Here is a 115,343-nt window from a genome sequence, read left to right on the forward strand (position 1 = left end):
GTGCTACGGAATGTGCCGGCGCGCTGGAAAAATCCGCCAATTTCGTGGCATGCTGCCAAGACCCAGATGGCGATCCAATTCGAGGACCGATTCATCCTTACTGACTAATCACCACCACTGGCTCAAACACGAAATTCCTGATAGATCCCGGTCTGCAAATCTCGGTCACGCAGGTACTCTCTGATTCCCTCCCAAATCGTGACCACCTTGGGTGCATAGGCTACAGCCCCGATCGTGAACTCGGCCTTGCGATTTTGTGTCTGCATGGCGATGATTGTCCTCTTCACCTTTGCATTACTTGCCCCTGGGTATGAGCGGAATCATGGCACTTTACGAAAGAGCGCGCACGGGACCTTCGATTCCGAACGGGCTTCGGCTCCCGCGCCGATCCAATGCCGGCGCGATAGTCAGCCGTCGCCGCTCCCTATCACTTCCGCGCCAATTTCGAGCACTACTGTACCGTATCTCGGACGCGTTCGCTGGAATACGACTCGGCTGCTCCGTGACCTGAATGCCCAATCAAGGTGCGAAGAGTACAACGACAGTCCGGCATTGAGGCGAAGCTATTTTCATAGCGTCTCTTGACCTCGTCGCATCCTTCGAACCACCTGCCCTCGACATCGAGGATCACCAGCGCTCGGTGAAAAGCAGGCCCTCACCCCTTCGATATCGTGGCGGTTGAACGCGTCGAAATAGCGCTCGATGAGTTCCTCCTTCGGTGTCATCTATCTAGTGCGCCTCCATCTTCAAAACCGGAGAGTGAAAACGCATTATCTCTCAGAACCGGCGCGGTCGTCTTCCCATAATTAGCTGGCCTGATAGGCTCAGCGACCAGTCTGTGCACGCGGGAAAACGGCCGCCTTGCGGTTAACGCGCCGCTTGCACCTCGTGGCGGCTCTTGCCCGCGCGTGCGTTCACTGGCTGATGGTAATCGCGGATCTGCTTGATCTTGCCGTCCACGATCTTGCCGTCCACAATTGCGATTACTTCCGCACCGATCGCCTCAACTTTGCCTGGTTTTGAATTGGTGCCGTGAAAGAACGACTCCGCCACGCCACGCCCGCTGTTGCCCGTGCACACACGCAGATCGCAATGCCCGTCGGGAAACACAGCGAACTCGGTTTCGTACGAGCGCCGGACCTCTGCACGACCCACGGACCGCTTGCCCGTCGGACCGACGATGACCGGCTCTTCGTGATAGCAGGCCATCACGCTTTCGATGTCGTGGCGGTTAAACGCGTCAAAGTAACGTTGAATCAGTTGTTCCTCGACCGTCATTGTCCTCGCCTCCTGGTCCGATTAAACCGAAATTATGTGCCAGCAGCCTTGCACTACTTCTTGAAGCTGCGTGTTCAGTTTTTCCGCCGCCCGTGCGAAGCCAGATCAATGCGACCGCACCCAGAGCTCCACTCACAATGCCTGCAAGGAGGATCCGGGCGCTCCTCCCCTAGCCGTTCCAATTCCCGAAATTTTTCCGCCGGCGAATCGCTCTCGAGCGTTATTTCGCAACGACGCGCTCAAATCCCGTCGGTTCTTCGAAAACTCCGTAAAAGCCGACGAGATCGGCGTATCCCTTGAGGGCGATCTCGTACCGCTTTATCGGGATTTCGAGAAACGCCGCGTAAAGAGCTGCCGTAATTGCCTGGTACGCGCCCACGCCGCAAGCATAATCTCCGGCCTCGTGATTCGACTCCGAGCAACCGCATGCGGGGCGAGCGCCGTGGGAAAATGACTCCGTCAACTCTTCGGCCACCATGGGCGAACCTGTCTCGGCCCCCGTCGCCGAGGGCGCACGCTCAACACCTCCCGATGCAGGGACCAAGCGGCCCTTATGCCTCGGCGATGTGAAACCACGGAAGACGTTCCTCGGCAAAGTACTGTTTTCTCGTCGGCTGAAGCTGCGCGGCTTGATCAAACGCACCGACATGAAAATGCGTTTGCGTCGGCCCGGGGAGACTTTCGCAAGTCAAAGTTGATCCGCACTGGGCGCAAAATCCGCGCCGGGTTGTCCCGGGCGTAGAATCAAACTTGGTTATCTCGCCTTTCGTAACCGTCGGTCTTCTTCATAAAGCTCTCAGTGACGCCGTCGAGGATGGGCTTATAAAACGAAATCCAGTGCTGCGAGCTTCAAGGTGGACTGCTCGCATGCTCCAGAGATCTTTCGGATTGTTAAGGAAATCCGCAGTCGCGCTACGCACAGGAACGACGATATTTTGTCTTCGCCGACGTGAGGGTCGCCCCTTGTCGCAAGAGTGGTTCAAATAAGCGAGTTTGGAGGCCGACACTCCGGCGTGCCGGGATTCGCAACGCGGTCAATATTGCATCCGCGACACCTTCATCACGTTGTCGCTTTCGGTTGGTGAAGATCCCGGTTGGGTCGCCCGAGTTTGCGGCACTTCTGAGCAGAGATTTTCCGGCGCTACCGGATATTGATTCCGGGTCTGCAAACCGTGCCGGCACTCAATCAGAGCCGCCTTTTCTCCTGTATCGAGCTCTCAGACAGCCAGAAATAGTCCCTGAGCGCGTTTTCAGAACCAAAAACTTCACAAAATCAACCACTTAAGGTGGTGGAGGCGGGGGGAATTGAAAACCCGGATTCGGGAGAACCCAGTAAGAAAAAGTAGCATTTTCAAGGGTTTTGCGTCTCGGCATATCCTGCAAAATAACGTGATTTACCGCGCGTTGTCCCTCATGTCAACGCCAGTTGAATGCTGACCCACTTGCCGAGATCTCGCCGAAGTAAAACCGACCCAGTTTGTAGTCTGCCAGGGGGAGCGCGAGGGGGACCTTCCCCCTCGCCGTACCGTGGAGACTCTGTGCTAAAGAGAATTAATTCGAATAGCGCAGCGCCCGAGTACAGATGCGGAGGTTACCGACGACAATGCGTTATGGAGTCTACGTACAGAATTTCGGCGAGTATGCCGATCCGCACGACCTCATTGCGCTTGCCTGCGATGCCGAACAGGCGGGCTGGGACGGTTTTTTCCTTTGGGATCACCTTCATCTCTGGCATTCAGATATTCCGTTTGTCGATGCCTGGGTCGCGCTGGCCGGGATTGCCGCGCGGACTGAGCGTATTCGCCTCGGTCCGCTGATCGCGCCGTTGGCACGGCGCCGGCCGTGGAAGGTGGCGCGGGAAGTCCTATCGCTGGACCATCTCTCGCGCGGCCGCACCGTTCTCGGCGTGGGGCTCGGGGCACCAGCGGATGGGGAATTCGAGTGCTTTGGCGAGGACCCGACTGATCGGGTTCGCGCGCATAAGCTTGACGAAACTCTGGTAATACTGGACGGGTTGTGGCGCGGCGAGACGTTCAGTCACGATGGCGAATTCTTTCATATCGATCGCGCCAAGTTTGTCCCGCGAGCGCTACAGTCGCCGCGCGTGCCGGTCTGGGTTGCGGGTTTCTGGCCGAACAAGCCACCCATGCGGAGGGCGGCACGATGGGACGGCATGTTTCCGCTAAAGATGCCTCCAGTTGCGTTGACGGATCTGAGGCCCGGGACCGTTCCATGGTCCGCGTTTTGGCTGCAGCCGCATGAGTTGGAACAAGCCGTCAAGTACGTTCGCCAATATCGTACCGATTCCGCCCCCTTCGACGTGATTGCCAGCGGTGCCACCCCGCTCGGTGAGCGGACCCAGGGAAAGGCGATCGTGGGAGCCCTTGGCGCGGCGGGAGCGACTTGGTGGCTTGAGTGGCTCGATGAACAGCGCGGCAGCCTTGCTCAAATGCGGGAACACATACGCAAAGGGCCGCCAGACATCGGTTGACCGGAGCCGCCAATAGCTTGACAGGAGGCATTCAATCTCTGCGATGCTTTACCGGGTTAGTCAGAATACCCGCTTTGCGCTTGTTCTTGAGCCTAAAGCTCTCGCCATTGATGTTGACGATAATGGGGTGGTGGAGAATGCGATCGAGCATCGCGGCGGTAAGCACGCTGTCGCCGGCGAAGGCGCTATCCCAGCTGCCGAAGGTCAGGTTCGATGTCAGGATCATCGAGCCGCCTTCGTAGCGCTGCGCCACCACCTGGAAGAACAGGTGGGCCTGCTCGCGGCTCATAGGCAGGTAGCCGATCTCGTCAAGGATCAACAGCTTGTAAGCGTTGACCGCGCGATGCATCACCTGCCGGTAGCGACCCTGGCGCTGCCCGGCTTCGAGCATCAGCATTAGATCGGCCGCGCTGAAGAAGCGCGTCTTATAGCCCTTCTGCGTGGTGAGATAGCCCAATGCGAACGCGAGATGAGTCTTGCCCACGCCCGAGGGCCCAGGAACACCACGTTCTCGGAGCGCTCAACGAAGGCCAGGCTCGCCAGTTCCATGATCTGCTTGCGCGGGGCACCAGTGGCGAAGGTGAAGTCGTATTGATCGAGCGTCTTGACCGCTGGGAAGCCGGCGATGCGTGCGAACATCTCGCGGGCCCGCGTGCGGCGCGACTCGCGCTCGGCCATGAGCAGTTCCTCAACGAAGTCAGTGAACGACGTGTGTTTCTCGGCGGCTTTCTGCGCCAGCGGGGTATACTGCGCGGCCACGCTACCGAGCCTAAGCTCATTGCAGAGCTCGACCACGCGCTGATGCTGGATGCTCATTTGAGCTCGGCCGTAATCAGCTCTTCGTACACGCGCAGCGAATGCTGATACCCCAGTGGCGGTGCCGCCTGACGCTTTGACGGAACGGGCTTAATCAATCCCGGCCAGGGCGCGGGCATCGGTTGCAGCCGCTCGCGCTCCATCGCGAGGCGCATCCATGGAACCTCGCCCGTGGTCGCGTGCACGCGCGCGTTGGCGATCTCGCGCAACCAGGTCCCGACCCGAGCGTTGGCTGTATCGCGATCGACCTTCAGTCGTCGGGCCGAAGCTGACTGGCCAGCGGAATGTAGAAGCTCCCGCGCAGATAGCCGATGAAGCGCTCGACCTTGCCTTTGGTCTTCGCCCGATATGGTCGGCACAGCCGCGGCAGGAACCCATAGTGGTGCGCGAAGTCGAGGAAGGTGCGGTTGTAGCGATGCAGCCCGGGGCCGTACTGATCGCGATCGCTCACCACCGTGCGCATGTTGTCGTACAAGACCTCGCGCGGCACTCCGCCGAAGAAGTAAAACGCGCGCTCGTGGCAGCCGAGCAGCGTCTCCAGCCGTTCGTCGGTGACGAACTCAACGTATGTCGCCCGGCTCCAGCCCAGCGTCGCGATGAACACTGCCAGCCAGTCGCGCCCGCGCCGAATGGTCGCGAAGTCGGCCTGCATCTGGCGGCCAGGATCAGTCTCGAAGCGGACCACCGGGTCCAGCCTCGCTACCGGTCGCAACGTCGCGAGATAATCCTTGAGGATGCTGTAGCCGCCCGGATAACCCAGCGCCGTCAGCTCGCGCAGCAGCACGGTCGCCGGTATCCAGTCCGGCGCCGCGGCCTTTACTCTTCCGTCGATGTACTGCTTGTAAGGATCGAGCTTGCTCGGTCGCGCCTCACGTTGGTACCGCGGCAGCCCCTCACTTTGCAGATAGCGCCGGACCGTGTTGCGCGACACTTTGAGCATCCGCGCAATCTCCCGGATGCTCTTCCCCTGACGACTCAAAACCGGGATCTCCACGCTCCCTCCGCCACCAGCATGAGGCCCTCCGCTTTGGAGTACCCCATGCCGGGAGTGGGTCAATTTTCAATCGGCGACCCGGGTCAGTTTTGCATCGGCACTAACACTCCGGGACAGTCGCGATATCGTTCGGCTCAAGTAGCACAGCCATCGGCTTTTGCCCTCACAGATCCGAGCGTGCAGTTTTCCCGCACTCGGCTCTTCCAGAAGTTCGATCGTCTCAGCAAGCGACCACCGTCCGAAGGTGAGCGCGGTTAGCGGTAAGCTTTCTAGTGTGTGCGGCGCCATGTGGCAAGAATCACTGAATTCCCAAGTTGGACGTCACGGGTTCGATCCCCTTACAACCGGCAATGAAGAGCCCGCGCAGCTGAGAAACTCACCTCTGTTCTTCCGGCTGGTAGAGAGACTACTTCTTACGTCAATGCCTTTATCAAGGAGCTCCGCGAGAGCGATTCTGGGAGCAGAGCCGAGGTTTCACGGTTCCGTAATCTTTTCGAGGACTCCTATGACGGCATCTTGCGCCGTTCAACGGCCAAGCTTAATCACCGCATTTCTTTGCGCCTAGAGCATTGATGAGTTTGGCGGGGCGTCTGGAACCCGCGCACAATGGGCTAGGCGGTCAGCCACTGCACTGTTTGTCCCCGTCAGGGTGATGGTGATGCCGAGCTGTCACCAGAATCGAGAACTGCTGCTAAATGCCCGGATCTAGGAAAACTTTGAGCGGGCGACGGGCACGTTAGCTCCAAGGACATGCAATGCGGGGGAGTTACAGTTGGCTGGTTGTCAGGGGCGGAGTTCGCGAAAACCGTCGCAGCCGCGCGGCGCGGCGGACATCGTTCAGCCGCCCTGTTCAAGCGCTCGAAAATCGATTTCCAGTGCTCACATAGTGCCCACTTTGGTCCGCTGTCATAGGGGCTGGGATGATGTTCGCAAGGAGTGCAGTATTTTCGGCCCGATCTGGCCTCAGATTGTGTGGTAGAACTGGCCGCACAGAACTTGGGATCCAGTGCCGCAAGGCGTAGTGGTTCAAGTCCCCTCTCCTCGCATCGCCGGAAGATCGGGCTACTCCCTCTCAGACATTTCTGCGCATAATTCCCCGATGGAGATCGCCCGTCGAGACGCGACACCGGACGACCGCGCGGCCGGAGATTCGTACTGGGCTTGGCTCGCCGTCTGGCTCGCTTTAGGCGTTATCACGCTGCTGGCGATTCATCGTTTGCGCGATTTTCCAGCGACGCTGAGCTGGCGCGCGGCCTTCGACGGTATCCGCGAAGTCTTACCCGCAACCGCATGGGCGGCGATCAAGGTCTGGCTCTTCTGGGGTCTGTGCATGATCCTGCTGGGCGGCGCCGCGCTGCGGCTCGATCCAGAGTTGCAAACGTCCGATGCGCTGCTGATCGGAGCAGCGGCGCCATGGGCGCTCGCGCCGATCCTCGGCAATATCCTGGGCCCGTTGAGCCTCTTCAACGCCGCTACGATCTGGGGTCTGATCGCGCTCCTCATCGCCTGGTTGTGGCGCAAACCGCCGTCGTTAAAATTCAGCCCGCTGAGCAGCGGGCAGAAGCTCGCCCTGCTCGCGACTGCTCTGCTGGCCGTCTCGTACATCCCTCTGCAGCTCGCCTCTCCGGTCCCGCCCTTCATGGACGTGCTCTCCTATCCCTCCTCCGTCCAACGGATCCTCACCTTCCGAGTCTATCTGCCCTTCGACAACGACCCTTACGGCTGCTGGGGACGTTACGCCGAAACACCTTTCCTCGAACTTTTCTACGCGATGCTGGCGCTCGGCAGCGGCACGCGACTGGCCGTTCTGACCGAAACCGCCGCGATGATGCCGATGGCGGCCTTGATGATTTTCGCGGCGTGGCGCCTGGGCAAGAGCTTGTTCGGCGACACTGCCGGCGGCTTCGCTGCGCTCCTGCTCTTCTCGACTGATTTGTTCCGGCGGGCTCAGGGGATGCGCGGCACGGCCGTCGATTTCGCCCTGATCGGGCTCGCGCTGGCATTTTTCCTCGATTTGAACCGACGCCGAATCACGCTCGCGGCCGGGGCACTGATGCTCGGAATCGGTGTCGGCTCCCATGCGATTATCGGCGCGTTCGGCCTGATCACGGCAGGTCTCGGCGTCCTGATGTGGCTGGTTGAGGGCGATTATCGGCGCTTCTTTGCCGGAGTGCTCGCCTTGTTCGGCGCGAGCTTGTGTGCATTTCCGGAGTTGCTAATCGGGCTGGATTGGCAAGTCCAGTATCCGATCTTGCCGCTGTTGTTGTTGAGCGGCCTTGGCCTGATTGTGACCGCTGCCGCCCTGCTCGCGCCGCAGCCGCAACGGCTTAAAGACCTCGATTTGCGAATCATCAACGCCGCCCTAATCGGGGCGCTGCTGCTGGCAGTGATCGCGCGTCATGCTTTCATATTTTACTCGTTTTACACGAAGGTCGGCTTGAACCTGCCGATGCTGTTCCTCTTCGGTTTCGGCGGGCTGTTCGCAACGCTCGGGATCATCACAGCCGAGCGTCCCTTGCGCGCGCGCTACGCGGGGATCGCCGCGGGCGCCTTGCTCCTCGGCGCGCTGGACGATTATCTCGACCCGGCGTTGCGCGCTCTCGGCCGGACCGCCGCCACCCGCATGATGACTTCCGATATCAGTATCAAGCTGACTGACTATTGGTGTCCGTACTTTCTAATCTTCCCGGCCGGACTATTATTTGCACTGGCGTATGATCGCTGGTCGCGCCCACTGACCTTCCTCGCGCTGATGACGCTCCTGATCTATCCGTGGCGGCGCAACACCGACCCGATCTACTATGACTCGCTCGAACATACGATCACCGAGCAATGGGCTTTTAATCTCGACACCGCTGCCGATGGCTATTGGGCGGGACATAGCGACCGCCGTTGGACTTTTGATGCTGACGAGATGGAACTGATCAAAACTCTTAACGCCGAAATTGCGGCCGGCCGGATCACGCCCGCAACTCATATCCTCCATCTCACTGAGAGCATCTCGTCATACTCTCTGGTGCAGTTTTCAATCCTTACCGGAATCAACGACGATCCGATTGAGTATCAACACGACCCCAACAACCAGTGGGAGGGCGGCAGCCGAGTGCGCGGACTGGATTCATTGCACGAAGCGATGGCCGGGTCACCGCCCTATATCCTGAGGCAGGATCCGCCGCCGCCCGGTTTCGGCGATCCACCAGCCGGCTACGACCGACTGTTAGACGGCGGCGCGCTGCAACTCTACCGCCGCCACGACCTCGCGACGATCAATGATCCACCGCGGCGCGGCCTGCTCCGGCGCTTCGGGTTGGGGGTTGTGCTTGGGTTGTGCGCAATCGTCGTTTTACTGGGGCCGAGACGTGAGCAGCCCGTCGTCGGCGCGCACGAAGCGCCGCTGGGTTGAGCCCGAGCGATGGCGCAACCATCCGCGATGAAGTAAAACCTCGATCAATCAGTTGCAGTAAGCTGGTTCCGCAACAGCGAAGGACAGTCCCATGGCGCAATATATCGAAGTCGAGCAGGCAATTCCGTTGACTGGGCTGCGCGTGGTGCTCACCCCCGGCGTCCCTGGACCGTGGAGCGAATCGGCCAAGGGCATACTTCACGTCAAGAAAATTCCCTATGTGAAAGTGCGGCAGATCATCGCGGCAGAGAATCCGGCGCTGCGGCAATGGACCGCGCAGGAGACCGCGCCCGCCTTCATCTACAACGACGAGCGGCCCCGCAGCCTGTGGAGCGATCAGCTCTATCTGGCCGAGCGCATTGCACCAACGCCCCCTCTAATCCCAGCCAGGCTTGACGAGCGGGCACAGATGTTCGGCCTCGCCAATGAGCTGTGCGGCGAAAACGGCTTCGGCTGGGCGCGCCGGCTGATGCTGCTGCACGAGAGCCTGAGCAATCCAAACTTACCCGAGGGCGGACGGAAATTCTCAACCTTCCTCGGCAACAAGTATGGCTATGCGCCTGAATTTGCTGCAGGCGCGCCGCTACGGGTCGCCGAGATTCTCGAGGCGCTCGCGCGGCAGCTCGCGGCGCAACGCCAGCGCGGCAGCCGCTACCTGATCGGTGACGCGCTCACCGCGCTTGACATCTACTGGGCCTGCTTCGCCGCTCTGATCCAGCCGCTGCCCGATGACCAATGCGCAATGACCAGCGCCTTTCGCAGTATGTACACCTGCGCCGAGCCAACCGTGATGCGGGCTGCGGATCCGGCGCTCTTCGCGCATCGCGACTTCATCTATCGCGAACATCTTGAACTGCCGGTGGACCTGTAGGGCCTACGCTAGCGCAGCAAAGCGGAGGGAGCAGGCGAGTCTGACCAAAGGCCGCGCTCGCGGACTCGCCCGCCCCCTGGAGCTGCGTCAAGATTCTAAGTTGAAATCTTTTTAATAGCCTGCTGTGGGACGGCAGTGCATGAACGACGAATCGATCTTCGCGCATCATACCGCCGTGCTGGACGACGTGCGGCTGCATTACGTAATCGCGGGACATGGCGAGCCGGTGGTCTTGCTGCATGGATGGCCGCAGACCTGGTTCGAATGGCGCCGGATCATTCCAGCGCTGGCGCAGCGTTATACCGTGATCGCGCCCGACATGCGCGGGCTGGGGGATTCCTCGCGCCCGGTGAGCGGTTACGACAAGCGCACCGTCGCGGGCGACATCCGTCAACTCGTGCACAAGCTCGGCCTCGAGAAGATTTTCCTGGTCGGCCACGATTGGGGCGGTCCGGTCGCCTACGCCTATGCCTGCGCCAATCCGTCCGAAGTGCGTAAGCTGGTTATCCTCGATGTCACGATTCCCGGCGAGGCCTGGGAGAAATTCCCGCAGATCACGCGTCGCGGCGGCATCTGGCATCTCGCATTTCACAGCGTCCGCGACCTGCCCGAGGCGCTCGTGGCGGGCCGCGAGCGTGCTTACCTGTCGTGGTTCTATCGTTCTGCGGCTTACAATCCCTTGGCGATCACCGAGGCGGAGATCGACGAATACGGCCGCAGCTATTCGGCCCCGGGGGCGATGCGCGCCGGTTTCGAATACTATCGCGCGATCTTTGCCGATATCGATCACAACAAGGAAAATGCAAAGACCAAGCTCAAGATGCCGGTGCTGGCGCTGGGCGGCGAGCGCGGCTTCCGTAACAGTCCGCTGCGCTCCATGCGCGAGCTGGCCGAGGATGTTCGCGGCGGCCTCATCGAGCGCGCCGGCCATTGGCTCGCCGAAGAACGTCCGGATTATCTGATTGAGCAGCTACTCGCCTTCTTTGCTGAACCCGCCTGAGACACGGATCGCCAGTTCCGCACAGATTTTGTCCGCGATCGCGTGGGCCTCCTCCGAGACTTCTATGACCAGTTCGTCGCGCGGCTCCTCGAGCGTCTCGAACTGGCTACGCAAGAGTTGCGGATCAAAGAAATGACGCTGCCGCGCCGTCACGCGTTTCGCGATTAGCTCGTATGATCCCTTCAGGTAGACAAGTTTTACTGCATCCCGATCAATAATTATCTGATCGCGATACGATTGCTTGAGCGCCGAACAGGCAATGACCGCCGAGCCGCCTCGGGATACTGATCGTTGAATCAGGGCTCGGACTGCCTCGAGCCACGGCTGACGATCGTCGTCCGTGAGCGGGATTCCGTGCGCCATCTTCTCCCGATTCGCCGCCGTATGAAGGTCATCGGCGTCGTGAAAGGACCAGCCAAGGCGGCACGCGACCAGCTCGCCGACCGTGGTTTTGCCGCTGCCCGCCACCCCCATCAGGACTAAGATTTTTGACGCAGCTCGCAGACTCTTGACCTTGGCCGCGCGTCGCAGACTCCGCCGGCCCCTGTGCTCGCTGCGCGCGGCAACCGCGCTCCGCTAGTGTCACGCGCCTTTTTGATAGGCGTCGGCGGCGCGCAGCACGGTCGCGTCGTCGCCGCTCTTCCCGACCAGCATCATGCCAATCGGTAGGCCCTTCGATACCGCGCAGGGCACGTTCATCGCGGGATGGCCCGTGACGTTGAACTGCGCCGTACTCGAAACCATCCCGAGAGAGGCGGCCATGTACTCTTCGCGTGAGGCTCCAGGCAGCGGGATGCGCGGTGCCCGGGTCGTCATCGTCGGCATCACCAGCAGATCGTAATCGCTCAGGACTTTGTCGTAAGCGGCCTTGAGCGCGCGAGCAAGATTCTGGGCTTTGGCATAGTAATGGCCGTGGTAACGGTCGCGCATGTAGAGGCCGAGCATCGCAAACAGTTTGGCGCTCTCGGAAACGTCGTCAGGATGGGTCCGCAGACCACGCGCGAAGGCGTCGAGCATCCCGGTTGCATAGTAACCCTTCCAGTTCGTGCCGAGCCCGCTGCCGGTGATCATTGTGGCGAGCGCGCCCTCACCGGCGATTCCCGTCCAGATCGGTGCGCCATCGCGATGCCACGGGATGGAGACGCGGTCGAGACGCGCCCCGAGCTTCTCGAAGGCCTGGGCCGCCTCCATCACGGCTTCATCGACCTCTTTTTCAGCACCCGGCGTGCCAAAGCCCTCCTGCACGAGAGCAAGGCGCAAGCCCTTTGCGTCACCCGTGAGCGCTTTCGTGTAGGCGGCACCCGCCAGATTGGCGCCCTGGCGCGGGTCGAGGCCGTCCGGCCCGGCGATCGCTTCGAGCATCAGGGCGCAATCCGCGGCGCTACGCGCCATCGGCCCGAGATGATCGAGAGTCATTTCGATCGGAAAGGCGCCGGTATAAGGCACTAACCCATACGTCGGCTTGAGCCCGTAAAGTCCGCACCAGGCGCTCGGAATACGGATCGATCCGCCTTGATCGCCGCCGATCGCCATGTCCACCGCGCCCGCCGCGACCAACGCGCCGCTTCCGCTCGACGAGCCGCCGGTGGTGCGCTCACTGTCGTGCGGGTTACGCACCGGACCGCTGTCCGCAGTGTGGCTGCCGCCCGAAAAACAGAGACTTTCGCAAACCGCCTTGCCCAGAATCGTTCCCCCAGCGTCAAGGATGCGCGTGACCACCGTGGCATCGATATTCGGCACGAAACCTTCGAGCAACCGCGTTCCATTCATCATCGGAACGCTGGCGACGCAGACGTTGTCTTTGATCGCGAAGGTCTTGCCGGCGAGCAGCCCGCTCGGCGCACCCTTGATTTCGCAGCGCCAGTACCAGGCGTTATGCACATTCTCCTCGGCCGTCGGCCGCCAGCCGCCATCGCGGGGATACTTCACCGGAAGAGTCGGCTCGGCGAGCAGGTCCAAACGGTTCAGCGCCGAGATATAGGGCTCGAGCAGGCGGCGCGACGACTCGGTGTCTTGCGGCGACGGCCGAAACCCCAGCGTATTGGCGAGTCGGGTCAAATCTTCAGTTGAAGGCGCTTTAACCGGCATCGCTTGTCCTCCCGATCAATCAGGCCAATCAGTCAACGTCAGGACTTCAGGGTAAGACTTGGCCGGTGGATTTGTCCAACGCGCGGGCAAGCAGACATTCAACGCTCCGAGGCGCAAATATTCTCAGAGAATGTCTAATAATCTAAATCATTAGCTAATATGGAAGAGTACTTGCCTACTGCTCTCCGGCGGGGAGCTTTTCGACCGTCAGCTTATTTTGAACTGACTTAACGCCATCGCAGTTTCGCGCCAAGACAATAGCATGATCGATATCTTGCTGGGACGCCAGTACGCCTGTGAGTGTAACTACTCCATGAGCTGCACCCACGGTGACTGGGTAGTCATCTGTGACGCCGTCATCAGCGAGAGTGGATTTCACTTCGGTGATGATGAGAGCGTCCTTGGCGCGGTCGGCAGGCGAGGCATAGATGGTATGCTGCGTGCTCGAGGCTGAGAGTTGCTCCGACTGGACAGACGCATCGTTGGTCACCACGGGACCTTGATCTTGTGCAAGAGCGACATTTGCGATCCCGGCGGCGCCGATGCCCGCGGCTAACATGGTCGGGAACTTGTAGAGGTTCCGCATCGTACTCTCCTGTCGTCACTAGATTCGGGCCTAGGAAGACTAGATTCGGGCCTAGGAAGTAGCAACCTGTATACCAAGCATGATCATTTACTTTTACTGCCTGGCGACTCGATGCCAACTTGCGATTCAGACGCTTTGTAAGTGTTTCTAGAGGTCAGCAGTCCACGTATAAGATTATTCTCCTCTTGATCACCTTAGGCCAACGAGCGGTACAAGGTAAAAATTACTGCTGTTTGCGTTCGTCAGATCTGCTCTCAAGGCACACCTTCCAATAAGAACCTTTCGATTTTGCGTCTCCTCAAATGGCACAAACCCTGCTCCGCAATTGAACCTGAAGAACAATTCAGAGGAGGAATTATGACGAAATCATTCAAAAGGAGTGCTTTGACGGTAGCAGCAGCTTGCAGCCTCAGTTTTATGGCGGCTTGCTCAACCACCAAAGAGGAGACTCTTTCTACGACACCACGAGTTGTCGTACAGCCCGCCCCCGTGGTCGTGACTCCGCCGCCAGTAGTCGCAAGCTCGCCGGAAACCTCGACCAGCGTGACGAAAGAAACCAGTAGTTCCTATGATTCGAGTTCGGGGTCGGCCGTACCCTCCCAGCAGAGTACATCGACGTATAAGTCGAGCTCTGAATCATCGACCGTCACTCCGATCGCACCGTGAAGGTAGCACCACACTTCCGCAAGCGCTAAGCCTACTCGCGACGCGGCTGACCACAGTCGCGTCGCGGTAGTTACGACATCGCGCGACGCCGACGGGCCATCCTCTCTCGGCATCTTGCGTCTACCGGCTTGGTAACCGCACATAGAATCTTCGCGGCGAATGCCGGATTGAGCTAGCCCGACCTTCGCTAATTATGGCGGTCTGTTGCGCAGGGGGCGATTGGTTTTTTTACGTCGGTTAATATCGGCGTGAGATGGCCAAATTTGACTTTCCATTAGCGCACGGACACCTCACGGACAGAGCAACGGGACCTCCCCTTGTTAACGAAATGCCGGGGGCGACGAACGGCGTCAGCGCGCCCGGCGCGATTGACGCGGGAGTGCTCGGTTCGATTCTGAGTCGGGTGCAAGCGCAGGCGGCGGCCGATCCTTTCAGTAATCCGATCCTGCTCTTCGCGCTGGATTTGATGCTGCGGATTGACCGCGGCGAAATCAATCTCGACGGTCTGGAGAGTTTGGTGCAGCGCCTCACCGCCGAGGCTTTTGCTGACCGTGCGAAGCGATTGGCGAGTTACCTCGGTGAAGAGGCGATCGCTGCGAGCGAGTCGGCGATTGCGGAACTGCTGGAGCGTAAGGCGCGCGCGGGCGGCTTTGAAGAATTTTGTACGGCGCTTGCCGCCACCATCTTCGGCGTGGTCTTCACGGCCCATCCGACGTTCGCGATTACGCTGGAATTGGCTCGCAGCTTGGCCGAATTGGCAACCGCGCAGACGGTTAGCGGAGTGCCACTCGATCAGGCGGGACGGGATGCGCGGATGGAGGCGGCGATGCGCCTCGAGCATCGGCCGCCGGCGGAACTGTCGCTCGAGGTCGAGCACGCATGGGCGACCGAGGCGCTCAATCATGCGCACGACGCACTCGAGATGATGCATCGGATAGCTTTGCGCGTAGCCCGCGAGCGATGGCCGGAGCAATGGACGCGGCTCGAACCGCGTCTGGTAACGATGGCGTCGTGGGTCGGCTACGACCAGGACGGCCGCACCGATGTGACGTGGACGCGCACGATCGCGGCACGACTGGCGGACAAGCTCGCGATGATCGAACGCCATCGGAGCAAAGTCCAAGGGCTGATGCGCGCGGCCGGCGATGATTTCCTGGCGACCTGGAGCCGCTCGGTGCGATGCTGTCTTCGGCGAGCGTAACGGTCACCCGCCAAATCAAATCGCTCGCGGCGGCGGAGCGCGACCCGGCGAAAACTGCGGCGTTCGGCCGCGCGATGGTGCGAGGGCGGGACACCGGACTCATCCAAACAGCGCCGCTCGTAGCGCTAATCGACAAAACATTAGATGCAGCACCAGATGACGAGCAGCGCGAGACGCTGCTAGTGCTGCGCGCGAGCCTGAAAACGCATGGCCTCGGCCTGGCGCATATTCATGTGCGGCTCAATTCGTCGCAATTGCATAATGCGGCGCGACGGCAGGTGGGACTCGAAACGGAGCCGAGCGACCCGGCGAATCGGCGATCGTACTTTAATACCATCAACGATCTGCTCGAGCGGGTGCGTCCGATCGCGATCAGCTTCAAATCGTTGACGGTGGAGCGGGCGTCGGCCAAGCGGTTGATGATGACCGTGGCGCAGATCGTCAAGTTTATCGACGGCGAAACGCCGATCCGGTTTTTGATTGCGGAAACCGAGACCGGCTTCACGCTGCTGGCGGCGCTCTATTATGCGCGGCTGTTCGGTGTCGAGGATCGCGTCGAACTCTCGCCGCTGTTCGAGACCGAGGAGGCCTTCGAGCGCGGCGAGCGGGTTATCGAGGAGGCGCTGAAGAGCCCGCACTACCGCGCTTATCTGCATCGGCAGGGCCGGCTCGCGGTGCAATTCGGGTTTTCCGATTCAGGACGATTTATCGGGCAGATGGCGGCGACATTCCGCATCGAGCGGTTGCGCCTGCGGCTTGCGCAATTGGTCGAACGCCATGGGCTCCACAAGCTCGAAGTTATCCTGTTCAACACGCACGGCGAATCGATCGGTCGCGGCGGGCATCCGCTGACGCTGGCCGATCGCTTGCGTTACGCGGCGCCGCCGCAGAGCCGGACCGAGTTCGAGCGGCGCGGGATACGTGTGAAGGAGGAGATAAGTTTCCAGGGCGGGGACGGCTATTTACTGTTCCTGACGCCTGCCGCAGCGACCGCCAGTATGCGGCAGTTTCTCAGTTTCGCGTTCGACGTGAGCGATGAGACCGGCAACTCAGGAATCTTGACGCAGCTCGGAGACTCGCCTGCTCGCTCCGCGCGGCAACCGCGCTCCACTGGTGATCCGATTTACGCTGCACCGGACTATACGGCGGAATTTTTTGCGACGGTGCAGCAGGAGTTCACCAGCCTGGTGGACGATCCGGACTACGCGGCGTTGCTGAGCCTGTTCGGCACGAATCTGCTTTACCCAGCCGGGTCACGGCCGGTGTCGCGTGAAACGGAAGACTGGCGCAGGCCGACGACGATCGAGCATCCGGCGCAGTTGCGGGCGATCCCGAACAACGCGATCTTGCAGCAACTCGGTTTCATGGCGGTCACGCTGCACGGAGTCGGGCGCGCGGTCGCGAAAGACCCGGAACTTTTTCAGGTGATGCGTGAACGGTCAGCGCGCTTCCGGCGGGCGTCGCAGATGGTTTCGGCTGCGCTTGAGCACTCGGAGATCGACGTTTTGAGCGCCTATGTGAATACGCTGAATCCGGCGATGTGGCTGAATGGAGTGGGACGTACACGGCGTCCGGCGCGCGCCAAGGCCTTGCGCGAACTAGCGCGGCTGACCGGACGGCTGGATCGGTATGACCGGCTGGCGCGGCTGGTGCGGCGCCTGCAGTCGGATCAGTTGTGGCTGCTCGAGGCGATCGCGCCGGTCGAGACCACGCAACGGCGACGTCTGCTTCTGCTCCACGGAATCCGCGTGGCGCTGATCCAGCGGATCTGCCTGCTGGCGACCGAGATCCCGAATTTCAGTCCGCAGCTCGGGGTGACCCGCGACGACATCCTGGAGCGGATCCTCGAGCTGGACGTGCCGCGCGCGATCGAGCGGCTGCGCCTGATTTTCCCGCGCGAGGATGGCCGGGCCGATGCAGACGGCGATTTCGGCGAAATCTCACAGTATCAGCCGGAGCCCTCGCTCTCCTACGCCGTCGAGCACGACGCCTTGTTCGCTCCGATGTTGCGGCTGTTTGATTTGGCGCGGCGCATCGGAACGGCGATCACTTACGAGATTGGCGCGATCGGTTAGCCGAGTCAGAAGGCGACGTCGAGATCGGCGCGCGCCCAATCCGCGCGCCAACTATGTTTCACGCGCGCGAGCGCGAACGCGGCGCCCACCACGACCAGGGCAAACGCCAACAGGCCGGCCGCGTAGCTGCCTTCCAGACTCTTAAGTGAGCCGAGCAGGGTCGGCAGGAAGAAACCGCCGAGCCCGCCCGCCGCGCCGACGACGCCCGTAGCGACTCCGATCTCCTTGCCGAAGCGTTGAGGTACGAGCTGAAAGACCGACCCATTACCGGTGCCAAGGCAGGCCATCGTCAGGAAAAGCAGAGTGATCGCGATCGGCAACGTCGGCAGCGAGGAAAGTGCGCATAACAGAAATGCGATCATCACGTAGAGAAACGAGAGCACGCGAATTCCGCCGACGCGATCGGCCATCCAGCCGCCCAACGGCCGCAGCAGGCTGCCGGCGAAAACACACAGCGCGGCAAAGGTGCCGGCCTGGACGCGGGTTACGCCGTACTGATCGAAGAAGAATATCGGCAGGAAGCTCGCGAGACCGACGAAGCCGCCGAACGTCACCATGTAAAAGCCGTTGAACCACCAGGTGTCGGGTTCCTTCAGCAGGTCGAGATAATTTTTCAGCGATTTGGCCGCAGGTCGATCTGGCGCTTCTTTGGCGACGAGCCAGAAGACCAGCAGAATGAATGCAATCGGGATCGCGGCGAGCCCAAAGACCGCCCGCCAGCCGTAATGCTCGGCGAGGTGGGGTGCGAAGAAGGCGCCGAAGACCGTGCCGGAGTTGCCCGCTCCTGCGATCCCGAGGGCCAGCCCCTGGAAATGCGGCGGATACCATCGGCTGGCTAGCGGCAGCGCGACGGCAAAGCTTGCGCCGGCGACGCCCAGCAGCAACCCGATCCCGACCAGGTCCGTCGTCGAAGAAGAGTGCAGCCATCCCCACAGCAGCGGCACCAGCGTGAGGCTCAGTCCGGCGAGGCCGGTCTTGCGCGGACCGAAGTGATCGGTGGCAATGCCCAGGATGATGCGCAGGATCGCGCCGCCCAGCAACGGAATCGCGACGAGCAGACCTTTTTGCGCGGGACTCAGATGAAACGCCTGCGCAATGAAAACGCCGAGCGCGCCCATCAACGTCCAGGCCATGAAGCTGGTGTCGAAATAGAGAAACGAACAGACGAGTGTCGGCCAGTGCCCGGCACGCTTAAATTCTCCCAGTCCCATCGAAGCTCCCTTGTCCGCCGGCTATGCGACGTCGACGAAGATGCGGCCGTCGCGCAGCTCGACCGGATAGGTGCGCACATGCAGTTCGGTGTCGAGGCCGCGGCCATCCCTCAGCGCAAACTTGTAGGAATGAAACGGACAGATGACCGCCTCGAGTTGCGAGGCATGATCAAGTCCGACGATGCCCTCGCTCAGAGGTCCGGCGCGATGAGGGCAAAGGTTATCGAGCGCGAACATACGCCCGTCGCGCAGGCGAAAGACCGCGATTTGCCGATCGCCCGCGATCACGCAACGGCCTTGTCCCGGCGTAATATGATCGAGCGGGCCAACCTCGATCATGCGCGCTGGAATTTCTTCGATAGTTTGCAAATCCACTCCTGGTTGATTCCTTTTTTCTGGCGCGCACACCTTACGAGGCGGCCGGTGCGATCGCTGGAGTCGCAATCGGTAGCGCATCGCCGAATTGATTCGGTTCGGCGGGCCTCGCGCCCTCCTGCCACGGGTCGCGGTAGGCGGCGACGGTCGCCGCCATTTCACGATCGAGCCGATCGCTGTCGCCTTCGCAGTCGTCGACCAGAATGGCGCGCAGGCGCTCAATCCCGAGGCGCTCGAGAAAGGTGTAGGTGCGTTCCGCGTAGCGCGCATTTTCGCGGTAGTACTGCATGAAGCGGCCCATCAGGTTGAGAACTTCCTCATGCGTCGTCACGGTGGCGAGCAGCTCGCCGGCGCGGACATGCGCACCGGCGGCGCCGCCGACGTAAATCTGCCAGCCATTCTCGACCGCCACGACGCCGAGGTCCTTGACCGTGGCCTCGGCGCAGTTGCGAGGACATCCGCTGGCGCCGAGCTTCATCTTTCCGGGACTCTCGATCCCTTGAAAGCGCTTCTCGATCGCGATCCCAAGCGCGGTCGAATCGCCAACGGCGTAGCGGCAAAAGTCCGTCCCGACGCAGGTTTTGCAGGTGCGGAAGGCCTTGGTATAGGCATGGCCGCTGGGCATCCCGAGGTCGCGCCAAACGTCGGGCAGGTCACTCTTTTTGAGGCCGAGCAGATCGATGCGCTGGCCGCCGGTGATCTTGACCATCCGCGCCTGGTATTTGTCGGCGACGTCGGCGATGCGCCTGAGCTCGTCAGGTGAAGTCACGCCGCCGTAGATGCGCGGCACGACCGAGAAAGTCCCGTCGTTCTGGATATTGGCGTGAACGCGATCATTGACGAAGCGGGCGTCGCGTTCATCGTCGTACGCTTCGCGCCAGATGGTGCGCAGCAGCGAAGCCAGACCGGGTTTGCTGGCGGGGTCGTCGCGCCCGTCGGCCAGGGCGTCGAAGACCGCGGAGACCGAGCGCAGATTTTGCGCATGAATCGCGCTGACCAGATCGGGCTTCGATAGCGCGACGCCGGGCACGTAGTAATGCGCCGCCGGGTCCTCCTCAACTTGCCCCATGCAGGCCCATTCGACGAGTTCCTTGACCAGCGACTTGCACGAACCGCAGCCGGTGCCGGCGCGCGTCGCACCCATCACACTCTTGACGCTGCGATTGCCGTTGGCGACGCACTGGACGATCGCGCCCTTCTTGACGCCGTTGCAATTGCAGATCTGCACATCGGCCGGCATCTCCTCGAAAGTAACTTTGGCGCTGGGCGCGCCGGTATCGAAGAGCAGCGACAAACGATCCTCCTGCAGCTTGATGCCGCGGTCGAAGGCCTGGAGGAGATAGGCGGCCTTGCTGATTTCGCCCATCAGGATGCCGCCTGCCAGGCGGCCGTCACGGATGATCAGTTTTTTGTAAACGCCGCGCTGGGGCTCCATGAATTGCACGACATCTTCATTTTCGCCGTCGCCCGCGATCACGCCCATCGAGGCGAGTTCGACGCCCATCACCTTGAGCTTGGTGGCGAGCTTCGAGCCCTCGTATGCAGCCGCGGGATTCGCGCCGGTGATGTGCTCCGCGAGCACTTTGGCCTGATCCCACAACGGAGCGACGAGGCCATAGACGCGACCGCGATGCTGCGCACATTCGCCGACCGCGAAGATGTCGGGGTCGGAAGTGCGCAGTTGATCGTCAACCACGATTCCGCGTTCGGTCGTCAGACCCCAGCGCGCGCCGATCTCGGTGTTGGGAGTGATTCCGGTCGCGATTACGACCATGTCGCACTCGAGCGTCTGACCGTCTTCGAAGGCGAGTCCGATTACTTCATTATCGCCCAGCAGGCTCTTCGTGAGTTTCTTGAGATGAACCTGAATACCCATCTTCTCGATCGTATTTTTCAGGATCACCCCGGCTTGCGGATCGAGTTGCTGCTCCATCAGATGGTTCAGCAGATGGATGACGTTGACTTCGACGCCATGATTGAGCAGGCCGCGCGCAGCTTCGAGACCGAGTAGGCCGCCGCCGATAACGGCCGCACGGCGGCTCTTGCCGGCGTATTCAGCGATCTTGCGGCAATCGTCGAGGGTGCGGAAAACGAAAACTCCGGGCCGGAGCTCGCCGTTGGGTTTTTTCAGCGCGGCAATTGGCGGAATCGACGGGCGGCTGCCGGTTGCGATGATTAGTTTGTCGTACGGATACCAGTTGCCATCGTCGCAATGCACTGCCTTGTGCGGCCGCGCGATGACGTCGACGCGCACGCCGGCGCGCAGATTGACGTCGTTGTCCTTATACCAATCGAGTCCGTTGAGGAATATTTCCGACACATCCTGCGAGCCGTTGAGCACGCTCGAAAGCAGGATACGGTTGTAATTGCCGTACGGCTCGTCGCCGAAAACGGTCACCTCGAACTGCGCGCCGCCCCCGCAGGCCAGAATCTCCTCGACCGTGCGCGCACCGGCCATCCCGTTGCCGATAACGACGAGCTTCTTTTTTGCCGCTTCAACTGCCGCAGTCTCCAACATCAAATTCTCCCTCAATTGCGAGCGGCCAACGGCTCAGGCGCCACTGCCGGGTTGTAGTCAACTAGCTTGTCGATGCGCGCCGCACAGACCTTGAATTCAGGCATCTTCGAGACCGGATCGAGCGCGGGATTGGTCAGCAGATTGACCCGTCCGGCGCCGCCCCAATGAAACGGCGAGAAGAGCGTGTCCATCCGAATCGCGGCGCTCAGACGCGCTTTCATCACTGCGTTGCCGCGCCGCGTCGTGAGACGCACCGTGTCGTTTGCGACGATTCCGAAACTGCGCGCCGCCGCAGGATGAATTTCGACAAATGGCTCCGGCTCAGAAATGCGCAACGCCTTGACCCGCCGGGTCTGACTACCGGACTGGTAGTGCGCCATCACCCGTCCGGTGGTGAGATACATCGGATATTCGGAATCTGGCACTTCAGCCGGCGGCCGATACTCGACCGGATGAAACCGCGCGCGTCCGTCGGGTGTGGCGAAGCGCTCAAGAAACATTCGCCGCGTGCCCGGCTGGCGGTCATCGGGACACGGCCAGAACACACCGTCCTCGCCGGAAATCCTTTCGTAACTGATGCCGGAATAATCCGCGGCGCCGCCCGCGCTCGCGCGACGCAACTCGTCGAAGACCGCGCGTGACTGGCGCGGAAAGCCGTCGCGGCATCCAAGGCGCTCGGCCAACGCGCTGATTATTTCGAGATCGGTACGAACTCCCGCCGGCGCTTCGACGGCCTGCCGCCGTAGCAATACGCGCCCCTCGAGGTTGGTCATCGTGCCCTCTTCTTCGGCCCATTGCGTCGTCGGCAGCACGACATCGGCTAGGCGGGCGGTTTCCGACAGGAAGAAGTCCGCGACTAGCAGAAAATCGAGCGCGGCCAGCCGCTGTTCGACATGTCCGGCGTGCGGCGCTGAAACGACGACGTTTGAGCCCATCACGATCAGCGCGCGGACGCCGCCCGGGCAGCCGAGGGTGTCGAGGATTTCGTAAGCGGAACGGCCCGGCCCCGGAATCGTCGCCGCATCGACACCCCAGACACCCGCCACGTACGCGCGATCGGCCGGGTCGTCGATTCGTCGATAGCCGGGAAGCTGATCGGACTTCTGGCCGTGCTCGCGTCCGCCCTGGCCGTTGCCCTGGCCGGTCAGACAGCCATAACCACAATGCGGTTTGCCGGCTTTGCCGAGCGCCAGCGCAAGGTTGATGAAGGCCAGCACATTGTTAACCGAGTTACTCTGCTGCTCCGGGCCGCGTGCGGTCAGAATCATCGCGGTCGAGGCGTGTCCGATCATGCGGGCCGCTTCGTAGAGTTGCGCGACCGGCACTCCGCTGATGCGCTCGACGCGCTCCGGCCAGTACGACGCGACGACTCTGCGCACCGCCTCATAGCCACTGGTTCGTTGCGCCACGAAGTTCTGATCGATCATTCCCCCGGCGATCGCGATATGGAGCAAGCCGTTGGCGACCGCGGCGTCGCTGCCGGGCGTAAGTTGCAGATGCAACGTGGCCGTGCGGGCAGTCGCGGTGGCACGCGGATCGATCACGATCAGCCGTCCCCCGCGCCGGCGTTGCTCATCGAAATACTGCATCACCGGCGGCATCGTCTCGGCGACATTGCCGCCCGCCAGCACGATTACTTCCGCGCCGGGAATATCTTCGAGCGGAAATGGCAGCCCGCGATCGATGCCGTAGGCCTGCTGTCCTGCCTTCGCGGCTGAGGACATGCAGAAGCGCCCGTTGTAATCGATGTTGCTGGTGCGCAGGGCGACGCGCGCGAATTTGCCGAGCAGGTAGGCTTTCTCGTTCGTCAGCGCGCCGCCGCCAAAGACACCGACAGCGTCACGGCCGTAACGTTGCTGCACGCCGCGAATTTGCGCGATGACGCGGTCCAGCGCTTCTTCCCACGACGCTTCCCGCAGGAGACCGCCCCTGGTGTCGCGCAGCAGGGGCGTCGTCAGGCGTTCGCGATTCGTGAGCAGTTCCGCGGCGGTCCAGCCCTTCTGGCACAGACCGCCTTTGTTGGTCGGAAATTCGCGCGGAGCGACGGTCACGCCGCCATTCTCGGCGATCAGATTCATCCCGCACTGCAGCGCGCAATAGGGACAGTGCGTCGCGGTTATGCTCGCCGCAACTTTCTGTTTCCTGCTATCGCGAACGCTAATCGCTTCCATCGCTCTTCCGAATTGAACTGGCCGCCGACTTGCAATGATGTAAGCGCAAGCTTGATGCCGTCGCCGGCGTGACCGCGAAAGCAGCACCAGACCGGCGCGGGAGGCGCGAAGGATCGAGCACGGACGAGAGGTACGGAGGCTGAGACTCAAGCGGGTGCCGCATTGACGGGCAGACGCCGCCTCAAAAGTCAGCAGCGAAAATTCCTTGATGGCCATCGGCCGGCGTAATCGAGAGGATTCATGAATGTGATGGAAATGGATATCCGCGTGCTGAACACTTTCCGGGCGGTCGCGGATCAACGCAGTTTCACCGGGGCGGCGAAAAAACTGGGGCTGACCCAATCGTCGGTGAGCCAGCAGGTAATTGCGCTGGAACGCAGCCTCGGCGTGCAGCTACTCAAGCGCTCCAACAAATTTGTCGGGCTGACCACGGCCGGCGAGATTTTTCTGCAATGCGCGCGTCAAGTGCTCGACAACCTCGATCGCGTGCGCGGTCTGCTGGCCGATCAGTCGAAAACGACCGCGGGCCATCTCTCAATCGGCGCGCCCGCGTTGTTTTGCCACTCGTTGTTTCCCGCAGTGCTCAGTGCATTTCATGTACGTTATCGCGGGATCGCATTATCGGTGGTTACCGCAGACCCGGATTCGATGGCGGCGCGACTGGCTCATCGCGAGCTCGATCTGGCGCTGCTGCCGTATCCGATAAAGCAACAATCGCTCGGGATGGTGCAGTTGGGACGGGACGAGCTGGTGGCGATCGTTGAACCCCATCATGAGTTTGCGCATCACGATCGCCTGCACGCGAAAGATCTGAAGGGGCAGCCGCTAATCGTGCCGAATCCCGGCAACAAGCTGTGGGCCGCGTGGGACGCTTTTCTGATCGAGGCGGGCGTATTTCCAGAGATAATCGTCGAGACCGACGACCTCGACCTGGCCAAGCAATTGGCGATCGCGGGTCACGGTATCAGCGTGGCCCCGCGATGGCTGGTACTGCGCGAAATCGAACGCGGTGAGTTATGCGCGATCCCGCTGGGCGCGGCCGGCGTTTTTCGTCAGTGGTGCCTGGCCTATCATCATGGCAGCGAGTTGACCGGGATGCGGCGCAAGTTCGTCAAGATTTGCCAGGAAGAGATGCCGCATCTGCTCGGCAAATCCGGCGTCAGGCGCCGGGCGGCGCACGAGCAGAGCCCGGAAGCACAACGCGCCGACACTTCAGAAGATCTCCCGGAAACTCGGATCGCGAGCGCCGGCAGCCGCTGAGTCCGCGGCTTTCGGCCAATCCGATCAATGGCCGCTGCGCCGCTCTCGATCGATCTAATGGTGCAGCTTGGCGGACCAGACTCCGACGCTGCGCCCTTGCGCGGCACTGACAAAGACGCGACCGGCGATAAGCACCAGGTCGGGATTGACCAGCGTTGCGACCTCTTCATCGACCACCGCCCGCTGCGTGGTCCGCGGCCATTTGAACAACGAGCTTTCCGTAAGCTCCAGCTTCATCGTGCCGCGCGAGTAGATTTGGTTGGCGTTAGTTTTGTAGACGGCGGTTCTTGCCTCCTTAACCCGAACGCGGCGGTAGCCGAGACCGACCACGCTAAGGATTTTGTTCCACCGGGGATACCGGGTCACCAGTTCGAGGTTAAATTCCTCGGTCTCGATTCGACCGGGCATGTAGCATTTAACGACGCGTCCCAGCTTAGAGGGGGAATCTCTCCCTGATACCCCGACGATCGCACTAAACTTGCCCGGGTCGCCAACCCAGCAGCCGAAGAAACCCGACGCGATTTTTGGTTCGGCGATTGGCGCGCCGGTCGCGGGAATTTCTGTGTGGATGAGCCGCGGCAGCCGCAGCGTTTCGGCCTCGTCAGAGGCCGGCGCTACCTCCTCCATTGCAGCCGTCCAGCCGGACGGCGACAACGCAAGGCACGCGCAAACCAGGCCCAGGAGCCCCAGGAGTCTCGACGATATCATCCAGCGCGGCACGCTCGTTTCCGCATCGCCAGAACACGTTCAAACGGATTTTTGAAAGACGCGATGGCCCCAGAGCCAGTCGTCGCGAAATACCTCTTTGAAGCCCAATTCTGCAAAGCGGTTGAAAACCGGGCGGAAATCCTGCACCAGATGCTGCGGCCGCGTCTGATCGTCGTCGGCTGCGAAGCGGCCATAAATGTACCCACCGGGCATCAGACTACGATCAAGCAAATCGACCGTTGCCACCGGATCCACAAGATGCTCGAACACGTCCATCGCGGTAATGAAGTCGAAGGCGTTCTCGGGCAGTGCAGACTCCTTAAGGTCGATGAAAGCGGCGTTCGCCCCGCGTTCGGCAAAGCGATATTTGCAAAACGCCAGCATCAAGCTGCTGATATCGGCCAACGTGGCCTCAAAGCCGTGACTACGAAATAGCAGCGCTCCCGATCCCACGCCGGAACCGAAATCGAGGTAGCGTGCCGACGCGGCCTGCGAGGCGAATTCGAGCGCGGCCACATAGGCCAGCGGCGAATTGTCCTCGATCAGCGTGTGCCACCACATCAGCTCCTCGATGCAATCATCGGCAGCGTTGTAGTATTTTTCCACCTGTTCCGCCTCGACGCTTTGCACCGTGCGTTCCCATTGCGTTTTCAGCGATGCCAGCGCGCTTTCGCAGCGGCGGCGGATTATCGCGCGATCGGTAATGCCTCGCCATCGTCCGATTTCGGTCAAGGTGCTGCCTACAATGTCGTCTTTCTGATCCGGCAAGATCAGCGCGCGCGTCCAAATCGCGGCACATTCGTCCAGTTCCCGCCGCTGCTGCGCCGCGCATTGCGCGTAGGACATTCCATTTTTCTCGGCGCCCTCCCACAATTCCTGCAAGCGCAGCGACAAGAGTTTGGATGACTGCGACTTCAATTTTGATCGCCGACTCGTAAATTCACCGCGCGGCTCTTCCATCGAGCGCTGAACGAAATGTATCGTGTTGCGCATCGAGCGGAAACCGGGCCTTTACAACCGGCCCCTTGAAGCGCTCCCGGCCGACGCGACCGTGGAATGGCGATATTCCAGAATGCCGATTGGTACTGGTTAGAAAACTGAGAACTTTCCTCATATCGGCTTCAGATTCGTTACGTGTAGTTTTACGGACCATGTCTCGTTGGCGGCTCGAAGTTTTTGCATTGATAATCCTCGGACTCGCAGCCCTTGCTGCCGGGATCCGCGAAACCCCGTTGGTTGATTGGGACGAGGCGCTCTATGCGGAAGTCGCCCACGAAGCGATCGAGCACGATTCCTACCTCAAGTTCACCTGGAACAATGAAGCGTATGTGAAAAAGCCGCCGTTGCTGTTTTGGATGATTATTGCATCGTTCAAAACCTTCGGTGAGCAGGCTTGGGCGGCGCGCCTGCCGTCAGTGGCCGCCGGAATCGGCACGTTGCTGTTGCTCTATCTTTCGGCCGCCGCGGTCGGAGGACGGCTGGCGGGACTCTGCGCGGGCGTTATTCCGCTCGGATTCTATTTCTTCGTCGCGCGCGGTGGCCGCGAGTGCGCAACCGATAGTCTCCTGACTTTTTTCAGCACGCTCGCGATTTTTGCGTTAACGCGCGCGCGATCTGATCGACGAGTGCTCTGGATCGCCGGTGCGGCGTGTGGACTTGCGATCCTCAGCAAGGGGCTCGCCGGGCTCATTCCTCTAACTGTGATCGGAATCTCGTGTCTATTCGTCCCCGGATTCGTCGCGATCGGCGTCAGCGGACCGATGCTGGTGATAGCCGTGGCCACAGCCGTAGCGGCGCCATGGTTCGTTTTCCAGGCCGTGTCCAACGGAGCCTTGTTCTGGGCGATTTTTGTCAAACAGGAAACCCTTTTTCGCATCGTCACCCATCTCGAGGCTAATCCGAATCGCGAAAGCTACACGCTGCGCGCCTTTAGCCGCGAAACCCGCTATTTGTGGGTATTGCTGCTGCCACTGGCTGGTCTGGTTATCGGCGCTGCTATACGAGGCGCGCGCACCAGCCTGCGGCAGGTGCCGCCTGCAGTTATGGTGTGGGCATTATGGTTGGCGCTCGGCTTGATCTCTGCCGGTGCGGTCCAGACCAAATTGGGTTGGTACATTCTGCCGGCGCTGCTCCCGGTCGCGCTTTTAGCCGGATGCATTCTCGGGGCTTCGCTTAAGGCCGCGGCGCCGATGCGCGAACCGGTGACGGCGCTGGCCACCGTCGCGATGATCGTGCTGATTGCGAAAGCCCCGGCCCGCTGGGAGAAAATTCAGAAATCATTCGAAGATGAGCGCGCGCGCAGCCGGCCCAGTTACGTACTGGGGACGAGAGCGCACGCTATGAGCGTTGCGCAAGGCGCTCAAGAGCTGTTCTTTGTTGGTGAGGAACTGCCGACGCTGGTCTATTACAGCGGTTTGCACGTCCATTTCGTCCCAATCTCACACGGCGCAGGATTCGCCCTGATCAACCTGAACAGCACCCCCACCGCAGTCGCCGATCATCAATTGGTGATGCTCGACCAGAGCGGCGCCGCGTCGGTCGTGGGTAATCTCGGCGACGAATGGAATCTGAGTGGACCGCCCGAAGAGCGCGACCCGCTCGCGGCAAAGCCGGATGACGACGCCGCGCGGATGAGCGTTGAGAACGAATCACCACCCTCTTTGATTCCAAATCGCGATTAATAAAAAATCGTCGCGCGCAATGATCGATTTGCTACCTGATGAGTGACCGCGCTGCGAAACCGACGTTGACGTGATGAGCGCGTTCGCCGCCACGCCGTGGCTCACCTGGGCTATCGTCGCCGCGGCAACCGCAGGTGTCATCTTCCGTCCGTTTTTCTGGCCCGAATTCATCTGGGCCGTCGCGGGCGCTGCCCTGCTCGTCCTGCTCGGCCTGCTCCCGGCTTCCGCCGCGCTCGCCGGTGTCGCGAAGGGCGCGAATGTCTACCTCTTTCTTACCGGCATGATGCTGTTGTCCGAACTTGCCCGTCAGGAGGGATTCTTCGACTGGCTGGCCGCGAAGGCTGCCGTGATGGCGAAAGGGTCCGCATCGCGCCTGTTCACCCTGGTCTTCGCGGTGGGCGCGGTTGTAACGGTCTTCTTGTCGAACGACGCGACGGCAGTGGTGTTGACGCCTGCCGTTGCCGCCGTCGTCAGGACGGCGCGCGCAAAGGCACCGCTGCCGTATCTGTTGACCTGCGCCTTTATCGCGAATGCGGCGAGTTTCGTCCTGCCGATCTCTAATCCGGCGAACCTGGTTATTTATGGCAGCCACATGCCGCCACTTATGCGATGGATACCCACTTACGCGTTGCCATCGATACTCTCGATCCTCGCGACCTACCTCGTGCTGTGGTGGACGCAACGCCAGTGCCTGCGCGAGAAGATTTCGGCCGCCATCGAAGTCCCGAAATTGTCCGTCGCCGGCAAGCTGGCGGCCTGTGGAATTGCCGGGACTGCGATAGTGCTGCTCACCTCCTCGGCCTTCGACCTTCAGCTCGGCCTGCCGACCTTGCTCGCCGGGCTCGCCACTGCCGTCCTGGTTCTGACGCGGGCGAAACGCGGTCCGCTCGATGTGCTGAAAAGCATCTCGTGGGGTGTGCTACCGCTGGTCGCCGGCCTCTTCGTCCTGGTCGAGGCGCTCGAGAAGACCGGCGTCACGAACCACCTCGCTGAACTGCTCCGCAGCTTGGTGAATTATTCGCCAGCGCTGGCGCCATGGACGGCGGGCGTGATGCTCGGCGTGGGCTGCAATCTGGTGAACAACCTGCCCGCCGGGCTGGTCGCCGGCCGCGTCGTCGAGATCGCCAAGGTGCCGGACCACGTGCGCGCCGCGGTGTTGATTGGCATCGACCTCGGGCCGAACCTATCGGTCACAGGCTCGCTCGCGACTATCCTTTGGCTCGAGGCCCTGCGCCGCGAGGACCAGAGCATAAGCGCGTGGACCTTCTTGAAGCTCGGCCTGCTGATCATGCCGCCCGCGCTTCTGCTCGCACTCGCAGGCGCGTTTGCGTTCCGTTGACTTCACTCATTCGGAGGACAAGTCATCCTGATTCAGCCATACCCAATGATGCTCTAGACCGGTCCCGTCTGCGCGCCAAGACCCGCACCATTCGCCGGCGGCGCCGCGGTGTGAAATTCCGGCATCAGCTCGGCGAACATCTCGACCTGATGTTTGACCTCGTCGAGCGGCAGCAAGCCTTGATCGCAAAAGACCAGGAAATACTCCGGGTCGAGCTGTGCCTGGACCGCCGCGAGTTGGCGGCGGACGTCGTCCGGAGTGCCCACGAAGGCGATTCCGGATTTCATCACTGGCTCGATGCTGGTCGGAATATTCGGATAGAAGCGCGAGTGGTAAAGCGCGAGCAGACCCATGATGCCCTGTTCCGCCAATGCGACGGCGCGGTCGCGCGTCGGTGCCAGCGAGATAATCCGGGCGAGTCCCACACTCTCTCCAAGCCGCAGATGGCGCCCGGCTTTTTCCGCCTCGTCGCGGTAAAACTGCGCCCCCTGAATTGCCATCTCGGGAAACGGCAGGAAGATCATCGGCACGATCCCCTGTTGCGCCGTCCAGCCGATCGTCTCGCGGGTCAGGGTCATCGCCTGTAAGAGCAGCGGGTGCGGTTTCTGATACGGCTTCGGCACCACCGAAATTTTGCGCACCCGTCCCTGATCATCGACCTCGCCCGGAGCGCCGTAGCGCGCCGTCACATCCGCGGCTGGCCAGGGGATGCCCTCGGCGGGCATCGGCACCTGGTAGTACTTGCCCTTAAACGAGAAGGCCTCATCCTTCCAGCAGGCCTTGATGACCTCGAAGAGTTCCTGCGAGACCTCGCGATTGTGCAGTTCAGCGTCGCCGCCCTGCACGGAGGGCTCGATGCCGTAGCGTTGTCCGAGCACGTTAACCCATCGCGGAAAGACCCCGCGCGCGAATCCGGCGACGACGCGCCCCTTGGTCATCTGGTCGGCCCACGCGACGTCGGTCGCGAGACGGATCGGATCCCAGGTCGGGAGGACATACCCCAGCGGTCCGATTTTGATCTTTTTGGTGTGAGCCGCCATGTTCAGGATGTGCGGCGTCGGATTGGCCCCGGCGATCAAGCCGTCCGTGAAGAAGTGATGCTCCGAAAAGGTCAGGACGTCGAAGCCGGTCTGCTCGGCGAGCTGCGCCAATTCGACCATTTCGTCGAGCATCTGCTGAGTGCGGTCGGTGCGATGAGCGAGCGGACGCAGATGCTCGCGTTCTTCCATCGTGGCGGGAATGACGGGTCCGAGGTGAAGGATGAATTTCATAACCTTCTTTTACAAGAATCTGACCGCGGGCATAAAGCCCTCGCCAGAGCCCCCGTCTCAGACCCAGCGCCAGGAAGGTCAGGCTGCCAGGAGTTGCCGATTCATTTCTTCCTATCGGCGATGGTTCTAAGTTAAGCTGAATTGCCCGCTTTTTATCGGAACAAGAATACTAAAGGATGAGAACAATTATGCAGGAACACAACGGCGATCACGCTCAGGCCGAACGCCAACAATTTGCCGTCGCGATCGCGCTTGCAAACATTCCGGTCCTACTGATGGTGAAATTGTTCTTTGACGTCGAAGGTCCCAAACTGAGGCCCGACCGATCGACGATGCGACAGATGCCGACGCTATTGCTGCTGCACGGCGGTCCCGGCTTCGACCATTCCGGCTTCAAGCCGGCTTTCGCCGAGATGGCGGCGATGCGGCCAGGGTTGGCCAGGCTGGCGCGTTTCGCCAACGCCGGTCACGGAGTTTATCGCGATCGGCCGGAAGCTTTTTTCCACGAGCTGCGCGATTTTATAGCAACATGATGGTTTCCGCGATCGCGCCACTCTAAAATCGTTTTCAGAACGCCGAGTTGTCATGCCCGCAGACCGCAAACTTTCCCGCTATCAGGCCAAGCGCGACTTCAACCAAACCGCCGAACCCAGCGGCGAAAATGCCGTCTCGCCCTCTCAGGTCCGCCGCTTCGTCATTCAGAAACACGCGGCCACCAGCCTGCACTATGATTTCCGTCTCGAACTCGACGGCGTGTTCAAGTCGTGGGCCGTCACCAAAGGGCCTTCGGTCGATCCGCATGATAAACGCCTCGCGGTCGAGGTCGAAGATCATCCGCTCGATTACGGCGACTTCGAAGGGACTATTCCGAAGGGACAATATGGCGGCGGCTCGGTGCAGTTGTGGGATCGCGGCTATTGGCTGCCGCAAGAAAGTGATCCCGCCGCCGCAATCGATCACGGCGAACTGAAGTTCGCGCTCGAAGGTGAACGGCTGCACGGCGAATGGGTGCTCGTGCGGATCAAAAATCGCCGGCCAGGCGACAAAAAAAACAACTGGCTGCTGATCAAGCATCGCGACGCCTTCGCGCGTGACGATGAGAGCCGTGCCCTCTTAGCCGAGGATCGCTCGATCGCCTCGGGCCGTTCGATGGCGGAGATCGCTGCCGGCAAAGGCGACGGCCCCCGGCCGTTTATGCTCGCCGCCAAGCTAAACGCGGCGCCCGACGCTGTCTGGAACTCAGACCGCGGCGCCGCCGCAGAACTGCGTGCATCCGCGGCGCCCAATGTAAGGTTCTCAACGATCCCGACGGCGGCATCGAGCAAACCTGACCTTCGCGGTTCCGAGCCGATGCCGGAGTTCATTGCGCCCGAGTTATGCAAAGTAATCGAGCGGCCACCTTCAGGTCTCGATTGGGTTCACGAAGTCAAGCTCGACGGCTATCGGATTCAGGCGCGGGTCGAAGAGAGTCGGGTGGTGCTACGCACTCGGAGAGGTCTCGATTGGACTAGCAAGTTCAGTGCAATTGCGCACGCTGCGGCCCGTCTGCCTGAAGGAATCTACGATGGTGAGGTAGTAGCCCTCAACCAGAAAGGCGCGCCGGACTTTGGTGCATTGCAGAATGCCCTTGCCGAGGGCAAAACCGGCGAGCTGATCTATTTTATTTTCGACTTGATATTCCTCGAGGGCAACAACCTGCAACAGATTTCACTGCGCGAGCGCAAGACGACCTTGAAACGCATCATCGAAACTCTCGAGGGCGATTCGCCCATCCGCTACGTCGAACATTTCGATGCGTCAGGCGAATCGGTGTTAGAAACCGCTCGAGAAATGTCACTCGAAGGTATCGTCTCGAAGCGTTTGGGCGAGATCTATCGTCCCGGCCAACGCGACTGGACTAAGACGAAGTGCCGCGCCGGCCAGGAAGTCGTGCTCGGCGGATGGACGAGCGAAGGCGGCCGCTTCCGTTCTCTGCTTGCAGGAGTCTACCACGACAAACATCTCACCTATGCCGGACGGATCGGCACCGGCTTCGGCGAAGACGTGGTCAGGCAGATTCTTCCGCGGCTCAAAGAACTCACGACTGCGCGGAACCCATTCGAGGGTCAGAACGCACCGCGCAGTCAAAGCGGTATACATTGGCTGAAGCCCGAGTTAGTTGCGCAAATCGAGTTCGCCGGGTGGACCGCCGAGGGCATCGTGCGGGCAGGCGCGTTCAAAGGACTGCGCGAAGACAAACCCGCGTCTGAAGTGATTGCCGAACGCTCGGCGCCTGTACAGGAAGCAGACGCCGCCAAGCCCGTGCCTAAAACGAAAAGCTCAAACACCTTCGCATCGCCCAAACTCAAGACCGGCGCCAGCGCCAGCGTGATGGGTGTTGCGATTTCTCACCCGGACAAAGCGATGTGGCCCGATGCTGGTGACGGAAAGCCCGTAACCAAGCTCGACCTCGCGAATTACTACGAGGCTGTCGGCGACAGCCTCATTGAATACATAAATGGGCGTCCGTGCTCGATCGTGCGCGCACCTGACGGAATCCACAGCGAACATTTTTTTCAGCGCCATGCGATGCCGGGAATGTCCCAGTTGCTCTCTCTCGTGAGAGTCTCCGATGATCATCAGCCATACCTGCAGATCGATTCGGTCGAAGGACTGATCGCTCTTGCCCAGCTCGGCGCGCTGGAACTGCATCCGTGGAATTGCGCTGCGGGCGCGCCCGAGGAGCCGGGCCGCCTCGTCTTTGACCTCGACCCGGCGCCGGACCTCGATTTTCGCGCCGTCATCGAGTGCGCGCGCGAACTCCGTGAGCGCCTCAACTCTCTCGGCTTGACGAGCTTTTGTAAAACCACTGGCGGCAAAGGACTGCACGTCGTGTCGCCGCTCTCGCCTGGAAAAAAGGGTAAGCTTGATTGGCCGGTGGCGAAGGCCTTCGCTCGCGAAGTCGTCGCGCAAATGGCTGCCGACAGCCCGGCCCGCTACCTCATCACGATGGCTAAGAAAGACCGGCACGGTAAAGTTTTTCTTGACTATCTGCGCAACGATCGTATGGCGACAGCCGTTGCCGTTCTTTCGCCACGTGCACGTGCGGGCGCGCCGGTTTCAATGCCGCTCGACTGGAGTCAAGTCAGAACGGGACTCGAGCCCACGCGTTTCACCGTCCGCACCGCTCTTTCGCTGCTCGCCAAGAGCGATCCGTGGAAGGATTATAGTAAGTCGGGGCGCTCATTGGAGAACGCAATCAAGCTCTTAGGGCAAAACACAATCGACTGAATCTGATAAACTCCTGGCTGCAAAGGTGATCGCGCAAACCTTGCGTCGAAGCCCGCCAATCCCGTAATGAACGCGGAACAATACATTGACCTGAGTTGCCATCCGTCGAAACCCGCTGAGTCGGTCCGCACTGTTCAGGTGCTCGTTCGCCGATCAACCAACGCCGAACTTCAGATGACCTTCCGCGTCGACGGCGATATTGATCGGATTCGCATTCCTTCGTCCAGCGCACCGCGTATCGCTACCCAACTCTGGCAACACACCTGCTTCGAAGCTTTCGCCGCGATCGCGGGACAACCGGCCTACCACGAGTTTAATTTCGCTCCGTCGGGAGAGTGGGCCGTCTATGCCTTCTCCGCCTATCGCAACGGCAGCCTTCTTGAGAACCAAAACCTGCGGCCGCAGATCGCTGTGCGCGCCACTGGCAGTCGGCTTGAACTCACAAGCCTTGTCCGACTCGATGCCCTACCTGCCTTCCACCCGCGTGTTTCCCTCCATCTCGGGCTCTCCGCGGTCATCGAGGCGAGCGACGGGCTCTCGTATTGGGCGCTTCGCCATCCAGCCGATAAACCGGACTTTCACGACGCCGCCGGCTTCGCCCTGCTGCTCGACCCACAAGCACAAATAACCGACGCCTGAACCCGTCGGCAGCACGTGCTAAGCTGGTGATCCGATGGAACCGAACCGGCCACAAGGTCTTAGCCGGCGGCGTGTCCGGCAACTCCTATCGAACACGCAGTCTTACCATTCAGCCGCCAGCCGCATTGAGGTTCTATCCCGCCACTTCCTTGGACATCCCTACAAGCCAAATCCCTTGATTGGATCCGCCGATGAATCGGAAGTCTTCACCGCTTCATTAGACGGATTCGACTGTGTCACCTATATTGAGACAATTTTGGCGCTCGCACGCGCTGCGACCGTTGATGACTTCATCGAAGGGCTGCGCAAGATCCGGTATCAACACGGACGCATCCAGTGGGAACAGCGCAATCACTATATGACGTTCTGGATTCGTAACAACGTGCGCGAAGGGATAATCAGCCCGGTCGCGACGCCGGCTATTCCGGTACTCAGCCGGGAGCGCCTTCTCAATGTCGTACCCGGACTCGCTTCAAAGCTGACTCGCGTGAAATGTGTACCAAAGCTGGAAGTGATGCGGCGCGCAGCCTACCTGCGCAGCGGTGATCTGATTTTCTTTGCCTCCACACGCAAACATCTTGATGTGTTTCATACCGGCATCATCGTAAGCGATGGCAAATATCCACTCATGCGTCACGCTTCGCGCAGCCAGGGATTTGTCGTTGAACAGAACTTGAGTGAGTTTCTTAAGGCCAATCGGATGGCCGGTGTCATCGTGGTGCGGCCTCGGGAGATTAAGAAGCGAATTGCAATTACTAATTAGGCCGACACTTTTCTCGCTGAGGCGAATCCTCGTACGGAAGCGATCGCTTGGAGCGACGGGGTAAATGTGAACATCGTATATCCGCTCGACTATTCAACCGCGAGTATTCGAGAATTATTCGATGACGCCGATTCCGATGTCCTTTTTTTGCGGGATCCGCGTGTAGACATCGAACTCGGACCGCGCATGCTCGAGCGAATAACGCAGGTGATCCGTGACACCGGCAGCGGCTGGGTTTATGCCGACGGAGTAAGCCAACCCCGTATCGATTATCAAACCGGCAGCATCCGCGACGGTTTTGACTTCGGCCCGCTAGTTGGTGTCTCGGTTCAAGCCGCGCGTAACGCCGGGATCGATAGCGCCTGGCGATGGGGAGGACTATACGACCTGCGCCTAAGACTTTCGGAAACACACGCTATCGTGCGAATTCCCGAACCGTTGTACAGCCAGTCGATCGTTGACGCACGGCCGACGGGGGAGAAACAATTCGATTATGTAGATCCGCGCAATCGCGACTACCAAATTGAAATGGAGACTATCGCGACGGCGCATCTGAAGCGAATCGGCGCCTGGTTACCGCCCCACTTCGAGAGAGTTCCAGCCGCTGAGGAGGCCTTTCCGGTAAAGGCCAGCGTCGTAATACCAGTGCGGAATCGCGAGCGGACAATTCTCGACGCCGTTCAGAGCGCCCTCGGCCAGCGCGCTGATTTCGAGTTCAATGTGCTCGTCGTCGATAACCATTCGACCGATCGGACAACGGAGCTTTTGCGAGGCATCAGTGATTCGCGGATTAGACGCATCATCCCCGAACGCCGCGATTTGGGCATCGGCGGATGCTGGAACGAGGCGATTTATTCCAAAGACTGCGGCCAATACGTTATTCAGCTTGATTCCGACGATCTATACATCAATGAAAACGTTCTTCGCCGGATCGTCGGACAACTTGAAGCGGGACCTTACGCAATGGTTATAGGCTCTTATACTATGGTTGATTTTTCATTGAGGGAGATTCCGCCTGGGCTTATCAACCATGGCGAGTGGAGTCGCGAGAACGGCAGAAACAATGCGCTCCGGGTTAATGGGCTTGGCGCGCCCCGCGCATTTAACACTTCGGTTCTGCGCCGTATCGGATTTCCGAATGTGAGCTATGGCGAGGATTACGCCGTGGCGCTGCGCCTGAGCCGTGATTACGAGATAGGCCGGATCTACGACTCCGTTTATCTTTGCCGCCGATGGGAAGGCAATAGCGATAGCGCCCTGCCGGTCGAGATTGCGAATCGATACGATTCGTACAAGGACTGGCTCCGCACCGTCGAGATCCAGGCGCGGATGCGCAGATGATCCGCAAAGTGGACGAACTCTTTAAGCGGCAGGTGCGAGCATGGCCGCTGCTGGCGCGAGGACTGCAAGGCCTTGCGCAGGCGAAGACCCGGTGGGTGCGCATCGACTGGTTCGACATCTTCATCCTACACATACCCCATCGCCTGGGCAGTACAACAGCTTCTGTCAACCGCGACGCAGTCGCAAAACGTCCATGTTTTCTATGTGCATGCAATCTGCCTCCAGAGGAAGAGGGCGTGGAGTTTGATGACGAGCTCACGATCTACTGTAATCCGTTCCCGATCGTGGACCGTCACCTGACGATCGCGCACCGCGAGCATGTTTTGCAGCGCATCGCGAACCAATTCGGAAAAATGCTGGACCTCGCCGCCGCCCTGCCCGGATATTTCGTCATCTACAATGGTCCAGAATGCGGAGCCTCCGCGCCAGACCACATGCACTTTCAGGCGGGCGCCCGAACATTACTTCCGATCGCGAAGGAGACTGCCGGGCACGCTACTATTAGTGCACCGCGCTATGCAACAAATGTACTGCTACTTCGTGGCCGCGATCGATCTGTACTTATCGATCAAATGGATCGCGCTATCGAGTTACTGGCGGAAACAACCGGCAAACAAGCGGAGCCCTTGGTCAACATCGCAGTCTTTCATGAAAGCGGTGAATGGGTGATGTATCTGTTCCCGCGCGGAAAGCATCGGCCAGAGGTTTTTCATACGGGCGAACTTACCGTGAGCCCCGCGGCGATTGATTTGTGCGGAATCTTTGTCGTGCCGCTGGCACGCGATTTCGAGAGAATCACTAGCGAGGCGATAGCTGCAATCTTGCGCGAGGTCACTTTGCCTGACGCTCAGTTTCAGGAAATTGTCGCGAAACTGGAGGGACGGCATTGAACGTATCTGTAGGACTAATTGAGGGACAGTCTGCTGTTGAGGTTGAATTGACGGGCACGTTCGCCGATACGTACGGCAAGCCGTACCTCCCCAGGCGGTACAGCTTCACTTCTGAAGTGACGCTTAGTCCGTCGGACTCAGCGTCGTGCGCGTTTGCGCTGGACGACGTCACGATCGGAATTGGATTTCATTGGGAACGCAAGGAGCGCCAGGTTTTTCGTGGGGCGTTTCGCCTCGTGCGACGAGAAGCCGGCCTGACGGTGATTAACGACGTTGCGCTCGAAGAGTACGTCACCAGCGTCATATCCTCCGAGATGAGCGCGTCCTGTCCTCTTGAACTGCTGAAAGCTCATGCGGTGATTTCCCGCAGCTGGCTGTGGTTTCCGAAAGTAAACCCCTCTTGCATTGAGAGCCGGCAGAGTGAGGCTCTCGATCCTCACGAAATCCGTCGCTGGTACGGCCGTGAATCTCATCCGGATTTCGACGTTTGCGCCGACGACCATTGCCAGCGCTATCAGGGCATCACGAAAGTGTTCTCTCCGGCAGTAGCTGACGCGGTTCGCGCGACAGCCGGCGAGTTTCTCCGTTACCGTGGTGCTGTCTGCGACGCCCGGTTTTCCAAGTCCTGCGGCGGAATAACCGAACGCTACGCGACCGCCTGGGAAGATAAACACTTTCCCTATCTCGAGTCTGTGTACGACGGCCCTGCCCAATCGTGCTCTGGCGCTTCGGAGGCATGGATACGCTCGAATCCGGCAGCCTATTGCAATACCGACAATGCGGATCTGCTTTTACGCGTCCTCCCGGGGTTCGATCAGGAGACCCGCGATTTCTACCGCTGGCGCGTCGAGTATAACCCCGAAGAACTCGCCGCTCTGATCAGCTCGCAGCTCGGCGTGGACCTTGGCCCGATTCGCTCTATGCAGCCCCTCGCGCGCGGACCGTCAGGCCGAATCGATCGGCTGAAGATCACTGGGGAGCGCGACTACCTCATCATCGGTAAAGAGCTAGAAATTCGCCGCGCTTTATCGCGCACGCATCTTTACAGCTCTGCATTCGTCGTCGACAAAGAGTCTGGCCGCTTTGTCTTGCGAGGATCCGGATGGGGGCACGGCGTCGGCTTATGCCAGATCGGCGCGGCAGTCATGGCACATGAGGGCAAGACTTACACAGAAATCCTGCAGCACTACTATCTTGGAACCACTGTCAGCGTCTGACGGGAGGTCAACAACAAGATTTCACATCTCATAGTGGCGCCGAAAGAACGGAATTTTTTCAGATTCTCTCGCCATCCTTTTTCTAAGCAAGCGCACAGGCACGTGGCGATGGGGGCAATTATCCCCTTGATGGCGGTGAGCCGTCATGTCAGGGTGGCAGCAATCGATACGCTTTTACGGCGGCTCCTCCGCTGTCGGCGTGGGAAAGAGCTAGCCACGATTGCGCGAATACGAGCTCAATTGCTCGATGTATCTATACGCGAGCAGGGCTGATGCGAATCGGGGCGTACAGACTGGCGGAAGCGGATTCTTCTTCGGGATTCCGATGAACGAGTACTCCAGCCATATCTACGCCGTTAGTAATTGGCACGTCGTGCAAAGCCATCCGGTCATTCGCGTAAACACACATTACGGGGATTCACTTGTCTTAGAATTAAGAACCAGCGATTGGTTTCGGCATCCAGACGGTGAGACCGACCTCGCCGTTGCACCTGTGGGGCATCCATTCTGGGCAGACCTTAATGTGCTTCTTCTTGGTCGTGAAACCCTTCTTTCTCCGGAGATCATCTCTCGATTTAAGATCGGTGTCGGCGACGACTTGTTTGTCGTTGGTCGCTTCATAGATCGTGATGGCGTACAGCGCAATCAACCAACAGTTCGATTTGGCATGATCGCGCAACTACCAATCCCTCACCAACCAATCCGAACCGAGGTTGGATACCAGGATGCTTTTCTAGCCGAAATTCGATCTGTCTCAGGATTTAGCGGGTCTCCGATATTCGCACTACTACCGCCCCATCGCGACACCTCCCTTTCCAGAGAGGAACGGCTCAAAGCCTTTAGCGATCTGGACGATAACGGCTTACAGCGAAACAGAACGGTTCTCATGGGAATTGACTGCGGGCATATGCAATATCCAGAACCGGATGCTGTTTTCGCAGAAAGTGCGCGATGAGCACGGCGGCAAACGGTTGCGCCCAACGAAACTATGGGCGAACGTAAACACTGGAATGGCTATCGTGATCGGCGCATGGAAGCTGGACGAGTTGCTCAACAACCCAGTGTTGGTAGAAATGCGAGAAAAAGAAAAAGCCGCGGCAAAGAAATACACAAAGCTGGATTCATCCACCCGGCCCCGCTTGCAAAAAACGTTAGCTCCGAACGCTGCGGATCGGATTGATATTCCTATTCCGACTGAACGCGAGGTGTTGGACGTATTTAAGAAAGCCACGCGGAAGCGGCCATCTAGGCAGAAACCTTCTTCGTGATCTGCTTCGTGAGCGCGTCGAACATATTGTGTCGTCCAAGGTTCGGTCGGCGATTGAACCGAAAAGCGTACTCGTTCAGATAGCTTTGCGGATAATGCGAACCGACATTGTGATAGACACCACGAATCCCGTTTTTTATGAGGCTCCAGAAGCCCTCCATGGTGTTCACGTGTGCATCGCCCGAGACATAGACCTTGGTCGCAAGATGGACGCGCTTGTGCTGTAGCCAAGTGGCTCCAGCGGATTATAGACCGCGTATTCGTCGGTAAAGACCATGCTCTTCGGCATTATTCGCTCAGTCACGTGCGGAAGCAGGGTTGCAGCTTGGGTGGTTCGGAACGACCTTTGCCACAACTCTGCCCTTGCGCTCTACCATGCCGAAGACGGCGGTCTTGCCGACCCCGCCGGTGCCGAGATGTTTCCGCTTGTTGGCGTGTTTGTTCTTTTCCAACCCGCCGAATGCGCTTTCGTCCATCTCAATCTTGCCAGACAGTTTTGGCCCGTCATCTTCATTCAGCATCGAACGAATCTGTTTGCACATACGCCACGCGCATTTGTAGGTAACGCCGATTTCCCGCTCAAGCTGCTTGGCGCTAATCCCGCATCGAGTAGAGGCCATCAAGTACATGGCGTAAAACCAGAGTTTCAGCGAAGTAGCCGAATCCTGAAAGATCGTCCCGCTCATTGGGTGTTCGTGATGACCGCAATTCTGGCACGAGTAGGAAGGTCGCTTGCTGTCGCGATGATGCTTTGTGACGGCTTTGCATTTGGGGCAGAAGATGCCATCGGGATAGAGCCATTCGACGAGTTTCTGAAGACAAGCTGCATCGTCTGGATAATTTCGCTCGAAATCCATGAGCGAGTAAGTACTGTCGGACGCCCCGGAACGTATCGGCTTATTGCGGTTGACCTTGCTCATGTCGAACATAGTACTAAAGGCGCGCACCTACGTCAAAGGGATAGTTACAAAAGGACCCGGTCGTGACCGCGAGGAGGGTCGCCACCAAAACCGTGAAGAGCGCACGGCGGCCGCCGCGGGCGGCATCAGGTTCAGACCCAGGGAAACTGGTTTGCCGTTACTGCGGCAGTGATGATCTCGCCCCGTCGTTCATCAAGCGCCGCGACGCCCGCTGTCGCACCTGTTTCAAACAACGTTACGGGTCGGCAACGCGTGCCAAGTCAGCGAAGTCTCCTAAGGCCAACGCCGCTAAATAGTTCTAGCCCCATCGCACGGACCTGGCGCCGGCCTCCGATCAGAAGGCCGGCGCCAGTCTACTTGGCGTGCAGGGTCGGCCGCTTGGTCTCACGTTGGTCGACCAACGCAGTCCAGCAATTTGGAATCAAAAGGCAACAACCAAGGCCCCTTTTTAGAAGGAAGCCGCTCGCCAGCGTAATTCACTGGGACAAGTGGAGCGATTGACCGGATTTAACGGCAACACGGATTGCGCAGCGGGCAAGCTCTCAGCGGGTATCGAAAGCATCACTGGATCGTGCGGACCGACGAAATAATCACCAGCGCTGGTATCCCTTATAGCCCGCGCAATCGTAAGGCCCCAGCTGGCAAGTGGACGCTTGAAGGGAAAACTCCTGCTCTGGGTTGCTATCCACCCAGCCGCAGCGACCCTATCTCAGTTGCGTTACGACAAACGGGAAGGACGTGGCGCTTCGGCCGACCCGCCGAAATCACCTGAAGGGACCCGGCGTCACTGCCGGCAGAGATCAATCGCCAAAGTCGCTCGCCGGGCGCAGAGTTCGGGACCCGCTCCGGGTTCTTTGCGGGCGAATAAGCCCGCATAAATGCGAAGATTTCGAGCGTTTTCACGGAGAATCTACAAATCCTGAGACTGGGTGGCGGAGAGGGGGGGATTCGAACCCCCGAGACCCTTGCGAGCCTACACGCGTTCCAGGCGTGCGCCTTAAACCGGGCTCGGCCACCTCTCCGCAATGGGGCTTCAGTATGCCATCGGATGAATTCGACTTGCCAGTATGCCAACGCGGAGCGACCGCACGCTGCGGATAAGTTACCAGTCAATCGATTCACGATCGCGGAAAAAACCCCCGCTCGGGCCGCGATCGGGGAGCGTGGCCAGCCACACCGCGGTCTCTGCGCCCTCTTCCACCGAACGCGGCGCGCCCACACCGCCCATCTCGGTGCGCACCCATCCGGGTGACATCGCGTTGACCAGTATATTGGTTCCGCGCAGGTCGGCAGCCATCACCCGCGTCATCGCGTTGAGCGCAGCCTTCGACACGCGATACGAGGGATAGCCGCCGGCGTCGAGTCCGTCGCCGTGTGTGCTCATATCCGTCGAAACATTGACGATACGGCCGTAACGATGCGCCCGCATCAGCGGGATCGCAGCCTGGCTGAGGAGCAGCGCGCCAGTCAGATTCACGGCGAGGGTCTGACGAAACGTCGCCGCACCGATATCGAGTGAGGTGTGGGCGCCGTCGAGGTAGATGCCGGCGTTGTTGACGAGGATATCCCAGCGCCCCAGCTCGGCCTCGGCGTAACGCTGAAAGCGCGCGATGCTCGAATCGTCGGCGACGTCGAGGGGATGGAAAACGATCTCGCCGGCGGACTTCTGCGCCGACTTGGTAAGTTGCGCGCAAGCGGCGGCGCCTTTGACCGCGTCGCGCGCCGTCAGCACAACCTTGAGATCCAAAGCGGCGAGCTGGCGGCAGATCTCCAGCCCGATACCGCGATTCCCACCGGTCACTACCGCAAGTTTTTTCACTTTTTCACCACTTTTTCACCGTCCGCGTGCTCCTCTCTGAGGCATTTTTCGACGCAGCTCGTAGACTCCTGAGCTCGGCCGCGCCTCGCAGACTCGTGTGCTCGCTCCGCGCGGCGGCCGTGCTTTGCTAGCGTGTCGCGCTCTTGCACGATCGGGCGCGTCGATGTTTCACGTGAAACAGCTCCACAAGTTTTTGCGCGTCGACGGGCAAAGTGAAGCTGTTCCCCACCTAGCCGTGCTTGATGGTCACGCTCTTGCAGGAGCGCACACCCGATGTTTCGCGTGAAACCTTTTTTTCACCGCCGGGCAGCGCAGCGCTCCATTGTCATGGCCTTTGCCCGATCGGACGCGGGCGAATGTTTCACGCGAAACATTTTTGTCACCTTTGTTTCACTGCCCGGGCCGAGCGCCGCCCGGCGGTCGCCAGCCTTTGCTTGATCGTACCAAATGTTTCACGCGAAACATCTTGTTAACAGGTTTGTGTAGGGAGCGGTGCATAGTGCAGGTTTTCACCCTTGACGTGATCTTCCATAAACGGCGCCCGGGTCTAATTCTGCGCGCAAAAAAGAATCGTCTCGTTCGAGGTGCGCAGTTTGCCGTCGGGCTGGACGAAGGCGCGAGCGGCGTTGGTCACTGCCGCGATAATCTGGTCGCGCAACGCCGGCGTTTGCCGTTCGAGCAGGGCGCGAAACGGCGCCGCGACGTCGCTGCGGAACTGCGCGAGCGCTTCGGGCGCGGCGAACTCGAAAACTACCTGCAGGCGTTTCACTTGCACGTCTTTGAAGCCCGCCGCCGCAAGCGCGTGAGTGAGAATCGACGGGTCGGCAAGCCGCAGCGGTTCGAGCGCGTCGAACGGCGGCGAGGGCAGGCCCGCGAGCTTGCGCACTTGATCGGTGCCCAGCGTGATCATCGGGACCTTGTCGCGCGTCGACCAGACCGCGGTCGCGAGGCGGGTGCCGGGTTTCATCCGGCTGCGGATACCGGTCAAGGCGCGATCGATGTCGGGCATGAACATAAAGCCCCAGCGGCAGACCACGGCGTCGAAGTCGCGCTCGCTGAGCGCGAGCGCTTCGGCGTCGCTTTCCTTGAACTCAAGGTTGTTGAGGCCAAGGGCCGCGGCGCGCTCCCGCGCGATCGCGAGCATTCCGGCGGATTGATCGGTGGCGATCACGCGGCCCGTCGCGCCGACCCGTCGCGCCGCGGTCACCGCCGGCTCACCGGTGCCGGTGGCGATATCGAGCACGCGGGCGCCGGGCCTCACGCCCGCCAGTTCGACGAGGCGGTCGCTGACGTGCTGTGCCGCCTGCTCGAAGATCGGCCACCATTTTTTCCAGCCTGCGGCGGCGGCGTCCCAATCGCGTTTCTGCTCGCTCTTCAAGCGTGTAAAATCAGCGTTCTGATCAGTCATTTTCCAATACTCCGTCGCGGCAATGCGCCTTACGTTTCGGCAACCTCAGAATGACGTGAACGGGCAGAACATGACAATCGCAATTTTGCGGCGGGAATGTCTGCGCAGAAACCGGTGCCGGCTTCGCTGGCGCGAAGCTGTCCGAAGTCCTTTCGACTGCGTTCGCGCTGCTCACTGCGCTCAGGATGACAAAAAGAGAGGGCGTTCGTGCACGGTTATTCGCGCGACACGACGCTACGTAGCACGACGAGGCCGCGGAGATGCGCGAGCAGATGCGGATAGCGGGGCGCGAGGTCGGCGGCGTGCGCGGCGGCGTAGGTGTCGCCGACGATCACTACCGCAGGCGGCGGCTGCGAATCGAGCGGCGCCACCGCGGGCGCTGATTGCATGTTGCGCAGATAGTAGCGCACCACATTGGCTGCGTAGCGCGGCGCGACGCCAATCGCGCCGTTAGCGGTCAAACCTGTGGCAGCGACCGCGGTCGCTTCGGCCCATTGGTCGCCGTGCGCCTTCGCGTACCAATCCGCATCGTGGGCGAGCGCAACCGCGACGACTAGCGCCAAGGCGCCCGGGCGGAAGGCCGGCGGGCGAAGTTCCAGCAGCCCGATTGTGGCCAGGATGAAAAACGGCGCGAAGCTGGCAAGGAGGTAGCGCTCGACGAAGGCGGGGCGGATCGCGAAGGAGACGATGGTCAGGATGAGCGGCGGCGCGAAAGTCCAAAGCAGCAGATAGCTTATGGCCTCGCGACGCCAAGCCCATCCGCGGGCGACACCGGTGACAACGAGAATCGCGAGCAGCGGGAAACCATATGTGCCCGTGGCTTTATTGAACAGCGCGATCGGCGCGCCAATCGAAGGACGCGAAATCCAATCCCAGGTCGCGGCGTCGGGGGCGCCACCGCGCGCGTGCAGATAGAGAATCAGAGGCGGCGTGAGCAGCAGCAACCCGCCGACTAGCGCGGCGACGCAACGAGCAACGCGGGCGGCGGCGCGTTGCCGCGACCTGACCAGCACGAGCGTCACGTAGAGCCCCTCCGGGATGAGCACCAGGATCGCGCTGAAAGTGGCGCTGATCGCGAGCGCGGTCAGCGCGGCGGTCGCCGCATAGTCAGTTGCTCTGGAGCGACGGAGCGCACGCAAGAAACTGCCGACTTGTCCGAGGGTGAGCGCCAGCGCGAGCGGATACATGCGCGCCTCACGCGAATACTTGATCGTGACGAGATTGACGGCGAAGAGCAGCGCGGCAATCGCCGCGAGCAACTTGTCATCCGCGATGTCGTGCGCCGGCGCTGGGGCCGTTTGCGGAGCGTCGCGGAACGACGACAGTGCGAGAATCTCGCGCGTGACGAAGAAGACCATCACGATCGCGAGCGTGCCGGCCACGGCCGACAGCGAGCGCATCGCGATGAGACTGTCGCCGGCGGCAGCGATCCACAGATGCAGTGCTACGTCGTGCAACCCGAGCTCGCCGGGATTGAGCCGCGCCTGGGCGCGCACCACCTGGAACATCGATGGGGCGGTCGCTGCTGCCCACGAGGCTCCCTCGTCGGCCGAGAGTTCCAACGTGTCCAGATTGACGAAGCGTAGATAGCCGCCGAGCAGGATCGCGAGGGCCAAAGTCGCCAGTGGCAACCAGCGGGGGAAATTCGTGGCTTCGGGGTCGGCGGCGGCGATGGCGGGTCAGAGACCTTTTTTCAGCTTCGGCGCAGGCCGAAAGCCGATAGTGCGCGATGCGGGAATCGTCATCATCGCTTTTTTGCGCGGATTATAGCCGCGGCGCGCCTTGCGCCGGCGCACCGTGAAGGTGCCGAAGTCCGGGATCGAGAAGCGCTTGTCGCGGCGGATCGCCCGCGCGATCTGTTCAAACGTGAGTTCGATTGCGCTCGCGGCTGACGGGCGCGACAGGTGCGCCGAGCGCGCCACCAAATCGATCAATTCCGCCTTCGTCACGGCTACTGCTCAGCCGCAGCCGTCGATGGAGTTTCGAGCTCGCGCCAGATCAAACCCCAGCGCACGCCCTGATCGCTAACAATTACCTGATCGAGTTTGAAGTGCGCCATCACGCGCTCGAGAATCGCGGCGCCCGCCAGGATGACGTCCGCGCGCCCGGCTTCCACTCCGGGGATTTGCTTGCGCTGTTCGAGCGGCACGGCCAACTTTCCGAGCACGTGCAGAACGTCGGCGTGCGCGAGCCGATAGCCGTGCACGCGGTCGGGATCATAGCGCTCGAGACCGAGCGCCACCGCGCAGACCGTCGTTACCGTGCCGGCGATTCCGACCATCAGATCGGGCTGATAGTTCCAGTGAATGGCGGCGAGCGCCTGATCGATGGTGACGCGCAGTTCGGCGGCCTCGCGCGCGCCCGGCGGGTCGGCATGGACCAGCCGCTCGGTCAGCCGCACCGAACCGATCTGCAGACTGACGAGATCAATCGCGCCGCCGGGCTGCGCGCGAATCAGCTCGGTTGAGCCGCCGCCGATATCAACGATCAGGAGCTTGCTCGACGGATCGAGATCCAGCCCCTTGATGCTCGAGAGCCAGGCAAGCTGCGCCTCGGTCTCGCCCGAGATGACCTCGAGGTCGAGCCCGCTGCGAGCTTTGACGCGGCTCAGGAAATCGGCGCAGTCGGCGGCGTCACGCAAGGCGGCGGTGGCGGCCGTCAGGATTTTTTCGGCTCCGAGCGCGCGCGCCTGATCGGTAAATTCCCCGATCGCATCGAGCGTCTTCAGCGCCGAGACCGGATCCAGATGCCCGGTCGCGTCGACGCCGCGGCCGAGCCGCGTGATGCGCGACCAGTCCGCGAGTCGCCGCACGTGCCCGTCGGCACCGCGCTCGACCACCAGCATCAGGACGCTATTGGTGCCGACGTCGAGCGCCGCCAGTTTCATTGAATTGCCTCCTCGACGTTCGGCAGCGGTAGGCGCGCTTGCGCGGGAGAATCCGGAGCCGCGGCGGCGCGCCATTCGTCAAAGGCGGCAAGCGCGCGCAAGCCGAGATCGATTTTCTTCTGACGTCCGCGTCCGCGCAGTTCGGGCATCAGGCCGTAGTTGGCGTTCATCGGCTGAAAATCCCGCCGCTCAGGATCGGTGATGTATGCGATCAGCGAGCCTATCGCGGTCATGCGCGGCGGGACGACAAGGGGCGCATCCGCGAGCAGGTGCGCAGCGTTGATCGCGGCCAGCAGGCCCATCGCGGCGGACTCGACGTAGCCCTCGACTCCGACCATCTGGCCCGCCATGAAAAGATCATCGCGCGCGCGCAACTGGAGGGTTGGACGCAGAATCCGCGGCGAATCGATAAAGGTGTTGCGATGCAGCGAGCCGAGCCGCACGAACTCGGCGGCGGCGAGCCCCGGGATCATGCGGAAGACCCGCCGCTGCTCGGGATAGGTCATCTTGGTCTGGAACCCGACCATATTGTAGAGGCGGCCTTCACGATCGTCCTGGCGGAGCTGCACGACCGCAAACGGCCGACGCCCGCTGCGCGGATCGGCGAGTCCGACCGGGCGCATCGGTCCGAAGCTGAGCGTGCGCGGACCGCGCCGCGCCAGCTCCTCGATCGGCATGCAGCCCTCGAAATAGACCGGCCGCTCGAAATCGTGCAGCGCCATCTTGTCGGCCGCCAGCAGCGCGCCGACGAAGGCGTCGTATTGCGTCTCGTCCATCGGGCAGTTGACGTAATCGTCGCCGCCCTTGCCGTAGCGCGAGGCCTTGAAGGCGATATTAAGATCGATCGAATCGGCGGTGACGATGGGCGCGATCGCGTCGTAGAAGTAGAGATTGCGCGCGCCGATAAGACCGTCGAGCTGAGCGCCGAAGGCGGCGCTGGTGAGAGGCCCGGTCGCGACGATCGTCGGACCGTCAGGAATTGCGAGCGTCTCCGTGCGCACGACCTCGACCAGCGGATGACGTTCGAGCGTCGCAGTGAGAAAGCCGGCGAAGGTGTCGCGATCTACCGCGAGGGCGGAGCCGGCCGGTACGCGCGCGCGGTCGGCCGCGTCAATCACGAGCGAACCCAGCCGCCGCATCTCTTCCTTGAGCACGCCGACCGCGGTCTCGAGCGAGTCGTTGCGCAACGAGTTCGAGCATACGAGCTCGCCGAACAGCACCGTCTGATGCGCCTCCGTCATCCGCGCAGGGCGCATCTCGAAGAGCCGCACGCGGATTCCTCGGCGGACGAGCTGCCACGCGGCCTCGCTACCGGCGAGTCCGGCGCCGATCACGCTGACAATCTGAACTGGTTTCACGGGGATAGATCGTGCCGCGTTGGCCTCGCGGTGTAAACCCGCAGAAAAAATCTTCGCGGCAAGTTTTGGCGAGCTGTCGATCCGCCGAGGTTCTGTTCGACTAGAGGACGAAAACCCAAAACCGCCAAGGAGGCGACGACGATGCAATATATGCTGCTGATCTACCACAACGAAAAGAACCGGATGAGCCCGCCCGACGAATCCAAGCTGCTGAATGAATACATGGTATTCACGCAGGACATCGTGAAGAATGGCAAATTCAAGGCGGGCGACCGGCTCGAACCCACCAGCAACGCGACGACGGTGCAGGTGCGCAACGGCAAGACTGTGACCACCGATGGCCCCTTTGCCGAGACCAAGGAACAACTCGGCGGCTACTACCTGGTCGAGGCGAAGGACCTCGATGAGGCGCTCGCGATCGCCGCGCGCATCCCGGGCGCGAAGCACGGCTCGATCGAAGTGCGCCCAATCATGCAGATGAATCGTTAGGCAAGCCGCGACGACACGCTAGCGGAGCGCTCCGGCGCGGAGCGAGCAGGCGAGTCTGCGAGCTGCGTCAAGGATTCTAGAATGGCGGCGATGCGATGCGTTAGGATCGTATCGCCGCCATGACTTCCGACGTACTGGAACAGCTTTATCGCGATGAGTTTGGCCGCATCGTCGCGTCGCTCATTCATTTGATCGGCGACTTCGATCTCGCCGAGGATGCGGCGCAGGAGGCCTTCACCACGGCCGTTGAGCAGTGGCGGCGCGAGGGCGTACCGCAAAATCCGCGCGCCTGGATCGTCGGCACGGCGCGACATAAAGCGATCGACCGGATTCGGCGTCAGGTGCGTTTCGGTGAACGTCGCGCGGAGCTAATCCGGATGCTTGAGCAGGAGAGCGCAGAGGCCGAAGGTTCGCCGGCAAAAGGCGCGCCCGCCGACGAGCGCTTGCGGCTCATCTTCACCTGCTGCCATCCGGCATTGGCGAGTGAGGCGCAGGTCGCGCTGGCGCTGCGCACGCTCTGCGGCCTCACCACCGAGGAGATCGCGCGCGCTTTCCTGGTTCCGGCCGCGACAATGGCGCAGCGGCTGGTGCGCGCCAAGCGCAAGATTCAAGCGGCGCGGATTCCTTATGAGGTCCCGAGTGCGGCGCTTTTGCCGGAGCGGCTCGACGCCGTGCTCGCGGTCATCTACCTGGTCTTCAATGAGGGCTACGCGGCGACGCATGGTGACACGGTCGTGCGCGCGGATCTGTGCAGCGAAGCAATCCGCCTGGGACGCGTCGTGAGCGATTTGATGCCCGAGCGGAGTGAGGCGCGCGGCTTGCTCGCGCTGATGCTGATCCAGGACTCGCGGCGGTCGGCGCGGCTCAATTCTGACGGCGAAATCGTACTGCTCGAGGAGCAGGATCGCACGCGCTGGCATAGCGAGCAGATTCGCGAAGGGTTGGCGCTCGTGCAGGCCGCGATGGCCGACGCGCCGGCCGGGCCCTACACGATCCAGGCCGCGATCGCGTCGGTACATGCGCGGGCGGTGCGCGCCGCCGACACGAACTGGCGGGAAATCGAAGCGCTGTACGCTCATCTGATGCGGTTACGACCGTCGCCGGTGATCGAACTCAATCACGCAGTGGCCGTTGCGATGGCGTCAGGACCGGCCGATGGCCTGCGCATGATCGAAGCGCTGCGGGCGCGGGAAGATCTCGAGACGTACCATCTGATGTGGGCGGCGCACGCGGACCTCCTCAGGCGCCTCGGGCGTCGGGCGGAGGCGGCGGAATCGTACCGTCGCGCGCTGGCGCTGGTCAGCGCCGGACCCGAACGGCGCTTCCTCGCGCGTCGCTTGGCGGCAGTCGAGAGCCAATAGCTTCCAACGAACGAATGTTAAATTATGCCGCGCGTCGCGGACTCGGATTCCGACGCAGCTCGCAGACTCGCCTGCTCGTTCCGGCGCGCAGCGCGCCTCCACTAGTGAATTTCGATAAGATTGTCCTTATGGCAAGTTCGGTCGGTAATGAAACGATCGCGGCGCCGGTAATCCCAGAGGCGCGCGTCAAAGACCCGGTCTGCGGGATGACGGTTAATCCGGCGACGGCGAAGTGGCGTCACGATCGAGAAGGTGCAACTTACTATTTCTGCGGCGTCGGGTGCATGAACAAGTTCATCGCCGACCCGCTGAAATATACCGGCGCGCAATCAGCTTCGTCAGCCCACGATCATGCGCAAACGCCGGTTGCCGGAGTCGGCGCCGAGTACTTCTGCCCGATGGATCCGGAGGTCGTGAGCGATCGCCCGGGCACCTGCCCCAAGTGCGGGATGGCGTTGCAGGCGCGCGTCAGCCTCGATGCCGAGCCGCCGCCCGATCCCGAGCTAATCGACTTCACGCGGCGCTTCTGGGTCAACGCGGTGCTGGCGAGCGTGATCGTCGCGCTCGGGATGGCGGATCTGGTTCCTGGGATGCCGCTCCATCGCGCGTTTGGCGCCGGCCTGCTCAACTGGATCGAATTCGCGCTCGCGACGCCGGTGGTGCTGTGGGGCGGAGCGCCGTTTTTCGTTCGCGGCGCGCGCTCGATCGCGAATCGCCACCTCAATATGTTCACGCTGATTGCGCTCGGCATTGGAGTTGCCTACGGCGCGAGCGTGGCCGCGACGATCGCGCCGGCGGCGTTTCCCGCGGGATGGAATGGGTCGATGGCCGGCGCGCCAGTCTATTACGAAGCGGCTGCCGCGATCGTCGCGCTGGTGTTGCTGGGCCAGGTGCTCGAACTGCGCGCGCGCGGGCGCACCGGCGGCTTGATCCGCGGCTTGCTGGGCATCGCGCCGAAGACCGCCCGCGTCGTGCGGCCCGACGGGCGCGAAGAAGATCTCGCGTTGGCACAAGTCGCGGTTGACGACCTGATTCGGGTGCGGCCAGGCGAAAAGGTTCCGGTCGATGGCTTGGTCGTCGAGGGCCGGAGCGCGCTGGACGAATCGATGATCACCGGCGAGCCGCTGCCGGTCGAGAAGGCACAGGGCGATCATGTGATTGGCGGGACGCTCAATGGCGCGGGCGGCTTTCTGATGCGCGCCGAACGCGTTGGCCGCGACACGATGCTCGCGCAGATCGTGCGGACGGTCGCCGAAGCGCAAAGTAGCCGCGCGCCGATCCAGCGAATCGCCGACACGGTCTCCGGCTATTTTGTCCCCGCCGTCGTCGCCGCCGCCGCAGTGACTTTTTGCGTCTGGGCTCTGCTCGGTCCGGCGCCGCGTTTCCCGCACGCGATCCTCGCCGCAGTTGCGGTGCTGATTATTGCCTGCCCCTGCGCGCTCGGCCTGGCGACTCCGATGGCGGTAATGGTCGCGAGCGGGCGCGGCGCATCTGCAGGCGTGCTGGTGCGCAACGCCGAAGCGCTCGAACGACTCGCGACAGTTGACACGCTGGCGCTCGACAAGACCGGGACGCTGACGATGGGTCGGCCGGCGGTGGTCACGGTCGAGGCCGCCGACGGCGTCAGCGTCGACGAAATGCTCCGGCTGGCGGCGAGTCTCGAGCGTTCGAGCGAGCATCCGCTGGCGGCCGCGGTGACGGCGGCCGCCGCGACTCGCGGTCTGATGCTGAGTCCCGCCAGCGATTTCGCCGCGACACCGGGGCAGGGCGCGCGCGGTGTCGTTGAGGGACATGTGATCGCGGTCGGCAGCGAGCGCTTCCTCGGCGCCGAGGTCGTTGCCGGATTTGCCGAGCGCGCCGCCGCGCTGCGCGCGCGCGAAACGGTTATCTTTGTCGCGATCGATGGAAAGATCGCCGGCCTGCTCGGGTTGGCAGACCCGATCAAACCAGCAACGCCGCAGGCGCTGCGCGCGCTGCACGACGCCGGCATCCGCGTCGTGATGATCACCGGCGACAACCGCGTCACCGCCGCGGCCGTTGCACGCGAACTCGCGATCGACGAAGTTCACGCCGAAGTCGCGCCGGTGGACAAGGCGCGCGTGATACGCGAACTGCGCGCGGCGGGAAGAATCGTCGCGATGGCCGGCGACGGCATCAACGACGCGCCGGCGTTGGTGACGGCCACGGTGGGAATCGCGATGGGTACCGGCACCGACCTCGCAATGCAGAGCGCGGGGATCACGCTGGTCAAAGGTGATCTGATGGGGATCGTGCGCGCGCGCGACTTGAGCCGGGCGTTCATCCGCAACGTCCGGCAAAATCTCTTCTTTGCCTTCGCCTACAATGCGCTGGGAATTCCAGTCGCGGCCGGCGTGCTCTACCCGGCCTTCGGACTGCTGCTCAGCCCGATGATCGCCAGCGCCGCGATGAGCGCGAGCTCCGTCTCGGTGATCGCGAATGCCCTAAGGCTGCGTCGCGTCGCGCTGTGATCGTACCGTAAGCTGCGCGCAACGCAGATTCTTGACGCAGCTGCGGACTCGCCTGCTCGCTACGCGCGGAGGCCGCGCTCCGCTAGTGTGTTTGACCCCGGCGGCGATCGCAGCCTAGCGTTTCAGGCGGTGAGACGGTGAGACAATGAATGGAGTGCATGACCTGGGCGGCATGCATGGTTTCGGGCCGGTGATTGCCGAGCCGAACGAACCGGTCTTTCATGCCGACTGGGAACGCCGAACCTTCGCGCTGGCGCTCGCGACGATGGGTGGCGGACACGCCAACGTCGACGAGTTCCGGCGCGTGATAGAGCGGATGGAGCCGGCGCATTATCTCGCCTCATCCTACTACGAGCATTGGCTCCATGCGCTCGAATCAATACTGACGGAGAAGGGGGTGCTGCGCGACGGCGAGATCGATGCTGCGATCAACGACCGCAGACTTGAGTCCGTCGGCGGCTCCGGCAGGGTCGCCGCGAGTGGTGATAGTGACACGGCCCTGTGGTCGAACCCGGACGCCGGCGCCGTGCGGCCGAGTGCCGCAGTGGCGCTCCGGCATGATCCAAAATTCAAAGCGCGCTTCAAACCGGGTGACCGGGTCATCGTGCGCAACTTGAATCCTGAGGGGCATACGCGCGCGCCGCGTTACACGCGCGGCCGTCGCGGCGTCGTTCACCGCGATTGGGGGAGCTTCATCTTTCCCGACGCGCACGCGCTGGGTATTCGCGTTAAGCCCCAGCATTGCTATGCGATCCAATTCGCGGCGCGCGAGCTCTGGGGCCCAAGCTATCCCGCCGGGCAGCGGGTATACGTCGATCTCTGGGAGGCTTATATCGACTTCGACGCTGCCGCCAAAAGTGGGCTCAAGCGCGCGGCAAAGGCTGCGAACGAGATCAGTGCGGCGAAGCCGAAGCTCCGTGCTTTACGCACTCGGGCTGCCACAGCGCCAGCGAAAATCAGTAAAAAGATCGAAACAGCCCAGCCGCCAGCGCCGCGACGCGGCTCGTCGCGCGCGCGCTTGCAGCCGGCCGGGAAGGGAAAGAAGCGGCGATGAGCGAGCACGATCACGATCACGACGAGCACAGCGAACACAACGCTCCCGAGAGCGGGCCGGCGCTGCGGGTCAAGGCGCTCGAGGCCGTACTGGTCGAGAAGGGGTTGGTCGATCCGGCCGCACTGGATGCGATCGTCGACGCCTACGAGCACAAGATCGGGCCGCGCAACGGCGCGCGGGTGGTCGCGCGCGCGTGGACGGATCCGGCGTACCGGCGGCGTCTCCTGAGCGGCGACGCTGCCTCCGCGATCGCCGAATTGGGTTTCGCGCCGGGACCGCAGGGCGAGCATATGATGGTGCTCGAGAACACGCCGCGCGTGCACAACCTCGTCGTCTGCACGCTCTGCTCCTGCTATCCGTGGTCGGTGCTCGGGCTGCCGCCGGTCTGGTACAAGAGCAACGCCTATCGCTCGCGCGCAGTCAGCGACCCGCGCGGCGTATTGCGCGATTTCGGCCTCGAGTTGCCAGGCGACGTCGAGATTCGGGTGTGGGATTCCAGCGCCGAAATCCGCTACATGGTGTTGCCGCTGCGACCCGCCGGCAGCGATCACCTGGGCGAGGACGAGCTGGCGCAACTGGTGACGCGCGACGCGATGATCGGAACGGGAGTCGTCGCCCCGCCGGCCAAAGCCGCGGGCTGATCAGGTCACGCGAGATAAATCGAAATCGATGGCGCAATCACTCGAAGAGCTAATGCGGACGCGCGGGATTGAGCCGCGCGGCGTTACCTTCGCCGAGCCTTGGGAGGCCCGCGCCTTCGCCCTGGCGCTCGATCTGGCGGCGCGCGGGAGCTTCGCGTGGGAGGAGTTTCGCCAACGCCTGATCGCTGAAATCGCGCGGGCCGACGCACAAGCGGCCGCCGGCGGAAGCCCGACCAGCTATTATGAATGCTGGCTCGCCGCGCTCGAAGGATCGCTTCGGGAAAACGGCCACGCGAGTTTGGTTGAAATCGACCGTCGCGCCGCGGCGATCGCCGCCAATCCCGCCGCGCGCAACAAGGCGCTTTCCAGCGGCCCGATTAAAATCGCCTGAACACGGGCAGAGTCCGCGCAGAGATTATTTCTTCGCCGCCGGCGCAAGCACGAACCGCTGCCACTCCGCCAGATGACTGAGTGATTGCAGATTCGGCATCCGATCGAGGTAGACCTCGCCGCGCAGATGGTCGGTTTCATGCTGAATCACCCGCGCATGGAAATCCTCGGCGACAAAATCGAGTGGTTCGCTATCGCGCCCGAGCGCCGTCACTTGCAACTTCTTGTAGCGCGGCGCCACCCCGCGCATCTCGGGGACGCTGAGACATCCCTCCCAATCCTCGACGCTCGCGGAATCGAGAATCGTCACCTGCGGATTAATCAAATAGGTCAGCGGAACGTGCGGCATCTCCGGATAGCGCGGATGGTCGGCGACTTCGAGCACCGCAATCGCGAGCGCGAGGTGGACCTGAGGCGCGGCCAGACCCACACCGTTGTATTCGTGCATGGTTTCGACCATATCGTCGAGCAGTCGCTGGAACTCGGACGTTCGGATGACGTCGGGGCGGACCGGCTGCGCGATCGTGCGGATGACCGGATGGCCCAGTCGAGCGACTTTGAGGATCATATAGGCAGCGCAACTCCAACCAGCCGATGCGCTTCGGCTTATGTGCACTGCAACGGGATGTCAAGCCGCGAAGTCACTCGCGGCTCGGGCGAAGGACCCAGCTTCGCCCGAGCGCTCGGCGAAATCAGTTGTCGGCGAAGCCGACTACCGCTTGTGCGCCTTCTGCCGATTGTCCGCCCTCGGCGTCCGAGCGCCAGCGGTCGATCGACTCGAGGTTAAAGCGCCAGTCACTCCCGACCTTGAAGGCCGGCAGCTGTCTTTTCTTCAGCAGCCGGTAAATGGTCGATGGATGCACTCGCAGGTAACTCGCCACCTCTTCCAACGTCATCACGTGCGCCATTAAGAATCTCTCCCCCCCGGTTGTGTGACTTTATGATCGTTCGAGCCCGTTTCTCCAATCCAAAGTTGACTGGATGTTAACATCGTGCTGTGCAAATGACAAGCGCAAATTCGCTAAGACAAAAAGTTTTCAGGCCAGCGAAACTGACCGTCAGTTAGCGCAGCTATGAACTCATATCAGTCGGGTCTTTTTACCGAGGGAAGATAAGGAGATTTAACTATGCCCCGGAGCGGGTTCGCGCACGGCCAATCAGACAACGCCTCCCGAAGCCGGCGCGGACTATAAGCGGGCACCCCTGAAAGTGATATGCTGGCGCGGCTCGGGAGGGATCGATTTGCTGCTGCCGTGGGGTGAGAGCGAAATCATTGGCGGCCTGTTCGTCGGTGATCTGCAGGACGCGGTCAAGTTTGACGGCATGATTATCAGCGTACTGGGCGACGTCCCGGCGTGCGAGCCGAAGCGTTCGATTCAATTGCCGTTCCTGCTCAATGGACGCGCCACACTGGACAGCAGCGCGGGCCTGATCGACGCGGCGCTTGCGCTGAATCAGCGCGTGCTCGTGCATTGCGAGGAGGGCAGTGAACGCGCGCCCCTTGTGGTCGCGTGGTTTCTGCATACGCGGCGCGGAATGAGTCTTGAGGCCGCGTACGATCTGCTCCAGCGCAAGCGTCCGATTGTCCGCGAGCGGCGCAGATGGCTGGAGAGGTTCGAGCGTTGAACCGCAATCGGGAGGATCGACGCACGAGCGCAGCCGATAGCGATCGCTATCTAATCGGCCGGTATCATGAGGTGGCGCTCAAAGGGCGCAACCGCTGGCGCTTCGTCGACGAGCTTAAGCGCAATGTCGTCGCCGCCTTCGCCGATCATCAACTGGGCGGACTGCGCGGCGCGGGACCGCGCCTGATGGTGCGGCTACCCGCCTCACTCAGCGACGAGGTCGCGAAGGAGCGCGCCGCCCGCATCTTCGGCCTGCAGAACTTCTCGATCGGCCATCGCGTTCCTCTCGAAATCAGCGCCATCGAGCGCGCCGCGTTGGCCGCTGCGCAGGCGCTCATCCGGACGAGTTGCGGGAGTGAGCTGACTTTTCGCATTTTGGCGCGCCGCGCCGAGAAGCGCTTCCCGCTCGACTCGGTGGCGATCCAGCGCACGCTCGGCGCCACGATCGTGCGTGAACTTGGGCTCAAAGTTAACCTCGGGCATCCCGACCTGGTGGTAGCAATCGAGATCCTGCCGGAAGGCGCGTATGTCTCTGGCGGCAAGCTCGCGGGCGCGGGCGGCTTGCCGGTGGGGACGACCGGTCAGGGCGCAGTGTTGTTGTCAGGCGGGATCGATTCGCCGGTCGCCGCCTACCGGATGATGCGTCGCGGCATGCGCCTGAATTTTATTCATTTTCACAGCTACCCGCTGGTCTCGAGCGCCAGCCGCGACAAGGCGCGCGATCTGGCCGCTGCTCTGACCAGTTACGAAGCCCATTCGACCCTTATGCTCGTGCCGTTCGCTGAGATCCAGCGGTCGATCGTGGCGCGTGCGCCGCGCTTCCTGCGCGTCGTGCTCTATCGCCGCTTCATGCTGCGCATCGCCGGCGCGTTGGGCGTAGCGATGGGCGCGCAAGCCTTGGTCACCGGCGAGAGCCTCGGCCAGGTGGCGTCGCAAACGCTCGAGAACATGACGGTCATCGAGCAGGCCGCGTCGATTCCGGTGATCCGTCCGCTGATCGGCATGGACAAGAACGAGATCATCGTCGAGGCGCGCCGCCTCGGCACCTTCGAGACCTCCATCCTGCCCGACGAGGATTGCTGCTCGTTGTTCGTCCCTTCCCATCCCGCGACCCGCGCGCGCCTGGAGGAAGTCACTGCGGCGGAGGGGATGCTCGAGATCGCACAGATGGTCGATGACGCCGTCGCCCGCAGCGAGGCGGTCCACAACCTTTTTCCGGCGGCTGCGACGCACGCCGCTCAAAGTGATGCGAGCTCGCCGGCGCTTCGACGCCACGAGCTCCAGTAACCCTCACGCACCCGCGCACCGATGGCTATCCCGTTCACAATCGCGGAACTCGATCACGTCGTGCTCCGATGCCGTAATCAGGCGCGGGCGCTGGACTTCTACACGCGCGTGCTCGGCCTGCGCGAGGAGCGACGCGTCGAGCATCTCGGCCTGATCCAGTTGCGCGCCGGCGCCGGCATGGTCGACCTGATTCCAGCTCCCGATGGGGCAGCCGAACTTGACCGCAATGTCGATCATTTTTGCCTCGGCGTCGTCACCGATGATCTTGCGAAGACGGCGAGCCATCTGCGCGCGCTCGGCGTCGAGGTGCTCGGCGAGCCGGAAATTCGTTATGGTGCGCGCGGCCTCGGCCGTTCGATTTATATCCGCGATCCTGAAGGCAACGTGATCGAGCTGAAGCAGATGCCCGCCGGCCTTAATCCACGATGAGCCGGTGCCCGCGGTGGTTCACATCACTGCTCTGCGCGATGGCCCTCGCCGGATGTGCGCGCCGCCTGCCGCACGGCGTCGCCGAGCGCTATCTCGAGAATCTCCAGCAATTCAACTACCCAGCCTGCTATGAACTGCTCTCTCAGGATGACCATCGCGACCGCGCGCTGCCGGAATTCCTCACCGAGATCCCGCTCGCGCCCGACGCCAGCCCGGTGTGGTTTCGTCCGCTGCTGCATCTGACGCACTACCAGTTGGGCGCCGAGGAGCGCGGCGCCAACGGCCTCACCGCAACCGTGCCGGTCAGGATCACGGCGCCGGACCTGCCGCGCTGGGAGCGCTCCCTCAATGCCGCGGTCGGCCGCGGCGGCGTCACCACCGACGCCGCGCAAGCCTCGCTCGATCGCGGGAACTATCCGCGCTGGATCTATGACGACCGGATTTTCCTCGTGAAGGAACATCATCGTTGGCGCGTGGTCGCCGGCTTTGCCGCGCGCGATCGCATCGTCGACCGCCATCGTCAGGCGATGAACGATTATTTCGCGCTGCGCTACGATCAGGCGATCGCCGAGTGGCGTTCGATGATCGATGATTTGAGCCATCAGGAGGGTACTGGCAGCACCGGGCTGGCGGCGCGTTATAGTCAGGAACTGGGACGCATGGAACGTCTGCGAGCCTCGCGCGGCGAGATGGATCAATATATGGCGATGCTCAAATTGAAAAACGTCGCGATGAAGATGTCAGAGGACCGGGTGCCCGCAATTTTCGGAGACGTAAGTAATACCGGCGATCGGCCCGTCGATATACTGATCCTGTCGGTAACCTGGTATGAGGGCCGCGGCAAGGATTTGAAACAGGTCGACCATGAGGAACATCCGATAATTATCACGCCGCTCGAATTCACCGACTTCACGGCGCCCGTCGCCCCCTTGATGCCCGGCGAATCGCGGCCCTTCGGCTTCACTCTGAGCGTGGCGCCCGCGGTGCAGCAGGTCGCTTCACCTTATGTGACAATCAGTCAGCTGGCATTTGGCGATGGTGCATTAGCCAAGGCCGCCGGACCGTTCGTCAGGTCTGCCACCGCGACGCCATCTGCCACCTCGAGCCCTTCTGACCATCATCAGCCGTGAACCGGATCATCACCATCGCGGCGCCGACGCACAATCGTTCGCGCCTGCTGCTCGAAACGCTTGCAAGTATCGCGGCGCTCGAAATTCCCGGCGGTTTCACCGCCGAGTGTTTGATCATCGACAACAATTCGACCGACGATACGGCCGCAGTCGCCGATCGCTTCGCCGTGTCGGCGCCGTTCCCGATGCGCCGCGTCTTTGAGCCGCGACAAGGTTCGAGCTATGCACGCAACCGCGCGGTGGACGAAGCGCGCGGCGACGTCATCCTGTTCATCGACGATGACGCGGTGGCCGAGCCGCGCTGGGCGCTCGAGTTACTCGCCGCGATGGAGCGTCGGCGTCTCGACGCGGTCTGCGGGATGGTCATCCCGCGCTGGAGCGCATCGCCGCCGCCATGGCTCGGACCCAGCCTCCAGATCAAGCTGGCGGTGCACAATGTGCCCGAATTGCTGGCCGCACCGCCGCATCAGCTCGATTCGATTCATAACTATTTCAGCGCGAACGTCGGATTTCGGCGCGAGACTTTCGCGCGCTTCGGACGCTTTCGCGAGGAGTTGGGCGTCGTCGGCGGCAATCCGATGTCGGGTGAGGATACCGAGCTGTTCGAGCGCATCATGCGTGCGGGTGGCGCGATGGGTTTCGCGCCCGCCGCCCGTGTCCATCATCTGATTCCGCCCGAACGGATGACGCGGGCCTATCTGCGTCGCAAGAGCTACGCCTTCGGGCTGGGCAGCGCGATCGCCGGTGGCCGCACGCACAATCATCCGGATAAGCTCGCGCGTAACGCGATCCGGATGGCGATGGCTTTGATGCGTGGCGAACGCGAGCGGGCGATCTATCATGAACTCGAATGCGCAAATTTCTTCGGCTACTGGCGCGGCCGCCTCGCGTTGACACTGGCGGCGCGCGATATCCGCGCATAGCGAGCCGCGCATAACGATCGATAGGAGTACTTGATGGAAAAGCGGGATTTCTATCGCGATGCGCGCAAGGACCTTACCGGACCCTTGCACGGCCTCCGCGTGCTCGAAGCAACGACCAGTTGGGCCGGTCCGATGTGCGGATGCGTGCTCGCCGATCTCGGCGCTGACGTCATCAAAGTGGAGGCGACCGAAGGCGAAGTCGGCCGCCGGGTCCGGCCGTTTGTGACCGGCGAAGGCAGCACCGTCAGCTTTCTGCACGCGACCGTCAACCGCAACAAGCGCAGCCTGACGCTGGATTTGCGCAGCGCCGAGGGACGCAAAATTTTTCTCGGCCTCGCCGCGCGTTCCGACGTCGTGGTCCAGAACTTTCGTCCCGGCACCTTCGATAAATGGGGCCTCGGCTACGACCACTGCCGTGCGGTCAAGCCGGACATCATCTATGTATCGATCAGCGGGTTCGGCCTCTTCGGTCCGGATCACGACCGCCCGGGCTACGATCCCGTCGCGGAAGCGGCCTCGGGCTTCATGTCGCTCAACGGCTCCGCCGACGGCGGGCCGGTCCGCTGCGCCACCTATCTAGGCGACGACCTGGCCGGACTGCATGGCGCCTTGAGCGCGCTCGCCGCGCTCCGCCATCGCGATCAGACCGGCGAGGGACAGCATATCGACGTCTCCCTGATGGATTCGATTTTATTTCAATCCAACGGCTATCTGACCCTGGGCGCGATCGGTTTCCCATTGCAGCGGCTCGGCAACGGCTCGTTGTTCAGCGCCCCGGTCAATGCATTTGAATGCGCCGACGGCCACGTCTTCCTCGCCGTGCTGCTCGAACCCCATTGGCGCGCACTGGCGAAAATTATCGGGCGTCTCGACATGATCGACGATCCGCGCTTCGCGACGATGGAAGCGCGCCATCATTCCGTCAAGGAGACCGACGCTGCCGTGGCCGCCTGGATGAAAACGCAACCGATCGCGGAGGTCGAGCGCTCCTTGACCGCAGCCGGGGTCCCCGTCGCCGGCGTCCGCACCTATGCGGAAGTAGCGCGCAGTCCGCACGTTCTCGAACGCGAGATGCTCCAGCCGGTCGAGCAGGAAGACGGCAAGACTGTGCCGATTACCGGGCCGGCCGCGAAGTTTTCACGCACGCCGACGCGGGTCCGCCGCCGCGCCGCCAGCCTCGGTGAACATACCGACGAAATCCTCGCCGAACTCGGCCTCGACTCGACAAAGCGCCAGAACTTGCGCGCCTCGAAAGTGACTTGAGGAACTTTACGCAATAGCAGCCAAATACGTTGATTCTTATATCGTCGCTCGCAGACTTTCTCAGAATTACCTTGCTACTTCTAGTAGCACTACTCTACTTTTGTCATTCTGAGCGCGGCGAGGAAATCCCGGATTCTTGAGCCTCCGATTCATTACTTGATGATGAGAGCGCTCCTGGGGGATAGCAAATAATGCTTGCCGGAATTAAATGCACTCGTTCAACTCCTGCTGGAGGGAAGCGAAAGGGCTGGGCTGACTCGTCGCTTTCGCAGGGATGCGAGTTTTTGACTATCCCGTTCGAGTCTCTCAGAGTAAGAAGAGGGCGAAGACTTCCAAAGGATTTGGCGGAAAAAGGGCTTCCCTCGGCGCGCTGAATTCTGTTCACGAATCGGATAGGTTTGGCCTCGGAGCGCAGGTTGTGGTTGGGAGGAGCGTCGCGGCCAGCGGGTCGCGATCGGGAGGTGAGCGCGATGCGGCTATGCGTGGGAACTGCCAAGGGTATCGTAATCCTTGATCCGGATCGCGGGGCGACGCCGCGGATGGTCTCGGCCGATCCGCCCTCGGTCTGGTGCCTCGCGCAGGATTGCGCCAAACCGAATCTGCTCTATGCCGGCTCGATCCACAATGCGCAAGCGGGCAGCGCGCGCGGCAAGGGCGCGCTGGCGCTCTCCGACGACGGTGGACGGAGCTGGCGCGACATCACTCCGGGCATCGCGCGCGACGAAGAGGTCTGGGCGCTCGCCGCGGCCCCCGATCGTTCCGGCGAAGTTTTCGTCGGGGCCTCGAACGCGCGTCTGTTGCGCAGCGAGGACGCGGGCCGCAGCTTCCGCGAGTGCCTGGGCTTTCTCAAGCTGCCCGGCCGCGACCGCTGGACCTTTCCCCAGCCGCCGCACATTCCGCACGTCCGCTCGATCAGTTTCAATCCGCACGACGCGAATACGATCTACGTCGGCGTCGAGGAAGGCGGCGCCTTCCGCTCGCGCGATCGCGGCCGGAGCTTCGAGCCGCTCAGCCAGAATATCTACGCCGACATCCACTGCCTCGCCGCCGACCGGAACGATCCGCATCGTCTCTATGCGACCACCGGCGGTGGCTTTTATGTCTCGACGACCGGCGGCGCGGCCTGGACGCTGCTGAAAGGGCTCGGCCGCCCGTATGTCGTGCCGCTGCTCCCCCTCCCCGGCGGCATCATCTACACGGCTGCGGCCGGCGGTCCGCCTCCGACCTGGTCGATGGATCAAATTGGCGCCAACGCCCTGATGTACCGCAGCACCGACCACGGCGTCAGCTTCACGCCGATCGCGCAGGCTGACGGCAACGTCTATCCGACCCGCGGGATGGTGATGCGGCTGATCGCACAGCCCGGCGATGAGCGGATTTTGTTCGGCGCACTCAGCGACGGGACCGTGATCAGAATGGACGAACGCGACGACACCGTGGCGATTGTCGCCGAAAAGCTCCCCCCGGCCTTCGACCTCGTCGCGCTGCCTTGAAATGACTCAGCCCTTGACTCTTTAGCGAAAAAATAGCGAAACTGGACGCGGTGATTCGATGAATGCCGCGTCAAAGCTCTCCCTGTTGCCGGCGACTGCCGCCGCGCGCACCCGTCTGCGCGACGTCGAGTTCGTCGAGATGCCGGTAAAGCAGATTCTCAATCGCTGCAACAGTCCAGGGATGCCCTTCCGCTGGACGATTAACCCTTATCGCGGATGCGAGTTCGGCTGCGTCTATTGCTACGCGCGCTACACCCACGAGTTTCTCGATCAGCGCGACCCGATGGCTTTCGAGCGGCGAATTTTCGTCAAGCGTGGCGCCGCCGAGGCGCTCGCGCGCAACCTCGCACGGACCGCGATAGGCACCGATCAGATCGCGCTCGGCACTGCCACCGATCCGTATCAGCCGGCGGAGCGAAAATTCGGGCTGACGCGCGCGATGCTCGAAGTCTTCGCGCGGCTGGGTGGGCTGAACCTGTCGATCACCACCAAGTCGTCGCTGATCACGCGCGACCTCGATCTGCTGCGGAGCATCAATCAGCGCTCGCAGCTGAGCGTCAATTTTTCGCTGATTACGCTGAATCGACGGCTCCAACGCGCCCTCGAGCCGCGCGCGCCGCGCCCGTCGTTGCGTCTGCACGCACTTCGGGAGCTGAGTGGCGCGGGAATCCGCTGCAACCTCCTGATGATGCCGATGATTCCAGGAATCACCGACGACCCGGCGGCGATCGAGCGCGTAATCCAGAATGCGCGACGCTTCGGCGCGTCAGCAGTCTGGTGGCGATCGCTGTTCCTCAAGCCGGCCGCCGCGCGCCGCTTCCTGCCCTTCGCGCGTAAAGCTTTTCCCGCGCAAGCGGCGCGAATCGACGATTATTACGTGCGCGGCGCCTATGCGCCGCGCGCCTACGACGATCATCTCGGCATGATCTTCGATCGGCTGCGCCGCAAATACGGTTTCGCGCTCGCGCGGGAGGAGCAGGATCGAGCAGCGCGGGCGACTGGCGGCAACGCTGCGGACGTTCAGTCTCTGCTCGGCTTTTAGACGCTGCCCCCATCGACAGTTCGGTTTACACTGAAAACCTCTGCTGCTAGCTTCCGATCGGTGGAAACTCTGCGATGAGTCCGCGGCGGATCGCGAAGCTGCTCGGCGGAATCGGCGCAATCGCCTTGGCTCTGCTGCTGATCGTTACGGTCCTGGTTGTGCGTCGTCGGACGGCCGGAGAGAAGCTGGTCAAAGCGGCGGTTGGGATCGCGCCCGGATCACTTCTGCATGCACACAATTTCCGCTGGACGCAGATGAAAGGCGATCAGAGCCAGTGGGTCCTGAAGGCTAAGGACGCGAGCTATTCGGATGACAAAACCGCCATCATTCTGGTCAACCCGGAGCTTTCGATGATTGCGAAAGACGGCAAGCGGGTTGATCTCACCGCAAATTTAGCCAAACTTAAAATGAATGGGAGCCATATTATTCAGGCTAATATGAGTGGCGCTCTCGTGATGCATTACGGCGACTTTGTTCTGACCACCAGCGAAGCCACCTTTGCGCCCGATAAGGATCGAATTGACGCGGACGGTCCGGTCAAGATCGAAGCTCCGGATATGGTGGTAACCGGGATCGGGATGAGCGGTCATCCGAACGCCCAGCTCTTCGAGCTGCGCAGTGAGGTCAACACCCGAATCCTTCCGAAGGAGAAAAGTGATAAAGCGAAGGCTTCCTAGTGATGCGGCCGGGCTGGGTCTGACCGTTGCGATCCTCGCTGAGTTCGCCCTTCCGGTGATTGGCCTGACAATCGGTCTCCGCGCGGCGATCGCTCAAGCAGCCCCGCAGGCGACCCCTGCTGCCGCTTCAAGCTCGGATGACAAAGACAACAAAGGAGCGACCGGGGGCCCTTTCGGAGCTTTTGACAACACCAAGAATCGTGGCCCCGTAAATATCCACTCCGATTCGCTGGCGCTCGACTACAAGGGCAACACCGTGACGTTCGTCGGCCACGTCCATGCGACGCAGGCGGACGGGCAACTCACCAGCAAGACGCTCAACGTGAAATACGGCAAGGACTTCCACGAAGTTCAGGAGATGGTCGCTGACGGCGACGTGCGGATGAGCCAGGGAACCCAGTGGTGCACTTCCGATCACACGGTCCAGAACCAAGCGGCGCATACCGTGGTTCTGACCGGCAGCCCGGTCTGCCACGACGGCAATGATCAGATTAGCGGAACAAAGATTACGGTCCATACCGACACCAGCAAGAGCGAAGTTGAGGGCGGAGTCAAAGCTATAGTCTTTCCTCGCGAGTCGAAAACTAGCGATAATCAGAAGGTAGGATCACAGCAGCAATAGACGGCGGTTTCGCGTATGGCCCCTGAACTGAAGATTATGCATAACCTGCGGACCGAGTTGCGCGCGCAACTCGTGATGACGCCGCAGCTCCAGCAGGCCATCAAGATACTGCAGCTCTCGCTGCCTGAGCTCGAAGCGATCGTGCAGAGTGAGCTCGATTCGAATCCGCTGCTCGAACCGCTCGATCAAAGCGTGGGCGAAACTGCCGCAAACGCCGATGAAGGCGCGGAGCTCGCCTCGACCGAAGGTGAGCCGCTGCCGCCGGAGCCCGAGCCCGGCAGCGGTGACGCCTCCGAATGGGATCCCGCCGAGGCTGCGCCGCCGGTCGAACCGATCGCCGTCGCCGAGGCGCCCGACGCCGCCGCAGAGACTTTGGACCCCTCAATCGAGCGGCTCGATTGGCGTGAATACCTCGAGAACTATTCGAACAACTGGCAGGACGGCGAGGCTCCGAGTGACGACGATGATCGGCGCCAAGCGCTCGAAAACACGCTGACGCGCCGGACCTCGCTCGAAGACCATCTGATGTGGCAGCTCCGGTTGTCGAATCTCGACGCTGAGGCGCAACGGCTCGGCGCCACCATTATCTACAACCTCAATGATGACGGCTATCTAGAGACTCCGCTTGAGCAGCTCGCGACTCAGCTCGAAACCACGGTCGAGCGCATCGAGCAGGTCTTGAAGCGGGTGCAGCTTCTGGACCCGCCCGGCGTGGCCGCGCGCGATTTGCGCGAATGCCTGCTCGCGCAGTTGCGCAACCACGGCATGGAAGAGTCGCTGGCCGCGCGCGTCGTCCAGAAGCACCTCGATCTGCTGGAAAAACATCGCTACGCCGAGATCGCGAAGGAACTTGCGGTTCCGCTCGATATGGTGCGCGAAGCCGCCAAGGCGATCGCGCTGCTGGAACCCAAGCCGGGGCGGGATTACGGCGGCGCGGAGCCCACCTACATCGTGCCCGACGTCTATATCCAGAAAGTGGGCGACGACTTCATCGTGACGCTCAACGAAAGCGCGGTTCCCCGTCTGCGTCTGGCGAATTACTATCAACGCATCCTCAACGACAGCGCGGTCGCGGCGTCAACCAAGGAATACCTACAGGAGCGCATGCGCTCGGCGCGATGGCTGGTCAAATCAATCTTTCAGCGCCAGCAGACCATTTCAAAGGTCGCGAACTCGATCGTTAAATTTCAGCGCGGCTTTTTCGAGCACGGCATCAGTCAGCTCAGGCCCTTGGTGCTGAAAGATGTCGCGGAAGACATCGAGATGCACGAATCGACCATCAGCCGCGCGACCGCTAACAAGTACGCGCATACGCCGCAGGGTATTTTTGAACTCAAATTCTTCTTCACCTCCGGCGTGAAGGCCACCGACGGCGACGACGTCAGCGCCGAAGCCGTGAAGGAAAAGATTCGCGAGCTGGTCGGCGGCGAGGGGCAGGGAAGTCCGCTGTCCGACCAGGCGATCGCGGAGGTGCTGGGCCGCAAAAGCCAGATTAACATCGCGCGCCGCACCGTCGCCAAGTACCGGCAGGCGCTCGGCATCCTGCCCTCGAGCCGTCGCAAACGACTCTGAAATTCTCCGGGGAGGTCAGAGATGAGAAGCATACCAAGCGAGGGTAAGCGGACACGGGCAGCGACGCGCAAGGCGCGGCGGGTGGAGCGACTGGTCGGCCCGATCATCACGGTCGAGGTGACGTTCCGTCATATGGAGGCGAGCGCGGCGCTGCGGCTGTATGCCGAGCGCAAGTTTGCGCATGTCGCGAAGCACCTGCAGCGGCCCGCCCATATCCATCTGATTCTCGCGGTGGACAAGTACCGGCAGTTCGGCGAGGCGACGCTGAAATCCGGGCGTCTCGCAGTAACGGCGCAGGAAGAAACCAAGGATCTCTACTCGGTGATCGACCTGCTGACCGCTAAAATTTGCGGCCAACTAGAGAGCCGCGTGGGCCGCAGCAAAAGCCGCAGGACGCGCACGCTCTCGACCGGCGAGGTCATGACGCAGGCCGAGGAGCATCGCGCGGCGCGCCGCTGAAATTATGAAAATTACCGAAGTCTTGACGCCCGAGATGGTCTTGCCGAGTCTCAGCGGGCGCGACAAGCCGCATATTCTCAATGAGCTGGCGGCCTGCTTTGTGGCGAAGCGGCGCGAGGTCGACCTGGCGGAGCTCAACGCCGTGTTGAACGAGCGCGAGCGACTGGGTTCGACCGCGATCGGCGACGGCATCGCGATCCCCCATGGCAAGGTCCGCGGCGTCAAGCAGATCGTCGGTGTCTTTGGGCGCGCTGCGGGCGGAGTAGATTTCGACTCGCTCGACGGCAAACCGACGAATCTGTTTTTTCTGCTCGTCGCGCCGGAGGACTCGGCCAGCCTGCACCTCAAAGCGCTCGCGCGCGTCTCGCGCCTGTTTCGCGACAACGCCTTCCGTGAGCATCTGCTCGGGGCGCGCGACGCTGACGAGATCTACAAGCTGATCGTCGAGGAAGACGCGAGGTACTAGGCGTCGCGTATGACGGATCGGGGGGCTGGGACTGAGAGCGGCGTGAGAGCGCCGGCCTGATGTCGAAGCGCGAGCGCAAGTCCCGGCACAAGTCCGCGGACAAGGCCCGGGCCAAATCCAAGTCCGCCGCTAAAGTGCGGCCGAAACCCAAGCGCGACGGCGATGCCAGCGGAAAGGCGGCGCGGGCGGCAGCGAAATCCGCAAAAAAGATCCGCCTGATCATCGTTACCGGCGTGGCCGGCTCGGGCCGCTCGTCGGCGATGCGCGTGCTCGAAGACCTGGGTTTTTATTGCGTCGACAATCTGCCGGTAGCGCTGGCGCTCAACGTGCTGCGGTTAGCCGCGGCGCACAAGCCGGACACCGATCGGGTGGCGCTAGGGATCGACCCGCGCGAACGGCTGTTTTTCCCGCAATGGCCCGGGACTTTCGACGAACTCGAGCGCCAGGGCTTCGTCCCGGAGATACTGTTTCTCGACGCCGCCGACGAGGTGCTGGCGCGGCGCTATTCCGAGAGCCGCCGGCCGCATCCGCTAGCGGAGAGCGGCCGCAGCATCGGCGACAGCATCGGGCGCGAGCGCCTGGCGCTGGCCGAGATGCGCGATCGCGCCACCCGCGTAATCGATACAACGGCCACGACCGTGCACGAGCTGCGCGAGATCATCACCGCGTCCGTGATGGGCGACCCGCGCGGCGAGCGCATGGCGATAACCCTGATCTCGTTCGGCTACAAGTACGGGAATCCAATGGGACTGGATCTGGTCTTCGACGCGCGCTTCATTCCGAACCCGTTTTTCGTTCCTGAGCTACGGGCGCTCGACGGCGCCGACGTGCGCGTGCATGGCCACGTGATGTCTCATCCGGAGGCGCGCCGCTTCCTCACGGACGTCGGCAAATTGCTCGAATTTCTGATTCCGCTCTATCGGCGCGAGGGTAAGAGCTATCTTTCGATTGGTATCGGCTGCACGGGCGGGCGTCATCGCTCGCCGGTAATCGCGCGCGAGCTGCAGACGCGGCTCGCGCACGGCGGGTTCCAAGTTCAGGTCCGCGATCACGACCTCAGCCGCTAGGCGCCGTCGCCGCTGCGCGGACTATTCTGCGCGGTTTTTGACGCAGTCGCGCGAGACTTTCGGCAGACCAGACTTTGGCGATCGGATAAAAAGCGTTAAACGCCGGAGCGTCGGTCGGCAGCCTGACCCATGGCAGCTTGCTGCGCGTAAAGATGTGGACGTCGGGCGTGACCGCGCGCGGATCGTCCAGGGTGCCGGCGCGGACGAACAGGAAATCACCCGGCGCGCCGGAATAGACGCTCCAGAGATAAACCCCGCAATCTCGGCAAAAGAACACCTCATGAGGTTTGCCCGTGCCGCCCGCCAGCTTGAACGATTTAAGCTTTGCGTCGGCGCCTTCGACGAACTTTCGCTCCATCCAGAGATTGATCACGAACGCGCTGCCGGTAAGACGTTGGCAATCGCGGCAGTGGCAGGCATGAACAATTAGTGGCGCGGCGGTCAGCGTGTAGCGAATCGCTTCACAGGCGCAGCCGCCGGTTAATTGTTTGGTTGATTTGCGTGCTTTCGTCGGACTGCTCATAGGGCTCCGAAAGAGAAGTTGCTCAGCGCCGATGCTCGAATCGACAAAGTTTGCCAAAACTGCTCGGTCTTTTTCAATCAGAATAGTTGAGACGCCTTCTTGATTGCGCGCTCGTCACGGACGGCGGTAGGGCTCGCCGAGGGCGCCGGGCGCGCGCGCCTGTCCGCCGACCACCGCGAGCACCAGCAGGGTTAACAGATACGGCGTGGCGAGAAAGCACTGATAGGGAATAGCAGTGCCCGCGGCCTGCAAGGTGAACTGCATCGCGATCGCGGCACCGAACAGGAGGGAAGCGGCGGCGACCCCCCAGGCGCGCCAGCGGCCGACAATGACCACCGACAGGGCGACGAAACCGCGGCCATTGGAAATCCCCTCGACGAAGGTGTTGGCGTAGGCGAGCGTCAGATAGGCGCCGCCGAGCCCGGCCAGCGCGCCCGCAATCAGGATCATCGTCCAGCGCAGACGGAAAACCCGCAGCCCCAGAGCATCGGCCGCTTCGGGCCGCTCACCGACGGCGCGGATACGGAGTCCATAGCGGGTGCGGCGCAGACCGTAACCGAGGATGGGGACGAGCGCGAAGGCCAGATAACCCAGTGGGTTCTGATCGAACAGCGGCCGGCCGATCAACGGGAGACGAGCGAGCGGTCCGAGCGCGAGCGGCCCCAGCGCGTGGACCGTGACGGCTTGACCGGTCACGCCGAAGATTCGCCGATAGGCCACGCCGGTCAACCCGAGCGCGAAAATATCCAGCGCGGTGCCTGCGACGACCTGATTGACCGCCAGATTGACGACGAGGATCGCAAGGATCGCGTTGAGCGCCACGCCAGCCGCGACCGCACCAAGCATCCCGATGATAATGCTCCCGCTGAACCAGGCGGCGGCGAAGCCGAAGAACGCCCCGCTCAACATCGCGCCCTCGATCCCGACGTTGAGTACTCCGCTGTTCTCGACCAGCAGCTCGCCGAGCGCGGCGAGCAGAATCGGCGTCGTCATCGCGACGGTGGAAGCAAGGAAACTTTCAAACATTGAGAATTTCCCCGCAGGATTCGCCTTCCGGCCCTCGGCTCGCCGATCCCGCGTCGTAGTCTTGGCGGCCCAGCCCGAGACGATCGAAAGCGAGCAACAGGATAATCACCAGCGCCTGAATCACCTGCACCAGCACGGGCGAGACTCCGGCGGTGCGCTGCATCGATTGCGCGCCGTTATCGAGCGCGCCGAAAAAGATTGCCGAGGGGATAATCGCGAGCGGATTGAGCTGCGCGACCAGCGCGACCGCGATCGCTTCGTAACCCCATCCGGGCGACAACGATTCGTATAGCCGATCGGTGACCGCGGCGACGTGGACTGCGCCACCGAGGCCCGCGAGCGCACCGCTCAAGGTCAGCGTCATGATCGTCAGACGCTTCGCGGAAATTCCGAACCAGGCGGCGGCGCGGCGATTGCGGCCCAGCGCACGCAATTCAAAACCCATTGCGGTGTGAAACAAAAAGACGTAACAGGCGACTGCGAGTAAAACCGCGAGCAGCATCCCGAGATTGAGACGGCTTGGCGGGAGGAAATGATGGAGTTCGGCGCTCGCCGCGATTGGGGCGCTCTCGGGAAAAGCACCCGACGCTTCCATCAAGGGTCCGTGGACCGCCCAGCTCAGAAGTTGCGCTGCGGTAAAATTCAGCATGATCGTGCTGATCACTTCGTTGACGTCGCGGCGCGCGCGGAGCCAGCCGGCGAAGGCGCCCCAGAGCGCGCCGCCCAGCGCGCCCGCCAGCAACATCACAAGGATCGCCGCCGGATGCGGCCATCCGCCGAGTCGTGGTCCGCAGGCGCCGGCGGCTAGGGCGCCAACGATCAACTGGCCGTCGGCACCGATATTCCAGAGTGCGCCCTCGAAGGCGATCGCGACGGCGAGCGCGCAGTAGAGCAGTGGAGTCGCTTTGACCAGCGTGTCGACGCAAGCCAGCCTGTTACCGAATGCGCCATCGGCGAGCGCCGCAAGGACCATCGCGGGCGCAGCGCCGAGCGCGATCAGCACCAGCGTCACCAGGAGTCCGGCGAGGATGATCGCGGCGAGCGGAGCCGCGAGCGCGCCAAGTTTCATGCGGCCGCGCCCGACATCAGCAGGCCGAGCTGTTCGGGATTGCGATCACTTGCGCCAACCTCGACCAGGCGGCCGCGGCTGATCACCCAGAGGCGTCCGCACAGCGCCAGCAACTCGTCGAGGTCGCTCGAGAGCAGGAGTACCGCGCCGCCCGCCGCCGCGTACTCGCGCAGCCGCCGATGAACTTCGGCAGTGGCGCGCAAATCGAGTCCGCGCGAGATGTCATGCGCGACGATCACCTGCGAGGCGCAGGCGAGCGCGCGCGCAACCATCAGGCGCTGGCGGTTGCCGCCCGAGAGCGTGGCGGCGGGCGCCGCTGGGCTCGGCGCGCGGATCGCAAAGCGCTCCAGGAGGGCAGCGCAAAAGCGGATCGCGGCTCGCCGGCGCAGAAGTCCCATCGCAAGAGTGAAGCGCCGACGCAACACGCGCGCGAGCAGCAGATTTTCCCACAGCGGCATCTCGAGGATCAGACCGTCGATGTCGCGGTTACGCGGGATCACCGCGACCGCACCCTCGCCCGCTTGGCGCAGCTTTCCCGCGCTGGGCGCGATCACGCCGGCGAGCAGCTCGGTGAGATCGTCCTGACCGTTGCCGTCAACGCCCGCGATGCCGACGATCTCACCCGCCGCGAGTGAGAGAGAGAGAGCGTCGAGGACGCGGCGGCCGTCGCGCTGGCAGACGATATTTTCGAGCGCCAGCACAACCGTGTGCGCTTCGGAGCGCACCGGCGCGATAAGGCTCGGCGTCGTGAGTTCGCCGACCATCAGGCGAGCAAGCTCGGTGGCGCTGGTCTCCGTGGGGGTTCTTTCGGCGACTTTTACGCCGGCGCGAAGCACCGTGAAACGGTCGGAGACAGCGAGCGCCTCGCCGAGCTTGTGGGTCACAATAATCACAGCCCGGCGGTCGGTGCGCAGCCGGCGCAGCATCGCGAGGAAGGCGACAAGTTCAGCCGGGGCAAGGACGCTGGTCGGCTCGTCGAGAATCAGCACGCGTGGACGAAAATTAAGCGCGCGGACGATCTCGAGACGAATCCGCGCGGCGATCGAGAGTTCGGCAATCAATGCACCGGCAGCGGGCAGACCGAAGCCGAGTTCGCGCGCGATCCGGCTCGCGCCCGCGGCGACGTCAATCAGATCGAGTCGCAGGCCCGATCGGCTTGCGCCGCCGAACGCCAGATTCTCCTCCCACGACATGCCCTCGAAGAGCATCGGCGATTGAAACACCGCGGCGACGCCGGCGCGCAACATCGCCGCCGGCGTACGCTCACGGAGCGCGACGCCATCGAGCTCGATCGCGCCGCCATCGGCATCAAGGCGTCCGGCGAGGATATTAACGAGAGTGCTCTTGCCGGCGCCGTTCTCGCCGATCAGGGCGTGAATCTCGCCGCCGTGCGCAATAAAGTCAACCCCGTCGAGAGCGAGCGTGCGCCCGAAACGTTTGCGGATGCCAACGGCGCGAATCAACGTTCGGCGTCGCTGCGCGGCGCGTGATGCTCGCGCACGAAGCGGAGGGCTTCTTCCGGCGTGGTCAGGGCGCCGTCCAGATGGAGGTCCTCGACCTGCCGGAGGATTTGTTTGAAGTCCGGCCCCGGAATCAAACCGAGCGCGATTAGATCGTCACCGCCAATCAGCGGGCGCGGACGAATCTCCTCGACGCTCATGCGCGCGCGGGCGTTCCGACAAAAGTGGTAGAAGCCGAGATTAGAACTCGAGGCGAGGGTGTCGAGGCGCGAGAGTTCGAGCAGCTCGTCGAAGCCGTCTTCGGCAAGCATCCGCTTGAGCGTCGCCGGCCGCATCCGCGGCGCCATGCACATCCGCAGATGATCGCGCACGAGGTAGGCAACTCGCTCCTGCACCGCGCGCGGACGCTTGAGCCGCCGTAGGATTTCGCGCGCGACCTCCGCGCCCTGCTCGGTATGGCCGTAGTAGGTCATCTTGCCGTCTGCGGCGACCGCGAGACATTGAGGCTTCGTGATATCGTGGAGCAGCGCGGCGAAGGAAAGGGTCTCAGCGCAGCCCGCTTCGAGCATCGAGAGCATCAGGCGGGTATGACGGTAAACGTCGCCCTCCGGATGGAAATTCGGCGGTTGCGGGCAGTCAGCGAGCGGGAGCACCTCGGGCAGCACCACCGCCGCGAGACCGCTTTCAACCAGCAGATCAAGGCCGCGCGCCGCGTCGCCCTCGGTCATGATTCTAACCAGCTCGTCGCCGATCCGCTCGGCGGCGATGCGCTCAACGGACGGCGCGTGCTGCCGCATCGCGTCCCAGGTTTCTGTTGCTATCGCGAAGTCCAGGCGCGCAGCGAAGCGCACCGCGCGCAGGATCCGCAAATGGTCCTCCTCGAAGCGTTCGGCAGGATTCCCAATCGCGCGGATCACGCCGCGGCGCAAGTCGCGACGGCCGCCGACCAGATCGATCACGCGATCGGCGGCGGGATCGTAGTACATCCCGCCGATCGTGAAGTCGCGGCGGCGGGCATCTTCCTCGAGCGTGCCGAAGCGCACCGCGGAGGGGCGGCGGCCGTCGTGATACTCGGCGTCGGCGCGAAAGGTGGCGACTTCAAAATGATCGTCGCCGATCACAACCACGATAACGCCGAAGCGCGAGCCCACTGCGACAGTGTTGTCGAACAAACCCTCGACCACCTCGGGACGCGCATCGGTCGCGATGTCGTAATCCTTGGCGGCAACACCGAGTATCCGATCGCGCACACAGCCGCCGGCGAAATAGCCGGCAAAGCCTCCGCGGCGCAGGCGATCGATAATCGAGAGCGCCTGCTTTTCCCTCGCGTGGTCCATCACAGGCAGGAATTTAGCCTTTCGGACCCAAGCGCCGCCATCTCGGACCGGCAAGCGCCTCTTTCAATTTGCGCCTACGCTCGCGAAGCGATGAGCCAATTTCGGGCGGGGGCACAACGATGACGGGTTCCTCGGCTACATACGTGCGACGATAGACTTTTAGCAGGGCGGCAAGCACTGCGATCACTGCCGGGCCGGCAAAAATCCCCAATGGGCCGTAGGCCTCAATGCCGCCGGCGAGACCAAAAAACAGCGCGATCGTCGGCAGCCCGCTGCCATGACCCATCAAGAGAGGTTTGATCACGTTATCGACCACCGCGAGGGTTAGCGCCGCCCACACAGTGAGGATTATGGCCGCGACCCAACCACTCGAATAGAGCAGGTACCCCGCCGCGGGTATCCAAACCAGCGCCGTCCCGCCCACCGGCAGCAGCCCGGCGACCGCGCTGAGGATCGCGAGCAACGCCCAGTAGGGCACGCCCAGCACGAGATAACTCAGTCCCAGCGCGATTCCGTCGAGCAGGGAGGAGAACATCAGCCCGCGCATCACCGAGGAGAGCGTGAGCTGGAGTGTCTCGAAGACTGCGGTCTTGTCCTCGTCGCGCAGCGGTGTAAGGTCGCGCAGAATCTCGTAATAGCTCTCGCCATCACGCAAGAGATAGAAGAAAGTAATCAGCGTCATGGAAAAGTGGAAGAGAAAAACCGCGATCCCGCCGGCCACGGCGACGCTGTTTTTAAGCATGAGCTCGCTGATGGCTTTCGCTCCCTGGGTAGCCCCGGAATCGATTTCGTCTTCAAGACTCAGGCCGCGCCGCACAAGCATGTCATCGAGCCACATGCCGGCCCGTGTCCCGCGAATCCAATGGCTGCCCTGCGATACCCGCTGTACGGGAGTCAGATGCGACAGGTCGGCATAGAGGGATTGGGCCTCGACCACAAGATGAGTCGAAAGCCAGACCGTCGGCAGTATCACTCCCAGGACCAAGACGAGCGTAAGGATCAGTGCGCAGGTAGACCGGCTCTTGATTTTCCGATTGAGCGCGATCATCGCCGGGTGGGCAATGAAAGCCAACAGAATCGCCCAGGTGATCGCGATCAGAAACGGCGAGATAACCAGGTAGAATTCGTAGGTTATGAACGCGAGCAGCGCAAAAAAAGAAAATCCTATGATGCGTTCTCGTTCCATGCGCTATCGCGAAGCTTAGCAGATGGCGGAGCCGTTCGCCGAATCTGGTAGCCGACGCCATGCGCCCAGCACAATCCTGAACATAACGATTGCAAATCGATTCAGTCCGCCTAAGATAACGTCAGCGCCGTTTTGACCGTCGGATTCGGGGCGCAGGCCGACGGTGTTTTGGTTCGATGCCCTGCGCAAGAGGCTTTCAAGTGCGCTGCGCGAATTGCCAGTTCGATAACCTCGAAGGCGCACGCTTCTGCAACCAGTGCGCGACGCCGCTTAATCAGCGCTGCCGGCAGTGCGCGTTCGAGAATTCTGCAAGCGCCAGGTTTTGCTCGCAATGCGCCGCCCTCTCGAGGCTGGCGCGCCCGCGGCGGCCGAGCCTCAAGCACGTGAGGGTGCAGTCGTCGGGGAGCGGCGGCATCTGACGATTCTGTTCTGCGATCTGGTGGGCTCGGTGATGCCGGCGGAGCCTCAACCACGTGAGGGCGCGGTGGTTCCCCCCCTAGCACTATTGCGCTAGAGCGGGAGAATCATAGAGACGCGCGACGGGGGCTATATGCGGCTGTGGATCTTGGCGGCAACATCTTTGCTCGGAATGGCGCTGTTGACGATCGTTCTGGCGCGGGCGCAGGAACCTTCGCCAAGCGGCGCTCCCACCGTCCACGTGCCAATCAAGTGGCCTGCGGCGGCGCCTTCCGGCTGGCCTGCCGAGCTTTGGGAGAAGTACCACAAACGCTGCCAGGAAGTCGCGGATTTGAGCGCGGCGAACGCACCGATGGACTCAAGCGATTATGGTTTTGCCGGCTGGTGCACTAAGCAGGGCGTCTATTATTCGCCCGTAAAACAGTTGCCGCGGGCTGTCATCACGCCGACGCCCGTGGTGACTCCGGGTCCGGATGGCCACATACCGATCAGTCTTCCGGAGAGCCTGCCACCGGAGGTGAACATGCAGCCGGATCAATGGGTTCGCGTACGAGCTGAGTGTCAGAGGATTGCTGATGCGAATTATCAACATGTGCCGTTGTTAAATAAAGATATGCCGCCAGAGGCGGCGAAGAGCGCGGCGTGGAATTCGTGGCGCGACTGCGCTCAGTTGTATGCGCTCATGCAGGAGATCAGAGAGTCTCGGGAGCGGCAGATGTCAGGCTCGCCGATGCCGACCGATACGCCGCCGCCGCCCGACGATCCGCGGCGCATGCCGCCGCCCGTCCTGCCCTCAGAATCAAACGACTCCAGCGGCCCGCAGTCGTTGAATACAAATTCTTCGATAGGCCCCTTTGGCCCAAACTTCGTCGCCGGCGGGGGCGATGCGTGCAACACGGGCCAGCCGCCCGATGTCGCCACCGACGTCTCGAGTACGCAGTTTGTCGAGCTTCTGAACGAGGGCATCTGGGTCTTCAACAAGACGGGGACGGTCCAAGCCGGCTTTCCACAGAGCCTCGCAACGTTCTGGGCAGCGAATTCGCCGCCGGCTCAGAATGAACTGACCGACACTCAGATCGCTTTCGAGCCGCTCTCTCAGCGTTGGCTGGCAACTACGTTGTCGATCCAGAACCCGTCCGCGCCGACTGACGGCGACCTGTACTTCGCAATCTCCAACACCAGCGACGCAACCCAGGGTTGGACTGAGTACGTCTTTAATCACTTCTGCAGCGTGCCCAACCCGGCCTTTCCCTTTCCTGACCAGCCGATCCTCGGTTACAACCAGGACTGGGCAGTTATCGGCGTCTCGTGCTTCAGCGCAGGTGGAACAACCGCCGATACGAATAATGACGAGCTTCTGCTGATTCCTCATTCCGCCCTGGCGACGCACCCGGCGAATCTGCACGCAATTCCAGAACTAGGACCATCCGACAGCAATGGCTGGTTTGGCACGCGGCCCTCGCGCGATGTCAGCGGCACCGCCGGGCAGAATATGCTTCTGGTCGCGTCGGGACCGTTCGGGGTTTCAGGCGCATTCAAGTTTGTCAAGGTTAAGGCGCTCAACTCGAGCGGCAACATAGTCGGAGTCGGACCCGGCAATACGGAGCTCATGAGTCCGACCAACGGGGTGGCCTCCGACTTTTACTTTGCGCAACCTTTTGCAGAACATGACACGTGTACGAGCGGCAGTTGCCGAATCAACTTGTTCGATTCTCGGATTTCGAACGCTCCCGTGTTGCAGACCGGCAACGACAGCAAGCACTACCTGCTGACCTCGTTCCATACGAGCGATGATCTGACTCCGACCGACCAGAACGACGATCTTTCACAGGCGCTTTGGTTCGTGGCCCAGACCGACAGCTTCGCCACGACGCCCTTGTGGAACGAACGCTTTATGTACAATTCCAATACGCAATGGGCGGCCTATCCGACGATAACCATGGACCAAGACCTAGATATTGCGCTGACGAATACCTTCTTCATCCCGGGTACGAATATTTTCGAGAACTGGTACGCAGGGAAATGGTACGCGCAGCCCTCGATCGCGAATCCGGCTTACCCGTTATTGGGCTCGGGAGTACTCAACGATGCCAAGAGCGTGGGTGGCTATACAGGACAGCAAACTTGTTTACCCTCCTTACCCGCTCAGCGCTGGGGCGATTTACATGGCGATGATGTGGGATCCGTCCACTCTCGGCTCTGATAATGAAAATCTCTTTTGGACCGCGCAGGAGTGGGCGAACGGCGGCCCCGACCAGGAGACGGAATTCGTCGGGCTGCAGGATCCGCTGCCGTTCTTCGCGGGTTCCAGCATTCCGATCGGGGTCTCTGACGGCGGAATCGGCGAGAGCGATTGCGGTAATACCCCGCTGACCTGCGGCATGACGTTTTCGGCGCCGGCGGGCGCGCAGTTCGGCGACGTTTTGGTCGCGGTGATGTGGGCCGGAGAATCTGACTCGACCGGCGCCGTCTTCAACTTACCTCCAGGCTGGACCCTGCTGCCGCTGGCCAACCTTTCCAATCAGGGCTACCTGATTTCGAAGGGCGCCGGCTTCTATTTGACCTCTTTCATCGCCGCCTACGTCTACGGCAGCCAGCCGAACGACAGCGGGCAATACACCCTCAGTATAACGCGGCATAACAAATACGCGGAGGTCGCTGGAATTCTTGCGGATTATCGAGGCGCGGACACTAACTTTGCAAGCTACTCGGCCTTGGGCTACGCTGGAACTAAGGAGGGTGATACCACCTCTACTCTTAGTGTGACTCCCAGCGCCGCGGATCAGACTTTGATGACGCTTTTCTCAGATGCGTGCGCCGACAGCGATAATGAAAACACTGAGTCCATTTGGTCGTTCACGGCGCCCTCCGGCGTACCGTCGGAGACGGCGGAGACGCTCCTAAGCTCGTCAAGTCCTGCCGGCGGCGTGCCGTTTCTCATCTCGGATACACCGGTCACGACCAGCGGCACGTATGGCCCCTATTCGACCGTGGGCCGCAAAGGAATTAACTTCGCCTACAACCTGCTGATACCGGAATAGCCGCGATGGAGGCCGCGGTTGAGGCGCCTTCCCGCGCCTAGCTACGAGGGCGAGGCGGGAGGGTCGCGCGGTCGCTGCGCAGATGCTAAGAATAAAGGTCGGAATTTCGTGGTGGAAATCAACGGCGTGGCGCACATCTATCTGACCGTCGATAAATTCGACGAGTGCGCGAAGTTCTATCGCCGCCTGTTGCCGTTTCTCGGAATGACCTTCATCGTACGCGACGAGCCTGGCGATCTTTATTGCATCGGCGGCAGGACCGGCTTCGGCATCGCGCGCAGCGCTCCGGAGCATCGCGGGACAGCGTTCAGTCAGGGACGCCCCGGGCTGCATCACATCTGCTTCCGCGCGCGCTCGCGCGAAGACGTTGACGCTGCGCATGGCCTGGCCCGCGAGCTGGGTGCGAAGATCGTACGCGCCCCGGAAGTCGGGCGCTGGGCGCCTGGCTATTACTCGGTGTTGTTCGAGGACCCCGATGGGGTTCGCCTCGAAGTCAATTTCATCCCGGGCAAGGGTTTGCTGGCCGCTGATTCGGAGTCGGCCGGCAGCCGGCCTTGATTGCCGCGCGAAAGAATATTGTTTAACCTGCCGGTCTGCTTGCATCCTGTCGCCACCCACAGGCACGTAGCTCAGCGGGAGAGCACTTCCCTGACACGGAAGGGGTCGGCGGTTCAATCCCGCCCGTGCCTACCAATATCGTTCGCCGCGCTCACCCGCGAACGTCGTGAATCCATGATCACTGGAAATCCATGAGCGCCGAAATCGCTGTCACCGCTGCGGGTCAGGCGCGCATCGTGTCGCCGGGCACGCCGGTGCGCGAGCTGCTCGATCTCAAGGCCAATCGCGACATCATCGCGGCGCGCGTCGATGGCAAGCTGGTCGATCTGGGCCGCCCGCTCGAGGGTGACGCGGTCGTCGAGCCGATCACTGCGGAGAGTCCCGAAGGCCTCGAAATCATCCGGCACTCGACCGCCCATCTGATGGCGCAAGCGGTGCAGAGCCTTTTCCCCGGCACCCAGGTCACGATCGGTCCGGTGATCGAAGACGGCTTCTTCTACGATTTCGCGCCGCTGCAACCCTTTACGGTCGAGGACCTGCCGAAGATCGAGAATAAGATGCGCGAGCTGGCCAAGGCCGATCTCAAGGTTCAACGGACCGAGGTGGCGCGCGCGGAGGCGATCACGACCTTCGAGCAGATGGGCGAGCATTACAAGGTCGAGATTTTGCGCGGCATCCCCGAGGAGCGCGTCTCGATCTACCGGCAGGGCGACTGGATCGATCTGTGCCGCGGCCCGCACGTGCCCTCGACCCGCTATATCCGCGCCTTCAAGCTGACGGGGGTTGCGGGCGCGTATTGGCGCGGCGACGAGCACAATCCGATGCTCTCGCGGATATACGGGACGGCCTTCGCGAGCAAAGAGGCGCTCGAGGAACACCTCAAGCTGGTCGAGTTGGCGCGGCAGCGCGACCATCGCAAGATCGGGCGCGAGATGGGGCTGTTTCTCTTCGATCCGATCGCGCCCGGCCAGCCGTTCTATCTGCCCAAGGGGATGATCATCTTTAATGGCCTGGTCGATTACGTGCGGCGTCTCTATCGCCGCTACGGTTTCGAGGAAGTGATCACGCCGCAAATTTTCCGCAATGAGCTATGGCACAAGTCCGGGCATTGGGACAATTTTCGCGAGAACATGTTTCTCGCGCCAGACCCGGAAAGCGACAGCCCAACGATCGACACCGGTCCCGAGGGCTGGCGCCAAGGTTACGGGGTCAAGCCGATGAACTGCCCCGGCCATACGTTTGTGTATCGCGCCGAAAAGCGCTCCTACCGCGATATGCCGCTACGCATCGCCGAGTTTTCGCGGCTCCATCGCGCCGAGCGCTCGGGCGTGCTGCATGGGTTGACGCGCGTGCGCGTGATGTCCCAGGACGACGCGCACATCTTCTGCACTGAGGCGCAGATCGAAGACGAAGTCGCGATGAACCTCGCCATGGTTCGCGAGATCTATACGACGCTGGGCTTCGAGCGCAGCGAGTTCAAACTCGCGACGATGCCGGATTTGCATCTGGGCAGCGAAGAGCAATGGCGCATGAGCGAGGAGAAGCTCGCCAACGCGCTGCGCCGCAATCAGGTGGAATTCACGATCAATCCAAAGGAAGGGGCTTTCTACGGCCCCAAGATCGAAATCTACGTCCCCGACGCGCTCAAACGAAAATGGCAGGTCGCGACGATTCAGCTCGACTACAACCTGCCGGAGCGGTTCGCTTTGACCTACACGTCGAACACGAGCACCGAGGAGCGCCCGGTAATGATTCATCGGGCAATTCTGGGCTCGCTCGAAAGATTCATCGGCGTGCTGCTGGAGCATACGGGTGGCGTGCTGCCCTTCTGGCTCGCGCCGGAACAGGTGCGCGTGCTCTCACTCAGCGAGAAGGTCGCGAGCTACGCCGCTGAGCTGGCGCATCGCCTCAAGGCCAGGGGTTTCCGCGCGAGCGCCGACCTGCGCAACGAAAAGCTCGGATTCAAGGTTCGCGAAGCCGAACTGGCCAAGGTTCCTTATATGGCGATCGTGGGCGAGCGCGAGGCCGCCGATCGCCGTGTCTCAGTGCGCAAGCTGCGCGGGGCGAAGGACCTGACCTTCGCGGCTGACGAATTTGTCGCGGTTCTGGATGGCGAACCGCTTCCAGCATAAGGTTTTGAGTTGAATTGCATTAGGCGCGCAACGCCAAACTTAAATCCGGTCGCAGGATCGGAGGAGGTGATTTATTCGTAGAGATTTTCGTACACCGCCGTCGCGGGAACCGGCGATCCGCCACAACAATCTGATTCGCTCGCCCGAGGTGCGGGTCATCGATGCGGACGGCAAACAGGCGGGCATCATGAGTGTTCGCGACGCCATGCGTCTCGCCGAAACTCAGGGACTCGACCTGGTCGAAGTCGCGTCGACGACGCAGCCGCCCGTATGCCGCATCACCGATTTCGACAAATACCGCTACGCGCTTAAGAAAAAAGCCCACGATTCCAAGAAGGGCTCTTCCGCCAGCACCATCAAGGAAGTAAAGATGGGTGCGCTGACCGACAAGCACGACGTCGAGTTCAAAGTTAAGCACATCAAACGCTTTGTCGGCGAAGGTCAGCGTGTTAAGCTCTCGGTTTCATTTCGGGGCAGGCAGATGGCTCATCCCGAACTCGGCCGGGCATTGATCGATGGAATTGTCGAACAGGTGCGCGAAGTGGCGCAGCCGGACGGGTCGGTGCGGATGGAAGGACGTAACATGTCGGTGCTGCTGACGCCGCGGTAGAAGAAGAGAAGCAGGTTATGCCGAAGATCAAAACCTCACGCTGCGCCGCCAAGCGCCTCAAGTTCAGCAAGAACGGCAAAGCCAAATTCAAGCACACGAATCTGCGGCATTTGCTTTCGAGCAAGAGCCGCAGCCGCAAGCGCCATCTGCGCGCGCCGGGCGTGATGAACAAGACCGACAGCGCGACGATGCGCCGGCTGCTGCCGTATTTGTAAAACACAGTAAGGAAGGATAGAAATGCCTCGCGCCAAAGGCGGACCGAAGACCCGTCGCCGTCATAAACGACAGCTGAAGCTGGCCTCGGGTTTCGTCGGGGGACGCAAGCTTTATCGGCAGGCCCGCAACACTTTCGAGAAGGGGCTGACCTACGCCTATCGCGACCGCAAACAGAAAAAGCGCAATTTCCGCTCGCTCTGGATCGCGCGGATCAATGCGCTCGTGCGCGAGCAGGGCCTGAGCTACAGCCTCTTTATCCATGGTCTCAAGCAGGCGGGCATCGAACTCGATCGCAAGCAGTTGGCGGTGCTGGCGCTGAATCGCGATCAATTGTTTAGTGACCTGGTGCGCGCCGCCAAAGAGGCGCTGGGCGCGCAAGCCGCCTAACCGGCCACCAGAGAGTTTGCCGGCGCGTTATCAGTGGCGCCGCACGTCTCCAGACCATGTGGCATCGCCACATGGTCTGCTGTTTTGAGCTGGGTATGGAGTGCCGGGGACTGATCCCCTGAGACCGCAGGATCGAACGACTGAAACCGTTAAATAATAAAAAAATGAAAGAGCAACTCGAGGAAATTCGCGCGCGGGCGCTGAGTGAACTAGCCGACGGCGCCGGAGAGGCCGCGATCGAGGCGGTCCGAGTGCGTGTGCTCGGACGGGCCGGCGAGTTGACCGAGATCATGCGGCGGATGCGCGAAGTTCCGAACGACCAGAAGCCAATCGTCGGCCGCCTGATCAACGAAATCAAGAGCGAACTCGAGGCGCGAATTGCGACGCTGGTCGAGGAGCAGCGGCGCGCCGAGATGACCGCGGCGCTCACGGCCGCGAGTCTCGACGTGACGCTGCCCGGGATGCGAATTCCGCGCGGCTGGCTCCATCCGGTGACCCAGGTGCGCGAGCGGATGCTCGACATTTTCGTCGCGATGGGCTTCGAGGTGATCGAGACCCGCGACGTCGAGGATGACTTCCACAATTTCGGCGCACTGAATTTTCCGCCCGACCATCCGGCGCGCGAGATGCAGGACACTTTTTTTCTGCCTGGCGGATTGTTGCTGCGCACGCACACCTCAAACGGCCAGATTCGCGTGATGGAGCAGCGGCGCCCTCCCCTTGCGATCGTCTGTCCCGGCAACTGCTACCGCCGCGACGAACTCAGCGTGCGGGCCGCGCCGATGTTCAGCCAGGTCGAGGGCTTCATGGTCGATCGCGCGGGCATCATCACGATGGCTCATCTGAAGGGGGTACTCAGCGCATTCCTGCGCGCCTTGTTCGGCGCGGAGACGCAAGTGCGTTTCCGCTCAAGCTTTTTTCCCTTCACCGAGCCCAGCGCCGAGGTCGATATCTCCTGCCTGCTGTGCCAGGGCAAAGGCTGCCGGGTCTGCAAGCATAGCGGATGGCTGGAAGTTCTCGGCTCGGGAATGATCCATCCGAACGTGTTGCGCGCGGTCGGCTACGACCCGGCGGAGTACCAGGGTTTTGCGTTCGGTATGGGCGTTGAGCGCATCTCGCTACTCAAGCTCGGCGTCGATGATCTGCGGCTGTTTTACGAAAATGATCTGCGCTTTCTGAGCCAGTTCCGGGCGGGTGACCTATCGTCATGAAACTCCCCCTCAGTTGGCTCGCTGAATTCGTTACGGTCGAAGCACCGCTCGAGCAGCTATGCGCGCGACTCACCGGCGCCGGACTCGAAGTCGAAAGCATCGATCACATTGCGCAGACTTTTACCGACGTCTTTGTCGCGAAGGTGCTCGCGGTCGAGCGCCATCCCAATGCCGACCGGCTCAATCTGTGTGACGTCGATGCGGGCGCAGCCGGACGCTTCCGCGTGGTCTGCGGCGCACCCAACGCCCGCGCGGGCATGACCGCCGCGCTCGCCAAAGTCGGATCGCGGCTCGCCGCCGGAGCGCATGGCGCGGGTTCGGGCAGTCTCGAGAATGCGACGCCGTTGCAAGCCGCGGTCATCCGCGGGGTGCCCTCGGAAGGGATGCTCTGCTCGGAGATGGAACTCGGGATGTCGAAGGATCACGAGGGCATCCTTGAGTTACCGTCCGACGCGAAGGCGGGCGAGCCGCTGGCGAGCTACCTGCACCTTCCCGACGTCGTCCTCGATATTGCCATCACGCCGAATCGTGGCGATTGCCTGTCGATCCGCGGGCTGGCGCGCGAGGTGGCCGCGCTGTTCGAGCTCAAGCTCAAAGTCCCGCGCTATCGCAGCGCCAAAGTAGCAGTTGCCGGCGACGCGACGCTTACGGTTGACCTGCGCGCGCCTGAACTCTGTCCGCGCTATGCCGCGATCGCGCTCGACGGCATCAAGATCGGCCCCTCGCCAATCTGGCTCAGACGGCGTCTCGAGCTGTGCGGGATGCGCGCCTTGAACAACGTCGTCGACGTCACCAACTACGTGATGCTCGAACTCGGGCAGCCGTTGCACGCCTTCGACGCCGCGCGCGTCGCCAACCGCGCGATCATCGTGCGGCGCACCGCCGACGATCGCGAATTCATCACGCTCGACGATGGCAGTCGCGCGCTCGAGCCCGGCGATCTGCTGATCGCGGACGGCGAAAAGCCGCTCGCGATCGCCGGCGTGATGGGCGGGCAAAACTCCGAGGTCGAGGCCGCCACCACCGCGATCATTCTCGAGAGCGCCTACTTCGAGCCGTCGGCGATCGCCCGCACCGCCCGCCGTCTCGGCCTGCGGAGCGAGGCCAGCTACCGCTTTGAGCGGGGCGTCGATCGCGACGGCCAGATCCGCGCAGCGTGTCGCGCCGCCGATCTGATCCGCGAGGTCGCTGGCGGCCGCGAACTCTCTCCGCCGATCGACGTCCAGCCCCATCCGGCGCCGCCTCGCGAGATCAACTTCAATCTGGCCGCGCTCACCTCACTGCTCGGCGTCGCGATTCCGCCGGCTGTCGTAAAGCATCGGCTCCGCGCCGTCGGCGCTACGGTCTCATCGGCGGGCCGCGACCGTTGGAAAGTAACCGCGCCGACTTTTCGTCCCGACCTCAACGAGCCTGCGGACCTCGCCGAGGAGGTCGCGCGACTGAGCGGCCTTGCGGAAATCCCGGCTATTCTGCCGGCGCGGACCGCGGCGGTCGCGATACCCGATGCGTCGCGGACGCTGCGCCGAAAGATCCGCGATGTGTTGATCGGATGCGGCCTGGTCGAGGCCAAGACCATCGCGTTTGTCGCACCGTCGGACAATGAGCGCTTTCCCGGCTTTCACATGGCCGAAGCAGTGCGGGTGACCAATCCGCTCTCCGCGGAGCTTTCCGAGATGCGCACCAGCCTTATTCCCGGCCTGCTCGGCGCGCTGCGCTTCAATCTGAACCGTGAGGCAACGGCATTTCATGTCTTCGAGCTGGGCAAAGTTTTTGGCTCGCGGGAAGGCGTCGCGGAGGAGTTCGAGCGGATCGCTGCCGTCAGTTACGGTGACTTCGCGATGGGCGCGATTGGCCGTCCCGCCGTCGCCGCCAACTTCGGAAGCCTCAAGGGTCTCCTCGAGACGACACTCGCCACGCTGTCAGCCGCCGGCGGAATTGATTTCGAGCATATCCCGCAAGGGTTTGCGCCGTACTTACATCCCGGACAATCAGCGATGATCAAGCTTGCGGGCAAGCTCTGCGGGGTGGTGGGCGAGCTTCATCCGGCTGAGTCGCTGAAACTTGATCTGCAGCTTCCGTGCGTACTTTTTGAAGTTGACTTGGCGCAACTCCTCGCTTACGGTTCATCATCGCGCAAGAAAGTGACGGCGCCCTCCCGATATCCGGCTGTGCGACGCGACGTGGCGCTGGTGGTCGATCGCGATCTTCCTGCGGGTAATGTGACAGCAGTGATAGCGGGTCTCCATCCGGCGCTGCTCGAAAGCGCCGAGCTGTTCGACGTTTACGAGGGCGGCACATTGCCGGCCGGAAAAAAGAGCGTCGCCGTGGCATGCAAATATCGCGGGAAGGACGGCACGTTGACCGATGATGAAGTGAACCGTGCGCATGCGGCGCTGGTCGAACAGTTGGCTGCGCAGTTGGGGGCCGGATTGCGCCAATAGCACCGACGCGCAGTTTGGGGCGTCGAGTGAACACCATGACGAAAGCCGATCTGATAGAGTCGGTTTATGAGCGGGTGGGCTCAACGAAAAAGGAGACAGGAGAAGCGGTGGAAGAGGTCTTCGCGATAGTGCGTGAGACCCTGAGCCGCGGTCAAAAGGTCAAAATCTCCGGCTTCGGAACTTTTGCGGTTAATCATAAAAAGGCCCGTCGCGGCCGCAATCCGCAAACCGGCTACGCCATAATGATCGCCTCGCGCAAGGTGTTATCGTTCAAACCCAGCGCGACGCTCAGGGCACGGGTCGTTGGCGGTAATCGAGCAAAATGATGGCGACCGCACGTCCCAAGATCACCCGTCCAAAGGCCGCCAATATTCGGCCGCGACGTCCGGCGCCAGCCGCCGGCAAGCCGGTCGCAAGTAAGTCCGAAGTCAATCCGCGGCCGCTCAAAATCGGCGCAGCAGCACGCGCGCTCGAGGTTGAGCCCTACGTCCTGCGCTTTTGGGAAACCCAATTCCCGTTTCTGCGTCCACGCCACACGAACTCGTCACATCGGATGTACGAGCCGGACGATCTGCAGATGCTGCGGCTGGTCAAGCGCCTGCTGCACGTCGATGGCTACACCATCGCGGGCGCAAAAAAATACATCCGCGAAACCGGGCTCGAGCGCTTATGCGCTGACGCCGGATCGGTGAAGTCGGCGAAATCGGAAAGGGTGCCTCCGGACCAGCCGAAGGCTGCCCGTCGGCCAAGTCCGACTGCTCAGAGCGTGATCGCTGAGATTCGCGCTGATCTGAAAGCGCTCCGCAAACTACTCGACGACTGAATCTTCCGGCGAACTGCTGTGTCGCTCAGGCCTCGAAGAAGCGCCGCGGATTCTCCACCATCATCGTGTTGATCTTCTGATCGGGGACGCCCGCCGCCTTCAGTTTTGGCAGGATGTTCTTGAAGATGTGCGTCGGCTTCCAGTTCTTGATCGATTCCATCACTTCCGGCGGCAGGCCAAGCCCGCGTCCCATGATGCAGGCGACGGAGTCGTGCGACAGCACGATCTGCTTTTCGAAGCCGATACCGAGCAGCCCGATGAGCGACGCGAGCCGCAGACGATCGGGATGCAGGAAGTCCAGCCCGAAGCGATCGAAGCCCAGATAGCAGCCACGATCGAGCATGTCCGTATGGTAGCCCAGGTTCGCCGAGCCGCAGCTATGGCCGACGATGACCTTGCTCAGATCGACCCCTTCCGACGCGAAAATGTCGAGTTGCTCACGCCCCATAGTGCCATCGTCGGTATGCGTGGTGATCGGCGCGCCGGTGCGCTTCGACGCGCGTGCAGCCGCACGCAGGCACTTGTCCTCGTACTCCGTTATGTGGTCCTTGCCGGTCGCGCATTTGATCAACGCGGCCTTGATTCCCGCCTCACCGATTCCCTCGGTAAGCTCGGCCGTATAGATGTCGGCGATCTCGTCGGCGGAGCGCTGTTTCATGTAGACCGTGTTGCCGAGATCCTCTTTGTAGAGGCCGGTCGTACAGATGATATTCACGCCGCTTGCGTCGGCGCATTCGGCCATGAAGATGACGTCGCGGCCGATGTCGTTGGGGCAGGGATCGAGGAAGGTATTCAGCCCGAGGTCTTTGAGTTCTTTAAGCCGATCAATCGCGCCGCGCAGGGCGGCCTTGCGATCAAAGCGCGGGGCCTTGCAGTCGAGCTCCCACCCGGCCCATCCGACCAGCAGATGCTCGTGCATCAGAGTCGTTCCCAGCTTGTCGGTACTAACGGTCCCCGTGACGGTATTGATGGTCTTCATACGGCTCTGCTCCTGCGCGCCTTAAGGCTGACGGCTTAAACCTAGACCGCCCCGCCCCAAGCGTCAAACGCGAGCGTCAGACGCGGTCTTCAAGTCTGCGGCGGGCTTGAGCCGAATGCACTGAAGATCAGAATCAGCGCGACGCCGATCGTGATCGCGCTGTCGGCAAAGTTGAAAACCGGATAGCTGAACCAGCCATGATGGAAATAGATGAAATCAACGACGCGGCCGCGCATCAGGCGATCGATCAGATTGCCGATCGTGCCGCCCAGGATGAGCGCGAACGCGATCGCGGATGAGCGCATGCTCGCCTCCCGGGCCAGCAGCACGGTCAGCACCACGATCGCACCGAACGAAAGCACGATGAAGAAGACGTGACGGAAGCCCGCGGGCATCGTCGCAAACAGGCTGAAGGCAGCGCCGGGATTCAGCGTATAGGCCAAATCGAGCCAGCCCGGCACGATTGGCCGGCTCTGGTACAGCTCGAAGTGCGTGCTCACCAGATGCTTGCTCATCTGATCGAGCAGCAGAACTGGAAGCGTCACGAGTCCGAGCATCAGCGCAACGTGATTGCGGGCAGGCCTCGTGGTCGCGCCGGCCAGGTTCCGGGCGAGCGCGGAACTCACGTGGCTTCAGCGGCGACGAGTGCGCGACAGCGCACGCAGAGGTCCGAATGGCCGCCGTCGTCGTAGTAGCACCAGCATCGTTGGCATTTGAGCCCGGGCGCGCGTTCACCTACGACCACGACCGGGGGCTGCGCGCCGATACGCCCGAATCTACCGTCGCCATTGAAGGCGTCGTCGCCGTTTGCGCCGGCTTTGAATCTTGCGACCTCGCCGTCGGCCAGCAACGACACTTCCGAGACAATGAAGAGATCCTTGAGTCCGGCGCGATAATGATTCAGCGCGTCAGTCACGCTACGATGCTCCGACCCGACGACGCCGAGACTCAGGCGCGCTTCGAGCGGCGCGCCGATCGCGCCGGCTTGACGCATGGTCTCAAGCACCTTGAGCGCCTGATCCCGCACCTGCATCAGGCCACTCCAGCGGGCTTCGAGGTCAGCATCAACAAAGCGCGGGTCGGGCTCCGCCAGCGTCAGCAGATGGACGCTGCTCCCGGTTCGCCCGGGCACGTGCGAATAGATTTCGTCGGCTGTGAAGGGAATCAGCGGCGCGAGCATCCGCACCAACGCGTCGAGCATCAGGTAAAGCGCCGTCTGTGCGGAACGTCGCTCGCGCGAATCACGCCCGTCGCAGTAGAGCCGATCACGCGCAACATCGATATATAGCGAGCTCAGATCGATCACGACGAAATTCAGGATCGCGTGATAGGCCGTCTGGAAATCGAACTCCTCGTATGCACGCCGCACCGTCGCCTTGAGCCGCTCCAGGCGCGCCATCACGAAGCGATCGAACTCCAGCATCGATGCGGGCGCGACCGTATCGCGCGCCGGCTCGAAATCGGCGAGATTCCCAAGCATGTAGCGGCAGGTGTTGCGCAGCTTGCGATAGGCCTCGGTCACGGCGCTGAAAAGGTTGTCCCCGACGTTCATGTCGGAGCTGTAATCGACCGACGCGAAGACCAGGCGGAACACGTCGGCGCCGATCCGATTAACCACCTCTGACGCGTACTCGAAATTGCCCAGCGACTTCGACATCTTGCGGCCGAGTTCGTCGAGCGCAAGGCCGTGACTGACGACAGTCGAGTACGGCGCGCGACCATTCACGGCGGCGGCGGTGATGAGTGAGACCTGAAACCATCCGCGCGTCTGATCGACGCCCTCGACATAGGCGTCGCAGGGCCACTCAAGCCCGCGCGACTTGGTCAGGACCGCGGCGTGGGAGCATCCGGAGTCGAACCAGACGTCGAGCACGTCCTCCTGCTTGACGAATTCAGCGCCCGTGCACGCCGGGCAGCGCAAACCGCCGGCGAAATCCGCGACTGGCCGCGCGTACCACGCGTCAGAGCCTTCGCGGGCGAAGATCTCCTGCGCGCGCTGCACAACCGCGCTGTCGAGCGTGACTTTCTCACACTTCGCGCACTTGAGCGCCGGGATCGGCACGCCCCACGCGCGCTGGCGCGAGAGACACCAGTCGGGCCGCGCCTCGACCATGTTGCGTATCCGATCGCGCGCCCAAGCGGGAACCCACTGCACGCGATCGATCTCGGCGATCGCGCGCGCGCGCAGCCCTTTATGATCGATCCGCAAGAACCATTGCTCGGTCGCGCGGAAGATCAGCGGATTCTTGCATCGCCAGCAATGCGGATAGCTGTGCTCAAACGGCTCCGCTTTGAGCAGCGCGCCAAGGGCGCGCAGATGCTCAACGATCGACGGGTTCGCTTCGAAGACGTTGCGGCCCGCCCATTCGCCTGCCGCAGCGGTAAAGCGCCCGGCGTCGTCAACCGGCGTGAAGGTTTCGAGGCCGTACTTGTTGCCGATTACGAAGTCTTCGTAACCGTGGCCGGGCGCGGTGTGCACCAGCCCCGTACCGGCGTCGGCGGTGACGTGATCGCCGAACATCAGGCGGCCGTCGCGGTCGGCAAAGGGATGGCGGAAGAGGTCGCGGCCGTCGAGCGCCTTGAGCGCCTCGCGCTTGAGCGGAATCCGTCGTGCGACCTGCAGTCCGCACGCCTGCTCGACCGCTTCGGCCAGCCGCTCTGCCACGATGTAGCAATTGTTGCCGACTTGTAATGCCGTGTAATCGAAGTTTTCGTTGAGCACGATGCCGAGGTTGGCCGGCAGCGTCCACGGCGTCGTCGTCCAGATGACCGCGTAGAGCCGGCCCGCGCGATGCGCCGCCGCCAGGGCCGCGCCGTCCGCCGCATCGACCGCGAGCGCCGCGGCGTCGCCCGCATTCTGATTCAGCCCGAAGGCCACATAGATCGCGGTCGAAGTGTGATCGCGGTACTCGACCTCGGCCTCGGCGAGCGCGGTGCGGCAATCGAAGCACCAGTGCACCGGCCGCAGGTCGCGATAGATAAAGCCGGCGTCGAGCAGTTCGCGCAGCACGCCGATTTCCGCCGCTTCGTACTCAGGAGCGAAAGTCAGATAAGGATTCGCCCAGTCGCCCGTTACTCCGAGCCGGATAAATTCCTCGCGTTGGATGTCGATCCACTTCTCGGCGAACTCGCGGCAGAGCTTGCGTATTTCGAGTTTCGGAATCGTGCGAATCTTGTCGCCGAGGTCGCGCGCAACCTGATGCTCGATTGGCATCCCGTGGCAATCCCAGCCCGGAACGTAGGGTGTGCGATAGCCGAGCGACGCCCGCGAGCGTACGATGAAATCCTTGAGAATTTTGTTGAGCGCGGTGCCGAAATGCACGCGGCCGTTGGCGTATGGCGGACCGTCGTGCAGGACCCACGCAGGCGCTTCGCGGCGCGCCGCAAGCAGTTGCGCGTACAAACCGTCCGCCTTCCAGCGGGCCAGCGTCTCCGGCTCCCGTTTCGGCAGATTCGCCTTCATCGGGAAGTCCGTCTTCGGAAGTTTCAGGGTTGCCTTGTAATCGCGCTCTGCCACAGTCCCGCCGACACGCCTCCAATCGTCTGTCAGCTTCAAGCCTAAGGCGTGAATGCTGCTCGCGGTTCAGGTTAGCATAGATTAGTGGATGATTCTGAAGGTGAGGAAAATGGTGAATCTGAAATCGAGCATAATCGCCCGCTGGATGGTTGTGATCGTGGCGAGCGCAGGCGGGTTGATCGCTGCGGCGACTCTGGCCGCAGACGCGGGTTCGAATACCGCGCCAGGCATCCGCGTGGTCGTCAGCGGTCTCCGCAACGATCATGGGCGCGTTGGTTGCGGTCTTTTCAAAGGCCCTGACGGCTTTCCGCGCGACGCCTCTCGCGAGTTCCGCGGGATGTATGTCCCGATCAGCGGTGGTGTCGCGGTCTTCAATTTTGCGAATGTGCCCGCCGGCACCTACGCGGCCACCGTCCTGCACGACGAGAATGAGAACGGCAAGATGGACTTCAACTGGATTGGGATGCCGACCAAAGGGTATGGCTTTTCCAACAATGCCAAAGCCACTTTCTCACCGCCGTCGTTCGCTGCAGCAAGCTTTAAGTACCCCGGCACCGGCATCGTAACGGCCCCGATTACGATCGTATATCGATGAGTTCCGCGCGCGCCGGAACCATCCGCATGACGCGAAATCCATCACGGGGTGATCGGCCATGAGCGCCTTGCAGGGACTGCGCGTGCTCGATCTCACCGACTATCGCGCCGGACTCTGCGCGCGCCTGATGGCGGACATGGGCGCCGACGTGATCAAGATCGAACCGCCCGGCGGCGACCCCGGACGGCGGATCGGCCCCTTTCTTGATGATCAGCCCCATCGCGATCGCAGCCAGTTCTTCTGGTTTTACAACTTGAACAAACGCTCGGTCACGCTCGATCTTCACCAACCCGCGGGCGCGGAGATTCTGCTCAAGCTCGCGGGCTCGGCGGACATCATCATCGAGAACTTCGCCCCCGGCGTCCTGCGCGATCTTGGTCTCGGATGGGACCTGCTGCATCGCCTCAACCCGGCGCTGATCCTGCTCTCGATCGCGCCGTTTGGACAGAGCGGGCCGTTTCGCGATTATCTCGCCGATGACACCGTGTTGGCGGCGCAGGGCGGAATGCTCTATGTCAACGGCTCGCCCGGACAACAACCCGTGCGCCCGCTAGGTTTGCAGGCCTATCACGCATCAGCCTACTTCGGCGCGATCGAGACCCTGTGTGTGCTCTTTGCCCGCGATCGCGACGGTACCGGCCAGTGGATCGATCTCAGTATGCAGGAGGCGACCGCAGCCGCGGTCGAGCATGTCGCCGGCAGCTACTTTGGCGAGGGCCGCGTCGAGCCGCGTCGCGGCACGCTCCATTGGAGCCGTTATTTCCGCGTCGGGCGATGCCGCGATGGCTACATCATGCATTGCACGCTGGGCGACTGGACCTCGCTGGTCGAATGGGTAGCGTCCGACGGGATGGCGCAAGATCTCGTCGAGCCGCAATGGATCGATGTGGTCTATCGCGCCGAGCACGCCGAGCACCTGTTCGACGTGCTCGATGAATGGGTGAAGAATTACACTTGCGACGAGCTGCTTGAACACGCACAGACCCTGCGTCTGCCCTATGCCAGCGTCCGCCATCCCGAGGCGCTCTTCACGGATGAGCAACTCGCCGCGCGCGGCTACTTTGTCGAGGTCGAGCATCCGGAGCTGGGCCGCAGCTTCCGCTACCCTGGCGCGCCCTATCTCTTCAGCGGATCGCCCTGGCGGCTCTATCGGCGGCCACCGCCCCTCGGTGAGCATACGAACGAGGTTCTGCGCGACGAACTCGGTCTCGACGCCGGCGAACTCGCGGCGCTCGCCGCTGAGGGAATCATCTGAGAATGGCCCTTCTGCCGCTGGAAGGTATCCGCGTGCTCGACTTCACCTGGGTGGTGGCCGGTCCGGTCGCCACGCGGATCCTCGCCGACCACGGCGCGGAAGTGATCAAGCTCGAACGGCGGCCCGGCCCGCTGGGTTCGCGTCAGACTGGCCTGCAAGGCGAGCTCCATCGCAACAAACGCTCGATCGCAGTGAACATGTCGCATCCGCGCGGCATCGAGATCGCGCGCCGCCTTGCACGGCTCAGCGACCTCGTGATGGACAACTTCTCGGCGCGCGTGATGCGCGGATGGGGCATGGATTACGCCAGCCTGTCGCCGATCAAGCCCGACATCATCAGCATCAGTATGTCCGGGCTGGGCCATACCGGCCCGCGCGCCAGCTACGTCAGTTACGGGCCGACGCTCCAGGCACTTGGCGGCTACACGCTCCTGATGGCGGAGGCGAGCGGCGCGCCCGCCGGTTTCGGCTACTCATACGCTGATATGTGCGGGGGGTATACGGGAGCGCTGGCCGCGCTGATCGCGCTTTGGCATCGACGGCGCACAGGTCAAGGACAGTTCGTCGATCTCTCGCAGTTCGAGGCGGTTACGAGCGTGATCGGCCCGGCCCTGCTCGATATCGCGGTTAATGGGCGGGAGCAGTCGCCGCCGCAGTATCGCTCGCAAGAGGCGCCGGCGGCGCCGCATGGGGTCTATCGATGCCTTCCGCTTCGGGAGACGGCCGACTCCGCGCGGCGCGGCCATAGCGAAGACGACGACCGCTGGATCGCGATCAGCGTCGGCACGCAGGCCGAGTGGGAGCGCTTCGTTGCCGCGATCGGCGCGCCCGCGTGGACCGGCGCGGCGAAGTTCCGCACACTCTATTTGCGGATACGAAATTCAGCAGAGCTGGACGAAAACGTCACGCGCTGGACGCTCGCGCAGGATGCCGAAGAGGCGATGGCGCGGCTGCAGTCGGCAGGCGTAGCCGCCGGCGTGGTCTGCAACGGTGCGGATTTGTGCGCCCGCAATCCGCAGCTTCAGGCGCGGAATTTCTGGAGCACCGTCACCCTGCCGGACGGCGCAACGACACGCGTAACCGGGATACCTGCCCATTCGTCCCCGCCGCTGGCCTCGATTCGCACGCCCTCGCCGTTGATCGGTTCCGCGAACGAATACGTACTCGGCGAGTTGCTCGGCCACGACGCTGCCGTGCGCGCGGAGCTAATCGCGTGCGGCGCGGTATGGGAGTGAGGCACAAGTTTCCGGTTGACAGCGGATTTATTCAAGCGCATTTCTCACCTGAAAATCTGAAGGGAGAGATACTCAAATGAAGATTCGCAATTCCATTGGCCTGCTGGCCTTGGCTGGCGTCTGCACGACGGCAACGCCGTTGTTCGCCGCGAGCTTCGACGTCTGCGCAACCGCGGCGACCGACGCGAAGTTCGATTCGACCGGAACGTTTTTTACCGCCACCGCGCCGGTCTATGCCGGCGGTACGATCGCCCAGAGCAGCACGGCGATCGATTGCAGTACGATCACGACTCCTGTGATCGGTACGTTCTTCACCGTGGGCGCGTTTATCGCCGGCCTGCCGGCATCCGGACCGCTCGATACCGCCCTGGTGACCTGGCACTTCCGCATCGGCGGCCGCGCCTTCGACACGATTGGCCCGGTCCAGGGCAATGGAGCCGGCGGCGCAACGCCGGGGCAGCAATACCCGCAGACGATCGTCGGTTCTACTGGCGGGGGAACTGGCAACGGGCAGGCGATCGTCACAGTGCTCGATCCATCCGGCTTCGTTTTCGAGATCACGACGCCGCGCTCCAGCGTTCGCTGACACTCATCGCGACGTATCGCGGGCTGTGAGATTTCTGCCCAGCCACCGACGATACGAATCACGAACCAAGGGGGGACCGCTGACGCGGCCCCCCTTTGATTCTCCCGCAAGTTCGCGGACTCGACGGCTCACGGGACTGAGTAGAGACAAAGTTTGCAGCGCGTTTGGGCTGCACTTCGCCTCTGCAAATTCACTATACTGCCTTACGTGCCAAGGCTTCACGCAAGATTAGCCGGCGTCAGAGAGGCCGACGCGCTTTGTTAGCCAGCGTACTCTCCAGCGCGATCGCCGGGGTTGACGCCTTCGCGGTTGAGGTCGAAGTCGATATCGGCGGCGGCGCGCCCTCCTTCCGCATGGTCGGGCTGGCCGAGGGCGCCGTCCGCGAGGCCTACGACCGGATGCGCTCGGCGATTCGCAACTCCGGCTACGAGTTCCCCGGCAGCAAAATCACCATCAACCTCGCGCCCGCGGATACCCGCAAGGAGGGCTCCGCTTTCGACTTGCCGATGGCACTGGGCATCCTCGCCGGGGCGGGCATGATCGAAAAGCGCGAACGTCTCGACCGCTATCTGGTGTTGGGCGAACTGGCGCTGGACGGCCGAATCAAGCCGGTCAAGGGCGCACTACCCAGCGCGCTGCTCGCGCGTGCGCGCAAAATGGACGGGATCGTGCTGCCGCGCGAGAATGCCGCGGAGGCTTCCGTGATCGGTGAAGGCGTCGCAGTAATCGGCGTCGAGACCCTCCAGGAGTCGATCGAATTCTTCGAGGAGTTGCGCACGCCGCCCCCGGCCAATGCCAATTTAAGCGAACTCTTCGAGGCCGCCAGCCGCTATGACCTCGATTTCAGTGAAGTCAAGGGTCAGGAGCAGTCCAAACGCGCGCTCGAAGTCGCCGCCGCCGGCGGCCACAACGTTCTGATGATCGGGCCGCCCGGCTCCGGCAAGACGATGCTCGCGAAGCGGCTCCCGACCATCCTGCCCGCCATGACCTTCGAGGAGGCGATCGAAGCCACCAAGGTCCATAGCGTCGCGGGCATCCTCGACGGCCTGGCGCTTATCGCCACGCGGCCGTTTCGCTCACCGCATCATACGATTTCCGACGCCGGACTGATCGGCGGCGGACCGTTCCCGCGTCCCGGCGAAGTCAGCCTAGCGCACAACGGCGTCTTGTTTCTCGACGAGCTTCCCGAATTTCGTAAGAACGTCCTCGAAGTCCTGCGCCAGCCGCTCGAAGACAACCGCATCACGATCGCTCGCGTGCTCGGCACCGTGACCTTCCCGGCCAGCGTGATGCTGGTTGCGGCGATGAATCCCTGTCCGTGCGGTTTCTTCACCGATTCGCAGCACGAATGTAGCTGCTCGCCGATCGTGATCCAGCGCTATCGCTCGCGCATCTCGGGGCCGCTGCTCGATCGCATCGATATACATATCGAGGTGCCCGCGGTTAAGTATCGCGAGTTGACCGATCGCACTTCGAGCGAGACTTCGCTGACGATTCGCGAGCGGGTCAATCGCGCCCGCGCGCTTCAGCTCGAACGCTTTCGCGGCTTGTCGATCTATTGCAATGCCCAGATGGGCGCGCGCCAGTTGCACGCCTGTTGCCAGGTCGAGAGCGGCGGCGAGCGGCTACTCGAGCTCGCGATCAACCGCCTCGGACTGAGCGCGCGCGCCTACACGCGAATCCTCAAGGTCGCGCGCACCATCGCCGACCTCGACGACGGCGGTCCGCTCCAAGCCCATCACCTGAGCGAGGCGATTCAGTATCGCTCCCTCGACCGCCTCGCGCTGTAACCCAACCATATCGTCCATTCAGGGAATGTGTAATAACGCGGATGCGAGCGAATGGACGGTAGTCTCCTGAATGAACCGATAAACCTAACCTGAGCCAAGCTCACAAGCGTGGACATACTCAAGTTCCTTATCCAATTTGGTGGCCTCTTCTTTGAGTATCCACGGCGAATAGCAATTGCCGTCGTAGCCCTGACGGCAATCTTCGCGTACTTTCGCTACTGGTATCTACGCGATTACCGAGGCGAGCAAAGATTCGCCCTCTGGCGTTCGGTAATCGTTTTTTCGTTGGGCGTAGCAATTGTGTCGTCAATAATCGGCTGGCTGACGTACAGATATTGGGGTTTGCCATGTTCCTTCACGGACGGACAAATCGGCATATTGATTGCCGAAGTGCCTGGGGACCAAAATCGCGAACAGCAGAGCGCGTACCAAAACAGCATATTTCTTCAGTTCCAAAGCAGCGAGCAGTTGCGGGGGATCGCGCACGTAAAGCAGATCGAGCGGCCTCTTCCTCCTGATGCTGATGACCAGCAAGCTGAAGCGCTCAAAATCGGCCGTTGGCTCCGAGCTGCTCTTGTCCTGCGGCCTTTCGTGGTGGAAGGCACCCAAGAACCTTGGCTGACCGTAGTGAATCCCCAGCGTATCTTCCAACCCCAGTCTAATCTTGAGGAATTTCCGAGCTCACAACTCGCCACGCTCGATAAGTTGCCTCTTCCTCAGGAGATCGCTCAAATTGCCAAGACCGTTTTGGCGCTCGCGCTAGGCGCCCGCGGGTCCTACAAGGAAGCGGCCCAAATTCTCAGCGACGTATTGAAGTCAGGTCGCTTGCCTGAGGCCACTGCGAGTCGTGAAGCCCTGGATCATCTGCGCGGCAATTATCTCCTTTTATCTGGGAACACCATTGAAGCGATCGCCGAATACAAGGAAGCCCTCCGCCTCAACCCGAACGACGCGGAGGTGGACAATGACCTGGCTCTTGCCCTTAATACCAATGGGCAGCACGACGAGGCCATTACTCAGCTCAAGGAGGCCCTCCGCCTCGAACCCGGCCTTGCCGCGGCCCACAACAACTTGGGGGCTGCGTTTGATGTCGAGGGCCGACACGACGCCGCCATCCCCGAGTACAGAGAAGCCCTCCGTCTCAATCCCGACCTTGCCACGGCCCACAACAACCTTGGTATTGCGCTTAATTCCGAAGGCCAGCACGACGCCGCCATCGCCGAATACAAGCAAGCCCTGCGTCTTAATCCCGGCTATGCCGCGGCCCACGACAACTTAGGCGCTGCCCTTGATCACGAGGGCCAGCACGCCGCCGCCATCGCCGAGTATAGAAAAGCCCTCCGTCTCGATCCCGACTTTGCCCTAGCCCACTACAACCTGGGGGCCGCACTTTATTTCGAAGGCCAACCCGATGCTGCCGTAGCCGAATTTGAGAAAGCCATCCGCGTCAATCCTAACTATGCGGAGGCCCACAACGCCCTAGGGGGTGCGCTAGAGGCCGAAGGCCAGCACGATGCAGCCATCGCCGAGTTCAAGGAGGCCATCCACCTCGATCCCGGCGATGCCAGGCCCCACTATAACTTGGGTTATATGTTCTATGGCGAGGGACTGCCTGACGCTGCTATCGCTGAGCTCAAGAATGCCATTCGCCTTAATCCCGACTATGCCAAGGCCCACTACGCCCTCGGCATTGCGCTTAATGCCGAGGGCCAGCACGACGCCGCCGTCGCTGAGCTAAAGGAAGCTTTCCGCCTGAATCCCGACTTGTTCGAGGCAGGCAAAGCACATTAGGAACCGTCGAGACTTAGAGAATCCTGCCCGCCCGCTCAAGCCCGGAGCCGCTCAGGTGGTGTCAAGGAGTTTTCACGCATGATAAAGGAAATAATGCGGCCATTAATCCGGGATTTCCGCGTGGCAGGCATCCGCGGGAACGACAAAACAGAAGTCGGAGAAAGGATCAGCGTGACCTGCTAAGGCGGGCGTGCATGGTTTGACAGGGCATAAGTCGCCGCCTACCTTTAACTCATCGTGCTGGTACGCTTCGAGAGATCGTCCCAGCTCGCCAAATTTATTCGCCACAACGTTGATCCATGTTCGACACTCTAAGTGATCGCCTCGAAGGCGTTTTCAAGAAACTTCGCGGCCAAGGTCGGATCACCGAGCGCAATATCGAGGAAGCGCTCGGCGAGGTGCGGCGCGCGCTGCTCGAGGCCGACGTCAATATTAAGGTCGTTCGCGATTTCGTCGATCATGTAAAAAAGAAAGCCCTCGGCCAGGAGGTGCTGCGCTCACTCAGCCCCGAGCAGCACCTGATCCGCTTCGTCGCTAACGAATTGCGCGAGGTGATGGGCGGGCAGGCGCGCGAGCTCGACCTCAAGGTTAAGCCGCCCGTCAAGATCATGCTCGTCGGCCTGCAAGGCTCCGGCAAGACGACCTCGCTGGCCAAGCTCGCGCTCTTTCTGAAGAACGAACGCAAGCGCCATCCCCTGATGGTCTCGACCGACATCTACCGCCCGGCCGCAATGGAGCAGTTGCGCGTGCTCGGCGCTCAGATCGGCGTCCCGGTCGTGGAGAGCCGCGAGGATCAGGACCCGGTCGAGATCGTCAGCCGCGCGCTGGCGAAAGCTGATTTAGCCGGGCACGACGCGCTCCTCATCGATACTGCCGGTCGCCTGCAGATCGACGAAGAGCTGATGGACGAGCTGGCGCGGCTCAAGGGCACCGCGCAGCCGCATCATACGATCCTGGTCGCCGACGCGATGACCGGTCAGGACGCCGTCAACGTCGCCCAAGGCTTTCACGACCGGCTCAAGATTTCCGGCCTGATCCTGACCAAGCTCGACAGTGACGCGCGCGGCGGCGCGGCGCTCTCGGTGCGCGCGATCACCGGAGCGCCAATCCTCTTCGCCGGCATGGGCGAAAAGCTCGACGCGCTCGAGGTCTTCCATCCTGACCGCCTCGCCTCGCGCATCCTCGGCATGGGCGACATGCTGAGCCTAATCGAAAAGGCCCAGCAAAATTTTGATCAAGGCCAGGCCAAGGAGCTCGAGCGCAAGCTCAAGAAAAACGAATTCACGATCGAGGATTTCGGCGAGCAGCTCAAGACCATCAAAAAGATGGGCTCGATCGGTGATCTGCTCGGCATGATCCCCGGCCTCAAGAAGATTGCCGGCGCCACCGACACCGATGAGGCCCGCCGCGAGATGCTGCGCATTCAGGCCATCATCGACTCGATGACGATTCAGGAGCGGCGCAATCATCTGCTGCTCAACGGCCGCCGCCGCGCCCGGATCGCCGGCGGCAGCGGCACCTCGGTGCAGGAAGTTAATCGCTTTCTCAAGCAATTTGACCAGATGCGCAAGGTCATGAAGAAAGTCACCAAGATGGGCGCCGGCGGCGCGATGATGCGCGGACTTGGGTTTGGGCGCTAGAATCGATAGATATATTACCGAGGTAACGCATGGGACTTGTTATTCGGCTGCGGCGTCACGGCGCGCGCAAAAAACCCTTTTTCCGGATCGTCGTCGCAGATTCACGCTCGCCGCGTGACGGGCGTTTCGTCGACCATATCGGCACCTACGACCCGTCGACGGCGCCGGCCAAGGTTTCCTTGAAAGCGGGCGAAGCCGAACGCTGGATCAAAGCGGGAGCGCGCCCATCCGATACCGTGCGCAAGCTGATAAAGCTCGCGGGGGATGCTGTCCAGTCCACCTGATCCGTGTCCAGGGAGCCAGTCATGTCCGCCGCCCCGGAGCCAGCCATGAAAGATCTAGTCGAGTTTCTGGCGCAACAACTGGTCAACGATCCGGGCGCGGTGGAAGTCAGGGAGACTCAGGGCGATACCGCCTCAATTCTCGAATTGCGCGTGGCCAAGGAAGATCTCGGGCGGGTAATCGGCAAACAGGGCCGCACCGCCAAATCGATTCGCACGATTCTTAACGCCGTCGCCTCGCGCACAAATCGCAAGGTTGTCCTCGAAATCATCGAAGAGAAATAGGGCCGCCGTGTCGGGGCCCAAGAGAGCTGCGAGAAATATAGCTGCAGGGAAGACCGCCGCAAGCGGCGCGGATACCGGGGGTTATATTCGTATCGGACAGATCGGCAGGCCGCACGGCCTGAACGGGAGCGTTGTCATGTCACTCGATCAGCCCGAATCCGCCACACTCACAGCCGGACGACAGATCACGCTCGAGCACGATGACGGCTGCCGCGTCTACACCATACAGACGGTACAGAAGCTCGGTCATCGAGGAGTCAGGCTGACCCTCGCGGGGATCGAGACCTGCACCGCGGCCGAGTCGCTGCGCGGCCGCGCGATTCTCGTCGCCGAGCGTGACTTGCCGGCGCTGCAACCGAATGAGTTCTACGACTTCCGCGCGATCGGATGCGCCGTCGTTACCACCGACGGCCGCCGCCTGGGTACAGTGGCTGAGATCTTCGCCACCGGCGCCAACGACGTCATGATCGTGCGCGAAGGTCCAACCGAAGTACTGGTCCCGGTTATCGCCGACGTCATCAAGCAGCTCGATTTTGCCGCGCGCCAAATCACGATCACGTCGCTGCCCGGGTTGCTCGATTGATTCGCGCGTCAAAAAAGCAACTATGCAGTTTCACGTAATCACATTATTCCCCGAGATGTTCTCCGCACTCGACGCGGGCCTGATGGGCCGGGCCCAGCGGCAGGGCTTGGTTTCGATCCACACCCACGACCTGCGCGCGCACGGCCTGGGAAACTACCGCCAGGTCGATGACACTCCCTACGGCGGCGGCTGCGGGATGGTGCTGCGGCCCGAGCCGCTCGCCGCCGCGATCGACGCGGTCGATTCGACCGCACCGGGCCTCACACGCATCCTGATGACGCCGCAGGGCGAAGTGCTCGACCAGCCGCTGGTGCGCGAGCTTGCGAGCCTCCGCCCCGGTCTGATGTTGATCGCCGGCCGCTACGAAGGCTTTGATGAACGCGTCCGCACCTTGGTTGACCGTGAGATTTCAATCGGCGACTACGTGCTGAGCGGCGGCGAGCTCGCAGCGATGACCTTGATCGAAGCAGTCGCGCGGCTGATACCAGGAGTGCTCGGAAATGCCGACTCAGTGCGCGAGGAGTCGTTTGGCGTCACTGTCGCGCTCGAATATCCGCAATATACTCGTCCGGAAGAGTTCCGCGGGATGCGCGTGCCGGAAATCCTGCTCAGCGGCGATCATGGCAAGATCAGGCAGTGGCGGGCAGCCGAGTCGCGCAAACGGACAGCGCGCCGCCGCCCGGACCTAATCGGCGGCGAGCGCAAAGCCTGACGTGGCGGAGCTGTTCGTCGCTCTGCTCCATCATCCGGTGCTCGACCGCAACGGCCGCGTCGTCACCTCGGCGATCACCAGTCTCGACCTTCACGACATCGCGCGCGCCGCGCGGACCTATGGCGTGCGCGGCTTTTACGTCGTTCATCCGATCGTCGAACAGCGCGATTTCGCACTGCGCGTGCTCGATCACTGGCGGCTTGACTATGGGCGCCTATACGATTCGCGGCGGCGGGAAGCGCTCGATTTAGCCGAGATCGTCGAAACCCTCGACGATGCGATTGCCGCAGCCGAACGGATCGCGGGGACGCGGCCGCGGCTGGTTTACACCTCGGCGCGAGTGGAAAACGGGATCAGTTTCGCGGAACTCCGCCGCGTCCGCGAAAGCGCCGCCGAGCCGCCCCTGATGCTGATGCTCGGGACCGGCTTCGGCCTCGCGCCGGCAATTCTCGAGCGCGCCGACCTCGTGCTCGCGCCGATCCATGGCCCGGGCTCGTACAATCATCTTTCGGTGCGCGCCGCCGCCGGCATCATTCTCGACCGTCTCTGCGGAAGCTGAACCGCGCTCGAGCAAATTTATTGGCCGACCCTCCCGTTGACGCTGTCCTGAAAAAAGGTATAAAGACCCGGTGTTTGGGCGCACAATCCGGCCTGCGACGATGTTGAAACAAGAATTGACACAAGATCGTAGCGTGCGGAAAGGTCAACCGGCCACGATGCGAAGAGATCGATCAGGATTGGGCATAGCCCTCGTTCTGGTAGGCGCTATCATCCTCGCAATGATTACTCCGACAGCCGCTCGCGCAAGCAGTGCCGGCGAAATCAAGGCGATCCAGCTCAGCATCGCCGCCGACGCGGAAAAGCGCGATCTCGACGGCATCATGAGCCATTACCTGCCGGGCGATAAACTCTTCGTTTTCGACATGTATCCGCCCAGGGCCTATATCGGATGGGACGCGTTTCGCGGCGACTGGAAGAATTTCCTCGACGCGCTCAAAGGGCCGATAAGTTACAAGCTCGGCGAGCTGACCGCCACCGCGGACGACCAGTTCGGTTATACGCACATGATTCAGTACATCCGCGGCACTACGCAGGAGGGCAAGCCGTTCGTACTGAACCTGCGCGAAACCGATGTCTATCGCAAAATCAACGGCACATGGATGATCGTTCACGTCCACGCCTCGGTGCCGGTTGATCTGAAGACCGAGCGCGGCGATTTTCTCGCGAAGTGGCGCTGATGCGGCGCGCGTGTGACGTTCGCTTGCTCGCAGTAATTCCGAGGGTCGAAGAGGTTTGATGGCATCGCAAGAATGGAAGCAGGAACTCGTTCGTATCGCCGGAATCGAGATGCCGGTGATCAAGGGCGGCAGCGGCGCACCACTTTTAGTGCTGCACGACGAACTTGGCTATGCCGGATGGCTGAACTGGCAACGCGCCTTGGCCAAGGAGCGGACGCTGGTGATCCCCTTCGCGCCGGGATTCGGGCAGACTCCGCGGCTTGGATGGATCGAGAATGTACGCGATCTCGCCTGCTTCTACGCGCGCTTTCTGCGCGAACAGGGCCTCGAGCGCGCCGACGTCATCGGCTTCTCCTTCGGCGGGTGGGTCGCGGCCGAAATGATCGCGAACAATCCGGCGCAGTTTCGCCGTTCGGTGTTGGTCGCGCCCGGCGGCATCAAACCCGCCGAAGGCGAAATCATGGATCTGTTCCAGGTGCCGGCCGACAAGTACCTCAACGCGACCGTCCATAATCGCGCTGCAACGCCCGAGTTCGGTATCCTCTATGGTGGTGAGAGCACGCCGGAGCAATTCGAGGCCTGGGATGACGCGCGCGCCGAGTTCTCGCGCATCGCGTGGCAACCCTACTTCCATACGCCGAGCCTGCCTTATCTGCTCGAGAGCGCGGGCAAGGTCGAATCTTTAATCGTCTGGGGTCGCGACGATCGCGTGATTCCGCACGCCGCCATCGCCGCTTACCATCGCGCCTTGAGCGGGTCGAAACTCGCGATTCTGGATAACTGCGGCCATCGGCCCGAGATTGAGCAAACCGGCCAATTCGTCAGCACAGTCACAAATTTTCTGCGCTAGACAGCAGGAGCGATTCTCATGCATTTCATGTGGTTCACCGAGCGCGCATATCATTACGATCCCGAAACCGAGCCCGAAAAGTATCGCGAGCTGGAGAATCAGATACTCCGCTTGCGCAGCTTTTACGGTACGCCGAATCGTTTCTTTGATCCCGAGCACGGGGCGAAGATTATCAATCAGTATCTCGACGAGAAGGTTTACACCGATCAGGAGTTGCTCAACTTCGACGGCGTCATGCTCAACGAGCATCACGGCACGCCCTTCTGTCTGGGCGCCGTGATGGACGTCGAGGCGGCAGTGATCGCGGCCAAGACCAAGCGCATCCGGATTACGCTGCTCGGCAATCCGGTGGCGACAGTCGGGAACCCGCTGCGCCTGGCGGAGGAACTCGCGACCATCGACCTGATCTCCGGCGGCCGGCTGACCACCGGCTGGGTGCGCGGCGCCGGCAGCGAGCAGTTCGCCAACAACACCAATCCCGCCAAGAATCGCGAGCTGTTCGAGGAAGGCGTCGATTTTATCGAGAAGGCCTGGACGACGCCCGGGCCGTTCCGTTACGAGGGCAAGAATTTTCACTTCCGCCAGGTCAATCCGTGGGTCCTGCCGCTGCAGAAACCCCATCCGCCATTCTGGATTCCGGGGCTGATCAGTCCCGACACCGCGGAATGGTGCGCCAAGCGCCGCTATCCCTACGTCGCCCTCGCCACCAAACTCGAACCGACCATCGATCTCTTCGAGCTTTACGGTAAGACCGCGGCGCGCGCGGGCTATCAGGCGGGGCCGGAGAATTTCGGTTATTTGCAGCCGGTCATGATCAACGACAGCCAGGAGCGCGCCGAGGAACTGGGCAAGCGCTTGCTCTTCGGCGGCGCCTTTGCTCATTTCGCACGTCCGGAGTGGATGTTTCCGCCAGGCTACAACTCCAAGGCGGCGACCCGCCGCCTCGCGACTCTCGACGGTCCCAACACCTCCGGCAAGCCGATTTTCGCCGCGACCGGCGAGGAGACCGACGAGCAGATCGAAGCGATTAAGCGCAGTATCTATGCCGGCTACCCCCAAGTCCTGAAGGATATGCAGATGATCGCCGGGACCCCTGACCACGTGATCCCCAAGCTCAAAAAAGTCATCGATGCGCTCCGGCCCGGAATCTTTTCGTTCTGGCTTGACGGCCCGGTCTCGGCCAAGGAACGCCGCCGCTGTCTCGAGCTGCTCAATCGCGACGTCATTCCGCCGCTCCGCCAGTTCGCCAAAGAACGCGGCTTGACCGATCCGTTCGAATGCCGGCCGGGCTCACGACCGCTGGCGGGCGCGGAACAGTATCAGCCGACCACCAACGCCGCGGCTTTAGCGTGACAAAATGACGCGCAGAAAAACTCGCGCGTTCAGCTTGGCGTTGAGTCTCGCGACGCTCCTCGGAATCGCGCGGCCGGCCGCGGCGCGCGCTGATGCGGCCGCAGAAATCCGCGCCGCCCAACAGAGTATCGCCACCGGCGCCGAGGCCCGCAATCTCGACTTGATCATGAGTAACTATCTGCACAGCAACAAGTTGTTCGTCTTCGACGTCTATCCGCCGCGCGCCTATCTGGGCTGGAACGCATTCCGCAAGGACTGGAGCGATTTCCTCAACGGCTTAAAAGGGCCGATTACCTACCAGATGGTGGATATGGATGTCGATACGGACGGCAAGCTCGGCTACGTCCACGTGATCGAGCATATCGCGGGCGCCAGCACTGCAGGGAAGCCGGTCGAGATCAATATGCGGATTACCGAGCTCTACCGCAAAATCAACGGCAAATGGCTAATCGAGCACGAGCACGCCTCGGTGCCGGTCGATATCAAGTCGGGCCAGGCGGATATTCTATCGAAACAGTAAGTCGTGTGATTACTGGAATAGCGTCGCGGGGCGGCGGAGACTGGGACGCGTGGCCGAGGTCGCCATTGAGACCGCGCGCTGGTAGTCACCCTGCGATCGAAACCCGAAATCTCTCCGCCCGACGGTCGCGCTTGCGAGGCGTGCATCGCGCGCGACGCGTCGCCCGTACGATGGCGCTGAACGCCACCGTCTCTGCGGAGGCTGACGCCGACACCGTGTGAACCGGGTATTCTCGCGCTTCGACGGCTCCGTTAAGCTGGCAGCGCCCGCTTACACCGTAAACCAGGCGCACAGCTATGAGACTCTTCTCGGACGTAATTATCTTTTTCGGCGCGATCCTGCTGACCCTCGGCAGCGATCTGGTCGTGGAAACCGCGGGACAGAACCTTGCGAGTATCGGCGGATTGCTCGGGGTGTTGGTCTCCCTCATCGGGGTGTCGCTGTTGACGGCAGGTCTGCTCAGCCATTCGCGGCTGACGCGGGAGGGCAGTGACGAGGAGGCCGCGGAGCGCGCGATGAAGGGCAATGGCCGGCGCTGAGCGACAGAGCTGAGGCGCGCAAAGTTGCTTAGCGAAGAGCGCAATGGGCTGCGGAAAATCCGCCGCGCACGGAGCTCGATGCAGTTGCTGTTCGCTGCCTATCTCCCGCTATTATTGATCGCGACACGGCTGGCGCGGCCGCTATGGATAATTGTGGCTCTGTCGATCGTATGGGCGATTGCGATGCTTCGTTGCGCGACGCGGATCGCCTTCAGCCATTGTCCGCGCTGCGGCAAATACTTTCATTCGTCGAGCGACGCTCCCTCCTTCCGCAGTCTGCTGGTGCGATCATGCATGCACTGCGGCTTGCCACTGCGCGCCGAGCGGGTGATCTACCCGAGCATGGAATGAGTGCCCACGAGCAACGGCCGCAGGCCAACCTGCGACGAGCACTGACGATCACGCTGTTACTCGGCTTGTACGGCATGGTCGGATGCTTCGAATGGAGCGAGGACCCGCAGGGCCATTTGCATTCGGTGGGCCTGCCCGGGATTCCGGTGTGGCAGTCGCAGGCAACGCCCGCGCCGCTGAATCCAACCGACCTCGGTATGTCGGCGGACGAGGCGGCTAAAATGAGCGGTCCGATCCTGGTCGAGCCGCCGGACAGCACCTCGCGCATGTGGCGTTACCGCTATTACGCGAAGGGACAGAATCGCTGCGAAGTCGATCTGCAAAAGCTGCTTGAAGAGCGGGCTCAGCTAGGGATCGGCGGCGCCGACCCTTATTGCTCCGAACATCCGCCGGTGCCGAGCGCGAGCGTTAATCCCCTTCCTGCCGGACCCTGAAGCATTTCACTTTACTATCTGCTTCGGCGCGGCCGGAAACGCGGGGATTGAGTCGCCCGTCGGCGTCGGCTAAGTTGGTTAGCTCGATTCTCGGGGACCGGATTCCATGAACAGCATTATTGAAAAGATCGAGGAGCGCGCCCTGCGCAAGGATCTCCCCGCGTTTCGGGTGGGCGATACCCTACGCTTGCAGGTCAAAGTGGTCGAGGGGGAAAAAGAGCGGCTTCAGCTCTTTGAGGGCATCGTCATCAAGATGAACCGGGGCGGCAATCGGGCGGCCTTCACGGTGCGCAAGATCTCCTACGGCATCGGGGTTGAGCGCATCTTCCCACTGCACTCGCCGCGGATCGAGAAGATTCAGGTCCTGAGCCGCGGCAAGGTCCGGCGTGCGCGGTTGTACTATCTGCGTGGACTGTCAGGCAAGGCCGCCCGCGTCGAGACCTTGAGCTGAGGGCTCTTTCCTAAGAAGCTGGGATTCTTCGCCTCGCAGACTTGGCTCAGAATGACATCGCGACTTGCTCCGCGGTTACAGCATTCACGAAACATGACAGTATTAGCCCGGAGGTTTAGCTCCGCTCGGGACGCCGGTTGCTGAGGCGCCGGTACGGACATCGCCTTCGAGCTGTGCGCCTTCGCAGATCGTTAGGCTTTCAGTGTCGATATTCCCCTTGACGCGAGCGCGCGGACCAAGCACGACGGATTTCGCGTCGACGACGTCGCCGGTCAGCTCACCCAGGATTAGGACGCGCGGGGTCCGCACCTTGCCCTCGACCGAGGCTTGTTCGGAAATGACGACCAACTCGCTGGAACTGACCTCACCGCGAAGGCGACCTTCGATGCGGACCGGCTCCTGAAAGACCAGGCGCCCCGAGACATTGATGCCGGGACCGACTGCGATCCGCGTGCGCTCTTCGATCCAGGCATCGCCGGGTGTATGCGGCAGCATCGGGGCCGGCTGACGAAAACTCTCGGTGGACGACGCCGCTGGAGCAGTGCGGGCACCGAGCGCTTCGTTTCGAGTGGTGAAGGCCATCGATTCTGCTCAGACCGGCGCCGGAAACACATGGCACGCGACCGCGTGACCGCCGCGCCCGGCAACCAGCGGCGGTTCAGTCGTCTTGCAAATATCTTTCGCATAGGCGCATCGCGGATGGAAGCTGCAGCCGGAGGGCGGGTTGAGCGCGCTGGGCGGCTCGCCCGCGAGCTTGATACGTTCGACCCGATCGGCGGCGTCGATCACCGGAATCGCGGAGAGTAGCGCGCGCGAGTAGGGATGGCGCGGGTTGAGATAGAGCTCGCCGCGCTCGGCGACTTCAACCAGCTTGCCGAGGTACATGATCGCGACGCGCCGGCTGATGTGCTCAACTACGCGCAGGTCGTGCGCGATGAAGAGATAGGTCAGCCGCAGCCGCTCCTGCAGGTCCTGGAGGAGGTTGATGATTTGGGCCTGGATCGAAACGTCGAGCGCCGAGACCGGCTCGTCGAGCACGAGAAAGCGCGGTCCGACGGCCAGCGCGCGCGCGATGCCGATGCGCTGGCGCTGGCCGCCGGAAAACTCATGCGGATAACGTTCGAGCGCGTCGGCGCCGATCCCTACCATCTCGAGCAGCTCGCGGATGCGATCCTCCTTGGCGCGGCCCTGCGCGAGCCGATGGATTTCGAGCCCCTCGCCGACGATCGCCCGCACGCGCCTCCGCGGATTCAGCGAGGCGTAGGGGTCCTGAAAGACGATCTGCATCTCGCGCCGCAAACGGCGCAGTTCCGCGCGCGTCAGCGAGGCGAGGTCACGGCCGTCGAAGATGACGCGGCCCGCGGTCGGCTCAAGCAGGCGCAGAATCAAGCGTCCCAGCGTCGATTTTCCCGAGCCGGATTCACCGACCAGGCCGAGCGTCTCGCCCGCCGGTATTTCGAGGTCAACACCGCCGACCGCCTTGACGGTTAGCCGTTTCCCCAGGAGGCCGTCGCTGCCGGCCGGAAACTCCTTGCTCACGCCGACGCATTGCACGAGGTTTTCTGCCGTCGATGACGCCGCCGTGAGCGACGGCGAGGGCTGCGCGGAGAGGCTCGCGTCAGACTCGGATGCAGGCGGCATAGTGGTCCGGGGCCTTGCGCTCGAGCGGTGGATCGACGGTGGTGCAGTCCGCGATCGCGATCGGGCATCGCGGATGAAAGCGGCATCCGCTGGGCGGCGAGGCGGCGTTCGGAATCGAACCTGCGATGGCGGCAAGGCGGTGCGATTGACGCCCGTCGATCCCCGGAATCGAGGCGAGCAGGCCGCGCGTGTAAGGGTTGAGCGGATTGGCGAAGAGCTCCGCAGTGGCGGCCCGCTCCATCACGCGCGCCGCATATAGAATCGTCACCTCGTCGGCGTACTGGGCGACGATTCCGAGATCGTGGGTGACCAGAATCACCGCGAGGCTGAGGCGCTGCTGAAGCTCGCGAAGCAGATCGAGAATCTGCGCCTGGATCGTTACGTCCAGCGCAGTCGTCGGCTCGTCGGCGATTAAGAGCTGGGGCTGGCACGCCAGCGCCATCGCGATCATCACCCGCTGGCGCATCCCGCCCGAAAGCTGATGCGGGTAGTCGTTGACGCGCCGCGCGGGATCGGCAATCCCGACGGTGCGCAGCGCCTCGACGGTGCGCTCGCGGGTCTCGTGGCGTCCGGTGCGCTGATGGAGCCTGATGGCCTCGCCAATCTGGCTGCCGATAGTGAAGACCGGATTGAGCGAAGTCATCGGCTCCTGAAAGATCATCGCGATCCGCGCGCCGCGCATCGCGCGCATCGCGGCTTCGTCGAGCTTGAGCAGATCAACGCCCTCGAAGCGAATCGAACCGCCGGTGATGCGGGCGCCTTCGGGCAGCAGGCGCATGATCGAAAGCACGCTGATGGTCTTGCCGGAACCGGACTCGCCGACGATTCCGGTCAGCCGGCCGGGCGTGGCGGAGAAGCTGACGCCATCGACGACCCGCACCTCGCCCTTCGGAGTGAAGAAGGAGGTGCGCAGATCTTTCACTTCGAGCAGGGGTTGCACGAAGCCTCAACTTACCATTGGCCTTGGCGGCGCCGAAAGATGATTTCGTCGCTTGTGCAGGCAGCACTTTCGGGTTACCCCATTGCGGATGATGGAGAACCGCAACGACCGCGCGCGCAACCCGGTGATCGCCAGTCCGAACCGCCTGAAACTCGCGGTGTTCGGCCTCAATGTGAGCAGCGGATGCGCGATGACCAGCGCCGCCGGCACGTTGCGGATCGAGTGGTGTGAATCGATTCGGCTGGCGCAGGCGGCCGAGGCCGCGGGCTTCGAGGCGATCATCCCAGTGGCGCGCTGGCGTGGGTTCGGCGGCGCGACGAATTTCAATCATCGCAGCTTTGAAACCATGACCTGGGCCGCGGGCCTCGCCGCGGCGACGGAGCGCATCGGAATTTTCGCGACCGTGCATACGCCGACTGTGCATCCGGTCCGCGCGGCGAAAGAAGCTGCGACGATCGATCACATTTCGGCTGGACGCCTTACGCTGAATCTGGTCGCGGGCTGGAACGCCGAAGAAATTCGCATGTTCGGCACGCCGCAGATGGAGCACGACGATCGCTACGCTCTGGCTGACGAATGGCTGGCGCTGGCCAAACGTCTGTGGACGGAGGGCAGCTTCGATTTCAAGGGGCGATTTTTTGACGCGCCGGCGGCATACTCCGAGCCCAAGCCGATCCAATCGCCGTGGCCCGCAATTATGAGCGCCGGCGTCAGCCCGGCCGGGCGCGATTTCGCCGCGCGTCAGGCGGATCTGAACTTTGCGATCGGACTCGACGTCGCCGCGGTCGGCGCGACCGCAAAAGCGGTCAAGCAACTCGCGCGCGAGCGCTATGCTCGCGAGGTCAGTGTCTTCGCGATGGCCTACGTGGTTTGCCGTCCCACTGAAGCCGAGGCGCGCCGCTATTACGATTACTACGTCTACGAGAAGGGCGACGTTGCGGCCGCGCGCAACCTGCTCGCGACTTTTATTCCTAACTCGCGCAGCGCACCGGCCGGGCAACTGGACGCGATGATCGATCATTTCATCGCGGGCTATGGCGGCCTGCCACTTATCGGCACGCCGGCGCAGGTGGTCGAGGAGATGGGCAAGATCGCGGCGGCGGGCGTTGATGGCCTGACGCTGTGCTGGGTGGACTACGACGAGGGAATCGCGCAATATCGCGAGGAACTGAGGCCGCGGCTCATCGAGAGCGGCCTGCGCGAAAGCTAAAAGGTGGGGCGTAATGAGATTAGATGCGGGTGGGCGGATCGGCAGACGGGTCAGACAATTCGCGACGATTGCGATTGCGGTGACAGCGAGCGGATGCAGCTACTATCACGACTACTTTCCGAATTTCGTTGAAAAGCTGCGCCGACGCCCCGAGTGCGTCGCGAGCGCACAGGTCCCGAAAGGGAAGGTCGATTTCTGCATGACTGACAGCAACGGCCATCGCCGCGATTTTAACGCCTGTATCTCGGCCCAGGGCGTTCCCGATTTCAAGATCGAGCGGCTCGACGCCTGCGTCGAGGCGAGCACGCCGCCCGCGCATTACTGATTTTTTTACCGTCCGGACAGCCCGCGCTCCGTTGTCGCGCTCTCGCAGGATCCAGTTTTGCTTTTTAGCCTTTGGGCGCAGCGCTCGCGAGCGTCGCGTCGCGGACGAGTACCCCGTCGGCGTACAGTTTTTTGATCTGATCGTCGGGCAGATTCAGCAGCTCGTGCAGCACCTGCTCGTTATCCTCGCCGAGGCGGGCCGTGCGCAGTTCTGTGCGATCGGGCCAGGCCGAGAATTTCACCGGCACCCCGGGGAGCGCCAGTTTGCCGAGCAGCGGGTCGTCGATCCAGCGCACCGTCTTGCGTTCGTTCAGATGCGGATGATGGACCGCTTCGTTCACCGTGAGGACGGGAGCGCACGGCACCCGCTCCTTGTCTAGCACCGCAAGCACGTCGTCGCGAGTCTCGAAGCCGCGCATCCAGTCCTCGATGATCACCTTCAACTCGCCGTCATTGTCGCGGCGGCCGCGCGCATTCTTGAAGCGCGGATCGTCGGCGAGCGCAGGCGTGCCCATCGCGCGGCAGAAGGCGCGCCATTGATGCGGCGTCGGAATCGTCAGGAGAATGAACTGATCGCCCTTGAAGTGGTAAACGCCGGTGGGGCCGCCATCGGGATGCTGCGAGCCGTTGCGCGTCTTGCGAAATTTCGCGCCACGCAGCGCGACCATCGGCGTGCTGGCCTCATGCATGTGGAAATAGGTATCGGTCAGCGAAGCGTCAAGGTACTGGCCCTCGCCAGTGCGCTCACGATGAACCAGCGCGAAGCCCACCGCCATCGCGGCCGCGACGCCGGTCGAGACGTCGCCGATCGCCATCGTGACCAGCGCGGGTGCGCGATCGGCCTCGCCGATCCCGTCTGTGACTCCGGCGTAGGCCTGGCCGATATAATCATAGCCCGCCTTGTAGGCGAGCGGCCCGGTCTGCCCCGCCATCGAGATTGAGCACATGATGATTTTGGGGTTGACCTTCTTGACATCCTCATAGGCGAAGCCCAGCCGCTTGATCACACCGGGCGCAAAATTCTCAACGATAACGTCGACCTTCGGGACCATCGACATCACCAGCTCGCGTGCGCCGGGCTGCTTGAGGTCGATCGCGAAGCTGAGCTTACTGTGGTTGTGCTGTAGATAGTAGGTGCTGGTGCTCGAATCCTTGAACTCGGGCTTGAGCGGCTTGAGGCCGCCGCCGCGCACACGGTCGCCGGCCGGCGCCAGTTCAAGCTTGATTACCTCAGCGCCCATTTCGGCGAGGATTCGCGTGCAGGTCGGTCCCGCCACGAACTGTGTGAAATCCAAAACTCGGTAGCCTTCCAGCATCCGCGGCATTGTCGGCATGATCAAACCTCACAAGAGCAAGAAATTGGCGCACTCGAACTTATCCGCACGGTACAAAATGGCGCGGCAATTGTCCAATCGGGTGTAGCCGCGCGCCACTGGGCCTTCGGCGTGGCGAGGAGGTTGGGCGAGAGCGCGACAACGGAGCGCGGACTCTTCGTGCGTTGAAAAAATCGCTAGAGCTTGAGCGTCGAGCGGAGCCAGGTGCGCAGGCCGTCAGCCAATTCAGGTCGTTTCAGACCGAAGCCAATTTGCGCGGTGAGGAAGCCGACGCGATCGCCGAGGTCGTAGCGGACGCCCGCGAATTCATAGCCGTAGAGCTTCCGTCGTTGCGCAAGCGCCAGCAAACCATCGGTGAGCTGGATTTCGCCGCCCGCGCCCGGTGTGACGCGCGCCAGCAACTCGAAAATCTCGGGCGTTAGAACGTAGCGGCCCATGATCGCGAACTCGCTGGGGGCTTTTTCGATCGGCGGCTTCTCGACCATTCCGGTGAGTTCGTAGAGGCGCGGGCCGGCCGGCCGCACCGCGACGATCCCGTACTTGGGGATCTCGGTGCGCGGCACGCGCATCAGGGCGACGATCGGCGCGTCAGCCGCTTCGGCGGCGTCGAGTAACTGGCGCAGGCAGGGCCGCTCGCAGTCAAAAATATCGTCGGGCAGGATCACCGCGAAGGGTTCATCGCCGACCGCGTCGCGCGCCTGCAAAACCGCGTGCCCCAGACCCAGCGGCTCGTTCTGCCAGGCAGTAGTGAAATGCGCCAGCCGGTTCATCTGGCGGGCGCTTTCGAGCAGTTCGCGCTTGCCGCGCTGTTCGAGGTAGCGCTCGAGTGCCGGTGCGGGCTGAAAATGTTCGAGCAGCGCCTCCTTGCCCGGGCCGAGCAGCAGCACGATCTCCTCGATGCCCGAGGCGACCGCCTCCTCGACGACCATCTGGATCGCCGGCTTATCGACGACCGGCAGAATTTCTTTGGGAATCACCTTGGACGCCGGCAGCATCCGCGTGCCCAACCCCGCCGCCACGACTACCGCCTTGCGCACCTTCATGATTTCAGGATGGCGGGACGACAGCCGTCAGGCAAGGTCCGCCGTCAGGCAAGTCGAAACCGCGCGAAGAATTCAGTCAGGCGTTAGCGCGGCGAACCGGCGCGTTCGCGCGCTTCCTGCGCGGACTTGCAACCGATGCAGAGCGTAGTGACCGGACGCGCCTTGAGC

Annotated in this window: 110 protein-coding genes, 2 tRNA genes and 2 pseudogenes (1 of these 114 running past the window's edge); 72 read left to right on the forward strand and 42 right to left on the reverse strand. The window is 62.1% G+C overall.

Annotation, left to right across the window (positions count from 1 at the left end; translation table 11 throughout):
- Positions 1-122: 122 nt before the first annotated feature.
- The 3 genes from VKS22_00505 to VKS22_00515 all read right to left on the reverse strand — a co-directional run bounded on the left by VKS22_00505 (position 123) and on the right by VKS22_00515 (position 1,756).
- Positions 123-266: a hypothetical protein gene (locus VKS22_00505; protein ID HLW69081.1), complete on the reverse strand. Its 144-nt coding sequence runs from the start codon at positions 264-266 to the stop codon at positions 123-125.
- 601 nt (positions 267-867) lie between these two features.
- Positions 868-1,278, reverse strand: coding sequence for a nuclear transport factor 2 family protein (locus tag VKS22_00510; GenBank protein HLW69082.1), 411 nt, complete (start codon positions 1,276-1,278; stop codon positions 868-870).
- A 220-nt stretch (positions 1,279-1,498) separates the two neighbouring features.
- A complete protein-coding gene (locus tag VKS22_00515) occupies positions 1,499-1,756 on the reverse strand; it encodes a hypothetical protein (protein HLW69083.1) in 258 nt (85 codons plus the stop codon).
- Between the two features lie 1,125 nt (positions 1,757-2,881).
- On the opposite strand from VKS22_00515, the gene VKS22_00520 reads away from it, so the two are divergent.
- Entirely contained in the window at positions 2,882-3,769 is an 888-nt protein-coding gene (locus VKS22_00520) for an LLM class flavin-dependent oxidoreductase (protein ID HLW69084.1), read from the forward strand.
- Between the two features lie 31 nt (positions 3,770-3,800).
- Here the strand turns inward: VKS22_00520 and VKS22_00525 are convergent, their stop codons facing one another.
- The 3 genes and pseudogenes from VKS22_00525 to istA all read right to left on the reverse strand — a co-directional run bounded on the left by VKS22_00525 (position 3,801) and on the right by istA (position 5,579).
- Positions 3,801-4,253, reverse strand: a complete 453-nt coding sequence (locus VKS22_00525; protein ID HLW69085.1) for an ATP-binding protein — start codon at positions 4,251-4,253, stop codon at positions 3,801-3,803.
- Complete coding sequence (locus tag VKS22_00530) at positions 4,166-4,585, reverse strand: ATP-binding protein (protein ID HLW69086.1); 420 nt, start codon at positions 4,583-4,585, stop codon at positions 4,166-4,168. Before VKS22_00530 ends, VKS22_00525 begins: the two co-directional genes overlap by 88 nt.
- Positions 4,582-5,579, reverse strand: a pseudogene (gene istA, locus VKS22_00535) (IS21 family transposase). The gene VKS22_00530 and the pseudogene istA overlap by 4 nt, the downstream one beginning before the upstream one ends.
- A gap of 1,099 nt (positions 5,580-6,678) precedes the next feature.
- On the opposite strand from istA, the gene VKS22_00540 reads away from it, so the two are divergent.
- The 3 genes from VKS22_00540 (at position 6,679) to VKS22_00550 (ending at position 10,853) form a co-directional block, all read left to right on the forward strand.
- Positions 6,679-8,982 (forward strand): hypothetical protein, encoded by a 2,304-nt coding sequence (locus VKS22_00540; GenBank protein HLW69087.1) that lies wholly within the window; start codon positions 6,679-6,681, stop codon positions 8,980-8,982.
- Between the two features lie 91 nt (positions 8,983-9,073).
- Positions 9,074-9,853 carry a hypothetical protein gene (locus VKS22_00545; GenBank protein HLW69088.1) on the forward strand — a complete coding sequence of 260 codons (780 nt, stop codon included), beginning with the start codon at positions 9,074-9,076 and terminating at the stop codon, positions 9,851-9,853.
- 139 nt (positions 9,854-9,992) lie between these two features.
- Complete coding sequence (locus VKS22_00550; protein HLW69089.1) at positions 9,993-10,853, forward strand: alpha/beta hydrolase; 861 nt, start codon at positions 9,993-9,995, stop codon at positions 10,851-10,853.
- On the opposite strand, the gene VKS22_00555 is transcribed toward VKS22_00550, so the two are convergent.
- From VKS22_00555 to VKS22_00570, 4 genes are all read right to left on the reverse strand, one after another.
- Positions 10,824-11,327: a gluconokinase gene (locus VKS22_00555; GenBank protein ID HLW69090.1), complete on the reverse strand. Its 504-nt coding sequence runs from the start codon at positions 11,325-11,327 to the stop codon at positions 10,824-10,826. The genes VKS22_00550 and VKS22_00555 overlap by 30 nt on opposite strands.
- 108 nt (positions 11,328-11,435) lie before the next feature.
- Positions 11,436-12,941: an amidase gene (locus VKS22_00560; protein HLW69091.1), complete on the reverse strand. Its 1,506-nt coding sequence runs from the start codon at positions 12,939-12,941 to the stop codon at positions 11,436-11,438.
- Positions 12,942-13,116: 175 nt separating this feature from the next.
- Complete coding sequence (locus VKS22_00565) at positions 13,117-13,527, reverse strand: BON domain-containing protein (protein HLW69092.1); 411 nt, start codon at positions 13,525-13,527, stop codon at positions 13,117-13,119.
- A gap of 566 nt (positions 13,528-14,093) precedes the next feature.
- On the reverse strand, positions 14,094-14,306 hold the full coding sequence (locus VKS22_00570; GenBank protein HLW69093.1) for a hypothetical protein: 213 nt from the start codon (positions 14,304-14,306) through the stop codon (positions 14,094-14,096).
- Positions 14,307-14,521: 215 nt separating this feature from the next.
- On the opposite strand from VKS22_00570, the gene VKS22_00575 reads away from it, so the two are divergent.
- Positions 14,522-15,394 carry a phosphoenolpyruvate carboxylase gene (locus VKS22_00575; GenBank protein ID HLW69094.1) on the forward strand — a complete coding sequence of 291 codons (873 nt, stop codon included), beginning with the start codon at positions 14,522-14,524 and terminating at the stop codon, positions 15,392-15,394.
- A complete protein-coding gene (locus tag VKS22_00580; GenBank protein ID HLW69095.1) occupies positions 15,373-17,469 on the forward strand; it encodes a phosphoenolpyruvate carboxylase in 2,097 nt (698 codons plus the stop codon). Before VKS22_00575 ends, VKS22_00580 begins: the two co-directional genes overlap by 22 nt.
- A gap of 5 nt (positions 17,470-17,474) precedes the next feature.
- On the opposite strand, the gene VKS22_00585 is transcribed toward VKS22_00580, so the two are convergent.
- Genes VKS22_00585 through VKS22_00600 form a run of 4 tightly spaced genes read right to left on the reverse strand, consistent with a single transcriptional unit; the run spans position 17,475 to position 23,744 of the window.
- Complete coding sequence (locus VKS22_00585) at positions 17,475-18,680, reverse strand: nitrate/nitrite transporter (protein HLW69096.1); 1,206 nt, start codon at positions 18,678-18,680, stop codon at positions 17,475-17,477.
- A 21-nt stretch (positions 18,681-18,701) separates the two neighbouring features.
- Complete coding sequence (nirD, locus tag VKS22_00590; protein HLW69097.1) at positions 18,702-19,055, reverse strand: nitrite reductase small subunit NirD; 354 nt, start codon at positions 19,053-19,055, stop codon at positions 18,702-18,704.
- Between the two features lie 34 nt (positions 19,056-19,089).
- On the reverse strand, positions 19,090-21,573 hold the full coding sequence (gene nirB / locus VKS22_00595) for a nitrite reductase large subunit NirB (GenBank protein ID HLW69098.1): 2,484 nt from the start codon (positions 21,571-21,573) through the stop codon (positions 19,090-19,092).
- An 11-nt stretch (positions 21,574-21,584) separates the two neighbouring features.
- Entirely contained in the window at positions 21,585-23,744 is a 2,160-nt protein-coding gene (locus VKS22_00600) for a molybdopterin oxidoreductase family protein (protein ID HLW69099.1), read from the reverse strand.
- 240 nt (positions 23,745-23,984) lie between these two features.
- Between VKS22_00600 and VKS22_00605 the strand changes: the two genes are divergently transcribed.
- Entirely contained in the window at positions 23,985-25,004 is a 1,020-nt protein-coding gene (locus VKS22_00605; GenBank protein HLW69100.1) for a LysR family transcriptional regulator, read from the forward strand.
- 54 nt (positions 25,005-25,058) lie between these two features.
- On the opposite strand, the gene VKS22_00610 is transcribed toward VKS22_00605, so the two are convergent.
- Both VKS22_00610 and VKS22_00615 read right to left on the reverse strand, forming a co-directional pair.
- Positions 25,059-25,631: a hypothetical protein gene (locus VKS22_00610; GenBank protein HLW69101.1), complete on the reverse strand. Its 573-nt coding sequence runs from the start codon at positions 25,629-25,631 to the stop codon at positions 25,059-25,061.
- Between the two features lie 120 nt (positions 25,632-25,751).
- A complete protein-coding gene (locus VKS22_00615) occupies positions 25,752-26,630 on the reverse strand; it encodes a class I SAM-dependent methyltransferase (protein ID HLW69102.1) in 879 nt (292 codons plus the stop codon).
- Positions 26,631-26,863: 233 nt separating this feature from the next.
- Here VKS22_00615 and VKS22_00620 point away from each other — a divergent pair, with 233 nt between their 5' ends.
- On the forward strand, positions 26,864-28,393 hold the full coding sequence (locus VKS22_00620) for a glycosyltransferase family 39 protein (protein ID HLW69103.1): 1,530 nt from the start codon (positions 26,864-26,866) through the stop codon (positions 28,391-28,393).
- Between the two features lie 73 nt (positions 28,394-28,466).
- Positions 28,467-29,732 (forward strand): arsenic transporter, encoded by a 1,266-nt coding sequence (locus VKS22_00625; protein HLW69104.1) that lies wholly within the window; start codon positions 28,467-28,469, stop codon positions 29,730-29,732.
- Positions 29,733-29,785: 53 nt separating this feature from the next.
- Here the strand turns inward: VKS22_00625 and VKS22_00630 are convergent, their stop codons facing one another.
- Complete coding sequence (locus VKS22_00630; GenBank protein ID HLW69105.1) at positions 29,786-31,003, reverse strand: LLM class flavin-dependent oxidoreductase; 1,218 nt, start codon at positions 31,001-31,003, stop codon at positions 29,786-29,788.
- Positions 31,004-31,191: 188 nt separating this feature from the next.
- On the opposite strand from VKS22_00630, the gene VKS22_00635 reads away from it, so the two are divergent.
- From VKS22_00635 to VKS22_00675, 9 genes are all read left to right on the forward strand, one after another.
- Positions 31,192-31,536 carry an alpha/beta hydrolase gene (locus tag VKS22_00635; GenBank protein ID HLW69106.1) on the forward strand — a complete coding sequence of 115 codons (345 nt, stop codon included), beginning with the start codon at positions 31,192-31,194 and terminating at the stop codon, positions 31,534-31,536.
- Positions 31,537-31,588: 52 nt separating this feature from the next.
- Complete coding sequence (ligD, locus tag VKS22_00640; GenBank protein ID HLW69107.1) at positions 31,589-34,273, forward strand: DNA ligase D; 2,685 nt, start codon at positions 31,589-31,591, stop codon at positions 34,271-34,273.
- Positions 34,274-34,339: 66 nt separating this feature from the next.
- Complete coding sequence (locus VKS22_00645) at positions 34,340-34,912, forward strand: DOMON-like domain-containing protein (protein HLW69108.1); 573 nt, start codon at positions 34,340-34,342, stop codon at positions 34,910-34,912.
- Between the two features lie 34 nt (positions 34,913-34,946).
- Positions 34,947-35,675, forward strand: a complete 729-nt coding sequence (locus VKS22_00650; GenBank protein ID HLW69109.1) for an N-acetylmuramoyl-L-alanine amidase-like domain-containing protein — start codon at positions 34,947-34,949, stop codon at positions 35,673-35,675.
- Positions 35,676-35,882: 207 nt separating this feature from the next.
- Positions 35,883-37,016, forward strand: a complete 1,134-nt coding sequence (locus tag VKS22_00655) for a glycosyltransferase family 2 protein (GenBank protein HLW69110.1) — start codon at positions 35,883-35,885, stop codon at positions 37,014-37,016.
- Positions 37,013-37,906, forward strand: coding sequence for a DUF4922 domain-containing protein (locus tag VKS22_00660; GenBank protein HLW69111.1), 894 nt, complete (start codon positions 37,013-37,015; stop codon positions 37,904-37,906). The genes VKS22_00655 and VKS22_00660 overlap by 4 nt, the downstream gene beginning before the upstream one ends.
- Positions 37,903-39,123, forward strand: coding sequence for a SpoIID/LytB domain-containing protein (locus tag VKS22_00665; GenBank protein HLW69112.1), 1,221 nt, complete (start codon positions 37,903-37,905; stop codon positions 39,121-39,123). Before VKS22_00660 ends, VKS22_00665 begins: the two co-directional genes overlap by 4 nt.
- 325 nt (positions 39,124-39,448) lie before the next feature.
- On the forward strand, positions 39,449-40,078 hold the full coding sequence (locus VKS22_00670) for a hypothetical protein (GenBank protein HLW69113.1): 630 nt from the start codon (positions 39,449-39,451) through the stop codon (positions 40,076-40,078).
- Entirely contained in the window at positions 40,050-40,391 is a 342-nt protein-coding gene (locus VKS22_00675) for a hypothetical protein (GenBank protein HLW69114.1), read from the forward strand. Before VKS22_00670 ends, VKS22_00675 begins: the two co-directional genes overlap by 29 nt.
- Here VKS22_00675 and VKS22_00680 read toward each other — a convergent pair.
- From VKS22_00680 to trmFO, 8 genes and pseudogenes are all read right to left on the reverse strand, one after another.
- A pseudogene (locus VKS22_00680) lies at positions 40,369-41,319 on the reverse strand (IS1595 family transposase). The gene VKS22_00675 and the pseudogene VKS22_00680 overlap by 23 nt on opposite strands.
- Before the next feature lie 921 nt (positions 41,320-42,240).
- Positions 42,241-42,332, reverse strand: a tRNA-Ser gene (locus VKS22_00685).
- 80 nt (positions 42,333-42,412) lie between these two features.
- On the reverse strand, positions 42,413-43,129 hold the full coding sequence (locus tag VKS22_00690) for an SDR family oxidoreductase (protein ID HLW69115.1): 717 nt from the start codon (positions 43,127-43,129) through the stop codon (positions 42,413-42,415).
- A 547-nt stretch (positions 43,130-43,676) separates the two neighbouring features.
- Complete coding sequence (locus VKS22_00695; protein ID HLW69116.1) at positions 43,677-44,537, reverse strand: methyltransferase domain-containing protein; 861 nt, start codon at positions 44,535-44,537, stop codon at positions 43,677-43,679.
- Positions 44,538-44,752: 215 nt separating this feature from the next.
- Complete coding sequence (locus VKS22_00700; protein ID HLW69117.1) at positions 44,753-46,168, reverse strand: hypothetical protein; 1,416 nt, start codon at positions 46,166-46,168, stop codon at positions 44,753-44,755.
- 48 nt (positions 46,169-46,216) lie between these two features.
- Positions 46,217-46,486 carry an HU family DNA-binding protein gene (locus VKS22_00705; GenBank protein ID HLW69118.1) on the reverse strand — a complete coding sequence of 90 codons (270 nt, stop codon included), beginning with the start codon at positions 46,484-46,486 and terminating at the stop codon, positions 46,217-46,219.
- Between the two features lie 2 nt (positions 46,487-46,488).
- Entirely contained in the window at positions 46,489-47,424 is a 936-nt protein-coding gene (locus VKS22_00710) for a hypothetical protein (protein HLW69119.1), read from the reverse strand.
- A complete protein-coding gene (trmFO, locus tag VKS22_00715) occupies positions 47,421-48,950 on the reverse strand; it encodes a methylenetetrahydrofolate--tRNA-(uracil(54)-C(5))-methyltransferase (FADH(2)-oxidizing) TrmFO (protein HLW69120.1) in 1,530 nt (509 codons plus the stop codon). Before trmFO ends, VKS22_00710 begins: the two co-directional genes overlap by 4 nt.
- Between trmFO and VKS22_00720 the strand changes: the two genes are divergently transcribed.
- From VKS22_00720 to VKS22_00745, 6 genes are all read left to right on the forward strand, one after another.
- Positions 48,924-49,271: a YciI family protein gene (locus tag VKS22_00720; protein HLW69121.1), complete on the forward strand. Its 348-nt coding sequence runs from the start codon at positions 48,924-48,926 to the stop codon at positions 49,269-49,271. The genes trmFO and VKS22_00720 overlap by 27 nt on opposite strands.
- A gap of 119 nt (positions 49,272-49,390) precedes the next feature.
- Positions 49,391-50,632 carry an RNA polymerase sigma factor gene (locus VKS22_00725; GenBank protein HLW69122.1) on the forward strand — a complete coding sequence of 414 codons (1,242 nt, stop codon included), beginning with the start codon at positions 49,391-49,393 and terminating at the stop codon, positions 50,630-50,632.
- A 128-nt stretch (positions 50,633-50,760) separates the two neighbouring features.
- Entirely contained in the window at positions 50,761-53,121 is a 2,361-nt protein-coding gene (locus VKS22_00730) for a heavy metal translocating P-type ATPase (protein HLW69123.1), read from the forward strand.
- 145 nt (positions 53,122-53,266) lie between these two features.
- Complete coding sequence (gene nthB, locus VKS22_00735) at positions 53,267-54,175, forward strand: nitrile hydratase subunit beta (GenBank protein ID HLW69124.1); 909 nt, start codon at positions 53,267-53,269, stop codon at positions 54,173-54,175.
- Complete coding sequence (gene nthA / locus VKS22_00740) at positions 54,172-54,816, forward strand: nitrile hydratase subunit alpha (GenBank protein HLW69125.1); 645 nt, start codon at positions 54,172-54,174, stop codon at positions 54,814-54,816. Before nthB ends, nthA begins: the two co-directional genes overlap by 4 nt.
- A gap of 28 nt (positions 54,817-54,844) precedes the next feature.
- Positions 54,845-55,207 carry a nitrile hydratase accessory protein gene (locus VKS22_00745; GenBank protein HLW69126.1) on the forward strand — a complete coding sequence of 121 codons (363 nt, stop codon included), beginning with the start codon at positions 54,845-54,847 and terminating at the stop codon, positions 55,205-55,207.
- A gap of 24 nt (positions 55,208-55,231) precedes the next feature.
- Here the strand turns inward: VKS22_00745 and def are convergent, their stop codons facing one another.
- Complete coding sequence (gene def, locus VKS22_00750) at positions 55,232-55,774, reverse strand: peptide deformylase (protein HLW69127.1); 543 nt, start codon at positions 55,772-55,774, stop codon at positions 55,232-55,234.
- Positions 55,775-55,898: 124 nt separating this feature from the next.
- Positions 55,899-56,114: a helix-turn-helix domain-containing protein gene (locus tag VKS22_00755; protein HLW69128.1), complete on the reverse strand. Its 216-nt coding sequence runs from the start codon at positions 56,112-56,114 to the stop codon at positions 55,899-55,901.
- 334 nt (positions 56,115-56,448) lie between these two features.
- Between VKS22_00755 and VKS22_00760 the strand changes: the two genes are divergently transcribed.
- The 14 genes from VKS22_00760 to rapZ all read left to right on the forward strand — a co-directional run bounded on the left by VKS22_00760 (position 56,449) and on the right by rapZ (position 69,261).
- On the forward strand, positions 56,449-56,832 hold the full coding sequence (locus tag VKS22_00760; GenBank protein HLW69129.1) for a dual specificity protein phosphatase: 384 nt from the start codon (positions 56,449-56,451) through the stop codon (positions 56,830-56,832).
- A complete protein-coding gene (gene thiI, locus VKS22_00765; protein ID HLW69130.1) occupies positions 56,829-58,118 on the forward strand; it encodes a tRNA uracil 4-sulfurtransferase ThiI in 1,290 nt (429 codons plus the stop codon). Before VKS22_00760 ends, thiI begins: the two co-directional genes overlap by 4 nt.
- Positions 58,119-58,139: 21 nt before the next feature.
- Positions 58,140-58,547 (forward strand): VOC family protein, encoded by a 408-nt coding sequence (locus VKS22_00770; GenBank protein ID HLW69131.1) that lies wholly within the window; start codon positions 58,140-58,142, stop codon positions 58,545-58,547.
- Entirely contained in the window at positions 58,544-59,677 is a 1,134-nt protein-coding gene (locus VKS22_00775; protein HLW69132.1) for a hypothetical protein, read from the forward strand. Before VKS22_00770 ends, VKS22_00775 begins: the two co-directional genes overlap by 4 nt.
- Positions 59,674-60,600: a glycosyltransferase gene (locus VKS22_00780; GenBank protein HLW69133.1), complete on the forward strand. Its 927-nt coding sequence runs from the start codon at positions 59,674-59,676 to the stop codon at positions 60,598-60,600. The genes VKS22_00775 and VKS22_00780 overlap by 4 nt, the downstream gene beginning before the upstream one ends.
- A gap of 33 nt (positions 60,601-60,633) precedes the next feature.
- Positions 60,634-61,863, forward strand: coding sequence for a CoA transferase (locus VKS22_00785; protein HLW69134.1), 1,230 nt, complete (start codon positions 60,634-60,636; stop codon positions 61,861-61,863).
- A 470-nt stretch (positions 61,864-62,333) separates the two neighbouring features.
- The gene (locus tag VKS22_00790) at positions 62,334-63,356 is read left to right on the forward strand and encodes a hypothetical protein (GenBank protein HLW69135.1); all 1,023 of its coding nucleotides are present in this window, start codon (positions 62,334-62,336) and stop codon (positions 63,354-63,356) included.
- Between the two features lie 58 nt (positions 63,357-63,414).
- Positions 63,415-64,398, forward strand: a complete 984-nt coding sequence (locus VKS22_00795) for a radical SAM protein (protein ID HLW69136.1) — start codon at positions 63,415-63,417, stop codon at positions 64,396-64,398.
- Between the two features lie 125 nt (positions 64,399-64,523).
- Entirely contained in the window at positions 64,524-65,075 is a 552-nt protein-coding gene (gene lptC, locus VKS22_00800; GenBank protein ID HLW69137.1) for an LPS export ABC transporter periplasmic protein LptC, read from the forward strand.
- Entirely contained in the window at positions 65,053-65,697 is a 645-nt protein-coding gene (locus VKS22_00805; GenBank protein HLW69138.1) for an LptA/OstA family protein, read from the forward strand. The genes lptC and VKS22_00805 overlap by 23 nt, the downstream gene beginning before the upstream one ends.
- 15 nt (positions 65,698-65,712) lie before the next feature.
- Complete coding sequence (gene rpoN / locus VKS22_00810; GenBank protein ID HLW69139.1) at positions 65,713-67,269, forward strand: RNA polymerase factor sigma-54; 1,557 nt, start codon at positions 65,713-65,715, stop codon at positions 67,267-67,269.
- 21 nt (positions 67,270-67,290) lie between these two features.
- On the forward strand, positions 67,291-67,728 hold the full coding sequence (gene raiA, locus VKS22_00815) for a ribosome-associated translation inhibitor RaiA (protein HLW69140.1): 438 nt from the start codon (positions 67,291-67,293) through the stop codon (positions 67,726-67,728).
- 4 nt (positions 67,729-67,732) lie between these two features.
- A complete protein-coding gene (locus VKS22_00820) occupies positions 67,733-68,194 on the forward strand; it encodes a PTS sugar transporter subunit IIA (GenBank protein ID HLW69141.1) in 462 nt (153 codons plus the stop codon).
- 59 nt (positions 68,195-68,253) lie between these two features.
- Entirely contained in the window at positions 68,254-69,261 is a 1,008-nt protein-coding gene (gene rapZ, locus VKS22_00825; GenBank protein ID HLW69142.1) for an RNase adapter RapZ, read from the forward strand.
- Here rapZ and VKS22_00830 read toward each other — a convergent pair.
- From VKS22_00830 to VKS22_00855, 6 genes are all read right to left on the reverse strand, one after another.
- Entirely contained in the window at positions 69,251-69,784 is a 534-nt protein-coding gene (locus tag VKS22_00830) for a GFA family protein (GenBank protein ID HLW69143.1), read from the reverse strand. The genes rapZ and VKS22_00830 overlap by 11 nt on opposite strands.
- Positions 69,785-69,898: 114 nt before the next feature.
- Positions 69,899-70,810, reverse strand: a complete 912-nt coding sequence (locus tag VKS22_00835; GenBank protein HLW69144.1) for an ABC transporter permease — start codon at positions 70,808-70,810, stop codon at positions 69,899-69,901.
- The gene (locus tag VKS22_00840; protein ID HLW69145.1) at positions 70,803-71,879 is read right to left on the reverse strand and encodes an ABC transporter permease; all 1,077 of its coding nucleotides are present in this window, start codon (positions 71,877-71,879) and stop codon (positions 70,803-70,805) included. Before VKS22_00840 ends, VKS22_00835 begins: the two co-directional genes overlap by 8 nt.
- Positions 71,876-73,342, reverse strand: coding sequence for an ATP-binding cassette domain-containing protein (locus VKS22_00845; GenBank protein ID HLW69146.1), 1,467 nt, complete (start codon positions 73,340-73,342; stop codon positions 71,876-71,878). The genes VKS22_00840 and VKS22_00845 overlap by 4 nt, the downstream gene beginning before the upstream one ends.
- Positions 73,339-74,676 (reverse strand): CCA tRNA nucleotidyltransferase, encoded by a 1,338-nt coding sequence (locus VKS22_00850; GenBank protein HLW69147.1) that lies wholly within the window; start codon positions 74,674-74,676, stop codon positions 73,339-73,341. Before VKS22_00850 ends, VKS22_00845 begins: the two co-directional genes overlap by 4 nt.
- A gap of 13 nt (positions 74,677-74,689) precedes the next feature.
- A complete protein-coding gene (locus VKS22_00855) occupies positions 74,690-75,862 on the reverse strand; it encodes an AI-2E family transporter (GenBank protein ID HLW69148.1) in 1,173 nt (390 codons plus the stop codon).
- Positions 75,863-76,412: 550 nt separating this feature from the next.
- Between VKS22_00855 and VKS22_00860 the strand changes: the two genes are divergently transcribed.
- The 12 genes from VKS22_00860 (at position 76,413) to VKS22_00915 (ending at position 87,698) form a co-directional block, all read left to right on the forward strand.
- The gene (locus VKS22_00860; GenBank protein HLW69149.1) at positions 76,413-78,482 is read left to right on the forward strand and encodes a hypothetical protein; all 2,070 of its coding nucleotides are present in this window, start codon (positions 76,413-76,415) and stop codon (positions 78,480-78,482) included.
- Positions 78,445-79,320, forward strand: a complete 876-nt coding sequence (locus tag VKS22_00865; GenBank protein ID HLW69150.1) for a hypothetical protein — start codon at positions 78,445-78,447, stop codon at positions 79,318-79,320. The genes VKS22_00860 and VKS22_00865 overlap by 38 nt, the downstream gene beginning before the upstream one ends.
- 111 nt (positions 79,321-79,431) lie before the next feature.
- Positions 79,432-79,878, forward strand: coding sequence for a VOC family protein (locus tag VKS22_00870; GenBank protein HLW69151.1), 447 nt, complete (start codon positions 79,432-79,434; stop codon positions 79,876-79,878).
- Positions 79,879-79,938: 60 nt separating this feature from the next.
- Positions 79,939-80,013 (forward strand) — tRNA-Val (locus VKS22_00875).
- Between the two features lie 56 nt (positions 80,014-80,069).
- Positions 80,070-82,010, forward strand: coding sequence for a threonine--tRNA ligase (thrS, locus tag VKS22_00880; protein HLW69152.1), 1,941 nt, complete (start codon positions 80,070-80,072; stop codon positions 82,008-82,010).
- Between the two features lie 115 nt (positions 82,011-82,125).
- Positions 82,126-82,620 carry a translation initiation factor IF-3 gene (gene infC / locus VKS22_00885; protein ID HLW69153.1) on the forward strand — a complete coding sequence of 165 codons (495 nt, stop codon included), beginning with the start codon at positions 82,126-82,128 and terminating at the stop codon, positions 82,618-82,620.
- 17 nt (positions 82,621-82,637) lie between these two features.
- Positions 82,638-82,835 carry a 50S ribosomal protein L35 gene (gene rpmI, locus VKS22_00890; GenBank protein ID HLW69154.1) on the forward strand — a complete coding sequence of 66 codons (198 nt, stop codon included), beginning with the start codon at positions 82,638-82,640 and terminating at the stop codon, positions 82,833-82,835.
- A 22-nt stretch (positions 82,836-82,857) separates the two neighbouring features.
- Positions 82,858-83,223 carry a 50S ribosomal protein L20 gene (rplT, locus tag VKS22_00895; GenBank protein ID HLW69155.1) on the forward strand — a complete coding sequence of 122 codons (366 nt, stop codon included), beginning with the start codon at positions 82,858-82,860 and terminating at the stop codon, positions 83,221-83,223.
- 164 nt (positions 83,224-83,387) lie between these two features.
- Positions 83,388-84,434 carry a phenylalanine--tRNA ligase subunit alpha gene (locus VKS22_00900; protein HLW69156.1) on the forward strand — a complete coding sequence of 349 codons (1,047 nt, stop codon included), beginning with the start codon at positions 83,388-83,390 and terminating at the stop codon, positions 84,432-84,434.
- The gene (gene pheT, locus VKS22_00905; GenBank protein ID HLW69157.1) at positions 84,431-86,875 is read left to right on the forward strand and encodes a phenylalanine--tRNA ligase subunit beta; all 2,445 of its coding nucleotides are present in this window, start codon (positions 84,431-84,433) and stop codon (positions 86,873-86,875) included. Before VKS22_00900 ends, pheT begins: the two co-directional genes overlap by 4 nt.
- 35 nt (positions 86,876-86,910) lie before the next feature.
- On the forward strand, positions 86,911-87,201 hold the full coding sequence (locus tag VKS22_00910) for an integration host factor subunit alpha (GenBank protein ID HLW69158.1): 291 nt from the start codon (positions 86,911-86,913) through the stop codon (positions 87,199-87,201).
- On the forward strand, positions 87,201-87,698 hold the full coding sequence (locus tag VKS22_00915; protein HLW69159.1) for a MerR family transcriptional regulator: 498 nt from the start codon (positions 87,201-87,203) through the stop codon (positions 87,696-87,698). Before VKS22_00910 ends, VKS22_00915 begins: the two co-directional genes overlap by 1 nt.
- A gap of 25 nt (positions 87,699-87,723) precedes the next feature.
- On the opposite strand, the gene VKS22_00920 is transcribed toward VKS22_00915, so the two are convergent.
- The 3 genes from VKS22_00920 to ileS form a co-directional block, all read right to left on the reverse strand.
- Positions 87,724-88,677, reverse strand: a complete 954-nt coding sequence (locus VKS22_00920) for a hypothetical protein (GenBank protein ID HLW69160.1) — start codon at positions 88,675-88,677, stop codon at positions 87,724-87,726.
- 89 nt (positions 88,678-88,766) lie between these two features.
- The gene (gene lspA, locus VKS22_00925; protein ID HLW69161.1) at positions 88,767-89,303 is read right to left on the reverse strand and encodes a signal peptidase II; all 537 of its coding nucleotides are present in this window, start codon (positions 89,301-89,303) and stop codon (positions 88,767-88,769) included.
- Positions 89,300-92,194, reverse strand: a complete 2,895-nt coding sequence (gene ileS, locus VKS22_00930; GenBank protein HLW69162.1) for an isoleucine--tRNA ligase — start codon at positions 92,192-92,194, stop codon at positions 89,300-89,302. The genes lspA and ileS overlap by 4 nt, the downstream gene beginning before the upstream one ends.
- A gap of 109 nt (positions 92,195-92,303) precedes the next feature.
- On the opposite strand from ileS, the gene VKS22_00935 reads away from it, so the two are divergent.
- The 20 genes from VKS22_00935 to rplS all read left to right on the forward strand — a co-directional run bounded on the left by VKS22_00935 (position 92,304) and on the right by rplS (position 108,683).
- Entirely contained in the window at positions 92,304-92,789 is a 486-nt protein-coding gene (locus VKS22_00935) for a DUF2141 domain-containing protein (protein HLW69163.1), read from the forward strand.
- Between the two features lie 58 nt (positions 92,790-92,847).
- Positions 92,848-94,044, forward strand: a complete 1,197-nt coding sequence (locus VKS22_00940) for a CoA transferase (GenBank protein HLW69164.1) — start codon at positions 92,848-92,850, stop codon at positions 94,042-94,044.
- Between the two features lie 2 nt (positions 94,045-94,046).
- Positions 94,047-95,279, forward strand: a complete 1,233-nt coding sequence (locus VKS22_00945) for a CoA transferase (protein ID HLW69165.1) — start codon at positions 94,047-94,049, stop codon at positions 95,277-95,279.
- Positions 95,280-95,355: 76 nt separating this feature from the next.
- On the forward strand, positions 95,356-95,865 hold the full coding sequence (locus tag VKS22_00950) for a hypothetical protein (GenBank protein ID HLW69166.1): 510 nt from the start codon (positions 95,356-95,358) through the stop codon (positions 95,863-95,865).
- Positions 95,866-96,122: 257 nt separating this feature from the next.
- Complete coding sequence (locus tag VKS22_00955; protein ID HLW69167.1) at positions 96,123-97,655, forward strand: YifB family Mg chelatase-like AAA ATPase; 1,533 nt, start codon at positions 96,123-96,125, stop codon at positions 97,653-97,655.
- 108 nt (positions 97,656-97,763) lie between these two features.
- Positions 97,764-99,446 carry a tetratricopeptide repeat protein gene (locus VKS22_00960; protein ID HLW69168.1) on the forward strand — a complete coding sequence of 561 codons (1,683 nt, stop codon included), beginning with the start codon at positions 97,764-97,766 and terminating at the stop codon, positions 99,444-99,446.
- A 299-nt stretch (positions 99,447-99,745) separates the two neighbouring features.
- The gene (gene ffh / locus VKS22_00965) at positions 99,746-101,086 is read left to right on the forward strand and encodes a signal recognition particle protein (protein ID HLW69169.1); all 1,341 of its coding nucleotides are present in this window, start codon (positions 99,746-99,748) and stop codon (positions 101,084-101,086) included.
- A 29-nt stretch (positions 101,087-101,115) separates the two neighbouring features.
- Positions 101,116-101,370, forward strand: coding sequence for a 30S ribosomal protein S16 (rpsP, locus tag VKS22_00970; GenBank protein ID HLW69170.1), 255 nt, complete (start codon positions 101,116-101,118; stop codon positions 101,368-101,370).
- A gap of 45 nt (positions 101,371-101,415) precedes the next feature.
- Positions 101,416-101,652, forward strand: a complete 237-nt coding sequence (locus VKS22_00975) for a KH domain-containing protein (GenBank protein ID HLW69171.1) — start codon at positions 101,416-101,418, stop codon at positions 101,650-101,652.
- 7 nt (positions 101,653-101,659) lie between these two features.
- The gene (gene rimM, locus VKS22_00980; protein HLW69172.1) at positions 101,660-102,235 is read left to right on the forward strand and encodes a ribosome maturation factor RimM; all 576 of its coding nucleotides are present in this window, start codon (positions 101,660-101,662) and stop codon (positions 102,233-102,235) included.
- Positions 102,236-102,257: 22 nt separating this feature from the next.
- Positions 102,258-102,947, forward strand: a complete 690-nt coding sequence (gene trmD, locus VKS22_00985; GenBank protein HLW69173.1) for a tRNA (guanosine(37)-N1)-methyltransferase TrmD — start codon at positions 102,258-102,260, stop codon at positions 102,945-102,947.
- A 1-nt stretch (position 102,948) separates the two neighbouring features.
- The gene (locus VKS22_00990; protein ID HLW69174.1) at positions 102,949-103,506 is read left to right on the forward strand and encodes an RNA methyltransferase; all 558 of its coding nucleotides are present in this window, start codon (positions 102,949-102,951) and stop codon (positions 103,504-103,506) included.
- A gap of 220 nt (positions 103,507-103,726) precedes the next feature.
- Positions 103,727-104,185, forward strand: a complete 459-nt coding sequence (locus VKS22_00995) for a nuclear transport factor 2 family protein (protein ID HLW69175.1) — start codon at positions 103,727-103,729, stop codon at positions 104,183-104,185.
- 58 nt (positions 104,186-104,243) lie between these two features.
- Positions 104,244-105,035, forward strand: a complete 792-nt coding sequence (locus VKS22_01000) for an alpha/beta hydrolase (protein ID HLW69176.1) — start codon at positions 104,244-104,246, stop codon at positions 105,033-105,035.
- Positions 105,036-105,053: 18 nt separating this feature from the next.
- Positions 105,054-106,388, forward strand: coding sequence for an LLM class flavin-dependent oxidoreductase (locus VKS22_01005; GenBank protein HLW69177.1), 1,335 nt, complete (start codon positions 105,054-105,056; stop codon positions 106,386-106,388).
- Positions 106,389-106,392: 4 nt separating this feature from the next.
- Entirely contained in the window at positions 106,393-106,908 is a 516-nt protein-coding gene (locus tag VKS22_01010; protein ID HLW69178.1) for a nuclear transport factor 2 family protein, read from the forward strand.
- A gap of 296 nt (positions 106,909-107,204) precedes the next feature.
- Positions 107,205-107,447, forward strand: coding sequence for a hypothetical protein (locus VKS22_01015; GenBank protein ID HLW69179.1), 243 nt, complete (start codon positions 107,205-107,207; stop codon positions 107,445-107,447).
- A gap of 78 nt (positions 107,448-107,525) precedes the next feature.
- Positions 107,526-107,798 carry a hypothetical protein gene (locus VKS22_01020; protein HLW69180.1) on the forward strand — a complete coding sequence of 91 codons (273 nt, stop codon included), beginning with the start codon at positions 107,526-107,528 and terminating at the stop codon, positions 107,796-107,798.
- Entirely contained in the window at positions 107,795-108,232 is a 438-nt protein-coding gene (locus tag VKS22_01025; protein HLW69181.1) for a hypothetical protein, read from the forward strand. The genes VKS22_01020 and VKS22_01025 overlap by 4 nt, the downstream gene beginning before the upstream one ends.
- Positions 108,233-108,338: 106 nt before the next feature.
- A complete protein-coding gene (rplS, locus tag VKS22_01030; protein ID HLW69182.1) occupies positions 108,339-108,683 on the forward strand; it encodes a 50S ribosomal protein L19 in 345 nt (114 codons plus the stop codon).
- 102 nt (positions 108,684-108,785) lie between these two features.
- Here the strand turns inward: rplS and VKS22_01035 are convergent, their stop codons facing one another.
- The 3 genes from VKS22_01035 to VKS22_01045 are packed head-to-tail and all read right to left on the reverse strand — an operon-like array spanning position 108,786 to position 111,264.
- The gene (locus VKS22_01035; protein ID HLW69183.1) at positions 108,786-109,265 is read right to left on the reverse strand and encodes a polymer-forming cytoskeletal protein; all 480 of its coding nucleotides are present in this window, start codon (positions 109,263-109,265) and stop codon (positions 108,786-108,788) included.
- 9 nt (positions 109,266-109,274) lie between these two features.
- Entirely contained in the window at positions 109,275-110,324 is a 1,050-nt protein-coding gene (locus VKS22_01040; GenBank protein HLW69184.1) for an ABC transporter ATP-binding protein, read from the reverse strand.
- Positions 110,302-111,264 (reverse strand): ABC transporter ATP-binding protein, encoded by a 963-nt coding sequence (locus tag VKS22_01045; protein ID HLW69185.1) that lies wholly within the window; start codon positions 111,262-111,264, stop codon positions 110,302-110,304. Before VKS22_01045 ends, VKS22_01040 begins: the two co-directional genes overlap by 23 nt.
- A gap of 91 nt (positions 111,265-111,355) precedes the next feature.
- On the opposite strand from VKS22_01045, the gene VKS22_01050 reads away from it, so the two are divergent.
- Together VKS22_01050 and VKS22_01055 are read left to right on the forward strand one after the other, a co-directional pair.
- Positions 111,356-112,474 (forward strand): LLM class flavin-dependent oxidoreductase, encoded by a 1,119-nt coding sequence (locus tag VKS22_01050; protein HLW69186.1) that lies wholly within the window; start codon positions 111,356-111,358, stop codon positions 112,472-112,474.
- 13 nt (positions 112,475-112,487) lie between these two features.
- Positions 112,488-112,799, forward strand: a complete 312-nt coding sequence (locus VKS22_01055) for a hypothetical protein (protein ID HLW69187.1) — start codon at positions 112,488-112,490, stop codon at positions 112,797-112,799.
- A gap of 64 nt (positions 112,800-112,863) precedes the next feature.
- Here VKS22_01055 and VKS22_01060 read toward each other — a convergent pair whose 3' ends face one another.
- The 3 genes from VKS22_01060 to dksA form a co-directional block, all read right to left on the reverse strand.
- The gene (locus VKS22_01060) at positions 112,864-114,132 is read right to left on the reverse strand and encodes a CoA transferase (protein HLW69188.1); all 1,269 of its coding nucleotides are present in this window, start codon (positions 114,130-114,132) and stop codon (positions 112,864-112,866) included.
- A 176-nt stretch (positions 114,133-114,308) separates the two neighbouring features.
- Entirely contained in the window at positions 114,309-115,175 is an 867-nt protein-coding gene (locus VKS22_01065) for a UTP--glucose-1-phosphate uridylyltransferase (protein ID HLW69189.1), read from the reverse strand.
- An 83-nt stretch (positions 115,176-115,258) separates the two neighbouring features.
- On the reverse strand, positions 115,259-115,343 hold the 3' portion of the coding sequence (gene dksA, locus VKS22_01070; GenBank protein ID HLW69190.1) for an RNA polymerase-binding protein DksA. 284 nt of this gene lie beyond the right edge of the window; 85 of the gene's 369 nt are visible here — the last part of the coding sequence; its start codon lies beyond the right edge, outside the window; its stop codon occupies positions 115,259-115,261.

This window comes from Candidatus Binataceae bacterium (genome assembly GCA_035308025.1).
GTDB lineage: Bacteria > Desulfobacterota > Binatia > Binatales > Binataceae > JAJPHI01.

Bases quoted from the DNA above. Each gene is read 5' to 3' on its own strand.
- VKS22_00505 (HLW69081.1), bottom strand. From the start codon at position 266: ATGCAGACACAAAATCGCAAGGCCGAGTTCACGATCGGGGCTGTAGCC.
- VKS22_00510 (HLW69082.1), bottom strand. From the start codon at position 1,278: ATGACGGTCGAGGAACAACTGATTCAACGTTACTTTGACGCGTTTAAC.
- VKS22_00515 (HLW69083.1), bottom strand. From the start codon at position 1,756: ATGGTGGCCGAAGAGTTGACGGAGTCATTTTCCCACGGCGCTCGCCCC.
- VKS22_00520 (HLW69084.1), top strand. From the start codon at position 2,882: ATGCGTTATGGAGTCTACGTACAGAATTTCGGCGAGTATGCCGATCCG.
- VKS22_00530 (HLW69086.1), bottom strand. From the start codon at position 4,585: ATGAGCATCCAGCATCAGCGCGTGGTCGAGCTCTGCAATGAGCTTAGG.
- VKS22_00540 (HLW69087.1), top strand. From the start codon at position 6,679: ATGGAGATCGCCCGTCGAGACGCGACACCGGACGACCGCGCGGCCGGA.
- VKS22_00545 (HLW69088.1), top strand. From the start codon at position 9,074: ATGGCGCAATATATCGAAGTCGAGCAGGCAATTCCGTTGACTGGGCTG.
- VKS22_00550 (HLW69089.1), top strand. From the start codon at position 9,993: ATGAACGACGAATCGATCTTCGCGCATCATACCGCCGTGCTGGACGAC.
- VKS22_00555 (HLW69090.1), bottom strand. From the start codon at position 11,327: ATGGGGGTGGCGGGCAGCGGCAAAACCACGGTCGGCGAGCTGGTCGCG.
- VKS22_00560 (HLW69091.1), bottom strand. From the start codon at position 12,941: ATGCCGGTTAAAGCGCCTTCAACTGAAGATTTGACCCGACTCGCCAAT.
- VKS22_00565 (HLW69092.1), bottom strand. From the start codon at position 13,527: ATGCGGAACCTCTACAAGTTCCCGACCATGTTAGCCGCGGGCATCGGC.
- VKS22_00570 (HLW69093.1), bottom strand. From the start codon at position 14,306: ATGCCGAGAGAGGATGGCCCGTCGGCGTCGCGCGATGTCGTAACTACC.
- VKS22_00575 (HLW69094.1), top strand. From the start codon at position 14,522: ATGCCGGGGGCGACGAACGGCGTCAGCGCGCCCGGCGCGATTGACGCG.
- VKS22_00580 (HLW69095.1), top strand. From the start codon at position 15,373: ATGCTGTCTTCGGCGAGCGTAACGGTCACCCGCCAAATCAAATCGCTC.
- VKS22_00585 (HLW69096.1), bottom strand. From the start codon at position 18,680: ATGGGACTGGGAGAATTTAAGCGTGCCGGGCACTGGCCGACACTCGTC.
- nirB (HLW69098.1), bottom strand. From the start codon at position 21,573: ATGTTGGAGACTGCGGCAGTTGAAGCGGCAAAAAAGAAGCTCGTCGTT.
- VKS22_00600 (HLW69099.1), bottom strand. From the start codon at position 23,744: ATGGAAGCGATTAGCGTTCGCGATAGCAGGAAACAGAAAGTTGCGGCG.
- VKS22_00605 (HLW69100.1), top strand. From the start codon at position 23,985: ATGAATGTGATGGAAATGGATATCCGCGTGCTGAACACTTTCCGGGCG.
- VKS22_00610 (HLW69101.1), bottom strand. From the start codon at position 25,631: ATGGAGGAGGTAGCGCCGGCCTCTGACGAGGCCGAAACGCTGCGGCTG.
- VKS22_00620 (HLW69103.1), top strand. From the start codon at position 26,864: ATGTCTCGTTGGCGGCTCGAAGTTTTTGCATTGATAATCCTCGGACTC.
- VKS22_00625 (HLW69104.1), top strand. From the start codon at position 28,467: ATGAGCGCGTTCGCCGCCACGCCGTGGCTCACCTGGGCTATCGTCGCC.
- VKS22_00630 (HLW69105.1), bottom strand. From the start codon at position 31,003: ATGAAATTCATCCTTCACCTCGGACCCGTCATTCCCGCCACGATGGAA.
- VKS22_00635 (HLW69106.1), top strand. From the start codon at position 31,192: ATGCAGGAACACAACGGCGATCACGCTCAGGCCGAACGCCAACAATTT.
- ligD (HLW69107.1), top strand. From the start codon at position 31,589: ATGCCCGCAGACCGCAAACTTTCCCGCTATCAGGCCAAGCGCGACTTC.
- VKS22_00645 (HLW69108.1), top strand. From the start codon at position 34,340: ATGAACGCGGAACAATACATTGACCTGAGTTGCCATCCGTCGAAACCC.
- VKS22_00650 (HLW69109.1), top strand. From the start codon at position 34,947: ATGGAACCGAACCGGCCACAAGGTCTTAGCCGGCGGCGTGTCCGGCAA.
- VKS22_00660 (HLW69111.1), top strand. From the start codon at position 37,013: ATGATCCGCAAAGTGGACGAACTCTTTAAGCGGCAGGTGCGAGCATGG.
- VKS22_00670 (HLW69113.1), top strand. From the start codon at position 39,449: ATGAACGAGTACTCCAGCCATATCTACGCCGTTAGTAATTGGCACGTC.
- VKS22_00675 (HLW69114.1), top strand. From the start codon at position 40,050: ATGCTGTTTTCGCAGAAAGTGCGCGATGAGCACGGCGGCAAACGGTTG.
- VKS22_00695 (HLW69116.1), bottom strand. From the start codon at position 44,537: ATGACTGATCAGAACGCTGATTTTACACGCTTGAAGAGCGAGCAGAAA.
- VKS22_00710 (HLW69119.1), bottom strand. From the start codon at position 47,424: ATGAAACTGGCGGCGCTCGACGTCGGCACCAATAGCGTCCTGATGCTG.
- VKS22_00720 (HLW69121.1), top strand. From the start codon at position 48,924: ATGCAATATATGCTGCTGATCTACCACAACGAAAAGAACCGGATGAGC.
- VKS22_00725 (HLW69122.1), top strand. From the start codon at position 49,391: ATGACTTCCGACGTACTGGAACAGCTTTATCGCGATGAGTTTGGCCGC.
- VKS22_00730 (HLW69123.1), top strand. From the start codon at position 50,761: ATGGCAAGTTCGGTCGGTAATGAAACGATCGCGGCGCCGGTAATCCCA.
- nthB (HLW69124.1), top strand. From the start codon at position 53,267: ATGAATGGAGTGCATGACCTGGGCGGCATGCATGGTTTCGGGCCGGTG.
- nthA (HLW69125.1), top strand. From the start codon at position 54,172: ATGAGCGAGCACGATCACGATCACGACGAGCACAGCGAACACAACGCT.
- VKS22_00745 (HLW69126.1), top strand. From the start codon at position 54,845: ATGGCGCAATCACTCGAAGAGCTAATGCGGACGCGCGGGATTGAGCCG.
- def (HLW69127.1), bottom strand. From the start codon at position 55,774: ATGATCCTCAAAGTCGCTCGACTGGGCCATCCGGTCATCCGCACGATC.
- VKS22_00755 (HLW69128.1), bottom strand. From the start codon at position 56,114: ATGGCGCACGTGATGACGTTGGAAGAGGTGGCGAGTTACCTGCGAGTG.
- VKS22_00770 (HLW69131.1), top strand. From the start codon at position 58,140: ATGGCTATCCCGTTCACAATCGCGGAACTCGATCACGTCGTGCTCCGA.
- VKS22_00775 (HLW69132.1), top strand. From the start codon at position 58,544: ATGAGCCGGTGCCCGCGGTGGTTCACATCACTGCTCTGCGCGATGGCC.
- VKS22_00785 (HLW69134.1), top strand. From the start codon at position 60,634: ATGGAAAAGCGGGATTTCTATCGCGATGCGCGCAAGGACCTTACCGGA.
- VKS22_00790 (HLW69135.1), top strand. From the start codon at position 62,334: ATGCGGCTATGCGTGGGAACTGCCAAGGGTATCGTAATCCTTGATCCG.
- VKS22_00795 (HLW69136.1), top strand. From the start codon at position 63,415: ATGAATGCCGCGTCAAAGCTCTCCCTGTTGCCGGCGACTGCCGCCGCG.
- rpoN (HLW69139.1), top strand. From the start codon at position 65,713: ATGGCCCCTGAACTGAAGATTATGCATAACCTGCGGACCGAGTTGCGC.
- raiA (HLW69140.1), top strand. From the start codon at position 67,291: ATGAGAAGCATACCAAGCGAGGGTAAGCGGACACGGGCAGCGACGCGC.
- VKS22_00820 (HLW69141.1), top strand. From the start codon at position 67,733: ATGAAAATTACCGAAGTCTTGACGCCCGAGATGGTCTTGCCGAGTCTC.
- rapZ (HLW69142.1), top strand. From the start codon at position 68,254: ATGTCGAAGCGCGAGCGCAAGTCCCGGCACAAGTCCGCGGACAAGGCC.
- VKS22_00830 (HLW69143.1), bottom strand. From the start codon at position 69,784: ATGAGCAGTCCGACGAAAGCACGCAAATCAACCAAACAATTAACCGGC.
- VKS22_00835 (HLW69144.1), bottom strand. From the start codon at position 70,810: ATGTTTGAAAGTTTCCTTGCTTCCACCGTCGCGATGACGACGCCGATT.
- VKS22_00840 (HLW69145.1), bottom strand. From the start codon at position 71,879: ATGAAACTTGGCGCGCTCGCGGCTCCGCTCGCCGCGATCATCCTCGCC.
- VKS22_00850 (HLW69147.1), bottom strand. From the start codon at position 74,676: ATGGACCACGCGAGGGAAAAGCAGGCGCTCTCGATTATCGATCGCCTG.
- VKS22_00855 (HLW69148.1), bottom strand. From the start codon at position 75,862: ATGGAACGAGAACGCATCATAGGATTTTCTTTTTTTGCGCTGCTCGCG.
- VKS22_00860 (HLW69149.1), top strand. From the start codon at position 76,413: ATGCGGCTGTGGATCTTGGCGGCAACATCTTTGCTCGGAATGGCGCTG.
- VKS22_00865 (HLW69150.1), top strand. From the start codon at position 78,445: ATGGCGATGATGTGGGATCCGTCCACTCTCGGCTCTGATAATGAAAAT.
- thrS (HLW69152.1), top strand. From the start codon at position 80,070: ATGAGCGCCGAAATCGCTGTCACCGCTGCGGGTCAGGCGCGCATCGTG.
- rpmI (HLW69154.1), top strand. From the start codon at position 82,638: ATGCCGAAGATCAAAACCTCACGCTGCGCCGCCAAGCGCCTCAAGTTC.
- rplT (HLW69155.1), top strand. From the start codon at position 82,858: ATGCCTCGCGCCAAAGGCGGACCGAAGACCCGTCGCCGTCATAAACGA.
- VKS22_00900 (HLW69156.1), top strand. From the start codon at position 83,388: ATGAAAGAGCAACTCGAGGAAATTCGCGCGCGGGCGCTGAGTGAACTA.
- pheT (HLW69157.1), top strand. From the start codon at position 84,431: ATGAAACTCCCCCTCAGTTGGCTCGCTGAATTCGTTACGGTCGAAGCA.
- VKS22_00910 (HLW69158.1), top strand. From the start codon at position 86,911: ATGACGAAAGCCGATCTGATAGAGTCGGTTTATGAGCGGGTGGGCTCA.
- VKS22_00915 (HLW69159.1), top strand. From the start codon at position 87,201: ATGGCGACCGCACGTCCCAAGATCACCCGTCCAAAGGCCGCCAATATT.
- VKS22_00920 (HLW69160.1), bottom strand. From the start codon at position 88,677: ATGAAGACCATCAATACCGTCACGGGGACCGTTAGTACCGACAAGCTG.
- VKS22_00935 (HLW69163.1), top strand. From the start codon at position 92,304: ATGGTGAATCTGAAATCGAGCATAATCGCCCGCTGGATGGTTGTGATC.
- VKS22_00940 (HLW69164.1), top strand. From the start codon at position 92,848: ATGAGCGCCTTGCAGGGACTGCGCGTGCTCGATCTCACCGACTATCGC.
- VKS22_00945 (HLW69165.1), top strand. From the start codon at position 94,047: ATGGCCCTTCTGCCGCTGGAAGGTATCCGCGTGCTCGACTTCACCTGG.
- VKS22_00950 (HLW69166.1), top strand. From the start codon at position 95,356: ATGAAGATTCGCAATTCCATTGGCCTGCTGGCCTTGGCTGGCGTCTGC.
- ffh (HLW69169.1), top strand. From the start codon at position 99,746: ATGTTCGACACTCTAAGTGATCGCCTCGAAGGCGTTTTCAAGAAACTT.
- rpsP (HLW69170.1), top strand. From the start codon at position 101,116: ATGGGACTTGTTATTCGGCTGCGGCGTCACGGCGCGCGCAAAAAACCC.
- VKS22_00975 (HLW69171.1), top strand. From the start codon at position 101,416: ATGAAAGATCTAGTCGAGTTTCTGGCGCAACAACTGGTCAACGATCCG.
- trmD (HLW69173.1), top strand. From the start codon at position 102,258: ATGCAGTTTCACGTAATCACATTATTCCCCGAGATGTTCTCCGCACTC.
- VKS22_00995 (HLW69175.1), top strand. From the start codon at position 103,727: ATGATTACTCCGACAGCCGCTCGCGCAAGCAGTGCCGGCGAAATCAAG.
- VKS22_01000 (HLW69176.1), top strand. From the start codon at position 104,244: ATGGCATCGCAAGAATGGAAGCAGGAACTCGTTCGTATCGCCGGAATC.
- VKS22_01005 (HLW69177.1), top strand. From the start codon at position 105,054: ATGCATTTCATGTGGTTCACCGAGCGCGCATATCATTACGATCCCGAA.
- VKS22_01010 (HLW69178.1), top strand. From the start codon at position 106,393: ATGACGCGCAGAAAAACTCGCGCGTTCAGCTTGGCGTTGAGTCTCGCG.
- VKS22_01015 (HLW69179.1), top strand. From the start codon at position 107,205: ATGAGACTCTTCTCGGACGTAATTATCTTTTTCGGCGCGATCCTGCTG.
- VKS22_01020 (HLW69180.1), top strand. From the start codon at position 107,526: ATGCAGTTGCTGTTCGCTGCCTATCTCCCGCTATTATTGATCGCGACA.
- VKS22_01025 (HLW69181.1), top strand. From the start codon at position 107,795: ATGAGTGCCCACGAGCAACGGCCGCAGGCCAACCTGCGACGAGCACTG.
- rplS (HLW69182.1), top strand. From the start codon at position 108,339: ATGAACAGCATTATTGAAAAGATCGAGGAGCGCGCCCTGCGCAAGGAT.
- VKS22_01035 (HLW69183.1), bottom strand. From the start codon at position 109,265: ATGGCCTTCACCACTCGAAACGAAGCGCTCGGTGCCCGCACTGCTCCA.
- VKS22_01040 (HLW69184.1), bottom strand. From the start codon at position 110,324: ATGCCGCCTGCATCCGAGTCTGACGCGAGCCTCTCCGCGCAGCCCTCG.
- VKS22_01050 (HLW69186.1), top strand. From the start codon at position 111,356: ATGGAGAACCGCAACGACCGCGCGCGCAACCCGGTGATCGCCAGTCCG.
- VKS22_01055 (HLW69187.1), top strand. From the start codon at position 112,488: ATGAGATTAGATGCGGGTGGGCGGATCGGCAGACGGGTCAGACAATTC.
- VKS22_01060 (HLW69188.1), bottom strand. From the start codon at position 114,132: ATGCCGACAATGCCGCGGATGCTGGAAGGCTACCGAGTTTTGGATTTC.
- VKS22_01065 (HLW69189.1), bottom strand. From the start codon at position 115,175: ATGAAGGTGCGCAAGGCGGTAGTCGTGGCGGCGGGGTTGGGCACGCGG.